General features: G+C 60.2%; 94 protein-coding genes and 1 pseudogene. 37 read left to right on the top strand and 58 right to left on the bottom strand.

The window, feature by feature from the left end:
* The first annotated feature begins 50 nt into the window (after positions 1-50).
* The 13 genes from HX793_RS13085 to pdeM all read left to right on the top strand — a co-directional run bounded on the left by HX793_RS13085 (position 51) and on the right by pdeM (position 15,822).
* Positions 51-1,109 (top strand): FecCD family ABC transporter permease, encoded by a 1,059-nt coding sequence (locus HX793_RS13085; protein ID WP_177096401.1) that lies wholly within the window; start codon positions 51-53, stop codon positions 1,107-1,109.
* Complete coding sequence (locus HX793_RS13080; RefSeq protein WP_177050850.1) at positions 1,106-1,891, top strand: ABC transporter ATP-binding protein; 786 nt, start codon at positions 1,106-1,108, stop codon at positions 1,889-1,891. Before HX793_RS13085 ends, HX793_RS13080 begins: the two co-directional genes overlap by 4 nt.
* A gap of 105 nt (positions 1,892-1,996) precedes the next feature.
* A complete protein-coding gene (locus HX793_RS13075) occupies positions 1,997-2,641 on the top strand; it encodes a glutathione S-transferase N-terminal domain-containing protein (protein WP_095014978.1) in 645 nt (214 codons plus the stop codon).
* 228 nt (positions 2,642-2,869) lie between these two features.
* Positions 2,870-5,311 (top strand): penicillin acylase family protein, encoded by a 2,442-nt coding sequence (locus tag HX793_RS13070; protein ID WP_177096399.1) that lies wholly within the window; start codon positions 2,870-2,872, stop codon positions 5,309-5,311.
* Between the two features lie 170 nt (positions 5,312-5,481).
* Positions 5,482-6,486, top strand: coding sequence for a ligase-associated DNA damage response exonuclease (locus tag HX793_RS13065; RefSeq protein ID WP_177061422.1), 1,005 nt, complete (start codon positions 5,482-5,484; stop codon positions 6,484-6,486).
* Complete coding sequence (locus HX793_RS13060) at positions 6,483-8,117, top strand: ATP-dependent DNA ligase (RefSeq protein ID WP_177096396.1); 1,635 nt, start codon at positions 6,483-6,485, stop codon at positions 8,115-8,117. The genes HX793_RS13065 and HX793_RS13060 overlap by 4 nt, the downstream gene beginning before the upstream one ends.
* 339 nt (positions 8,118-8,456) lie before the next feature.
* Positions 8,457-9,236, top strand: coding sequence for a transporter substrate-binding domain-containing protein (locus tag HX793_RS13055; RefSeq protein ID WP_016975034.1), 780 nt, complete (start codon positions 8,457-8,459; stop codon positions 9,234-9,236).
* A 56-nt stretch (positions 9,237-9,292) separates the two neighbouring features.
* On the top strand, positions 9,293-10,021 hold the full coding sequence (locus HX793_RS13050) for an ABC transporter permease (RefSeq protein WP_177096394.1): 729 nt from the start codon (positions 9,293-9,295) through the stop codon (positions 10,019-10,021).
* Positions 10,018-10,728 carry an ABC transporter permease gene (locus tag HX793_RS13045; protein WP_028619222.1) on the top strand — a complete coding sequence of 237 codons (711 nt, stop codon included), beginning with the start codon at positions 10,018-10,020 and terminating at the stop codon, positions 10,726-10,728. The genes HX793_RS13050 and HX793_RS13045 overlap by 4 nt, the downstream gene beginning before the upstream one ends.
* Positions 10,729-10,737: 9 nt before the next feature.
* Entirely contained in the window at positions 10,738-11,856 is a 1,119-nt protein-coding gene (locus HX793_RS13040; protein WP_177096393.1) for a succinylglutamate desuccinylase/aspartoacylase family protein, read from the top strand.
* Positions 11,857-11,869: 13 nt separating this feature from the next.
* Complete coding sequence (locus HX793_RS13035) at positions 11,870-12,634, top strand: ABC transporter ATP-binding protein (RefSeq protein WP_016976886.1); 765 nt, start codon at positions 11,870-11,872, stop codon at positions 12,632-12,634.
* Positions 12,635-12,691: 57 nt separating this feature from the next.
* Positions 12,692-15,172, top strand: coding sequence for a ligase-associated DNA damage response DEXH box helicase (locus HX793_RS13030; protein ID WP_177096391.1), 2,481 nt, complete (start codon positions 12,692-12,694; stop codon positions 15,170-15,172).
* Positions 15,172-15,822: a ligase-associated DNA damage response endonuclease PdeM gene (gene pdeM, locus HX793_RS13025; protein ID WP_177096389.1), complete on the top strand. Its 651-nt coding sequence runs from the start codon at positions 15,172-15,174 to the stop codon at positions 15,820-15,822. Before HX793_RS13030 ends, pdeM begins: the two co-directional genes overlap by 1 nt.
* A gap of 3 nt (positions 15,823-15,825) precedes the next feature.
* Here pdeM and HX793_RS13020 read toward each other — a convergent pair whose 3' ends face one another.
* Both HX793_RS13020 and dcd read right to left on the bottom strand, forming a co-directional pair.
* On the bottom strand, positions 15,826-16,023 hold the full coding sequence (locus HX793_RS13020; RefSeq protein WP_016976883.1) for a hypothetical protein: 198 nt from the start codon (positions 16,021-16,023) through the stop codon (positions 15,826-15,828).
* Between the two features lie 108 nt (positions 16,024-16,131).
* On the bottom strand, positions 16,132-16,698 hold the full coding sequence (dcd, locus tag HX793_RS13015; protein ID WP_010212421.1) for a dCTP deaminase: 567 nt from the start codon (positions 16,696-16,698) through the stop codon (positions 16,132-16,134).
* A 389-nt stretch (positions 16,699-17,087) separates the two neighbouring features.
* Here dcd and HX793_RS13010 point away from each other — a divergent pair, with 389 nt between their 5' ends.
* Positions 17,088-17,297, top strand: coding sequence for a cold-shock protein (locus HX793_RS13010; protein ID WP_002554837.1), 210 nt, complete (start codon positions 17,088-17,090; stop codon positions 17,295-17,297).
* Positions 17,298-17,503: 206 nt separating this feature from the next.
* Here HX793_RS13010 and rpoS read toward each other — a convergent pair whose 3' ends face one another.
* The 8 genes from rpoS to HX793_RS12970 all read right to left on the bottom strand — a co-directional run bounded on the left by rpoS (position 17,504) and on the right by HX793_RS12970 (position 24,624).
* On the bottom strand, positions 17,504-18,508 hold the full coding sequence (rpoS, locus tag HX793_RS13005) for an RNA polymerase sigma factor RpoS (RefSeq protein WP_016976882.1): 1,005 nt from the start codon (positions 18,506-18,508) through the stop codon (positions 17,504-17,506).
* A gap of 106 nt (positions 18,509-18,614) precedes the next feature.
* Complete coding sequence (locus HX793_RS13000) at positions 18,615-19,451, bottom strand: peptidoglycan DD-metalloendopeptidase family protein (RefSeq protein ID WP_016976881.1); 837 nt, start codon at positions 19,449-19,451, stop codon at positions 18,615-18,617.
* Between the two features lie 209 nt (positions 19,452-19,660).
* A complete protein-coding gene (locus tag HX793_RS12995) occupies positions 19,661-20,296 on the bottom strand; it encodes a protein-L-isoaspartate(D-aspartate) O-methyltransferase (RefSeq protein ID WP_010212427.1) in 636 nt (211 codons plus the stop codon).
* 41 nt (positions 20,297-20,337) lie between these two features.
* The gene (surE, locus tag HX793_RS12990; RefSeq protein WP_061435552.1) at positions 20,338-21,087 is read right to left on the bottom strand and encodes a 5'/3'-nucleotidase SurE; all 750 of its coding nucleotides are present in this window, start codon (positions 21,085-21,087) and stop codon (positions 20,338-20,340) included.
* Positions 21,075-22,133: a tRNA pseudouridine(13) synthase TruD gene (gene truD, locus HX793_RS12985; RefSeq protein WP_177096387.1), complete on the bottom strand. Its 1,059-nt coding sequence runs from the start codon at positions 22,131-22,133 to the stop codon at positions 21,075-21,077. Before truD ends, surE begins: the two co-directional genes overlap by 13 nt.
* Positions 22,130-22,603: a 2-C-methyl-D-erythritol 2,4-cyclodiphosphate synthase gene (gene ispF, locus HX793_RS12980; RefSeq protein WP_012722614.1), complete on the bottom strand. Its 474-nt coding sequence runs from the start codon at positions 22,601-22,603 to the stop codon at positions 22,130-22,132. Before ispF ends, truD begins: the two co-directional genes overlap by 4 nt.
* A 54-nt stretch (positions 22,604-22,657) precedes the next feature.
* Complete coding sequence (gene fghA, locus HX793_RS12975; protein WP_178905515.1) at positions 22,658-23,503, bottom strand: S-formylglutathione hydrolase; 846 nt, start codon at positions 23,501-23,503, stop codon at positions 22,658-22,660.
* 8 nt (positions 23,504-23,511) lie between these two features.
* On the bottom strand, positions 23,512-24,624 hold the full coding sequence (locus HX793_RS12970; protein WP_010212435.1) for an S-(hydroxymethyl)glutathione dehydrogenase/class III alcohol dehydrogenase: 1,113 nt from the start codon (positions 24,622-24,624) through the stop codon (positions 23,512-23,514).
* Positions 24,625-24,733: 109 nt separating this feature from the next.
* On the opposite strand from HX793_RS12970, the gene HX793_RS12965 reads away from it, so the two are divergent.
* The gene (locus HX793_RS12965) at positions 24,734-25,633 is read left to right on the top strand and encodes a LysR substrate-binding domain-containing protein (protein WP_177050837.1); all 900 of its coding nucleotides are present in this window, start codon (positions 24,734-24,736) and stop codon (positions 25,631-25,633) included.
* Between the two features lie 90 nt (positions 25,634-25,723).
* On the opposite strand, the gene ispD is transcribed toward HX793_RS12965, so the two are convergent.
* The 23 genes from ispD to rpsB all read right to left on the bottom strand — a co-directional run bounded on the left by ispD (position 25,724) and on the right by rpsB (position 51,900).
* A complete protein-coding gene (gene ispD, locus HX793_RS12960; RefSeq protein ID WP_016976874.1) occupies positions 25,724-26,434 on the bottom strand; it encodes a 2-C-methyl-D-erythritol 4-phosphate cytidylyltransferase in 711 nt (236 codons plus the stop codon).
* Positions 26,431-26,709: a cell division protein FtsB gene (ftsB, locus tag HX793_RS12955; protein WP_003231201.1), complete on the bottom strand. Its 279-nt coding sequence runs from the start codon at positions 26,707-26,709 to the stop codon at positions 26,431-26,433. The genes ispD and ftsB overlap by 4 nt, the downstream gene beginning before the upstream one ends.
* A 183-nt stretch (positions 26,710-26,892) precedes the next feature.
* Complete coding sequence (gene eno / locus HX793_RS12950; protein ID WP_095014967.1) at positions 26,893-28,182, bottom strand: phosphopyruvate hydratase; 1,290 nt, start codon at positions 28,180-28,182, stop codon at positions 26,893-26,895.
* 157 nt (positions 28,183-28,339) lie between these two features.
* The gene (gene kdsA / locus HX793_RS12945) at positions 28,340-29,185 is read right to left on the bottom strand and encodes a 3-deoxy-8-phosphooctulonate synthase (RefSeq protein ID WP_010212442.1); all 846 of its coding nucleotides are present in this window, start codon (positions 29,183-29,185) and stop codon (positions 28,340-28,342) included.
* Positions 29,186-29,190: 5 nt separating this feature from the next.
* On the bottom strand, positions 29,191-30,822 hold the full coding sequence (pyrG, locus tag HX793_RS12940) for a CTP synthase (protein ID WP_010212443.1): 1,632 nt from the start codon (positions 30,820-30,822) through the stop codon (positions 29,191-29,193).
* A gap of 273 nt (positions 30,823-31,095) precedes the next feature.
* Complete coding sequence (gene tilS / locus HX793_RS12935) at positions 31,096-32,415, bottom strand: tRNA lysidine(34) synthetase TilS (RefSeq protein WP_177096385.1); 1,320 nt, start codon at positions 32,413-32,415, stop codon at positions 31,096-31,098.
* 173 nt (positions 32,416-32,588) lie between these two features.
* Positions 32,589-33,536 carry an acetyl-CoA carboxylase carboxyltransferase subunit alpha gene (locus HX793_RS12930; RefSeq protein WP_016976871.1) on the bottom strand — a complete coding sequence of 316 codons (948 nt, stop codon included), beginning with the start codon at positions 33,534-33,536 and terminating at the stop codon, positions 32,589-32,591.
* A 128-nt stretch (positions 33,537-33,664) separates the two neighbouring features.
* Complete coding sequence (gene dnaE, locus HX793_RS12925; protein WP_016976870.1) at positions 33,665-37,186, bottom strand: DNA polymerase III subunit alpha; 3,522 nt, start codon at positions 37,184-37,186, stop codon at positions 33,665-33,667.
* Positions 37,187-37,259: 73 nt separating this feature from the next.
* A complete protein-coding gene (gene rnhB / locus HX793_RS12920) occupies positions 37,260-37,892 on the bottom strand; it encodes a ribonuclease HII (RefSeq protein WP_177050832.1) in 633 nt (210 codons plus the stop codon).
* Positions 37,889-39,028 carry a lipid-A-disaccharide synthase gene (gene lpxB / locus HX793_RS12915; protein ID WP_016976868.1) on the bottom strand — a complete coding sequence of 380 codons (1,140 nt, stop codon included), beginning with the start codon at positions 39,026-39,028 and terminating at the stop codon, positions 37,889-37,891. Before lpxB ends, rnhB begins: the two co-directional genes overlap by 4 nt.
* 2 nt (positions 39,029-39,030) lie before the next feature.
* A complete protein-coding gene (gene lpxA / locus HX793_RS12910; RefSeq protein WP_016976867.1) occupies positions 39,031-39,807 on the bottom strand; it encodes an acyl-ACP--UDP-N-acetylglucosamine O-acyltransferase in 777 nt (258 codons plus the stop codon).
* On the bottom strand, positions 39,804-40,244 hold the full coding sequence (gene fabZ / locus HX793_RS12905; RefSeq protein WP_016976866.1) for a 3-hydroxyacyl-ACP dehydratase FabZ: 441 nt from the start codon (positions 40,242-40,244) through the stop codon (positions 39,804-39,806). The genes lpxA and fabZ overlap by 4 nt, the downstream gene beginning before the upstream one ends.
* Positions 40,245-40,355: 111 nt before the next feature.
* Positions 40,356-41,411, bottom strand: a complete 1,056-nt coding sequence (gene lpxD, locus HX793_RS12900) for a UDP-3-O-(3-hydroxymyristoyl)glucosamine N-acyltransferase (protein ID WP_177050829.1) — start codon at positions 41,409-41,411, stop codon at positions 40,356-40,358.
* Positions 41,412-41,414: 3 nt separating this feature from the next.
* Positions 41,415-41,918, bottom strand: a complete 504-nt coding sequence (locus HX793_RS12895) for an OmpH/Skp family outer membrane protein (RefSeq protein WP_003219314.1) — start codon at positions 41,916-41,918, stop codon at positions 41,415-41,417.
* A 45-nt stretch (positions 41,919-41,963) separates the two neighbouring features.
* A complete protein-coding gene (bamA, locus tag HX793_RS12890) occupies positions 41,964-44,351 on the bottom strand; it encodes an outer membrane protein assembly factor BamA (protein ID WP_016976864.1) in 2,388 nt (795 codons plus the stop codon).
* Between the two features lie 74 nt (positions 44,352-44,425).
* On the bottom strand, positions 44,426-45,778 hold the full coding sequence (gene rseP / locus HX793_RS12885) for a sigma E protease regulator RseP (protein WP_177050827.1): 1,353 nt from the start codon (positions 45,776-45,778) through the stop codon (positions 44,426-44,428).
* A 40-nt stretch (positions 45,779-45,818) separates the two neighbouring features.
* Positions 45,819-47,009, bottom strand: coding sequence for a 1-deoxy-D-xylulose-5-phosphate reductoisomerase (gene ispC, locus HX793_RS12880; protein WP_177050825.1), 1,191 nt, complete (start codon positions 47,007-47,009; stop codon positions 45,819-45,821).
* Positions 47,006-47,812 carry a phosphatidate cytidylyltransferase gene (locus tag HX793_RS12875; RefSeq protein ID WP_028619203.1) on the bottom strand — a complete coding sequence of 269 codons (807 nt, stop codon included), beginning with the start codon at positions 47,810-47,812 and terminating at the stop codon, positions 47,006-47,008. The genes ispC and HX793_RS12875 overlap by 4 nt, the downstream gene beginning before the upstream one ends.
* Positions 47,813-48,568 (bottom strand): polyprenyl diphosphate synthase, encoded by a 756-nt coding sequence (gene uppS, locus HX793_RS12870; protein WP_016974405.1) that lies wholly within the window; start codon positions 48,566-48,568, stop codon positions 47,813-47,815.
* A 17-nt stretch (positions 48,569-48,585) separates the two neighbouring features.
* The gene (frr, locus tag HX793_RS12865; protein ID WP_012722596.1) at positions 48,586-49,143 is read right to left on the bottom strand and encodes a ribosome recycling factor; all 558 of its coding nucleotides are present in this window, start codon (positions 49,141-49,143) and stop codon (positions 48,586-48,588) included.
* Entirely contained in the window at positions 49,140-49,883 is a 744-nt protein-coding gene (pyrH, locus tag HX793_RS12860; RefSeq protein WP_003189161.1) for a UMP kinase, read from the bottom strand. The genes frr and pyrH overlap by 4 nt, the downstream gene beginning before the upstream one ends.
* Positions 49,884-50,095: 212 nt before the next feature.
* Complete coding sequence (gene tsf, locus HX793_RS12855) at positions 50,096-50,959, bottom strand: translation elongation factor Ts (protein WP_016975843.1); 864 nt, start codon at positions 50,957-50,959, stop codon at positions 50,096-50,098.
* 203 nt (positions 50,960-51,162) lie between these two features.
* Complete coding sequence (gene rpsB / locus HX793_RS12850) at positions 51,163-51,900, bottom strand: 30S ribosomal protein S2 (RefSeq protein WP_003189158.1); 738 nt, start codon at positions 51,898-51,900, stop codon at positions 51,163-51,165.
* Positions 51,901-52,287: 387 nt separating this feature from the next.
* Here rpsB and map point away from each other — a divergent pair, with 387 nt between their 5' ends.
* The 4 genes and pseudogenes from map to HX793_RS31610 all read left to right on the top strand — a co-directional run.
* Positions 52,288-53,070 (top strand): type I methionyl aminopeptidase, encoded by a 783-nt coding sequence (gene map, locus HX793_RS12845; protein ID WP_016975842.1) that lies wholly within the window; start codon positions 52,288-52,290, stop codon positions 53,068-53,070.
* A 62-nt stretch (positions 53,071-53,132) separates the two neighbouring features.
* On the top strand, positions 53,133-55,835 hold the full coding sequence (locus HX793_RS12840) for a [protein-PII] uridylyltransferase (protein ID WP_177050824.1): 2,703 nt from the start codon (positions 53,133-53,135) through the stop codon (positions 55,833-55,835).
* Positions 55,836-55,978: 143 nt separating this feature from the next.
* A complete protein-coding gene (gene dapC, locus HX793_RS12835; RefSeq protein ID WP_177050821.1) occupies positions 55,979-57,175 on the top strand; it encodes a succinyldiaminopimelate transaminase in 1,197 nt (398 codons plus the stop codon).
* Positions 57,176-57,309: 134 nt separating this feature from the next.
* A pseudogene (locus tag HX793_RS31610) lies at positions 57,310-57,894 on the top strand (M12 family metallopeptidase); the annotation flags it as partial.
* A 127-nt stretch (positions 57,895-58,021) separates the two neighbouring features.
* On the opposite strand, the gene HX793_RS12830 reads toward HX793_RS31610, so the two are convergent.
* Positions 58,022-59,665, bottom strand: coding sequence for a Na+/H+ antiporter (locus HX793_RS12830; RefSeq protein ID WP_177050819.1), 1,644 nt, complete (start codon positions 59,663-59,665; stop codon positions 58,022-58,024).
* 257 nt (positions 59,666-59,922) lie between these two features.
* On the opposite strand from HX793_RS12830, the gene HX793_RS12825 reads away from it, so the two are divergent.
* From HX793_RS12825 to HX793_RS12805, 5 genes are all read left to right on the top strand, one after another.
* The gene (locus HX793_RS12825) at positions 59,923-60,231 is read left to right on the top strand and encodes an arsenate reductase (RefSeq protein WP_231124426.1); all 309 of its coding nucleotides are present in this window, start codon (positions 59,923-59,925) and stop codon (positions 60,229-60,231) included.
* Between the two features lie 33 nt (positions 60,232-60,264).
* Entirely contained in the window at positions 60,265-61,299 is a 1,035-nt protein-coding gene (dapD, locus tag HX793_RS12820) for a 2,3,4,5-tetrahydropyridine-2,6-dicarboxylate N-succinyltransferase (protein WP_177050817.1), read from the top strand.
* A gap of 64 nt (positions 61,300-61,363) precedes the next feature.
* The gene (locus tag HX793_RS12815; protein WP_177050815.1) at positions 61,364-62,569 is read left to right on the top strand and encodes an aminotransferase class V-fold PLP-dependent enzyme; all 1,206 of its coding nucleotides are present in this window, start codon (positions 61,364-61,366) and stop codon (positions 62,567-62,569) included.
* Positions 62,566-62,979: a SufE family protein gene (locus HX793_RS12810; protein ID WP_177050813.1), complete on the top strand. Its 414-nt coding sequence runs from the start codon at positions 62,566-62,568 to the stop codon at positions 62,977-62,979. The genes HX793_RS12815 and HX793_RS12810 overlap by 4 nt, the downstream gene beginning before the upstream one ends.
* Positions 62,980-63,054: 75 nt before the next feature.
* A complete protein-coding gene (locus HX793_RS12805) occupies positions 63,055-64,407 on the top strand; it encodes an Nramp family divalent metal transporter (RefSeq protein WP_016975835.1) in 1,353 nt (450 codons plus the stop codon).
* A gap of 11 nt (positions 64,408-64,418) precedes the next feature.
* Here HX793_RS12805 and tcdA read toward each other — a convergent pair whose 3' ends face one another.
* On the bottom strand, positions 64,419-65,228 hold the full coding sequence (gene tcdA, locus HX793_RS12800; RefSeq protein ID WP_016975834.1) for a tRNA cyclic N6-threonylcarbamoyladenosine(37) synthase TcdA: 810 nt from the start codon (positions 65,226-65,228) through the stop codon (positions 64,419-64,421).
* A gap of 218 nt (positions 65,229-65,446) precedes the next feature.
* On the opposite strand from tcdA, the gene HX793_RS12795 reads away from it, so the two are divergent.
* The 4 genes from HX793_RS12795 to HX793_RS12780 all read left to right on the top strand — a co-directional run bounded on the left by HX793_RS12795 (position 65,447) and on the right by HX793_RS12780 (position 70,659).
* A complete protein-coding gene (locus HX793_RS12795) occupies positions 65,447-68,038 on the top strand; it encodes a glycosyltransferase (protein ID WP_033902802.1) in 2,592 nt (863 codons plus the stop codon).
* Between the two features lie 228 nt (positions 68,039-68,266).
* Positions 68,267-69,418 carry a succinyl-diaminopimelate desuccinylase gene (dapE, locus tag HX793_RS12790; RefSeq protein WP_016975832.1) on the top strand — a complete coding sequence of 384 codons (1,152 nt, stop codon included), beginning with the start codon at positions 68,267-68,269 and terminating at the stop codon, positions 69,416-69,418.
* Complete coding sequence (locus HX793_RS12785) at positions 69,418-70,227, top strand: putative RNA methyltransferase (RefSeq protein WP_016975831.1); 810 nt, start codon at positions 69,418-69,420, stop codon at positions 70,225-70,227. Before dapE ends, HX793_RS12785 begins: the two co-directional genes overlap by 1 nt.
* A gap of 54 nt (positions 70,228-70,281) precedes the next feature.
* On the top strand, positions 70,282-70,659 hold the full coding sequence (locus HX793_RS12780) for a hypothetical protein (protein WP_016975830.1): 378 nt from the start codon (positions 70,282-70,284) through the stop codon (positions 70,657-70,659).
* Between the two features lie 110 nt (positions 70,660-70,769).
* Here HX793_RS12780 and HX793_RS12775 read toward each other — a convergent pair whose 3' ends face one another.
* Positions 70,770-70,979 (bottom strand): cold-shock protein, encoded by a 210-nt coding sequence (locus HX793_RS12775; protein WP_003219353.1) that lies wholly within the window; start codon positions 70,977-70,979, stop codon positions 70,770-70,772.
* Between the two features lie 182 nt (positions 70,980-71,161).
* Between HX793_RS12775 and plsB the strand changes: the two genes are divergently transcribed.
* From plsB to HX793_RS12760, 3 genes are read left to right on the top strand one after another with little or no spacing between them, the layout of a single operon-like run.
* The gene (gene plsB, locus HX793_RS12770) at positions 71,162-73,681 is read left to right on the top strand and encodes a glycerol-3-phosphate 1-O-acyltransferase PlsB (protein WP_177050808.1); all 2,520 of its coding nucleotides are present in this window, start codon (positions 71,162-71,164) and stop codon (positions 73,679-73,681) included.
* Between the two features lie 51 nt (positions 73,682-73,732).
* Positions 73,733-74,134, top strand: coding sequence for a YbaY family lipoprotein (locus tag HX793_RS12765; RefSeq protein ID WP_177096381.1), 402 nt, complete (start codon positions 73,733-73,735; stop codon positions 74,132-74,134).
* A gap of 40 nt (positions 74,135-74,174) precedes the next feature.
* On the top strand, positions 74,175-74,864 hold the full coding sequence (locus HX793_RS12760) for a DUF4197 domain-containing protein (protein WP_010212601.1): 690 nt from the start codon (positions 74,175-74,177) through the stop codon (positions 74,862-74,864).
* A gap of 484 nt (positions 74,865-75,348) precedes the next feature.
* Here the strand turns inward: HX793_RS12760 and HX793_RS12755 are convergent, their stop codons facing one another.
* From HX793_RS12755 to HX793_RS12740, 4 genes are read right to left on the bottom strand one after another with little or no spacing between them, the layout of a single operon-like run.
* On the bottom strand, positions 75,349-75,942 hold the full coding sequence (locus tag HX793_RS12755; RefSeq protein WP_177096380.1) for a LysE family translocator: 594 nt from the start codon (positions 75,940-75,942) through the stop codon (positions 75,349-75,351).
* A gap of 49 nt (positions 75,943-75,991) precedes the next feature.
* On the bottom strand, positions 75,992-76,609 hold the full coding sequence (locus HX793_RS12750; RefSeq protein ID WP_016975825.1) for a LysE family translocator: 618 nt from the start codon (positions 76,607-76,609) through the stop codon (positions 75,992-75,994).
* A gap of 33 nt (positions 76,610-76,642) precedes the next feature.
* Positions 76,643-77,959: a serine hydroxymethyltransferase gene (gene glyA / locus HX793_RS12745; RefSeq protein ID WP_256348260.1), complete on the bottom strand. Its 1,317-nt coding sequence runs from the start codon at positions 77,957-77,959 to the stop codon at positions 76,643-76,645.
* A 32-nt stretch (positions 77,960-77,991) separates the two neighbouring features.
* Entirely contained in the window at positions 77,992-78,756 is a 765-nt protein-coding gene (locus HX793_RS12740) for a HalD/BesD family halogenase (protein ID WP_177050793.1), read from the bottom strand.
* A gap of 166 nt (positions 78,757-78,922) precedes the next feature.
* On the opposite strand from HX793_RS12740, the gene HX793_RS12735 reads away from it, so the two are divergent.
* Positions 78,923-79,378, top strand: a complete 456-nt coding sequence (locus HX793_RS12735; protein WP_016975822.1) for an Lrp/AsnC family transcriptional regulator — start codon at positions 78,923-78,925, stop codon at positions 79,376-79,378.
* Between the two features lie 114 nt (positions 79,379-79,492).
* On the opposite strand, the gene HX793_RS12730 is transcribed toward HX793_RS12735, so the two are convergent.
* Both HX793_RS12730 and HX793_RS12725 read right to left on the bottom strand, forming a co-directional pair.
* Entirely contained in the window at positions 79,493-82,558 is a 3,066-nt protein-coding gene (locus HX793_RS12730) for an efflux RND transporter permease subunit (protein WP_177096378.1), read from the bottom strand.
* A 6-nt stretch (positions 82,559-82,564) separates the two neighbouring features.
* Entirely contained in the window at positions 82,565-83,665 is a 1,101-nt protein-coding gene (locus tag HX793_RS12725; RefSeq protein WP_177050789.1) for an efflux RND transporter periplasmic adaptor subunit, read from the bottom strand.
* A 93-nt stretch (positions 83,666-83,758) separates the two neighbouring features.
* Here HX793_RS12725 and HX793_RS12720 point away from each other — a divergent pair, with 93 nt between their 5' ends.
* Positions 83,759-84,394, top strand: coding sequence for a TetR/AcrR family transcriptional regulator (locus HX793_RS12720; protein WP_016975819.1), 636 nt, complete (start codon positions 83,759-83,761; stop codon positions 84,392-84,394).
* Between the two features lie 400 nt (positions 84,395-84,794).
* Here HX793_RS12720 and HX793_RS12715 read toward each other — a convergent pair whose 3' ends face one another.
* A complete protein-coding gene (locus HX793_RS12715) occupies positions 84,795-85,577 on the bottom strand; it encodes a class I SAM-dependent methyltransferase (protein WP_177052525.1) in 783 nt (260 codons plus the stop codon).
* Between the two features lie 96 nt (positions 85,578-85,673).
* Here HX793_RS12715 and HX793_RS12710 point away from each other — a divergent pair, with 96 nt between their 5' ends.
* The gene (locus tag HX793_RS12710; protein WP_177061459.1) at positions 85,674-86,294 is read left to right on the top strand and encodes an energy transducer TonB; all 621 of its coding nucleotides are present in this window, start codon (positions 85,674-85,676) and stop codon (positions 86,292-86,294) included.
* Position 86,295: 1 nt separating this feature from the next.
* Here HX793_RS12710 and HX793_RS12705 read toward each other — a convergent pair whose 3' ends face one another.
* The 6 genes from HX793_RS12705 to ppc form a co-directional block, all read right to left on the bottom strand.
* On the bottom strand, positions 86,296-87,123 hold the full coding sequence (locus tag HX793_RS12705) for an isocitrate lyase/PEP mutase family protein (protein WP_177096376.1): 828 nt from the start codon (positions 87,121-87,123) through the stop codon (positions 86,296-86,298).
* A 26-nt stretch (positions 87,124-87,149) separates the two neighbouring features.
* Entirely contained in the window at positions 87,150-88,010 is an 861-nt protein-coding gene (locus HX793_RS12700) for a DUF72 domain-containing protein (protein ID WP_177096374.1), read from the bottom strand.
* Positions 88,010-88,300 carry a hypothetical protein gene (locus HX793_RS12695; protein WP_016979856.1) on the bottom strand — a complete coding sequence of 97 codons (291 nt, stop codon included), beginning with the start codon at positions 88,298-88,300 and terminating at the stop codon, positions 88,010-88,012. The genes HX793_RS12700 and HX793_RS12695 overlap by 1 nt, the downstream gene beginning before the upstream one ends.
* 160 nt (positions 88,301-88,460) lie before the next feature.
* Complete coding sequence (tsaB, locus tag HX793_RS12690) at positions 88,461-89,147, bottom strand: tRNA (adenosine(37)-N6)-threonylcarbamoyltransferase complex dimerization subunit type 1 TsaB (protein WP_177096373.1); 687 nt, start codon at positions 89,145-89,147, stop codon at positions 88,461-88,463.
* 90 nt (positions 89,148-89,237) lie between these two features.
* A complete protein-coding gene (gene adk, locus HX793_RS12685) occupies positions 89,238-89,885 on the bottom strand; it encodes an adenylate kinase (protein WP_010212617.1) in 648 nt (215 codons plus the stop codon).
* A 279-nt stretch (positions 89,886-90,164) separates the two neighbouring features.
* Entirely contained in the window at positions 90,165-92,792 is a 2,628-nt protein-coding gene (ppc, locus tag HX793_RS12680; protein WP_177061467.1) for a phosphoenolpyruvate carboxylase, read from the bottom strand.
* Between the two features lie 185 nt (positions 92,793-92,977).
* Here ppc and HX793_RS12675 point away from each other — a divergent pair, with 185 nt between their 5' ends.
* The 3 genes from HX793_RS12675 to lptF all read left to right on the top strand — a co-directional run bounded on the left by HX793_RS12675 (position 92,978) and on the right by lptF (position 94,862).
* Positions 92,978-93,322, top strand: coding sequence for a hypothetical protein (locus HX793_RS12675; protein ID WP_016979852.1), 345 nt, complete (start codon positions 92,978-92,980; stop codon positions 93,320-93,322).
* Between the two features lie 288 nt (positions 93,323-93,610).
* Positions 93,611-94,021 carry a DUF4398 domain-containing protein gene (locus HX793_RS12670; protein ID WP_173390380.1) on the top strand — a complete coding sequence of 137 codons (411 nt, stop codon included), beginning with the start codon at positions 93,611-93,613 and terminating at the stop codon, positions 94,019-94,021.
* Between the two features lie 55 nt (positions 94,022-94,076).
* A complete protein-coding gene (lptF, locus tag HX793_RS12665; RefSeq protein ID WP_016979850.1) occupies positions 94,077-94,862 on the top strand; it encodes a lipotoxin F family OmpA-related lipoprotein LptF in 786 nt (261 codons plus the stop codon).
* A gap of 46 nt (positions 94,863-94,908) precedes the next feature.
* Here lptF and HX793_RS12660 read toward each other — a convergent pair whose 3' ends face one another.
* The 9 genes from HX793_RS12660 to HX793_RS31005 all read right to left on the bottom strand — a co-directional run.
* The gene (locus HX793_RS12660) at positions 94,909-95,169 is read right to left on the bottom strand and encodes a hypothetical protein (protein WP_177052520.1); all 261 of its coding nucleotides are present in this window, start codon (positions 95,167-95,169) and stop codon (positions 94,909-94,911) included.
* Between the two features lie 99 nt (positions 95,170-95,268).
* Positions 95,269-95,595 carry a PA3694 family proteiin gene (locus tag HX793_RS12655; protein ID WP_016979848.1) on the bottom strand — a complete coding sequence of 109 codons (327 nt, stop codon included), beginning with the start codon at positions 95,593-95,595 and terminating at the stop codon, positions 95,269-95,271.
* The gene (locus HX793_RS12650; RefSeq protein ID WP_177061473.1) at positions 95,592-96,497 is read right to left on the bottom strand and encodes an alpha/beta hydrolase; all 906 of its coding nucleotides are present in this window, start codon (positions 96,495-96,497) and stop codon (positions 95,592-95,594) included. Before HX793_RS12650 ends, HX793_RS12655 begins: the two co-directional genes overlap by 4 nt.
* A gap of 145 nt (positions 96,498-96,642) precedes the next feature.
* Positions 96,643-97,920, bottom strand: a complete 1,278-nt coding sequence (locus HX793_RS12645) for a flavohemoglobin expression-modulating QEGLA motif protein (protein WP_016979845.1) — start codon at positions 97,918-97,920, stop codon at positions 96,643-96,645.
* Between the two features lie 21 nt (positions 97,921-97,941).
* Positions 97,942-98,490 (bottom strand): hypothetical protein, encoded by a 549-nt coding sequence (locus HX793_RS12640; RefSeq protein WP_177052518.1) that lies wholly within the window; start codon positions 98,488-98,490, stop codon positions 97,942-97,944.
* 16 nt (positions 98,491-98,506) lie between these two features.
* Entirely contained in the window at positions 98,507-99,223 is a 717-nt protein-coding gene (locus tag HX793_RS12635) for a TetR/AcrR family transcriptional regulator (protein ID WP_016979842.1), read from the bottom strand.
* Positions 99,224-99,329: 106 nt separating this feature from the next.
* Positions 99,330-100,829, bottom strand: coding sequence for a lysine--tRNA ligase (gene lysS, locus HX793_RS12630; protein ID WP_038849273.1), 1,500 nt, complete (start codon positions 100,827-100,829; stop codon positions 99,330-99,332).
* 31 nt (positions 100,830-100,860) lie between these two features.
* Positions 100,861-101,956, bottom strand: a protein-coding gene (gene prfB, locus HX793_RS12625; RefSeq protein WP_100215725.1) for a peptide chain release factor 2 whose coding sequence is annotated in 2 segments (ribosomal slippage) — positions 100,861-101,883 and positions 101,885-101,956 — 1,095 coding nt in all. Because the reading frame shifts where the segments join, the coding sequence is not laid out codon by codon here.
* Positions 101,882-102,112, bottom strand: a 231-nt coding sequence (locus tag HX793_RS31005) for a hypothetical protein (RefSeq protein ID WP_218646200.1), incomplete at its 5' end; no start/stop codon positions are given. The genes HX793_RS31005 and prfB, both read right to left, overlap by 75 nt.

Below are 102,112 nucleotides of genomic sequence, written 5' to 3'. Positions count from 1 at the left end.
GCCCGCTCCCACATTTAGATCTTTATTGTTTTCGAAATTGTGTGAGCCCAATGACCACTCAAACCCTCGACCTCGCCAGCGCCACCCACGGCTACCGCCGCCTGCTGGCGCGGCGTACCTGGCTGCTGGGCCTGCTCGGCACTGCGCTGGTGTGCGCGATTCTGGTGGACTTGGCCAGCGGTCCGTCGGGCATGGGCCTGCTGGCGCTGCTTGACGGGATTGTGCACCCGTCGCATCTGAGCGCCACCGACCAGGTGATCATCTGGAACGTGCGTCTCCCCTACGCACTGATGGCGGTGCTGGTGGGCTGCGCGTTGTCGCTGGCCGGGGCCGAGATGCAGGCGATCCTGAACAATCCGCTGGCCAGCCCATTTACCTTGGGCGTGTCGTCGGCGGCGGCGTTGGGTGCGTCCCTGGTGATTGTGTTTCCGGTGACAACCCTGTGGGTGTCGGCCAACACGGCGATTTCCCTCTCGGCCTTTATCTTCGCAGCGGCCTCGGTGTTTTTGCTGCAAGCCATGTCGCGCCTGCGGGGGGCCGGGGTGGAAAGCCTGGTGCTGTTCGGCATTGCCTTGGTGTTCAGTTGCAACGCGGTGGTGGCCTTGCTGCAACTGGTCGCCACCGAAGACGTGCTGCAACAACTGGTGTTCTGGACCCTCGGCAGTGTGACCCGCGCCAACTGGGACAAGCTTGGCATCCTGGCCTTGGTGGTCGCGGTCGTCATGCCGTTTTCCTTTATCGCCGCACCGCGCCTGACCCTGTTGCGCATGGGTGAGGACCGCGCGCAAAGCTTTGGCGTGGACGTGAAGCGGCTGCGGTTTTTCTCGTTGCTGCGCATCAGCCTGTTGTCGGCCACCGCCGTAGCCTTTGTAGGCACCATCGGATTTATCGGCCTGGTTGGTCCGCATATCGCGCGGATCCTGGTGGGCGAAGACCAACGTTTCCTGCTGCCGGCCAGCGCCTTGACCGGCGCGTTGCTGCTTTCGCTGTCGTCGATTGCCAGCAAGTTGATCATGCCCGGCGTGATTGTGCCGGTGGGCATCGTCACCGCGTTGGTGGGCGTGCCGATTTTTGTGGTGCTGGTGTTCAAGCGAGGGAGGCAGTTATGAGCGAAGGTTTGAGTGTACAAAACGCCCAGGTGAGTTACGGGCGCCGGCAGATCGTGCACGACCTGAGCCTGCCTACCCTGCCCCACGGCAGTCTGACCGCCCTGATCGGCCCCAATGGCGCCGGCAAGTCCACCCTCCTGCGCGCTGTGGCCGGGCTGGAAAAGATGCAAGGCGTCGTGCGATTGGGTGACCTTGACCTGTCGGCCATGTCCGTCGCCGAGCGCGCGCGGCGCGTGACCTACATGCCGCAGAACCTGCCGCCAGGCTTGAGCCTCAGCGTGATGGAAAGTGTGATCGCCGCCCTGCGCGTAGCGAATGTCGAGGGCATTCCCTTGTCCAGCGACGCCTGCCTGCGTGAGGCCTTCGACGCCTTGCAGCGCATTGGCATCGCGCATTTGGCTGATCAGTTGCTGAGCACCCTATCCGGCGGCCAACGCCAACTGGTCAGCCTCGCGCAGCTCATCGCGCGTCGCCCGCAGGTGATGCTGCTGGACGAACCCACCAGCGCCCTCGACCTCAATTACCAACTGAAAGTCATGGACTGCGTGCGCGATTTGGTGCGCGAACACAACCTGATTGCCATGGTGGTGCTGCACGACATCAACCTCGCCGCGCGCTTCGCCGACCATATTGCCGTGCTACGCCAGGGCCGCTTGTACGCCAGCGGTGCGGCGGACGATGTGCTCAACCCGCTGTTGTTTGCCGAGGTATATCGGGTGCGGGCGCGCATCGAGCGCTGTTCGCAGCAATCGCTGCAGGTGTTGGTGGATGGGGCTTTTTGATTTGCTTCTAAGGGTATGCGCAAATGTTTCATTGAAATTTCGCACGCCCAACATTACCTATACCTACAGGCATCCGCTCAAGCATCACCACTTTTGGAGAGCTTCATGATCGACCTGTATTACTGGACTACCCCTAACGGTCACAAAGTATCGCTGTTCCTGGAAGAAGCCGGCCTGCCCTACAAGGTGCACCCGATCAACATCGGCCAGGGCGACCAGTTCAAGCCTGACTTCCTGAAGATCGCTCCCAACAACCGTATTCCGGCCATCGTCGATCAGAACCCGACCGACGGCGGCGCGCCGATCTCGCTGTTTGAATCCGGCGCGATCCTGCTGTATCTCGCGGAAAAAACCGGCCAGTTCCTTCCAAAAGACCTGCGCGGTCGCCAGGAAGCGCTGCAATGGCTGTTCTGGCAAATGGGCGGCCTGGGGCCGATGGCGGGTCAGAACCATCACTTCAGCCAGTTTGCACCGGAAAAAATTCCGTATGCGATCAAACGTTATGTGGACGAAACCGCCCGCCTTTACGGCGTGTTGGACCGACGTTTGGCGGACCGTGCATTCGTGGCGGGTGAGGACTACAGCATTGCCGACATGGCGATCTACCCGTGGATTGTTTCCCACAAGTGGCAGAGCCAACGCCTGGAAGATTTCCCACACCTGCACCGCTGGTTCAACAGCATCAAGGAGCGGCCAGCAACAGTGCGGGCGTATGAGCTGGTGCAGAAGGTGAACCCGCCTAAATCCTGAGTTGAAGCCTTGCTCGGTCCAAATGTGGGAGCGGGCTTGCTCGCGAAGGCGATCTGTCAGTCGACATATTCAGTGACTGACACTCCGGCTTCGCGAGCAAGCCCGCTCCCACATTATTCTGTGCAAGACTCAAGATCTAACGGTTAACCCAAACTCCTGCTTGCGTCGTTTCGCCGCGCTCACTAACGTAGCGCCTTTACTGACGCTACCCCCCGCAGGAGCTTTGCCATGGCCTCGCCAGCCCTCTCACATTTTCTTTCCCGGTTCGGCGTTGCCGCGGCAGTGGCCAGTGCTTTAAGCCTGGCCGGTTGCCAGCTCCAGAGCACCCAGGACACCCTGCCCCCGGTCGCCGGCGTGCAGCCGATCAAAGGCCTGGCACAGAATGTGTCCGTGCGCCGTAATGCCCAAGGCATGCCGCTGATCGAAAGCAACACCTTCCATGACGCGCTGTTCAGCCTCGGTTATGTGCACGCCAGTGACCGCATCACGCAGATGGTCACCCTGCGCCTGCTGGCCCAGGGCCGCCTGGCAGAAATGTCCGGCCCCGAGGTGCTGGATGTCGACCGGTTCATGCGTGCGGTCAACCTGAAAAAAAGCGCCGGCGAGCTGTATAACGCGTCAAGCCCGCGCCTCAAGCGTTTCTTCGAAGTGTATGCGCGGGGCGTCAACGCCTACCTGTTCCGCTACCGCGACAAGCTGCCGCCAGAACTGGCCCAGACCGGCTACAAGCCCGAATACTGGAAGCCGGAGGATTCGGCACTGCTGTTCTGCCTGCTGAATTTCAGCGAATCGGCCAACCTGCAGGAAGAAATTGCCTCCCTGGTGCTGGCGCAGAAAGTCGGCGTCGACAAACTCGCCTGGCTCACGCCTAGCGCGCCGGACGAAGCGATCCCGTTGGCCGAGGCCGAGAAGCTCAAGGGTGTGAACCTGGGGCAGATCACCGGTCTGGTCGGGCTGGACGCGGTCAGCCAACAACTGAGCAGCCTCAATTCGCTGGCAGTGACCACCTCAAGTAACTGGGCCATCGGCCCGCAACGCAGCCGTAGCGGTAAGAGCCTGTTGGCAGGCGACCTCGCCGCCCAGCCGCAAGCGCCGTCGCCGTGGAGCTACGTGCAGATCCGTGCACCGAAATACCAGGCCGTGGGCGCCTCGATTGCCGGCTTGCCGACACTGCTGTCCGGCTTCAACGGCAAGGTCGCGTGGAGCATGAGCACGGTCAAGGGCGACACCCAGGACCTGTTCCTGGAAAAGGTCAAACGCCAGGGCAGCGCGTTGTACTACGAGAACAACGGCAAATGGCTACCCGCCGGTGTGCGCAACGAAACCTTCTTCGTCAAAGGCCAACGCTCGATTCGCGAAGTGGTGTACGAAACCCGCCACGGCGCCCTGCTCAACAGCAGTCAGGCGTTGACCACCGGCCTGGGTTTGGCGCTGCAAACCGCCGACTTCAAGGACGACAAGAGCCTGGACGCGTTCTTCGACCTGTCCCGCGCCCAAAACGCGGGCAAGGCCTCGGACGCCACTCGCGAGATACGCGCCATTGCGCTGAACATGATCTTCGCCGACGCCAGCAACATTGGCTGGCAAGTCACCGGGCGCTTCCCCAATCGCCGTGAAGGTGAGGGCCTGCTGCCGTCGCCGGGCTGGGACACACGTTTTGACTGGGACGGTTACGCCGACGCGATGCTGCACCCCTATGACCAGGACCCGGCTCAAGGCTGGATCGGCACCGCCAACCAGCGCACCGCCCCGCGCGGTTATGGCATGCAACTGTCCAACTCCTGGGATGCACCGGAGCGTAGCGAACGTCTGGCGCAACTGGCCAATGCCGGCAAACATGACAGCCGCAGCATGATCGCCATGCAGTACGACCAGACCACGACCTTCGCCGCCAAGCTCAAGACCATGTTCCAGGCGCCAGGCATGGCCCAGCCGCTGAAACAGGCGATTGACGCGCTGCCGGCGACCGAACAGGCCAAGGCACGTGAAGCACTGAGCCGCCTGATGGCCTTTGATGGCCGCTTGGTATCCACCTCCGCCGACGCAGCGATCTATGAACTGTTCCTGCAGGAAAGCACCAAGCAGATCTTCCTCGACGAACTCGGCCCGGAAAACAGTGCCAGTTGGAAGGCGTTTGTCAGCAATGCCAACCTGTCCTACGCCGCCCAGGCCGACCACTTGCTGGGTCGCGAAGACAGCCCATTCTGGGATGACGTGCGCACCCCGCAGAAAGAAGACAAACCAGCGATCCTCGCCCGCAGCCTGGCCGCCGCGATCAGCGCGGGTGAGAGTCAATTGGGTGCCGATCACAAGGCCTGGCAGTGGGGCAAGTTGCATACCACCACCTGGAAAAACACCAATGGCCAGGTGATTCGCGGTCCGCTGGCGTCCGGTGGCGACCACAACACCCTGAACCCGGCGCCGTATAGCTGGGGCCAGGACTTCGCCACCACCCAGGTGCCGGCGCTGCGCATGATCGTCGACTTCGGCCAGGTGGAGCCGATGATGGGCCAGGGTGGCATCGGCCAGTCCGGCAACCCGGCCAGCCCGAACTATGCCAATGGCATCGACCCGTCGCTCAAGGCGCAATACCTGAGCTTCCCGATGCAGCCGCAGAACTTCGAGAAGGTGTATGGGAAAACTCGGTTGACCCTGACGCCGGGCAAGTAACCCGGTTTCACGGCCACAACCCAATCTGTAGGAGCCGGCTTGCCGGCGATGGGGACCTCGCGGACGCCATCGCCGGCAAGCCGGCTCCTACAGGAGGGTGTCGAATCAGATCGAACTTGTGGTGACCGCTTTGCCTCCTACCTGATAAGCCCATCGCCCCCGGCACGCCCATGGACCTTGTCATCGCCCGCCCCGAAGGCCTCTACTGCCCCGCCGGAGATTTCTACATCGACCCGTGGCGCCCGGTGGAACGCTCGGTCATCACCCACGCCCATGGCGACCACGCCCGCACCGGTAACCAACACTACCTGGCGGCGGCTCCCGGTGAAGGCATCCTGCGCTCGCGGCTCGGTCAGGACATCAACTTGCAAACCCTGGCCTACGGCGAGCAACTGATCCACCACGGCGTCACCTTGAGTTTTCACCCGGCCGGGCATGTCTTGGGATCGGCCCAGGTGCGCCTGGAATACAAAGGCGAAGTATGGGTTGCATCCGGTGACTACAAAGTCGAGCCCGATGGCACCTGCGCGCCTTTTGAACCGGTGCGTTGCCACACCTTTATCACCGAGTCCACTTTCGGCCTGCCGATCTACCGCTGGCAGCCCCAGGCGCAGATCTTCGCCGGGATCAACGATTGGTGGCAGGCGAATATCGCTGCCGGCAAGGCCAGCGTGTTGTTCTGTTATTCCTTCGGCAAGGCCCAACGCATCCTGCACGGCATCGACGCCAGCATCGGCCCGATCCTCAGCCATGGCGCGGTCGAACCGTTGAACCGGGTGTACCGCGAGGCCGGCATCTATATTCCTGAAACCCTGTACGCCGGTGACTTCAAGAAAACCGACCCGCTGCTGCGCCAGGCTTTGATCATCGCCCCACCTTCGGCCGGCGGCAGCAGTTGGATCAAACGTTTCGGCGACTACAGCGACGCCTTCGCCAGCGGCTGGATGCGCCTGCGCGGCACCCGACGCAGACGCGGCGTGGATCGGGGTTTTGTACTGTCGGATCACGCCGACTGGCCCGGCCTGCTGTGGGCCATCGAGCAAACCGGCGCCGAGCGGGTGATGGTTACCCACGGGTCTGTCGGCGTATTGGTACGCCATCTGCGGGAAAAAGGCCTGGATGCCCAGGGCTTCACCACTGAATACGGTGACGACGAAGAAGAGGCCAGTGCATGAAGGCCTTTGCCGAGCTGTACGCCAACCTCGACGCCACCACCTCCAGCAACGCCAAGCTGGCCGCGCTACAGGCCTACTTTCTCGATGCCGCGCCGGAAGATGCGGCCTGGGCCGTGTATTTCCTGTCCGGCGGGCGCCCTCGGCAACTGGTTCCGACGCGCCTGCTGCGGGACATGGCCACTGAAGCATCGGGTATCGAGCCGTGGTTGTTTGAAGAAAGCTACCAATCAGTGGGCGATCTGGCAGAAACCATTTCCCTGCTGCTGCCGGAATCGACCTACACCTCGCAGGACGGCCTGGCGGTGTGGCTGGAGGAAAAACTCCTGCCCCTGCGTGGCTTGCCGCCATTGGAATTGGCCGAGCGTCTACCGGCGTTATGGGCGCAACTGGATCAACCCAGCCTGATGGTCTGCATCAAGTTGATCACCGGCAGCTTCCGTGTGGGCGTGTCCAAGCTACTGGTCACCCGCGCCCTCGCCGCGATGGCCGACCTGGACAGTAAGCGCGTGGCGCAGCGACTGGTGGGCTACACCGATCTGTCCAACCGTCCTACGGCCCAAGGCTATCTAAAGCTGATCGCCGCCGAATCGCCCGACGAACATGCACAACGCGGCGGGCAGCCTTATCCATTTTTTCTCGCCCATGGCTTGGCGCAACCGGTGGAGCAATTCAACGATTTGCTGGGCTCCCCCGCCGACTGGCAAGTGGAATGGAAGTGGGATGGCATCCGCGCGCAGTTGGTAAAACGCGACGGCCGCCTGTGGATCTGGTCCCGTGGCGAAGAATTGGTGACTGAGCGTTTCCCCGAACTGCACAGCCTGGTAAGCAGCTTGCCCGACGGCACGGTGATCGACGGCGAAATCGTGGTGTGGAAAGGCGCGGTGCAACCCTTCGCCCTGCTGCAACAGCGGATTGGCCGCAAGACCCTGAGCAAAAAAGTGCTGGAGGACGCCCCGGTTGCGGTGCTGGCCTACGACCTGCTGGAAAACCAGGGCGACGATTGGCGCAACCACACCCAGGCTGAGCGCCGCACGCAGCTTGAACAGGTGATCGCCCAGTGCAACCAGCCGGTATTACGGGCGTCGCCGCTGTTGACCGGCGCGACCTGGGAAGACCTGGCCGAACAACGCGAAGCGTCCCGCAGCCTCGGCGTAGAAGGCATGATGCTCAAGGCCCGCGACAGCCTCTACGGCGTCGGCCGCACCAAGGACATGGGCGTGTGGTGGAAGTGGAAGGTCGACCCGTTCAGCGTCGACGCGGTGTTGATTTACGCCCAACGCGGCCACGGCCGACGCGCCAGCCTATACAGCGACTATACCTTCGCCGTGTGGGACGGCCCGGCCAGCAGCGAACGCACGCTGGTGCCGTTTGCCAAGGCCTACTCCGGCCTGACCGACGAAGAAATGCGCAAGGTCGACGCGATTGTGCGCAAGACCACCGTGGAAAAGTTCGGCCCGGTCAGCAGCGTGACCCCGAGCATGGTGTTTGAACTGGGGTTCGAAGGCATTGCCCTGTCCAAGCGGCACAAGAGTGGGATTGCGGTGCGGTTTCCACGGATGTTGCGTTGGCGGCAGGATAAAACCGTGGAAGACGCTGACAACCTTGCCACCCTGCAAGACCTTCTGACCTGATTCCTGGTTAAAAATGGCACAAATCCTTGTGGGAGCTGGCTTGCCTGCGATGGCGGCGTGTCAGTGAAAAATGAATTCTCTGATCCACCGCCATCGCAGGCAAGCCAGCTCCCACATTATTGATCTGCGCCAGAACCAAATTGGTGCACTGTTTTTTGCGCGCCCATTTTCGGGCATCTCCTACACTCAGCTCTCCCTTCTCCCACCTTTTAAAACGACCTTTCGGAACTACATTCGGAACTATGGTGCAGAAATTGCTACTTGTGATCCGTCTGACACCGTTCAGTAACAGTCCTAAACGCGCCACAAGCGCTTATCTTGGTTTCCAGGGATTACATAATGAAAAAAGCATTGCTGACCCTTTCTGCGCTGGCCCTGTGCATGGCTGCCGGTACCGCGCTGGCCAAGGAATACAAGGAACTGCGTTTTGGTGTCGATCCGTCCTACGCGCCGTTCGAATCCAAGGCTGCCGACGGCAGCCTGGTGGGCTTCGATATCGACCTGGGCAATGCGATCTGCGCCGAGCTGAAAGTGAAGTGCAAGTGGGTTGAAAGTGACTTCGACGGCATGATTCCAGGCCTCAAAGCCAACAAGTTCGACGGCGTGATTTCATCCATGACCGTGACCCCGGTGCGTGAAAAGGCCATCGACTTCTCCAGCGAACTGTTCTCCGGCCCCACCTCGCTGGTGTTCAAGAAAGGCGCGGGCTACTCGACGCCAGAGTCCCTCAAGGGCAAATCCGTGGGCTACGAGCAAGGCACCATCCAGGAAGCCTACGCCAAGGCCGTATTGGATAAAGCCGGTGTGACCACCAAGGCCTACGCCAACCAGGACCAGGTGTACGCCGACCTGACCTCCGGCCGTCTCGACGCGTCCGTGCAGGACATGTTGCAAGCCGAACTGGGTTTCCTGAAGTCGCCGGCCGGTGCCGGTTATGAAGTCAGCGCAGCCATCGACGACCCGTTGCTGCCGTCGAAAACCGCCGTCGGTATCAAAAAAGGTAACACTGAACTGAAGGCGCTTTTGGATAAAGGTATCAAAGCGTTACACGATGATGGCACCTACGCCACCATCCAGAAGAAACACTTTGGCGATCTGAACCTGTACAGCGGCAAATAATGCCTGGAGCGCCCTTCCCAAGAGGGGCGCTTTTTTATCGCCATAGGTCCTGATTTATGTTCGAAGAATTGTTGCAAACCCTCGGGTTGAGTGCGCTCAGCCTGAAGGGTTTCGGCCCGCTGTTGCTGCAAGGCACCTGGATGACCATCAAGTTGTCGGTGCTGTCCCTGGCCGTCAGCGTGTTGCTGGGCCTGCTCGGCGCCAGCGCCAAACTCTCCAGCCTGCCCTTCCTGCGCATTCCCGCCCAGTTCTACACCACATTGATTCGCGGCGTGCCCGACCTGGTGCTGATGTTGCTGATTTTCTACAGCCTGCAAACCTGGCTGACCGGTTTGACCGATTTCATGGAGTGGGAATACATCGAGATCGACCCCTTCAGCGCCGGGGTGATCACCCTCGGTTTCATCTACGGTGCGTACTTCACCGAGACGTTTCGCGGCGCGATCCTCGCCGTGCCCCGTGGCCAACTGGAAGCCGCCACGGCCTACGGCCTCAAGCGTGGCCAGCGGTTTCGCTACGTGACCTTCCCGCAGATGATGCGCTTTGCCCTGCCGGGGATCGGCAATAACTGGATGGTGATGCTCAAGGCCACGGCGCTGGTGTCGATCATCGGCCTGGCCGACCTGGTCAAGGCCGCCCAGGATGCCGGCAAGAGCACCTATCAGTTGTTTTACTTTTTGGTACTCGCGGCATTGATCTACCTGTTGATCACCAGCGCGTCCAACTTCGTCTTGCGCCGCCTTGAACGTCGCTACTCCGCTGGTGCCCGGGAGGCCGTGCGATGATCGAACTCTTGCAGGAATACTGGCGCCCTTTCCTTTATAGCGACGGCCAACACATCACCGGCCTGGCCATGACGATGTGGTTGCTCACTGCCGCGCTGGTCATCGGCTTTCTGGTGTCGATCCCGTTGTCCATCGCCCGTGTGTCGCGCAAGCGCCTGGTGCGTTGGCCGGTGCAGTTCTACACCTACCTGTTCCGGGGCACGCCGCTCTATATCCAACTGTTGATCTGCTACACCGGCATCTACAGCCTCGCCGCCGTGCGCGAACAACCGTTGCTGGATGCGTTCTTTCGCGATGCGATGAACTGCACCATCCTGGCCTTCGCCCTCAACACCTGCGCGTACACCACGGAGATTTTCGCCGGGGCGATCCGCAGCATGGCCCATGGTGAAGTCGAAGCGGCCAAGGCCTACGGCTTGAGCGGCTGGAAGCTGTACGCCTATGTGATCATGCCGTCGGCGTTGCGTCGTTCGCTGCCCTACTACAGCAATGAAGTGATCCTGATGCTGCACTCGACCACGGTGGCCTTCACCGCGACGATCCCCGACATCCTCAAAGTGGCGCGGGATGCCAACTCGGCCACTTTCATGACCTTTCAATCATTCGGTATCGCTGCGCTGATCTACCTGACTGTGACCTTTGCCCTGGTCGGTCTGTTTCGCTTGGCGGAGCGTCGTTGGCTGGCCTTCCTCGGGCCGAGTCATTAAGGAGTTTTTATGCGTCATCAGGTTCATGAACTGATCGCGCCGGTGCCAGGGACGGCACGGCAGATTCACAGTTTTCACTTCGGCCCGGAGCAGGCTGAAGGCAAGATCTACATCCAGTCGTCGCTGCATGCCGATGAACTGCCGGGCATGCTGGTGGCTTGGCACCTGAAGGTGCGGCTGGCTGAACTGGCGGCAGCCGGTCGCCTGCTCAGCGAGATTGTGCTGGTGCCCATCGCCAATCCGGTGGGCCTGGAACAGGTATTGATGGATATCCCGCTGGGCCGCTACGAGCTGGAAAGCGGGCAGAACTTCAATCGCCTGTTTGTCGACCTCAGCGAGGCGGTGGGTAATCAAGTCGAGGAGCTGCTTGGGGACGATCCCCAGCACAACGTCGAGTTGATCCGCGCCGCGCTGTCTACCGCCCTCGCTGCGCAAAGCGCTGAGACCCAACTGCAATCCCAGCGCCTGGTGCTGCAACGCCTGGCGTGCGATGCCGACATGGTGCTGGACCTGCATTGCGACTTTGAAGCCGTGGCGCACCTGTACACCACACCCGAGGCCTGGCCGCAGGTGGAACCGTTGGCGCGTTACATCGGCTCGGAGGCCAATCTGCTGGCGACCGACTCCGGCGGGCAATCCTTCGATGAGTGTTTCACCCTGGTGTGGTGGCAATTGCAGCAACGCTTCGGCGAGCACTTCCCCATCCCCATGGGCAGTTTTTCGGTGACCGTCGAACTGCGTGGGCAAGGTGACGTCAACCACGGCCTGGCCGCCCTCGACTGCCAAGCGATCATCGATTACCTGATTCACTTCGGCGCCATTGCCGGGGAAGCCGCACCACTGCCCGACCTGCCCTACCCGGCCACACCGCTGGCAGGCGTAGAGCCGGTGGCGACGCCCATGGGCGGCCTGCTGGTGTTCAGTGCCATGCCCGGTGAATACCTGGAAGCTGGACAACTGATCGCCGAAATCATCGACCCCATTTCTGACCGCGTAACGCCCGTGCATTGCCGCAATGCCGGCCTGCTTTACGCCCGTTCGCTGCGCCGCATGGCCACTGCCGGGATGGTCATCGCCCATGTCGCAGGCTTAGAGGCCTACCGCAGCGGCTACCTACTTTCGCCTTGAGGATGCACGCCCCATGTACAAATTGACCGTTGAAGGCCTGCATAAAAGCTATGGCGACAATGAGGTGCTCAAAGGTGTTTCGCTCAAGGCCAAGACTGGTGACGTGATCAGCCTGATCGGCGCCAGCGGCTCGGGCAAGAGCACCTTTTTGCGCTGTATCAACTTCCTGGAAACCCCCAACGACGGCGCCATGACCCTCGACGGCCAGCCGATCCGCATGGTCAGCGACCGCCACGGCATGCGCGTGGCCGACGACGCCGAATTACAGCGCCTGCGCACGCGTCTGGCGATGGTGTTCCAGCATTTCAACCTGTGGAGCCACATGAGCGTGCTGGAGAACATCACCATGGCCCCACGCCGGGTGCTGGGCTGCAGCAAGAAGGACGCCGAGGACCGTGCTCGTCGTTATCTGGATAAAGTCGGCCTCCCTGCACGCGTGGCCGATCAGTACCCGGCGTTCCTCTCCGGCGGCCAGCAACAGCGCGTCGCCATCGCCCGCGCCCTGGCCATGGAGCCGGAGGTGATGTTGTTCGACGAACCCACCTCGGCCCTCGACCCGGAGCTGGTGGGCGAAGTGTTGAAGGTGATCCAGGGTTTGGCCGAGGAAGGCCGCACCATGATCATGGTGACCCACGAAATGAGCTTTGCACGCAAGGTGTCGAGCCAGGTGTTGTTCCTGCACCAGGGCCTGGTGGAAGAGCAAGGCGCGCCGGAAGACGTGCTGGGCAATCCGAAGAGCGAGCGTTTGCAGCAGTTTTTGAGTGGCAATTTGAAGTAAACCTTTGGCCGCTCTGGAGGGTCTGTGGAATAGGCCTTCCAGAGTGTCAGCCGCCCCATGGCAAAACCCACCGATTTCGCCAAACACTGGTTTGCCGCCAAAGGCTGGAAGCCGTTTGCCTTCCAGAAAGAGGTGTGGGCGGCGGTCAAGAGCGGCCAATCGGGGCTGCTGCATGCCAGCACCGGTGCGGGTAAAACCTATGCGCTGTGGTTCGCCGCCCTCAATCGCTTCGCCATCACTCGCCCACCTGTAACCGCTAAACGCAAACCGCCCGCTGAGCCGCTGACGGTGCTGTGGATCACGCCCATGCGCGCGCTGGCCGCCGACACCGCCCGCGCCCTTGAAGCCCCGCTTGAGGCGTTGCAGATTCCCTGGAGCGTCGGCCTGCGCACCGGTGACACCAGCAACAGCGAGCGCGCCCGCCAGACCCGCCGCCAGCCCACCGCACTGGTCACCACCCCGGAAAGCCTGACGCTGATGCTGGCGCGTGCCGACAGCGAAGTGAGCCTGGCGCACCTGCGCATGGTGGTGGTGGATGAATGGCATGAGTTGATCGGCAACAAGCGCGGCGTGCAGTTGCAACTGGCCTTGGCACGCCTGCGGCGCTGGCATCCCGAATTGATGGTGTGGGGGATTTCGGCGACCTTGGGTAACCAATCCCATGCACTGGAGGTGTTGGTTCCACAAGGCGACGGGATCAATGTGCAGGGGCAGACGCCTAAACAGTTGGTCATCGACACCTTATTGCCCCCCGTGACCGAACGCTTTCCGTGGGCCGGGCATATTGGTTTGAAGATGCTGCCCCAGGTGGTGGCGGAAGTGGACGCCAGCAGCAGTTGCCTGGTATTTACCAATACGCGGGCGCAGTCGGAGATTTGGTTCCAGGCATTGCTGGACGCCCGCCCCGATTGGGCTGGGGTGATTGCGCTGCACCATGGTTCGCTGTCCCGAGAGACCCGTGACTGGGTCGAACGGGCCTTGAAAGACGGCCAGCTCAAAGCGGTGGTGTGCACCTCAAGCCTGGACCTGGGGGTGGACTTCCTGCCAGTGGAGCGGGTGTTGCAGATCGGTTCGGCCAAAGGCGTGGCGCGTTTGATGCAACGCGCCGGCCGCTCGGGGCATGCGCCGGGACGGCCGTCGCGGGTGACGCTGGTGCCGACCCACAGCCTTGAGCTGGTAGAAGCGGCCGCTGCCCAGGATGCGATTGCACAACGGCGTATCGAAGCGCGGGAATCGCCGTACAAGCCCTTGGATGTACTCGTACAGCACTTGGTCAGCATGGCATTGGGGGGTGGCTTCACGCCCGAGGCCTTGCTGACGGAAGTGCGCGGCGCCTGGGCCTACCACGACCTGACGGATGAAGACTGGGCCTGGGCCCTGGGTTTCGTGCGCCATGGTGGGCTGTCGCTGACCGCCTATCCGGATTATCGCCGGGTGGAACCGGACGAAGACGGCATCTGGCGTGTCCCGGATGCCCGACTGGCGCGGCGCCATCGAATGAGCGTGGGCACCATCGTCAGTGATGCGAGCATCCACTTGAAATTCTGGAGCAAGGGCGGTGGCGGCAAGAACCTGGGCAGTGTCGAGGAGGGATTTATTGCGCGGCTAAAGCCGGGAGATGGCTTCCTGTTCGCCGGCCGCCTGCTGGAGTTGGTGCGCGTGGAAAACATGACCGCCTATGTACGTCGCAGCACGGCCAAGAAAGCCGCCGTGCCGCGCTGGAATGGCGGGCGCATGCCGCTTTCCAATGAGCTGGCGCAAGCGGTGGTGGAACGCTTTGACGCAGCGGCCCATGGCCGCTTCGAGGGGCCGGAGATGCAAGCGGTGCAACCTTTGTTGCAGACACAGTTGCGCTGGTCTGGCTTGCCGACGCGCGAGCATCTGCTGGCAGAGGTGCTGAAGTCACGGGAAGGCTGGCACCTGTTCCTCTATCCCTTTGCCGGGCGCCAAGTGCACCTGGGTTTGGCGAGCCTGCTGGCGTGGCGTGTGAGTCAACAGCAGGCGGTGACATTTTCGATCGCAGTCAATGATTACGGGCTGGAGTTATTGAGTGCCACTGCAGTGGATTGGCCGGCATTGCTGAATGATGCGCTACTGAGCCCTGAACATTTGCGGGAAGACGTGGCGGCCAGCCTGAATGCCGGGGAGCTGGCCCTGCGCCGCTTCCGTGAGATCGCTCGGATTGCCGGGCTGGTGTTTGCCGGCTATCCGGGCGCACCAAAAAGTACGCGGCAAGTGCAGGCCTCCAGCGGTTTGTTCTTTGAGGTGTTCAAGCAGTACGACCCGCAGAATCTGTTGCTGACTCAGGCAGGCGAAGAAGTCTTACGCGATGAGCTGGACATTCGTCGGCTGGAAGAGACGTTGCGCCATCTTTGCGCGCTGAAACTGGACTTGCATCCGATCGAACGACCTACGCCCCTGGCCTTCCCATTGCTAGTTGAACGGATGCGCGAAAGCCTGAGTTCGGAAAAACCCTCGGAACGCATCGCACGCATGGTCAAGGACCTGGAAAAAGTCGCGGATAACGGGAAGCGCTGATGGTGTGCACGGTGAGGCTGGAGGGTGAAGAGCTGTGGTTACTGGCGGACAAGGCGGTCTACTGGCCTGCACGCCAATGCCTGATGATCGCCGATGCGCATTTCGGCAAAGCCTCGGCGTATCGCAGCCTGGGGCAACCAGTGCCGCAAGGCACCACCACCGAGAACTTGCAGCGCCTGGACCGGCTGCTCTCAACGCTACCCTGCACTCAGGTGATCTTTCTCGGCGATTTCCTGCACGGCCCGGGATCGCACGCCAGTGGCACGCTGGGCGCTTTGAGAAGCTGGCGAGCGCTTAACCCGGATCTGACCATGACCTTGATTCGCGGCAATCACGATAAACGCGCGGGCGACCCGCCCGAGGACTTGAGGATGGACGTGGTCACGGAGCCGCTGCTGATAGGCCCTTTCGCCTTGCAGCACGAACCTGACGCCCATCCCAGCCACCACGTGCTGGCGGGGCATGTGCATCCGGTGTATCGGTTGCGCGGCAAGGGACGACAGAGCTTAAGGCTGCCGTGTTTTGTGATCGGTGACCGAGTCAGCCTGCTGCCGGCGTTCGGCGCATTTACCGGCGGGCATAGGGTGGAGCAGGACAATGACCGCCGAATCTACGTGATTGGCGATCATGACGTCTGGCCGGTGGGCTAGGGATCAGGCAACCGGCGCGGGTGGCGGCTCGTCCGGCAAGGTCGGCTCACCCGGTTCGGTCGGTTGTGGGTAATCCGGCTCGGGTTGGCCGGGGATGCCGCCCGCATAAGCAGGATCGGCCATCAGGGACCAGGCCAGAACGCCAATCTGATTGGGTTCAAGCCGGGCAAGTTCTGCGCTTATTCGCGGGTCGAGCTTCATAAAGTACTCCTCAAGCGTGGCCCGGCGCGTTTTACACGCGCCGGGGCAGTACACCTAGATAGAGTCACTTTATGCAGACTAATTCCCTTTACGCGTAGGAGCTTTCGATCAAGCGCGTGGGAGAGTTACGCCGCGCTGGCCCTGATACTTGCCTGCACGGTCCTTGTAGGACACTTCACAGGCCTCGTCGGACTGCAGGAACAGCATCTGCGCCACGCCTTCGTTGGCGTAGATTTTCGCCGGCAGCGTGGTGGTGTTGGAGAACTCCAGGGTCACGTGGCCTTCCCACTCGGGTTCAAGCGGTGTCACGTTGACGATGATGCCGCAACGCGCGTAGGTGCTTTTACCCAGGCAGATGGTCAGCACATCGCGGGGAATGCGGAAGAACTCCACGGTACGCGCCAGGGCGAAGGAGTTCGGCGGAATGATGCACACGTCGCTCTTGACGTCGACGAAGCTCTTTTCGTCGAAATTCTTTGGGTCGACGATCGCCGAATTGATGTTGGTGAACACCTTGAATTCATCGGCACAGCGCACGTCGTAGCCGTAGCTGGAGACGCCGTAGGAAATCACCGGCGCATCGCCCTGGCCACGGATCTGGCGCTCGACGAACGGTTCGATCATGCCGTGTTCCTGCGCCATGCGGCGAATCCACTTGTCCGATTTGATGCTCATGGCGGGTGTCCTGAATAGCGAGGTGGAAAAATTCTGTGGGGCATCTTACCGGGGCTGGCGTTGGGGTTCAAAGGCCGCGGGGCTTTTCTTGACGAATGTGCCTGCTCCTATAAGCCGCAGCCTGTGGGGCCGGGACCTGTGTTGGCATGCCCGGTGAGCGGAAATACCACCGCCAGTCACGAATTTGGAGAAACCTTCGGAAATATCATTGGCACGTCCCGGAAAAAGGGTTAAGGTGGCGCCACTGTGCTGCTTGTGTCACTGAGAATCTCTACACGATATGTTGAATTTCGATCCAACCATCTCCAAGAATTTTTCCTGCTCTTTGCACTCAGTCTCGGCCAGGGCTTTTCCTGAGTCGCAGTTAACTTTGTCCAAGGAGATACACCATGTCTAATCGCCAAACTGGTACCGTTAAGTGGTTCAACGATGAAAAAGGCTTCGGCTTCATCACTCCACAATCCGGTGACGACCTGTTCGTTCACTTCAAAGCTATCCAATCCGACGGCTTCAAAAGCCTGAAAGAAGGCCAACAGGTTTCTTTCATCGCTACCCGCGGTCAGAAAGGCATGCAAGCTGAAGAAGTTCAAGTTATCTAACTTGTACTGACTTAGTCGAAAAGACCCCGCCCTTAAAAGCGGGGTTTTTTTATGCCTGGGATTTGATACTGCCACCGATGTAGTCGCCGGGCACAAAAAATGTGGGAGCGGGCTTGCTCGCGAAGGCGGTGGATCAGCCAGTACATCTGTCGACTGACACTCCGCATTCGCGAGCAAGCCCGCTCCCACACTTTGTCCTACGCCGCTTACTGAAACAACGACTCACTCGACAAGCCATTCTTCTCCAGGATCTCACGCAAGCGCTTGAGCCCTTCCACCTGGATCTGCCGCACCCGCTCACGGGTCAGACCGATCTCCAGGCCTACGTCCTCCAGGGTGCTGCTCTCATGGCCGCGCAAGCCGAAGCGGCGAATCACCACCTCACGCTGCTTGTCCGTGAGCTCCGACAACCACTGGTCAATGCTTTGGGAAAGATCATCGTCCTGCAACAGCTCGCAAGGATCGGTAGGACGATCATCCGTCAGGGTGTCCAGCAGGGTTTTATCCGAATCCGGACCCAGCGAGACATCGACCGAAGACACGCGTTCATTGAGACCGAGCATACGCTTGACCTCCCCTACCGGTTTTTCCAGCAGGTTGGCGATTTCTTCGGGCGAAGGTTCATGATCGAGTTTTTGGGTAAGCTCACGCGCCGCCCGCAGGTAGACGTTGAGCTCCTTGACCACATGGATCGGCAACCGGATCGTGCGGGTCTGATTCATGATCGCCCGTTCGATGGTCTGGCGAATCCACCAAGTGGCATAGGTCGAAAAGCGGAAGCCCCGCTCGGGGTCGAACTTCTCCACAGCCCGGATCAGGCCCAGGTTGCCTTCCTCGATCAGGTCCAACAGGGACAGCCCACGATTGACGTAGCGTCGGGCGATTTTCACCACCAGGCGCAGGTTGCTTTCAATCATGCGCTTGCGCCCAGCCGGATCGCCCTTTTGCGACAAGCGCGCAAAATGGACTTCTTCTTCGGGGGTAAGCAGAGGGGAAAAGCCGATTTCATTGAGGTACAGCTGGGTCGCATCGAGCGCCCGCGTGTAGTCAATGTACTTGTGTTGCTTTAACGCGGTGGAGTTCTTGGACTTGGTGCGAACTGAAGGTACAGCAGGTCCCTCATTCGACATCGATTCCGTATCGATACCGGTCTCCATAAGGAGAACCTCATCGTCGATGTCAAACTCCGGCGCTTCTTTACTGAGAGCCATTGTTATAGTCCTTTGGTGAGTTCGACCTCAAGCTCAAGCGGCGCCTTTATCCTTGGCAACGCTGGAGCCTGTTCCTTCTACGTGAGGGAACAGGCTGTGCAACACATCAACGACGGGGTAGGAATTGCAGCGGATCTACAGGTTTCCCTTGGCGGCGAATCTCAAAGTGCAGTTTCACCCGGTCTGTACCAGTTGACCCCATTTCGGCAATTGTCTGTCCGACTTTGACCTGCTGCCCCTCCCGAACCAACAGCCTACGGTTATGGCCGTAAGCACTGACGTAGGTATCGCTGTGTTTGATGATGACCAGCTCGCCGTAGCCCCGTAAACCACTCCCGGCGTACACCACTGTCCCATCAGACGCAGCTAAAACAGGCTGTCCCAAATCTCCGGCGATATCAATGCCTTTATTCAAACTACCGTTTGAAGAGAATTTTCCAATCAACACTCCGTTTGAGGGCCATCCCCAACCGGTCGGCGCAGGCCCTGCAGGTGGCAACGGCGCGGGTGCCGGCTTGGTCGCAGGGGCCGGTGTGGCGGTGCCTGCAGGCCGGGTGATGATGGTGGTTTTGCTCGAAGACGACGGTGAAGATCCAGTGTTTGTCACAACTGCCGTAGGCGTTGAACCGGTGCGTCCGTCGAAGCGAATCGTCTGACCCGGATGTATCGTGTATGGCACAGGAATATTGTTACGAGCTGCGAGCGCCTTGTAATCCCAGCCATAACGGAAGGCGATCGAGAACATCGTATCGCCCTTGCGCACCACGTATTGCCCGGTGGTCACCGTCGGTTTCTGGGGGGCGGCGTTATTACGGTCAACCACCCGCGCGCCGCTGCTTGGCGAGCTGGAACACCCGACCAACACGGAACTGAAGACGAGGCCAAGCACCAGTCGATGAAAGCTTGTTTTACTCATACGCTGCGCAAGACCTGTGAGACTCACCCGCCGCTCCCTTTGTGGTGGCTGAACATGAATGCCTGTATCAGGCTTGAAATATGACGCAAGTATAACTGGGCATTGGCTTTTTACCGGCACACGACTGAAACGAAAAATTCATCGTGTTTAAAGCCGACGCCCGATCATGTTGACTCGATAGACCCCGCCGTAAGACACATCCTCGCCAACAGAATTCACTGCCCGCGAACAAATGATCAGGCCAGCGGGCCATTGAGCAGTGGCACGAAGCGCACGGCGCCGAGTACATGCCGGGAAAAGCCTTCTTCCTCACGGATAATGAGCATCAATTGTTGCACTTCACCGGAGCCCACCGGAATGACCAGCCGCCCGCCTGGAGCAAGTTGATCGAGCAACGCCTGGGGCACATCAGTGGCCACGGCGGTGACGATAATGCCGTTGTACGGCGCCAGCGCCGGCCAGCCTTCCCAGCCATCCCCCCAGCGAAACACCACGTTGCGCAGGTTCAACTCGACCAGTCGTTCCTTGGCACGGTCTTGCAACACCTTGATGCGCTCGACCGAGAACACCCGCTCCACCAGTTGCGCCAGCACGGCAGTCTGGTAGCCGGAGCCGGTGCCGATCTCCAGCACCTTGTCCAAAGGCCCCGCCGCCAACAGCAGCTCGCTCATGCGCGCCACCATATACGGCTGGGAGATGGTCTGGTTGTGGCCGATGGGTAGCGCGGTGTCTTCGTAGGCTCGGTGGGCCAGGGCTTCATCGACAAACAGATGCCGAGGCGTGCGCCGGATCACTTCCAGCACCTGAGCGTTGGACAACCCCTCTTCGTACAAGCGTTGGATCAAGCGTTCGCGGGTACGCTGGGACGTCATCCCGATCCCCCGGCGCAGCAAGTCGTCTTGTTCACGGCCCATCAGCGCAGCCCCTCCAGCCAGCCATCGAGACCACTGAAGGCATCACTGAAGGTGCGATCAAATTGCAACGGGGTAATCGACACATAGCCTTGCATCACGGCATGAAAGTCCGTGCCTTCACCGCCATCTTCCGCATCACCCGCTGCCGCAATCCAATAGCCTTCCTTGCCACGCGGGTCGACCACCTTCAACGGCGCCGCCGCACGGGCACGGTGGCCCAGGCGCGTCAGCTGGATGCCGCGAATATGGTCGAGGGGCAAGTTGGGAATATTGACGTTGAGCACCGTGCGCGGTGGCAAGTTCAGGGAGCCATGGGCCTCCACCAGCTTGCGCGCGAAATACGCAGCGGTCGGCAAGTTATCCAGTTGGCGCGAAGCAAACGAAAAGGCGAACGCCGTACGCCCCAGGAAGCGACCTTCGAGCGCCGCCGCCACCGTGCCGGAATACAGCACGTCATCGCCCAGGTTGGCACCGAGGTTGATACCCGATACCACCAGGTCCGGCTCCTGATCAAGCAGGCTGTTGATCGCCAAATGGACGCAATCGGTAGGGGTGCCGTTCACACTGATAAAGCCATTGGCCAGGACGTGCGGGTGCAGCGGACGGTCGAGCGTCAGCGAACTGCTGGCGCCGCTCTTGTCCTGGTCGGGGGCGACCACCACGCACTCGGCGTAATCTTCCAGCGCAGCATAGAGCGCGGCAAGACCGGGTGCGGTGGCACCGTCATCGTTTGATATCAGAATACGCATGGGTTGTCCGTCTGCCCCACCGGCACCAGATCAACAAGCTCGCGCACCAAGACAGTGGCGAAGCATCCGGCCGGCAGGACGAATTCCAATTGCAGAATGTCCAGCGACGGATAATGCCACGTCAAACCGCCAATGGGCAGTCGCAGAATGCGACGTTCCTGGCTCATGCCGGCATTCACCAGCCAATCACGCAAGTCGGCTTCACCGGCGGCGACCGCCTGTTCAAGCTCAAAAGTTGCCCCCATGGCAGGCGAATCGCCTTTGCCCCACTGCGGCCCGGTCGGGTGCAGGTCCAGGATCGCCAGGCGTGGGTCGCTGCATTCAGCCTCCCCCGCCGGGAAAAAACTGCGGCTGTCGGTAAACGCCAGCAAGTCGCCGACCTGGGCGCGCTGCCACGAACCATCGGCCACACGCGCTGCCAACACTTTGTTGAACAGGAAGCTGCGCGCCGTGGAGAGCAACCGCGATCGCACGTTGCGCTGTTCCGGCAAAGCCTTGCGCGCGGCCCATTCACGGGCGTCGACCACGTTGCCGCCGTTGTGACCAAAACGCTGCGCGCCGAAGTAGTTGGGGATGCCGTGTTGTGCAATCAGTTGCAACCGCGCGTCGATGGCAGCCGTGTCCCCGGCTAACTGAGTCAGGCGCAAGGTAAAACCATTGGCTGAGTGCGCACCGCGTTGCAGCTTGCGCTTGTGGCGGGCGGTCTTGAGGATCGTGAGGGTGTCGTTCTCCGCTGCGCTCATGTCCGGGTCTGCCTTGCCGGGCAGTTGCACGCTGAACCATTGTCGCGTCAACGCCTGGCGATCCTTGAGCCCGGCATAGCTGACTGTGCGCAACGGCACGCCCGCCGCCTTGGCAATTCGCCGCGCCGCTTCTTCGGTGTTGAGCCCGCGTTTTTCCACCCACAGCCACAGGTGTTCACCTTCGCCGGTCAGCGGGATATCCAGCACTTCGTCGACCTGGAAATCTTCAGCCGTCGCTTTCAGTACCGCGCTGCCCAAGGCCTCGCCATAGGCCCGTGGCCCCAACAGTTGCACGTCATTCATGCGCGCAGCAACAAGGCAACGGAGTGCACCGCAATGCCCTCTTCCCGACCGGTGAAGCCGAGCTTTTCGGTGGTGGTGGCTTTCACGTTCACTTGATCCAGTTCAATTTGCAGGTCGGCGGCAATCAGCGCGCGCATCGACTCGATATGGGGGGCCATCTTCGGCGCCTGGGCCACGATGGTGTTGTCGACGTTGCCGACCTTCCAGCCTTTGGCATGGATCAGGCCAACCACATGACGCAGCAGTACACGGCTGTCCGCGCCCTTGAAGGTCGGGTCGGTGTCCGGAAAGTGCTTGCCGATATCGCCCAGCGCCGCCGCGCCAAGCAAGGCATCGCTCAAGGCATGCAACACAACGTCGCCGTCGGAATGAGCCAGCAACCCATGGTGGTGTGCAATGCGCACGCCGCCCAGGGTGATGAAATCGCCTTCAGCGAAACGGTGCACATCGTAGCCGTGGCCAATACGCATAAAAAAACGCCCCGATTTAATTCAGGGCGTGATTCTACCTACTTTTGCCTCACATTAACCGAGCAAAGCACGGCCATGGTGTCGCAAATGGTCTTCGATGAAGCTGGCGATAAAGAAGTAGCTGTGGTCGTAGCCGGGTTGCAGGCGCAGTTCCAGCGGATGGTTGGCCGCCTTGGCCGCTTGCTGCAGGGCTTCAGGCTTGAGTTGCACAGCGAGGAAATCGTCGCGATCGCCCTGGTCCACCAGCAGCGGCAGCTTTTCCGAAGCTTCGCTGATCAGCACGCAGGCGTCCCATTCGCGCCACTTAGAGCGCTCCTCGCCCAGATAACGCGAGAAGGCTTTCTGGCCCCAGGGGCAATCCATCGGGTTGTTGATCGGCGAAAACGCCGACACCGACAGGTATCGCCCGGGATTGCGCAAGGCACACACCAGCGCCCCGTGGCCGCCCATGGAGTGGCCGCTGATGCCGCGTTTGTCCGAAGCCGGGAAATGCGCTTCAACCAATGTCGGCAATTCCTGCACCACGTAGTCATGCATCCGATAGTGCTTGGCCCAGGGTTCCTGGGTGGCATTCAGGTAGAAGCCAGCGCCCAGGCCGAAATCCCAGGCGTTATCCGGATCGCCCGGCACACCCGGCCCACGCGGGCTGGTGTCCGGCGCGACGATAATCAAGCCCAGCTCGGCAGCCATGCGCTGGGCGCCAGCCTTCTGCATGAAGTTCTCGTCGGTGCAGGTCAGGCCGGACAGCCAGTACAGCGCCGGCAACTTGCCGCCCTCTTCCGCTTGCGGCGGCAGGTAGACGGCGAAGGTCATGTCGCAACCGAGCACATCGGAATGATGCTTGTAACGTTTATGCCAGCCGCCGAAGCTTTTCTGGCACGACAGGTTTTCCAGACTCATGGCCGACCTCAGAAGTGGATGACGGTACGAATACTCTTGCCTTCATGCATCAGGTCAAACGCTTTGTTGATGTCTTCCAGGCCCATGGTGTGGGTGATGAAGGTGTCCAGCGGGATCTCCCCGGTCTGGGCCATTTCCACATAGCTTGGCAATTCACTGCGGCCACGCACACCACCGAAGGCCGAACCGCGCCAGACGCGACCGGTCACCAACTGGAACGGACGGGTAGCGATTTCCTGACCGGCACCGGCGACGCCGATGATCACCGACTCGCCCCAACCTTTGTGGCAGCACTCAAGGGCGGCGCGCATCAGTTGCACGTTGCCGATGCATTCGAAGGAAAAGTCCACGCCGCCGTCGGTCAAATCGACAATCACATCCTGGATCGGGCGGTCGTAGTCTTTCGGGTTGATACAGTCGGTGGCGCCCAGTTGCTTGGCAATTTCGAACTTGGCCGGGTTGATATCGATGGCAATGATGCGCCCGGCCTTGGCCTTGACCGCACCGATCACCGCCGACAGGCCGATACCGCCGAGGCCGAAAATGGCCACGGTGTCGCCCGGCTTGACCTTGGCAGTATTGATCACCGCGCCGATGCCGGTGGTGACGCCACAGCCCAGCAGGCAGACTTTTTCCAGCGGGGCTTCTTTTGGAATCTTGGCCACGGAAATTTCCGGCAACACGGTGTACTCGGAGAACGTCGAGGTGCCCATGTAGTGGAAAATCGGCTGGCCTTTGTAGGAGAAACGCGTGGTGCCGTCCGGCATCAGGCCTTTGCCCTGAGTGGAACGGATGGCCTGGCACAGGTTGGTCTTGCCCGACAGGCAGAATTTGCACTTGCCACATTCCGGGGTGTAGAGCGGGATTACATGGTCACCCACCGCTACCGATGTAACGCCCTCGCCAATTGCCTCAACCACGGCACCGCCTTCGTGACCGAGAATCGATGGGAAGATGCCTTCCGGGTCCGCGCCCGACAGGGTGTAGGCGTCGGTATGGCATACGCCGGAGGCGACCACCCGCAACAGCACTTCGCCAGCCTTGGGCATGGCGACATCCACTTCAACGATTTCAAGAGGCTTCTTGGCTTCGAAGGCTACGGCGGCGCGGGACTTGATCATCCGGGTTTCTCCATGGAGTAAAAAACTGAGGCGCAGAGTGTAAAACATGGCCGATTGATTAATAATCCAGCCAAAAGCAAAACTTTATTGCTGCACAGGGATAATCGCCATGCTGGAAAACCGCTGGGAAGGCATCGACGAGTTTGTCGCGGTCGCCGAATGCAGTCAGTTCACGGCAGCGGCGGAACGCCTGGGAGTGTCGTCGTCCCACATCAGCCGCCAAGTGGCGCGCCTGGAAGAACGCCTGCAAACGCGGCTGCTGTATCGCAGTACGCGCAAGGTGACCCTGACCGAAGCGGGCCAGACGTTCCTGCAACATTGCCAGCGCCTGCAGGACGGTCGCGAAGAAGCCTTGCGCGCAGTGGGCGACCTCACCAGCGAACCCAAGGGCATGTTGCGCATGACCTGCGCGGTGGCGTACGGCGAGCGCTTTATCGTGCCGCTGGTCACCCGCTTCATGGCGCTCTATCCGCAGTTGCGCGTGGATATTGAGCTGAGCAACCGCCAGTTGGACCTAGTGCACGAAGGCCTCGACCTGGCGATCCGCCTGGGGCGTTTGCAGGATTCGCGCATGGTCGCCAGCCGACTGGCGCCCAGGCGCATGTACTTGTGCGCGTCACCGTCCTACCTGGCGCGGTATGGTCGGCCACATAGCTTGTCGGAGTTGAGTCGGCACAACTGCTTGATCGGCAGCTCGGATATCTGGCAATTGGCTCAGGACGGGCGGGAATTTTCCCAGCGGGTGCAGGGAAACTGGCGTTGCAACAGTGGGCAGGCGGTGCTGGATGCAGCGTTGCAGGGGGTGGGGCTGTGCCAGTTGCCGGACTATTACGTGCTGGAGCACCTGAACAGTGGCGCGCTGGTGTCGTTGCTGGAGGCGCATCAGCCACCAAATACGGCGGTGTGGGCGCTGTATCCGCAGCAGCGGCATTTGTCGCCGAAGGTGAGGAAGTTGGTGGAATTTTTGAAGGAGGGGTTGGCCGAGCGGCCAGAGTACAACGCACTGTAGGAGCGAGCTTGCTCGCGAAAAACCTGAGAGCGCCGCGTTAACCCAGACGAACCGCGTTATCGTTGACGTTTTTCGCGAGCAAGCTCGCTCCTACAGAGATCGATTCGCCCACCGCAGGCGTAGCCACTCCAGATCTTCGGGCCGGGTCACCTTGATATTGTCCGAGCGCCCTTCGATCAGGCGTGGCGCCTGGCCGGACCATTCCATGGCCGAGGCTTCGTCGGTGATAACGGCATCCGCCACCAGGCTGTCGGCCAACGCGCGATGCAAGGCTCCGAGGCGGAACATCTGCGGCGTGTAGGCCTGCCAGATCAGGCTGCGGTCGACGGTCTCGACCACACGACCCTGCTTGTCGACACGCTTGAGGGTGTCGCGGGCCGGTACGGCCAGCAAGCCGCCGACCGGGTCGTCCGCCAGTTCGGCGAGTAACCTGTCCAGATCATCACGGCTCAAGTTCGGCCGTGCCGCATCGTGGACCAGCACCCAATCGTCATCGCTGGCGCCTAGGGCATTAAGTTGCAGCAGCGCATTGAGCACAGACCCCGAACGCTCGTCGCCGCCGTCCGCACGCACAATGCGTGGATCGTCGGCGCAAGGCAGGGCTGGCCAGTAAGGATCGTCTACAGCAAGACTGACCACCAGCCCTTTCAGGTCTGGATGGTCGAGAAAACAGCCAAGGCTGTGTTCGAGAATAGTGCGCCCGCCCAGTTGCAAGTATTGCTTGGGACGGTCCGCGGCCATACGGGCACCGACACCCGCGGCAGGAATCACGGCCCAGAAGGCCGGCAAACGGTGGTTCATTGGGCCAACTGGTAGAGGGTTTCGCCCTCCTTGACCATGCCCAGTTCATGACGAGCCCGTTCTTCCACGGTCTCCGTACCTTTTTTCAGCTCAAGCACTTCGGCATCGAGGACGCGGTTACGCTCCAGCAGGATCTCGTTTTCGGCGTGCTGTGCAGCAATTTGCTCGGTCAGGTCTTTTACCTGCGCAAAGCTGCCATTACCCACCCATAGGCGGTACTGCAGGCCAGCCAGCAACAAGAGCAAGACGAGGAACAACCAATTGGGACTGCGCATCGAATATCGGGTATCCAGTGAAAAAAGACAGCCATGCAAAACTTTTGAAGCAACTGATAGCACGAAGCCTGGAAGAACCAGGCTTGTGCTTGATAGCCATCAGATTAGCGTCGAAATCCACACTGTAGTGAGTTTTCCGACGCAATCCGCTGACTTTTTACCATGCCTTACCAACAAGTGCGATCAACCGCGAAACTCGCCGCGACCGTTGTACTTGGCCTTGCCCGCCAGTTGCTCTTCGATACGCAGCAATTGGTTGTACTTGGAAACGCGGTCGGAACGGCACAGGGAACCGGTCTTGATCTGGCCCGCCGAGGTGCCCACGGCCAGGTCGGCAATGGTCGAGTCTTCGGTTTCGCCGGAGCGGTGGGAGATCACGGCGGTGTAGCCCGCAGCCTTGGCCATCTGGATGGCTTCCAGGGTTTCGGTCAGGGTGCCGATCTGGTTGAACTTGATCAGGATCGAGTTGGCGATCTTTTTATCGATGCCTTCTTTCAGGATCTTGGTGTTGGTCACGAACAGGTCGTCGCCCACCAGCTGGATTTTCTCGCCGATCTTGTCGGTGAGGATTTTCCAACCGTCCCAGTCGGACTCGTCCAGGCCGTCTTCGATCGAGATGATCGGGTAGCGCTGGGTCAGGCCTTTCAGGTAGTCAGCGAAACCTTCGGAGTTGAACACCTGGCCTTCGCCGGACAGGTTGTATTTACCGTCCTCAAAGAACTCGCTGGCCGCACAGTCCAAGGCCAGGGTCACGTCGGTGCCGAGCTTGTAGCCAGCGTTGGCCACGGCTTCGGAGATCACTTTCAGTGCATCTTCGTTGGACGCCAGGTTCGGTGCAAAACCACCTTCGTCACCTACAGCAGTGCTCAGGCCACGGGCCTTCAGCACAGCCTTGAGATGATGGAAAATCTCGGTGCCCATGCGCAGGCCTTCGGAGAAGGACTTGGCGCCAACCGGCTGCACCATGAATTCCTGGATGTCGACGTTGTTATCGGCGTGCTCGCCACCGTTGATGATGTTCATCATCGGCACCGGCATGGAGTAAACACCCGGCGTGCCGTTCAGGTTGGCAATGTGCGCGTACAGCGGCAGGTCCTGATCCTGGGCAGCAGCCTTGGCCGCAGCCAGGGATACGGCGAGGATGGCGTTGGCGCCCAGGCTGCCTTTGTTTTCGGTGCCGTCGAGCTTGATCATCGCGTGATCCAGGGCTTTCTGGTCCAGCGGGTCCTTGCCCAGCAGCAGGTCGCGGATCGGGCCATTGATGTTGGCTACGGCCTTGAGTACACCTTTGCCCAGGTAACGGCTCTTGTCGCCATCACGCAGTTCCAGCGCTTCGCGCGAACCGGTAGACGCACCGGACGGCGCGCAGGCGCTGCCGATGATGCCGTTATCGAGAAGCACGTCGGCTTCGACGGTGGGGTTGCCACGGGAGTCGAGAACTTCACGACCTTTGATGTCGACGATTTTTGCCATTGTTGTAAACACTCCAAAGTTGACGAAAACGACGCAGCTGAAGGAAATCTTTTGACCGACCGCAAGGGTGGAACAACGAGGCAGGCTTGCAGACGACAAGGCTCAGGCCCGCAGGCCTGAGCGTAAAGCGTGGGAAATTCTACCGGAGAAACGAAGCTTACGCGGTCTCTACCGTCGGAAAACTCTTGACCAGTTCGTCCAACTGCTTGAGCTGGGCCAGGAATGGCTCCAGCTTGTCCAGGCGCAGGGCGCATGGGCCGTCGCACTTGGCGTTGTCCGGGTCCGGGTGGGCTTCCAGGAACAGGCCCGCCAGGGACTGGCTGATGCCGGCCTTGGCCAGGTCCAGCACCTGGGCACGACGCCCGCCCGCGGAATCGGCGCGGCCACCGGGCATTTGCAGCGCGTGGGTTACGTCGAAGAACACCGGGTATTCGAACTGTTTCATGATGCCGAAACCGAGCATGTCCACCACGAGGTTGTTGTAGCCGAAGCTCGAACCGCGCTCGCAGAGGATCAACTGGTCGTTACCCGCTTCCACGCACTTGTTCAGGATGTGTTTCATTTCCTGGGGCGCGAGGAACTGGGCTTTCTTGATATTGATCACCGCGCCGGTCTTGGCCATCGCGACGACCAGGTCGGTCTGGCGCGACAGGAAGGCCGGCAACTGGATGATGTCGCACACCTCGGCGACCACGGCAGCCTGCTCAGGCTCGTGGACGTCGGTGATGATCGGCACGCCGAAGGCTTGCTTGATGTCCTGGAAGATCCGCATGCCTTCTTCAAGGCCCGGGCCGCGATAGGAGGTCACGGACGAACGGTTGGCCTTGTCAAAGCTGGCCTTGAACACGTAAGGGATACCGAGCTTCTCGGTAACCTTCACGTATTCTTCACAGACCTGCATCGCCATGTCGCGGCTTTCCAGCACGTTCATGCCGCCGAACAGCACCATGGGCTTGTCGTTGGCAATCTCGATGTCGCCGACACGAATGATCTTCTGGGCCATCAGGGTTACGCCTTCTTCTGATGTTGCGTCAGTGCAGCTTTGACGAAACCGCTGAACAACGGGTGACCGTCGCGCGGCGTCGAGGTGAACTCAGGGTGGAACTGGCAAGCGACGAACCATGGATGATCCGGTGCTTCAACCACTTCAACCAACGCGCCATCACCGGAGCGGCCGGAGATTTTCAGGCCGGCTTCTTTGATCTGCGGCAGCAGGTTGTTGTTCACTTCGTAGCGGTGACGGTGACGCTCGACGATCACGTCCTTGCCGTAGCAATCGTGAACCAGCGAGCCCGGTTCCAGCAGGCAATCCTGCGCACCGAGGCGCATGGTGCCGCCCAGGTCGGAGGCTTCGGTACGAGTCTCGACCGCGCCTGTGGCATCTTCCCACTCGGTGATCAGGCCCACGACCGGGTGGCCGCTCTTGCTGTCGAACTCGGTGGAGTTGGCGTCTTTCCAGCCCAGCACGTTACGGGCGAACTCGATGACGGCCACTTGCATGCCCAGGCAGATACCCAGGTACGGCACCTTGTTCTCGCGAGCATATTGAACAGCGGTGATCTTGCCTTCCACGCCACGCAGGCCGAAACCGCCGGGAACGAGGATCGCGTCCACACCTTCGAGCAAGGCAGTGCCTTGGTTCTCGATGTCTTCGGAATCGATATAGCGCAGGTTGACCTTGGTACGGTTGCTGATACCGGCGTGGCTCATCGCTTCGATCAGCGACTTGTACGCGTCCAGCAGTTCCATGTACTTGCCGACCATGGCGATGGTGACTTCATGCTCCGGGTTGAGCTTGGCGTCGACCACGGCTTCCCACTCGGACAGGTCCGCGCCGTTGCATTGCAGGCCGAAACGCTCGACCACAAAATCGTCCAGGCCTTGCGAGTGCAGGATGCCCGGGATCTTGTAGATGGTGTCGGCGTCTTCCAGCGCGATCACCGCACGTTCTTCAACGTTGGTGAATTGCGCGATCTTGCGACGCGAGGAGATGTCGATCGGGTGATCGGAGCGGCACACCAGCACGTCCGGCTGCAGGCCGATGGAACGCAGTTCCTTGACCGAGTGCTGGGTAGGCTTGGTTTTGGTTTCGCCGGCGGTGGCGATGTACGGCACCAGGGTCAGGTGCATCAGCATCGCGCGCTTGGCGCCGACTTCGAAACGCAGCTGGCGGATGGCTTCGAGGAACGGTTGCGACTCGATGTCACCCACGGTGCCACCGATCTCGACCATGGCCACGTCGGCATCGCCTGCACCCTTGATGATGCGGCGCTTGATTTCGTCGGTGATGTGCGGGATCACCTGGATGGTTGCACCCAGGTAGTCACCACGGCGCTCCTTGCGCAGCACGTGCTCGTAGACACGGCCGGTGGTGAAGTTGTTGTTCTGGGTCATGGTCGTGCGGATGAACCGCTCGTAGTGGCCCAGGTCCAGGTCGGTCTCGGCGCCGTCGTGGGTGACGAACACTTCACCGTGCTGGAACGGGCTCATGGTGCCCGGGTCAACGTTGATGTACGGGTCCAGCTTGAGCATGGTGACCTTAAGTCCCCGCGCCTCCAGGATGGCCGCCAATGAAGCCGATGCGATGCCTTTCCCCAATGAAGAAACAACACCGCCCGTGACGAATATGTAGCGCGTCATGAAAAACCCTAGAAGTCTGCGTTAAAGCGGTCCGAGCCGCCGGGGAAAGCGAAGGAAGGCCGAAGCCCCCGATCACCTGCATTAATCACAGTGCACCTTTCAAAAAAACCGCCGCGTGGTGACAGACCAGCAATGAAACACCGGTACGTTGATCGCTACACATTTTTTGGAATCGCCCAGCAAAGACTGCTTGGTAATCGGCAACTGCTGCAATTCAGGAGAATCCACAGAAGTTGTATCAAGAAGGGAGCGTAGTCTACCGGAAAGGCTCTATCAGCTCAAACCTTGATCGCAGATCTGTGGCATCCAATGTAATTGCCACTCATCGCTCGGTGCCGGCCAGAGTCCCGCAAGGCTGGGCGCGCCCAGCAATTGCTCGCCTTGGTACAGCAGCGGCAATCTGCCACGGACGCAGCCCGGCAGGCCACTTTCGTTAAGCAGGCGCTTCAAGTCGCGCCGACCGCGGCCTGGCACTGCGAGGATTTCGCCGCCCTGGCGGTAGCGGATCGTCAATAGGCCTCCAGGCACCTTGCCCGTCAGTTGCACCTGACCATTGCCGGGTAACTCTAGTGGGTTTTGCGGATCGGGCCAGCTCACCGACGCGTCGGAGAAATCCGACCAAGTGGAGGGCAGCCACCAGATACGCTCACCGCTGCGCTGCAGATCGCCGTCCGCCAGGCGCCACAGGGGCTGTGCGTCGCCCTTGGCATCCCGTAGGGAATGCCAACTGGCCCAATGGTCACTGTCGGGTAAACGGGTCAGAGGGGTTAGCCAGTGGCGTAGGGCATTGCGCTGGCGGGCACCGGAAAGCTCGCGTAAAGGAGCAAGGGCCAAGGACGGCAAATGCATCCAGGGAAAGGGCGAAGATTGATTGGCGGCTCGCAGGTCCATCTGCGCCAGTTCATCCAGCAGGGCCTGAGCCTCACTCAAGTGCTCGGCGGCCCGAGCGAGGCTTGAGCTAGCCTGCGGCCAGCGCTCCGCCAGTACCGGAAGCACGCGGTGGCGCAAGTAATTACGGGAGAACCGCGAGTCCGCGTTCGAAGGATCTTCAATCCATCTGAGCTGATGCGCCTCGGCATAGGCTTCCAGCTCTGCACGCGGGACATCCAACAAGGGCCGTACAAGATAGCCAGCCGACAGCGGGCGCTGTACTTGCATTGCCGCCAGCCCGCGCACACCTGCCCCCCGCAGCAGGCGGAACAACAGGGTTTCAGCCTGATCGTCGCGATGCTGCCCCGTCAGCAGGACCTCCCCTGCCCCGGTCACCTCGGTAAACACCTGGTAACGCGCGTCACGGGCGGCGCGCTCAAGGCTGGCGCCGTGCTGGACCTGCACGCGCATGACGCGCAGGGGCACACCCAGGCTGTCGCAAATCGATTGGCAATGCTCGGGCCAGGCGTCGGCGGCAGCTTGCAAGCCATGATGAACATGAACAGCACTGAGGGGCGGTAGGGTGTCGGTTTTGGCCAGGTTGGCCAGGAGGTGCAAGAGGACGGTGGAATCAAGCCCACCCGAGAATGCAATGCGCCAGGCCGGGGCGGAGCGCCACGGGGCGGTATTGCGCAGAAGTTTGGCGGTCAGGCTGGGTTTCATCTCACGTCACCGCCGCAAAACAGGAATACGTTCGTCAGGCATACACAAAACAAATGTGGGAGCGTGGCTTGCCCGCGATGCAGGCGCCTCGGTTTCGCAGTTGCACCGAGGTGATGCTATCGCAGGCAAGCCAGCTCCCACACAAGCCAGCCCAGATTGGGCGCAGCGTAGTCTTACAGACCGTAGCTCATCAGACGCTCATAACGACGGGCCAGCAGCGCTTCGTTATCCAGCTTCTTGAGCATCGCCAGTTGCGAACCCAGTTCAGCGCGGATAGTCGCGGCAGCAGCAGCCGGGTCGCGGTGGGCGCCGCCCAGCGGCTCGGCGATGACTTTGTCCACGATACCCAGGCCTTTGAGGCGATCGGCGGTAATGCCCATGGCTTCGGCAGCGTCCGGCGCTTTCTCGGCAGTTTTCCACAGGATCGAGGCGCAACCTTCCGGCGAAATCACCGCGTAGGTCGAATACTGCAGCATGTTCAACTGGTCACAGACGCCAATGGCCAGTGCGCCGCCGGAACCACCTTCACCAATCACGGTGGCGATGATCGGGGTTTTCAGGCGGGCCATGACGCGCAGGTTCCAGGCGATCGCTTCGCTCTGGTTGCGCTCTTCAGCGTCGATACCTGGGTAGGCGCCCGGGGTGTCGATGAAGGTCAGGATCGGCATCTTGAAGCGTTCGGCCATTTCCATCAGGCGGCACGCCTTACGGTAGCCTTCAGGACGCGGCATGCCGAAGTTGCGGCGAACCTTCTCACGCACTTCACGGCCTTTCTGGTGACCGATCACCATCACTGGCTGGTCGTCCAGGCGAGCGATACCGCCTACGATGGCCGCGTCGTCGGAGAAGTGGCGGTCGCCATGCAACTCGTCGAACTCGGTGAAGATGTGCTGAATGTAGTCCAGGGTGTACGGACGGCGCGGGTGGCGGGCCAGGCGCGCGATCTGCCAACTGGTCAGCTTGCCGAAGATGTCTTCGGTGAGCGTGCTGCTCTTGTCTTGCAGGCGAGCGATCTCATCGCCGATATTCAGCGAATTGTCATTGCCGACCAGGCGCAGTTCTTCAATCTTGGCTTGCAGGTCAGCGATCGGCTGTTCGAAATCAAGAAAATTCGGGTTCATAAGCGTCCGTCTTGGGTCGACGGCCAGGGAGTGCCTGGCCAGCCGGTTGTCTATTCGCGCCCTACCTTAAGGGAGAGGCGCGTTTAGGTCGAGATTAAATGTTCAGTCGAGATCAGGTGCCCTGACCGTCAACGGTATTGGAGGAAGACGTTGTCTCGCCCGAACTGGTCACGCAAAGCTTGAATCAAGCCATCAGCCGGATCAATTCGCCAGGTCTCGCCAAACTGCAACATGGCCTTGGCGTCACTGCCGGTGTACTCCATGGTCACCGGGCATGCGCCGCGGTGGCGTTTGAGCAGGTCGCCCAACCAGCGTAGCTGATCGCCCTTGAGCGCTTCGGTTTTTACCTTCAAGCGCAGGCTTTCGGCCAGATTGGTGCGCGCGTCTTCCATGCTCATCACCCGCTTGATCCGCAGGCGCAGGCCGCCGGAGAAATCATCGTTGCTGACCTCCCCTTCCACCACCACCATCGCATCGGTCTGCAACAGCGACTGTGCGGAGTGGAATGCATCGGCAAACAGCGAGGCTTCGATGCGGCCCGAACGGTCATCGAGGGTGATGAAGCCCATCTTGTCGCCCTTTTTATTCTTCATCACCCGCAAGGCGATGATCATGCCAGCGACGGTTTGGGTATCCCGCGCGGGTTTGAGGTCGATGATGCGCTGACGGGCGAAACGACGAATCTCGCCCTCGTACTCGTCAATCGGGTGACCGGTGAGGTACAAGCCCAGGGTGTCTTTCTCGCCCTTGAGGCGTTCCTTGAGGGTCAGCTCCTTGGCCTTGCGATGATTACCGTAGACGTCTGCGTCTTCTTCGACGAACAACCCACCAAACAGGTCGGCGTGGCCGCTGTCATGGGTGCGCGCGGTCTGTTCGGCGGCCTTGATCGCTTCTTCCATGGCGGTGAGCAGCACCGCACGGTTGCGGTCGATGTTCGCCTGGTAAGCCTTGGGCTCATCATGGAAATACGGGCCGAGACGGTCGAGTGCGCCGCTGCGGATCAGGCCATCGAGAGTACGCTTGTTAATGCGTTTGAGGTCAACCCGCGCACAGAAGTCGAACAGGTCGGCGAACGGCCCACTCTGGCGCGCTTCGACGATAGCTTCCACCGGGCTTTCGCCTACGCCTTTGATCGCGCCCAGGCCATAAATGATGCGGCCTTCGTCGTTCACCGTGAACTTGAACTCCGAGGCGTTCACGTCCGGCGCGTCAAGGCGCAGCTTCATGGTGCGCACTTCCTCGATCAAGGTCACGACCTTGTCGGTGTTGTGCATATCCGCCGAGAGTACCGCGGCCATGAACGGCGCCGGGTAGTGGGCTTTCAGCCAGGCAGTCTGGTACGACACCAGGCCGTAGGCGGCGGAGTGGGATTTGTTGAAGCCATAACCGGCGAACTTTTCCACCAGGTCGAAAATGTTACCCGCCAGGTCCGCGTCGATATTGTTGGTGGCGCAACCTTCGATGAAACCACCGCGCTGCTTGGCCATTTCCTCGGGTTTTTTCTTACCCATGGCGCGACGCAGCATGTCCGCGCCACCCAGGGTGTAACCGGCCATAACCTGGGCGATCTGCATCACCTGTTCTTGATACAGGATGATGCCGTAGGTCGGGGCCAGTACTGGTTTGAGGCCTTCGTACTGGTAGTCGGAGTGCGGGTACGCCAGTTCGGCGCGGCCGTGCTTACGGTTGATGAAGTCGTCCACCATGCCCGATTGCAGCGGGCCCGGACGGAACAGGGCCACCAGTGCGATCAAGTCTTCCAGGCAGTCGGGCTTGAGCTTTTTGATCAGCTCTTTCATGCCGCGCGACTCAAGCTGGAACACCGCCGTGGTTTCGGCTTTTTGCAGCAAGGTGTAAGTCGGTTTGTCGTCCAGCGGGATAAACGCGATATCCAGCGGTTCTTCGTTGACCTTGGCGCGGTCGCGGTTGATGGTCTTGAGCGCCCAGTCGATGATCGTCAGGGTCCGTAGCCCGAGGAAGTCGAACTTCACCAGGCCGGCTGCCTCCACGTCGTCCTTGTCGAACTGGGTTACCAGGCCGTCGCCTTCTTCGTCGCAGTAGATCGGCGAAAAGTCGGTGAGCTTCGTCGGGGCAATCACCACACCACCGGCGTGCTTACCGACGTTACGCACCACGCCTTCAAGCTTGCGCGCCATGTCCCAGATTTCGGCGGCTTCTTCATCGATCTTGATGAAGTCGCGCAGGATTTCTTCCTGCTCGTAGGCTTTTTCCAGGGTCATGCCGACTTCGAACGGGATCATCTTCGACAGACGGTCCGCCAAGCCGTAGGACTTGCCCTGCACCCGGGCCACGTCACGGATTACAGCTTTCGCCGCCATGGAACCGAAGGTGATGATCTGGCTCACCGCGTTGCGGCCATATTTCTCGGCCACGTATTCGATCACGCGGTCACGGCCGTCCATGCAGAAGTCGACGTCGAAGTCGGGCATGGAGACCCGTTCCGGGTTCAGGAAGCGTTCGAACAGTAGGTCATATTCCAGCGGGTCGAGGTCGGTAATCTTCTGCACATAGGCCACCAGCGAGCCGGCACCCGACCCCCGGCCTGGACCTACCGGCACGCCGTTGCTTTTGGCCCACTGGATAAAGTCCATTACGATCAGGAAATAACCAGGGAACCCCATCTGGATGATGATATCCAGCTCGAAATTCAGCCGGTCAACATAGACCTGGCGCTTGGCGTCGTAATCTTCGGTGGTGTCCTTGGGCAGCAGGACAGTCAGCCGCTCTTCAAGGCCGTCGAACGAGACTTTGCGGAAGTACTCGTCGATGGTCATGCCATCGGGAATCGGGAAGTTGGGCAGGAAGTGCTTGCCCAGCTTCACTTCAATGTTGCAGCGCTTGGCGATTTCGACAGAGTTTTCCAGGGCCTCGGGCAGGTCGCTGAACAGCTCAGCCATTTCGTCGGCGCTTTTGAGGTACTGCTCTTCGCTGTAGTTCTTCGAGCGACGCGGGTCGTCCAAGGCCCGGCCTTCACCGATGCACACGCGGGTTTCGTGGGCTTCGAAGTCTTCCTTCTTGATGAAGCGCACGTCGTTGGTGGCAACCAACGGCGCGCCCAGCTTGTCGGCCAGGGCCACGGCGGCGTGCAGATGCTCTTCATCGTTGGGGCGATTGGTACGCTGGACTTCCAGGTAGAAACGGTCAGGGAAGACCTGCATCCACTCCTTGGCCAATACTTCGGCTTCTTGAGGATTGCCACCCAGCAGCGCGATACCGATCTCGCCCTCTTTGGCGGCCGACAGCATGATCAGGCCTTCGCTGGCCTCGGCGACCCATTCGCGCTCGATGATGATCGAGCCATTGCGCTGGCCGTCGATGAAACCACGGGAAATCAGTTCGGTGAGATTGCGGTAACCCACGCCGTTCATCGCCAACAGGCTGATACGGCTCAGGGGGTTATCCGGGTCTTTGTTGGACAGCCACAGGTCGGCGCCGCAGATCGGCTTGATGCCGGCGCCCATGGCGTTCTTGTAGAACTTGACCAGGGAACACATGTTGTTCTGATCGGTCACCGCGACCGCAGGCATGTTCATGCCCACCAGGGTTTTGACCAGCGGTTTGATCCGTACCAGGCCGTCGACCAGGGAGTATTCAGTGTGCAGGCGTAGGTGAACGAATGAAGCCGGCATAGTGATCTCTTATACGTGGAAAACAACAAGGCCCGGATTGTACCGGGCCTTGAGCAAAACATCAGCCTTGCGGCTACACCTCGTTGAGGCTCTCGCGCAGCTCGTAGGCCTGGCGAACCGGGGCGAACGAGCGACGATGGATCGGCGTCGGGCCAAGCCGAGCCAGGGCTTCCAGATGAACGGGCGTCGGATAACCTTTATGCCCACCAATGCCGTAGCCAGGATAGATCAACTCGAACGCGGCCATTTCACGATCACGGCTGACTTTGGCGAGGATCGAGGCGGCGGCGATGGCGGGCACCTTGCTATCACCCTTCACCACCGCCTCAGAAGGCATGGTCAGTTTGGGGCAACGATTACCGTCGATCATCGCCATTTTTGGCGTGATATGCAGGCCTTCAACCGCACGTTGCATCGCGAGCATCGTGGCATGGAGAATGTTCAGCTCGTCGATTTCTTCGACTTCTGCCCGGGCGATATGCCAGCTCAGGGCTTTTTCGATGATCTCGTCGTAAAGCTTTTCACGGCGCGCCTCGGTGAGTTTCTTCGAGTCGTTGAGGCCGAGAATCGGGCGGTTCGGATCGAGGATCACCGCGGCCGTGACCACGGCACCGCACAAAGGTCCACGCCCGACTTCGTCGACACCGGCGACCAGCTCGTGCGCTTCGGCAACCAGGCTGAAATCCAGGCCCATTTGCGTCGTCATAAGGTTTCCTGTTTCTGGCCGATCAAGGTCAACACGGCGTCGGCCGCCTGGTTCGAGGCATCACGGCGCAGTATGCGGTGAATGTCGTCGAAACCGCGGGTCTGTTCTTCGCCACCATCGATCAAGGGTAGTAGGGTTTGCGCAAGGGCCTCAGGCGTTGCATCGTCCTGCAACAACTCCGGCACCAACAGGCGTTGGGCCAGCAGATTGGGCAAGGAGATGTAAGGGCTTTTGACCATGCGCTTGAGAATCCAGAAGGTCAGCGGCGCCAGGCGGTAGGCCACCACCATTGGGCGCTTGTACAGCAACGCTTCCAGGGTGGCCGTGCCCGAAGCGATCAGCACCGCATCACAGGCCGCCAGGGCGAGGTGCGACTGACCGTCGAGCAAGGTCAACGGCAGGTTGCGACCTTCCAGCAGCGTTTCGATCTGCGCGCGACGCTGCGGGCTCGCGCAAGGCAGCACGAAGCGTATCCCTGGTTTCAACGCTTGCAGACGCTCGGCGGCATCGAAGAATACAGAGGCCAGGCGACCGACTTCGCCGCCACGACTACCGGGCATCAGCGCGACCAACGGGCCGTCAGGCAAGCCCAATTCGGCACGCGCGGCCGCGCGGTCAGCCTGCAACGGAATGGTGTCGGCCAGGGTATGCCCGACAAACCGTACCGGCACGCCCTTCTCTTCGTAGAACCTGGCCTCGAACGGCAGCAGTGTCAGCATCAGATCGCAGCCTTCGCGGATCTTCAGCACGCGCTTCTGCCGCCACGCCCACACGGACGGGCTGACGTAGTGCACGGTCTTGATCCCGGCCTGACGCAACTTGAGTTCGATATTGAGGGTGAAGTCCGGCGCGTCGATGCCGATGAACACGTCGGGTTTTTCTTCGATCAGGGTCTGAATCAGCAGCTTGCGACGGGCCAGCAGCTCGCGCAGGCGACCCAGCACCTCGACCAACCCCATGACCGACAGGCGCTCCATGGGAAAGTAGGACGTGAGCCCTTCAGCCTGCATCAGCGGACCGCCGACACCGATGAATTCAACCGCCGGATGCTGGGCCTTGAGGGCCCGCATAAGACCTGCGCCCAGAATGTCGCCGGAAGCTTCCCCGGCTACCAGCGCGATACGCAGATTAGCCATGATTAGCGGGTGATGCCGCGAGTCGACGCCTGGATCGAGTCACGGAACACCGCGACTTCCGGGAACAACGCTGCCGGCTCGGCCAATTGGGTCAATGCCTGGTCAACCGTGAGCCCTTGGCGGTAAACCACCTTGTAGGCACGGCGCAGGGCATGGATGGCGTCTTCGCTGAACCCACGACGGCGCATGCCTTCGAAGTTCATGCTGCGCGCTTCGGCCGGGTTGCCGAATACCGTGACGAACGCTGGAACATCCTTGCCAATGGCGGTGCCCATGCCGGAAAAGCTGTGGGCGCCGATATGGCAGTACTGATGCACCAGCGTGAAGCCGGACAGGATCGCCCAATCGTCAACGTGTACATGCCCGGCCAACGCAGTATTGTTGACCAGGATGCAGTGGTTGCCGATGACGCTGTCGTGGCCGATGTGCGCGTAGGCCATGACCAGGTTGTGATCACCCAGGGTGGTCTCGGCACGATCCTGCACGGTGCCACGGTGAATGGTCACGCCTTCTCGAATGATGTTGTGATCACCGATTACCAGGCGCGTCTCTTCACCCTTGTACTTCATGTCCGGGGTGTCTTCACCTACCGAGGAAAACTGGTAGATGCGATTGTGTTTGCCAATGCGGGTCGGACCTTTGAGGATCACGTGCGGCCCGATGACAGTCCCCTCGCCGATTTCCACACCTGCGCCGATGATCGACCAGGGGCCGACCTCAACGTCGGCGGCCAGAACGGCCGACGGATCGATGATTGCGCGAGGGTCAATCAAACTCATAGTTTGCGTTCCGCACAGATGATCTCGGCGGAGCACACCGGCTTGCCGTCCACCGAGGCCTGGCATTCGAACTTCCAGATCTGGCGCTTGCAACTGATGAACTTGGCTTCCAGGATCAACTGGTCACCCGGGGTCACCGGGTTGCGGAAACGCAACTTGTCGGAGCCCACGAAATAATAAAGCGTGCCGTCGGCAGGCTTGAGGTCGAGCATTTTGAAACCAAGGATACCGGCAGCCTGGGCCATTGCTTCGATGATCAACACGCCCGGCATGATGGGATGCGCAGGAAAGTGACCGTTGAAGAACGGTTCGTTGATGCTGACATTCTTGTAGGCACGAATGCGCTTTTCCTCGATATTGAGGTCCACTACGCGGTCCACCAGCAGGAACGGGTAACGGTGAGGCAGGTATTCGCGAATCTCGTTGATGTCCATCATTTCGGGGGGAAGCCTGTAATAAAGATTGGGGGCGGGCGAACTAAAAGCACGCCCCGCTAGCAAATCAAGGAGGCAGTCTAGCGGCTGTGCACACTTGATATGGAAATGGTATCAGCCTTCTGATGAAGCATTACCGCCAGGGGTCACGTCCCCAACACGCTTTTCCAGCTGTTTGAGACGTCGAGCCATGTCGTCGAGCTGCCTCAACCGTGCTGCACTCTTGCGCCATTCAGCCGCGGGCTGCATGGCGGTACCGGAAGAATAGGCCCCTGGCTCGGTGATCGAGTGGGTGACCATGGTCATGCCGGTGATGAAGACGTTGTCGCAAATATCGATATGCCCCACCAGTCCTACGCCACCGGCGAGCATGCAATGCTTGCCGATCCTGGTGCTGCCGGAGATACCCACGCAGGCCGCCATGGCGGTGTGATCGCCAATCTGCACGTTGTGGGCGATCTGTATCTGGTTGTCGAGCTTCACGCCATTGCCGATCACGGTATCGGCCAGAGCCCCCCGATCGACAGCGGTATTCACGCCGATCTCCACGTCGTCGCCGATCAATACGCCGCCGACCTGGGCAATCTTGTTCCAGATACCCTTGGCATTGGCAAAACCGAAGCCTTCACCGCCAATTACGGCACCCGACTGGATAACCACACGCTCACCAATACGCACGTCGTGGTACAGGGTTACACGCGGAGCCAGCCAACCGTCAGTACCGATCTCGCAGCGCGCACCGATAAAGCAATGGGCACCGACCGTTACGCCCGCCGCAATGCGTGCGCCACTTTCGATCACCGCAAACGCACCGATACTGGCCGCTGGATCAACCTGCGCATCATCAGCAATAACCGCCGATGGATGAATACCGCTGGCAGCCTTGGGTTTCGGATCGAACAGGTGCGACACCCGTGCATAAGCCAGATAGGGGTCGGCCACCACCAGCGCATCCCCGGCAAACCCTTCTGCGTCAGCGGCCTTCAGCAACACGGCTGCGGCTTGGCTGTCGACCAGGTATTTACGGTATTGGGGGTTTGCGAGGAAGCTCAACTGAGCTGGGCCAGCCTCCTGCAAGGTGGCTAGCCCAGTGATTTCCTTCTCCGAGGAGCCACGCAAGGTGGCTCCCAGGAACTCGGCCAACTCGCCGAGCTTGATAGTCGCGGTCATGGCTTACTTCAGCTGGTTCATGCGCTCGATCACCTGACGGGTGATGTCGTATTGAGGCTTGACGTCGATCACAGCGCCACGCTCGAATACCAGGTCAAAGGCACCTTTCTTGATGACTTCTTCAACAGCGCTGTCGAGTTTCGGCTTCAGTTGTTTCAGCATTTCACGGTCAGCAACAGCCTTGGCTTCGTTCAGCTCCTTGGACTGGAACTGGTAGTCACGGGCCTTTTGCTTGAATTCAAGCTCCAGACGCTCGCGCTCGCCTTGCTGCATCTTGTCACCACCGGCTACCAGGCGATCCTGGATGCCCTTGGCGCTGCTTTCCAGGGTCTTGAGCTTGGTCAGTTGCGGACCGAACTTCTTCTCGGCATCCACGGCGTACTTCTTGGCCGCATCGGATTCCAGCAGAGCCATCTGATAGTTCAGGACGGCGATTTTCATTTCGGCGAAGGCCGGGGTCGCTACCAGCACGGTTGCCAGCAGAACCAATTGAGTCAACTTACGCACGATGTACTCCTACAGAATCCGTTGTCGTTATCTTGGGTCAGACGCTTAGAACGTCTGGCCGAGGGAGAATTGGAAAATCTGGGTTTCAGCGTTATCCGGTTTCTTGATCGGCATGGCCAGAGCGAAGCTCAATGGGCCAAGCGCAGTCACCCAGGTCACACCCACACCCACGGAGCTGGCCAGGTTACTGAGGCTCACGTCGTTGCACTCGGTTCTGGACTTCACACCGCTCGGGTTGGTGATCTGCTCGCACTTGGAGTCGAACACGTTACCCACGTCCCAGAAGACCGAAGTCCGCAGGGAACGCTGATCCTTCACGAACGGCAGCGGGAACAGGATTTCCGCACCACCCTGGATCAACACGTTACCACCGAAAGGCAGCGGGTCGTTGTCCGAGTCAACCACAGTGCCCTGGTTACCGGTTACGCCAACACCACGACTTGGAGTACCACGTGGGCCCAAGGTGCTGTCTTTGAAACCACGCACGGAGTTGAAGCCACCCGCATAGTAGTTCTCGTAGAACGGTAGACCATTGGTGGAGCCATAACCATCGCCATAGCCCAGTTCAGTGTGCAGGCGCATGGTGTAGTTGTCGCTCAGTGGCGTGAACAGCTGGCCACGGTAGTCGAGCTTGAAGAACGACAGGTCGCTGCCCGGCGTGGTGGTTTCCAGGGTCAGGCTCTGGGAATGACCACGGGTTGCCAGTACACCTTTGTTCAGGGTCGACTCGGACCAGCCGGCAGACGCCTTGAAGTTCAGGAACTTGTCACCTTCGCGACGGGTAAAGTCGAAGATCTCATCCACGGTGTACACACCGGTCTTGATCTCATCCTGTTGTGCAGTCAGGCCGAACGTCAGACGCGAAGTCTCGCTGATCGGGTAACCGATGTTCACACCAGCGCCGAGGCTGTCGATCGCATAGCTTGCAACGTCAACGTCGAGGTCTTTGTAGTCGGTGGTGCGGTAGAAGGCGTTGTAGCCCAGGCTCACACCGTCAGCAGTCCAGTAGGGGTCGGTGTAACCGAAGTTGTATCGGCTCTGGTATTCGCTTCGGGTCAGGCCGATAGATACACGGTTACCGGTACCCAGGAAGTTGTTCTGGGTAATCGAACCACCGAGGATCAGGCCGGCACTCTGTGCGAAGCCGACGCTGGCGGTGATCGAGCCCGACGCTTGTTCTTCCACGGCGTAGTTCACGTCAACCTGGTCATCAACACCCGGTACGGCCGGGGTTTCGACGTTGACTTCCTTGAAGAAGCCCAGGCGCTCAAGACGGGTCTTGGACTGGTCGATCAGGTAAGTCGACGCCCAGCCACCTTCCATCTGACGCATTTCGCGACGCAGCACTTCGTCCGCAGACTTGGTGTTGCCACGGAAGTTGATACGGTTTACGTAAGCACGCTTGCCTGGATCGACCACGAAGGTGATGTCCACGGTGTGGTCATCATCATGGGGCGTCGGCACGCCGTTGACGTTGGCGAAGGTGTAGCCTTCGTTACCCAGGCGGCGGGTGATCAGTTCGGAAGTCGTGGTCATCAGCTTGCGCGAGAACACTTGGTCCTTCTGCACCAGCAGCAGCGCCTTGACCTGGTCTTCAGGCACTTTCAGGTCGCCGCTCAGCTTCACGTCACGAACCTTGTACTTCTCGCCTTCGTTGACATTGACGGTGATGTAGACGTGCTTCTTGTCCGGGGTGATAGACACCTGGGTCGAAGCGATATCCATATTGATATAGCCACGGTCGAGGTAGTAGGAACGCAGGCGCTCCAGGTCACCGGACAGCTTTTCACGGGCGTACTTGTCATCGTTCTTGAAGAACGACAACCAGTTGGTGGTCTTGAGTTCGAACAGGTCGATCAGGTCTTCATCAGCGAACTTGGTGTTGCCCACCACGTTGATGTGCTGGATCGCCGCCACGGTGCCTTCGTTGATGTTGACCTTGAGGCCGACACGGTTACGCGGCTGCGGCACCACTTCCGTTTCCACGGTGGCGGAGTAGCGACCCTGGGCAACGTACTGGCGTTGCAGTTCGTTACGCACACCTTCGAGGGTGGCGCGCTGGAAGATCTCGCCTTCGGCCAGGCCGGACTGTTTCAGACCTTTCATCAGGTCTTCAGTAGAGATCGCCTTGTTGCCTTCGATCTCGATACTGGCGACGGAAGGTCGCTCGACCACGGTGATGACCAGGACGTTGCCTTCGCGACCCAGTTGGATGTCTTGAAAGAAACCGGTTTTGAACAGCGCACGAGTGGATTCCACCAGGCGACGGTCATCAGCCTGTTCACCGACGTTCAACGGTAAGGCACCAAAGACGCTACCCGCGGAAACCCGCTGGAGGCCATTGACGCGAATATCGGAGATGGTGAAGGACTCGGCGTGAACTTCGGCGATCATCAATACGGTGAGAACCGCAGTTAGCAGCAGACGTTTCATGAAGTCCTTTCTTATTCCAACTGGCAATAAACAAACTGCCGCAAAATGCGGCAGATTCGCAATTCAGCGAAGCGTTACAGTCGACCCAGATCGTTGACCAGGGCTAATAACATCACCCCGACCACCAAACTGATACCGATCTGTATCCCCCAACCCTGCACCCGATCCGACAAGGGGCGACCACGCACCCACTCGACCAGATAAAACAACAGATGCCCCCCATCCAATACAGGAATGGGCAGCAAATTCAGAACACCCAGGCTAATACTCAGATAAGCCAGGAAATTCAGGAAATCCGCGACACCCGACTGGGCAGAAGCGCCCGCCACTTTAGCAATGGTTATCGGTCCACTCAAGTTTTTTACCGAGAGCTCGCCGAACAACATTTTCTTGAGGGATTCGAGGGTCAGCACACTCATGGTCCAAGTGCGTTTTGCACCTTCGCCAATCGCCGCCAACGGCCCGTAACTCACCTCGCGCACCATGGATGGCGGCCATTCGACACCTTTGACCCCGGCACCCAGGTAACCCCCGGCCGCCTTGGCCTCCCCACGCACCGACAGGGTCACAGGGACGTCGATTTGAGCACCGTCGCGCTCGACTTTCAGCACAATTTTGGTATCAGGACGTACACGTACCAGGTCGACCACCTGCTGCCAGTCACCCAGCGCCTGACCATCGAGGGCCAACAGACGATCACCGGTTTTCAAGCCGGCAGCCTGGGCCGGACCTTTCGGATCCAGCTCAGCGAGGACCGGCGGCAAGGCCGGACGCCATGGGCGGATCCCCAGAGACTTGATCGGATCAGGCTCATCGGCACCCTTGAGCCAATGGTCGAGGGCCAGCTCACGTGGGGTTTCGCTGGTGGAATCCTGCTCGCGCACCACTACCTTGACGATGCCGCTTTCACCCAGCCGACGCACCAACTGCAAATTGACCGCGCCCCAGCCCGTGGTGGGTTCGCCATCAATAGATACAATTTCCTGCCCGGCAACCAATCCAGCCTTGGCGGCAATACTGTCCGACTCGACCGCACCAATGACCGGACGCACCTGCTGGCTGCCCAGCATGGCCAAGACCCAGAAGAACACCATTGCCAACAGGAAGTTGGCGATCGGGCCGGCGGCGACGATAGCAATGCGCTGACGAACGGTCTTGCGGTTGAAGGATTGGTCCAACTGGTCTGCCGGTACTTCGCCTTCGCGCTCATCGAGCATCTTGACGTAGCCACCCAACGGGATTGCTGCAATCACGAACTCGGTACCACGACGGTCGTGCCAGCGCACCAGCGGCATGCCGAAACCGACGGAAAAGCGCAGTACCTTGACGCCGCAACGACGTGCCACCCAGAAGTGGCCGAATTCGTGGAAGGTGACCAGCACACCCAGAGCAACCAGGGTGCCGACAATCATGTAAAGCGCACTCATCTAATTTCTCCGCATTCCAATCCAGTACCTGAAGATCAGGCTAACGCGCGTTGCGGTTCAACCATTGTTCTGCCAAGGCTCGGGCCTTGGTATCAGCCTCGAATACGGCCGCCAGATCATTCACCGCTACGACAGGCTCAAGTGCCAGGACGTCCTCGATGATACTCGCGATCTGCGGAAAGCGGATGCGCCGTTCGAGAAACGCTGCCACAGCCACTTCGTTGGCCGCGTTCAGCATTGCCGGTGCGCTGTTACCCACTTCCGCCGCTTGCCGCGCCAGGCGCAAGCAAGGGAAGCGCTGCTCGTCCGGCGCCTCGAAGTCCAGGCGGGCCACGGCAAACAGATCCAAAGGCGCTACGCCCGAATCAATCCGCTCAGGCCAGGCCAGAGCATTGGCAATTGGCGTGCGCATATCCGGGTTACCCAACTGCGCAAGCACCGAACCGTCCACGTAATCAACGAGAGAATGAATCACACTCTGCGGGTGAATCACCACCTCGACCTGATCCGGCCGTGCATCGAACAACCAGCACGCCTCGATCAGCTCCAGGCCTTTGTTCATCATGCTCGCCGAATCCACGGAGATTTTACGCCCCATGGACCAGTTCGGATGAGCGCACGCCTGGTCGGGCGACACATGCTCCAGCTCAGCCAGCGGGGTTTGTCGGAACGGACCACCAGAGGCAGTCAGCAGGATCCGGCGTACACCCACCTGGCTCAAGCCACGCGCATAATCGCCGGGCATGCATTGGAAGATTGCGTTGTGCTCGCTGTCCAGCGGCAACAGCACCGCACCACTCTTACGCACCGCCTGCATGAAGAGCGCACCGGACATGACCAGCGCTTCTTTATTGGCCAGCAGGATCTTCTTACCAGCATCCACGGCAGCCAAGGTTGGGCGCAGGCCCGCAGCGCCGACAATAGCAGCCACCACGGTATCCACTTCAGCATCGCCCGAGACCTGGCACAGCCCCTCCTCCCCCACCAGCACTTGAGTGGCAAGCCCGGCAGCCCGCAAATCATCCTGCAGGCTCCGAGCCGCAGCGGCCTCAGGCACCACGGCAAAGCGCGGCGCGTGACGCACACACAAGGCCAGCAGTTCGCTCAGGCGGGTAAAACCGGTCAGGGCGAAGACTTGGTAGCGATCAGGGTGACGAGCAATCACGTCCAGGGTGCTCAACCCCACCGAGCCGGTTGCACCGAGCACGGTGACTTGCTGCAGGCGGCTCACGAAGCGGTCATCCACAACAGTACGGCGAAGATCGGGATGGCAGCGGTCAGGCTGTCGATACGGTCCAGCACACCACCATGACCCGGCAGCAGGTTGCTGCTGTCCTTGATCCCGGCCTGACGCTTGAACATGCTTTCAGTGAGATCACCTACGACCGAGATGAACACGACAATGGCGGTGGCCAGCAGTGCCAGGAAAATCTCCTTCACCGACCAGTCACGCACAACACCGACAACCAGCGTGATCACCAGGGTCAACGCCAGGCCGCCATACACGCCTTCCCAGCTCTTGCCTGGACTGACCGCCGGCGCCAGCTTGCGCTTGCCGAAGGCCCGACCGGAGAAGTAGGCGCCGATATCTGCGCCCCAGACCAACACCATAACCGCCAGGATCAGCCAGTTACCCATTGGATAACGCTTGATCTCCACCAGCCCTTGCCAGGCCGGTAGCAGGATCAACAAACCGATCACCAGCTTGCAGGCCACACTGGACCACTTGCTGCTGGTGCCCGGATAGGTCAACACCAGGAATGTCGCCAGCGCCCACCACAGCACCGCCGCCCCCAACACCCAGGGCGCTATGTCCGGCAGGATGTACAGGAGGAACGCCAAGGCAGCTACGACAGCGGCATACACAACGCGCGGCAATTGCGCACTGAAACCCGCCAGCCGCGCCCATTCCCAGGCACCCAGGGTGACCACCAGGCCGATAAACAGCGCAAAGGCGGAACCGTCGAGCAGGAAAAACCCACACAAGGCGATCGGCAACAGGATCAGTGCTGTGATGATTCGTTGTTTAAGCATTTAAACCCGGGCTCCAGCTTCGATCTGCTCGCTCGTTTTACCGAAGCGACGCTGACGGGAAGCGAAATCGGCCAGCGCGTTACGCATGGCATCGTGTTTGAAGTCCGGCCAGAACAGGTCGGAGAAGTACAGCTCGGTGTAAGCCAGTTGCCACAGCAAGAAATTGCTTATGCGGTGCTCACCACCGGTACGGATGCACAAGTCTGGCAGCGGCAGGTCGCCGGTCACCAGGCAGGTCTGCAACAGTTCAGGGGTGATGTCGTCGGGCCGAAGATGACCGGCCTGCACTTCACGCGCCAGACGCTGTGCAGCCTGGGCGATATCCCACTGACCACCGTAGTTGGCAGCGATCTGCAGCACAAATCGATTGGCCCCGGCCGTAATGGCCTCGGCTTCGCGCATGGCGGCTTGCAGTTCGGGATGAAAGCGCGAGCGATCGCCGATGATGCGCAGGCTGATGTTGTTGTCGTTGAGCCGCTTGGCTTCACGACGCAAGGCCTTGAAGAACAGGTCCATCAAGGCGCTGACTTCTTCGGCGGGCCGCTGCCAGTTCTCACTGGAGAAGGCGAACAAGGTCAACACCTCGACCTTGGCCTCGGCGCACACCTCGATCACAGCCCGAACCGCATCGACACCCGCTTTATGCCCGGCAACACCCGGCATAAAGCGTTTCTTCGCCCAGCGATTATTCCCATCCATGATGATCGCGACATGGCGCGGCACCACAGAGGGTACAGTCTGCTTGGTCTTTTCCATGAAGGCGTCCTGACCCCTTATACGGCCATCAGGTCCTTTTCTTTTTCTTCGGTAGCCTTGGTGATTTGGGCCTCGGCATCCTTGGTCAGCTTGTCGATATCAGCGGTGGCACGACGCTCTTCGTCTTCGCTGATTTCCTTGTCCTTGACCAGTTTCTTCAAGTCACCCAAGGCATCACGACGGATGTTGCGCACGGCAACACGCGCATCTTCGGCAGCACTACGCGCCTGCTTGGTGAAACCCTTACGGGTTTCTTCGGTCAGGGCCGGCATGGAGATCAGCAGCAGCTCACCCAGGTTGGTCGGGTTGAGGTTCAAACCGGCACTCTGGATGGCCTTGTCGACAGCACCCAGCATGTTGCGCTCGAACGCGACGACTTGCAGCGTGCGCGAGTCTTTAACAGTAATGTTGGCAACGCTGCTGATCGGGGTATCGGAACCGTAGTAAGGCACCATCACGCTGCCCAGGATGCTCGGGTGCGCCTTGCCGGTACGGATCTGGCCAAATGCATGGCTCAGGGATTCCAGGGATTTTTGCATACGCGCCTGGGCGTCTTTCTTGATTTCGTTGATCATTGTTGGCCTTCCTCGATCAGAGTCCCTTCTGCGCCGCCGTGTACAATATTCAGCAGGGCGCCGGGCTTGTTCATGTTAAATACGCGCAGCGGCATCTTGTGGTCGCGGCACAGGCAAATAGCCGTCAGGTCCATCACGCCCAGCTTGCGATCCAGTACTTCATCGTAGGTCAGATGATCGAACTTCTCGGCATGCGGGTCTTTGAATGGATCGGCAGTGTACACACCATCTACCTTGGTCGCCTTCAACACCACGTCAGCGTCGATTTCGATGGCGCGCAGGCAGGCTGCGGAGTCGGTGGTGAAGAACGGGTTGCCCGTACCAGCGGCGAAGATCACCACTTCCTTGGAATTCAGGTGGCGCATGGCTTTGCGGCGGTCATAGTGATCGGTCACGCCGACCATGGAAATAGCTGACATCACGATAGCCGAGATGTTGGCACGCTCCAGGGCGTCGCGCATGGCCAGGGCGTTCATCACAGTGGCCAGCATGCCCATGTGGTCGCCAGTAACCCGATCCATGCCAGCGGCGCTCAGTGCCGCGCCGCGGAACAGGTTGCCACCGCCGATCACCAGGCCGACCTGTACGCCGATGCCGACCAGTTGGCCAACTTCCAGCGCCATGCGGTCGAGCACCTTGGGATCGATCCCGAACTCTTCCGAGCCCATCAGGGCCTCGCCGCTGAGCTTGAGTAGAATGCGTTTATAGCGAGCCTGATAACCACTGCCCTGCTGAGCCATTGCGAATCTCTCCTGCGGCGTATTTTTTAAAAATTCTTGGCGAGCCGTTTTACGGCTTGCGTTCACTCTAGCTGGACGCTGCTACAGCGCCATCGGAACACGGCTTTGTAAGCCAGTTCCGAAGGGAAGCCAATTAAAATCGGCCTTCCCATTTGAAAAGAGGCTGCGCGCGTGAGCGGGCAGCCTCTTTCGGGCGACAGTTGAAAACTGTCTTATTGCTTGGCGGCAGCCAGCTGGGCAGCAACTTCTTCAGCGAAGTTGTCGACCGGCTTCTCGATGCCTTCGCCTACTTTGTAGTAAGTGAAGGAAACGATTTCAGCACCGGCTTTCTTGGCCAGTTCGCCAACCTTGACTTCAGGGTTCTTGACGAACGCCTGCTCAACCAGGCTCGCTTCAGCCAGGAACTTGCTGATACGGCCTTTGATCATGTTTTCAACGATGTTTTCTGGCTTGCCGGCGATCTTGTCGGCGTTCAGGCTCAGGAACACAGCTTTTTCACGCTCGATGGCTTCGTCAGAAACTTCCGAAGGCAGCAGGAATTCTGGGTTGCTTGCAGCAACGTGCATAGCGATGTCTTTGGCCAGCTCAACGTCGCCGCCTTTCAGAACAACGGCTACACCGATCTTGTTGCCGTGCAGGTAACCACCAACCACATCACCTTCAACGCGGGTCAGGCGACGGATGTTGACGTTTTCGCCAACCTTGCCGACCAGTACCAGGCGATCAGCTTCTTGCGCTTCGATCAGAGGCTCAACGGTAGTCAGCTTCTCGTCGAATGCTTTCTTGACGCTGGCAGCAACGAATGCCTTGAAGTCGTCTTGCAGGGCCAGGAAGTCGGTCTGCGAGTTCACTTCCAGCAGAACGGCAGCTTTACCGTCTTCAACCAGAGCGATAGCGCCTTCAGCAGCGACGTTGCCGGCTTTCTTGGCGGCCTTGATGGCGCCCGAGGCACGCATGTCGTCGATGGCTTTTTCGATGTCGCCGCCGGCCTTGGTCAAGGCCTTTTTGCAATCCATCATGCCTTCGCCGGTACGCTCACGCAGTTCTTTAACCAACGCTGCAGTAATCTCTGCCATTTCAAAATCCTCTTGGATAGGTTTTCAACCATTCCACCCGATCAAACGGGCGATCAATTCTTCCCGAATCTCCGTTGTAGGCCACTGCACGTTACAGTCGCTAGGTTGCGTTACCACAAGTGGGCGCCGACAAACGGTTTTCGAGGTGGCAAAAAGGGGGCCAAGCCCCCTTTTTGCTTACTGAGTCAACGCCAGGGCGCTAATTACTCAGCGGCAGCTACCGGAGCTTCTTCAACGAACTGCTCGGTACCACCAGCAACGTGGTTGCGACCACGGATTACAGCGTCAGCCATCGAACCCATGTACAGCTGGATAGCGCGGATTGCGTCATCGTTGCCTGGGATGATGTAGTCAACGCCTTCCGGGCTGCTGTTGGTATCGACTACGCCGATAACCGGGATGCCCAGCTTGTTGGCTTCGGTGATCGCGATGCGCTCGTGATCAACGTCGATAACGAACAGTGCGTCAGGCAGACCGCCCATGTCCTTGATACCACCCAGGGAACGATCGAGCTTTTCCAGGTCACGGGAGCGCATCAGCGCTTCTTTCTTGGTCAGCTTGGCGAAAGTACCGTCTTCGGCTTGTACTTCAAGGTCACGCAGACGCTTGATGGAAGCACGGATGGTTTTGAAGTTGGTCAGCATGCCACCCAACCAGCGGTGATCGACGTACGGCGAACCGCAACGTGCTGCTTCTTCAGCAACGATCTTGCCAGCGGAACGCTTGGTGCCGACGAACAGAATCTTGTTTTTGCCCTGGGCCAGACGCTCTACGAAAGTCAGAGCTTCGTTGAACATTGGCAGGGTTTTTTCAAGGTTGATGATGTGGATCTTGTTACGCGCGCCGAAAATGTATTTACCCATTTTCGGGTTCCAGTAACGGGTCTGGTGACCGAAGTGCACACCGGCCTTCAGCATATCGCGCATGTTGACTTGGGACATGATAGTTCCTTAATAAGTCGGGTTTGGCCTCCACGTATCCCAATGACCAACCAGCGGCATCAAGGCCTCCGGCACCCAGGTCATCGTGTCGACACGTGTGTGGATTTAAGCTTTGCGGGGTATCCCCGGAAAGCGGCGCATTTTATACCACAGCATCGGCAAAAACGGAATACGCAATCACACTTGCCGCAGCGCGCTTTCGTGTAACCCCTTGAATAGAGCTGATATAGCCCTACCTTATAGAGAGAAGCGATCATCAGAGGCTCATGATTTGAGGCCATGGTCTGTTAGAATCGCGTTTTCTGTGGCTTGTGCGAATTTTGCAACCTTTTGTCGCACGCCCGTAAACCGTATTGATTTCAGCGCGCCGCGCTAGAGAGAGCCTGTATGACCGTTAGCTTGAAAACCGCCGAAGACATCGCTGGCATGCGCATCGCCGGCAAACTGGCTGCCGACGTGCTGGAAATGATTGCCGAACACGTCAAGCCCGGCGTCACCACCGAAACCCTGAACCAGATCTGCCACGACTATATAGTCAATGTGCAGGGTGCCATCCCTGCCCCGCTGAACTACAAGGGCTTCCCCAAGTCGATCTGCACCTCGGTCAACCACGTGGTCTGCCACGGGATTCCAGGTGACAAGCCGTTGAAGGACGGCGACACCCTGAACATTGACGTCACCGTGATCAAGGACCGCTACTTCGGCGACACCAGCCGCATGTTCCACGTCGGCAATGTGCCAGTCTGGGCCGAGCGCCTGTCCCAGGTCACCCAGGAATGCATGTACAAGGCCATCGAGATCGTGAAACCCGGCTGCCGCCTGGGCGACATCGGTGAAGTGATCCAGAAGCACGCCGAAAAGAACGGTTTCTCGGTGGTCCGCGAATTCTGCGGCCACGGTATCGGTACCGTGTTCCACGAAGAGCCACAGATCCTGCACTACGGCCGCGCAGGCACCGGCATGGAACTCAAAGCGGGCATGACCTTCACCATCGAGCCGATGATCAACCAGGGCAAGGCCGACACCAAGGTGCTGGGCGACGGCTGGACCGCCATCACCAAGGACCGCAAGCTCTCAGCCCAGTGGGAGCACACCCTGCTGGTCACCGAAACCGGCTACGAGATCTTCACCCTGCGCGCTGACGACACCATCCCACGCGTTTCGGCGTGATGATTGCTTCGGTTTTCCCGCAACCCTGTCACTGACTTATAGCTAGAAAGGAAAGCCGATCGATGCCCCAGGTGGATCCCGAACTCTTCGACCGTGGCCAGTTCCAGGCCGAACTGGCCCTGAAGGCGAGCCCTATCGCCGCGTTCAAGAAGGCCATCCGCCAGGCCCGCGAGGTGCTCGACGAGCGCTTCCGCAGTGGCCGGGACATTCGCCGGCTGATCGAGGACCGCGCCTGGTTCGTCGATAACATCCTGCAAAAGGCCTGGGAGCAGTTCAATTGGAGTGAAGACGCCGATATCGCCCTGGTGGCCGTCGGCGGCTACGGACGTGGCGAGTTGCACCCTTACTCCGACATCGACCTGCTGATCCTGCTGGATAGTGCCGACCATGAGATCTTTCGCGATTCCATCGAGCGTTTTCTGACGCTGTTGTGGGACATCGGCCTGGAAGTCGGCCAAAGCGTGCGCTCGGTCGACGAATGCGCCGAAGAGGCCCGCGCCGACCTCACCGTCATCACCAACCTGATGGAAAGCCGCACCATCGCCGGCCCCGAGCGCCTGCGCCAGCGCATGCTCGAAGTCACCAGCACCGCGCATATGTGGCCAAGCAAGGACTTCTTCCTGGCCAAGCGTGCCGAGCAAAAGGCCCGTCACCACAAGTACAACGACACCGAATACAACCTGGAACCCAACGTCAAAGGCTCGCCCGGCGGGCTGCGGGACATCCAGACGATTTTGTGGGTTGCCCGTCGCCAGTACGGCACCCTGAACCTGCGCGCCCTGGCTGGCGAGGGCTTCCTGGTAGAGAGCGAAAACGCCCTGCTGGCCTCGTCCCAGGAGTTCCTGTGGAAAGTGCGCTACGCCCTGCACATGCTCGCCGGGCGCTCCGAAGACCGCCTGCTGTTCGACCATCAGCGCTCCATCGCTACCCTGCTGGGTTTTGAGGGTGAAGACGCGAAGACCAGCATCGAAAGCTTCATGCAGCAGTACTACCGAGTGGTCATGAGCATTGCCCAGCTCAGCGACCTGATCATCCAGCACTTCGAAGAGGTGATCCTGGCCCCCGAAGACGAAGCGCCGCCGCAGCCGATCAACGCACGCTTCCAACTGCACGACGGCTATATCGAGGCACGCAACGACAACGTGTTCCGCCGCACGCCGTTCGCCATGCTGGAAATCTTCGTGCTGATGGCCCAGCAGCCGGAAATCAAAGGCGTGCGCGCCGACACCATCCGCCTGCTGCGGGAGAACCGTCACCTGATCGACGAAGATTTCCGCAACGACATCCGCAACACTAGCCTGTTCATCGAGCTGTTCAAGTGCAAGATCGGTATCCACCGCAACCTGCGGCGCATGAACCGTTACGGCATCCTCGGGCGCTATCTGCCGGAGTTCGGCTTTATCGTCGGTCAGATGCAACACGACCTGTTCCACATCTATACCGTGGACGCGCACACCCTGAACCTGATCAAGCACCTGCGTAAGCTTCAGTACACGCAAGTGTCAGAGAAATTCCCGCTGGCCAGCAAACTCATGGCCAAGCTGCCCAAGCCCGAGCTGATCTACCTGGCCGGCCTGTACCACGACATCGGCAAGGGCCGGCATGGCGACCACTCCGAGGTGGGCGCGGTTGACGCCGAAGCTTTCTGCCAGCGTCATCAGTTGCCCGTTTGGGACAGCCGCCTGATCGTCTGGCTGGTGCAGAACCATCTGGTGATGTCGACCACCGCCCAGCGCAAGGACTTGTCCGACCCGCAGGTGATCCACGACTTTGCGCAGATCGTCGGCGATGAGACCCGCCTCGACTACCTGTACGTGCTGACCGTCTCCGACATCAACGCCACCAACCCTACACTCTGGAACTCCTGGCGTGCCAGCCTGTTGCGCCAGCTCTACACCGAGACCAAGCGCGCCCTGCGCCGTGGCCTGGAAAACCCGGTAGATCGCGAAGAGCAGATCCGCCGCACCCAAAGTGCGGCCTTGGACATTCTGGTGCGCGGCGGCAACGATCCGGACGATGTCGAGCAATTGTGGTCGCAACTGGGCGACGATTACTTCTTGCGCCACACCGCCGGCGATGTCGCCTGGCACACTGACGCGATCCTGCAACAGCCCGCCGACGGTGGCCCGCTGGTGCTGATCAAGGAAACCACCCAACGCGAATTCGAGGGCGGCACGCAGATCTTCATCTACGCACCGGACCAGCACGACTTCTTCGCCGTGACCGTGGCGGCCATGGACCAGCTCAACCTGAACATCCATGACGCCCGCGTCATCACCTCCAGCAGCCAGTTCACCCTCGACACCTATATCGTGCTCGACACCGACGGCGACTCGATTGGCGACAACCCGGCGCGCGTGAAAAAGATCCGCGAAGGCCTGACCGAGGCCCTGCGCAACCCTGACGACTACCCGACCATCATCCAGCGCCGGGTACCGCGCCAACTCAAACACTTTGCGTTTGCGCCCCAGGTAACCATTTCCAACGACGCCCAGCGCCCGGTGACGGTGCTGGAACTCAGCGCCCCGGATCGTCCGGGCCTGCTGGCACGCATCGGCGGGATTTTCCTGGAGTTCGACCTGTCGCTGCAAAACGCCAAGATTGCGACCCTCGGCGAGCGCGTGGAAGACGTGTTCTTCATCACCGATGCCGACAACCAGCCGTTGTCCGATCCGGAACTGTGCCTGCGTCTGCAGGAAGCCATCGTCCAGCAGCTAAGCGTCACCCAGGAACCCGGCGTCGAGCTGACACGCCTGACCATATGAATTTTTAACTTTGTAAACACGCCCCTTGTGCGAGCTGGCTTGCCTGCGATGGCATCGCCGCGGTCAGCCAGTTGCACCGCGCTGCCCGCATCGCAGGCAAGCCAGCTCCCACAGGGTCTGTGTACACCGTCATAGAGGCTTACATGAACAACGCCCTGAACCAGCTCCAGCCCTACCCGTTCGAGAAACTGCGCGCCCTGCTGGGCAGCGTCACGCCAAACCCGGACAAGCGCCCGATCGCGCTGTCCATCGGCGAACCGAAGCACAAATCCCCGCAGTTCGTCGCTGAGGCGTTGAGCAACAACCTCGACCAGATGGCCGTGTACCCGACCACCCTGGGCATCCCGGCCCTGCGCGAAGCCATCGGTGCCTGGTGCGAGCGTCGCTTCAACGTACCCAAGAGCTGGCTCGACCCGGCGCGCAACATCCTGCCGGTCAACGGCACCCGTGAAGCGCTGTTCGCCTTCACCCAGACCGTGGTCAACCGTGGCGCCGACGCACTGGTGGTCAGCCCGAACCCGTTCTACCAGATCTACGAAGGCGCGGCGTTCCTGGCCGGAGCCAAGCCGCACTACCTGCCGTGCCTGGACGCCAATGGCTTCAACCCGGACTTCGACGCTGTGACGCCGGACATCTGGAAGCGCTGCCAGATCCTGTTCCTGTGCTCGCCCGGCAACCCGACCGGCGCGCTGATCCCCGTCGACACCCTGAAAAAACTCATCGCCCTGGCCGACGAATACGACTTCGTCATCGCCGCCGACGAGTGCTACAGCGAACTGTACTTCGACGAACAAACCCCGCCGCCCGGCCTGTTGAGCGCGTGCGTCGAACTGGGCCGCCAGGACTTCAAGCGCTGCGTAGTGTTCCACAGCCTGTCCAAGCGCTCGAACCTGCCGGGCCTACGCTCCGGTTTTGTGGCCGGCGACGCGGACATCCTCAAGGCCTTCCTGCTGTACCGCACCTACCACGGGTGTGCGATGCCGGTGCAAACGCAACTGGCCAGCATTGCTGCCTGGCAGGACGAAGCCCACGTGCTGGCCAATCGTGACTTGTATCGCGAGAAATTCGACGCAGTACTGGCGATTCTCAAGCCGGTACTGGACGTAGAGAGCCCAGATGGTGGCTTCTATTTGTGGCCGAATGTGAATGGCGACGACGCTGCGTTCTGCCGCGACCTGTTCGTGGAAGAACATGTGACCGTCGTGCCGGGTTCGTACCTGTCGCGGGAGGTGGATGGCTTCAACCCTGGCGCCGGTCGTGTGCGGATGGCGTTGGTTGCGCCGTTGGCGGAGTGTGTGGAAGCGGCTGAGCGGATCCGGGCGTTCATTAGCCGCCGCTAAAACGCTGAAGCCCGTGGTATCTGACAGATATCACGGGCCAAAGTAACAATCGCCGACACTCAATGCTGGAACTTTCCCTACGTTCAGGACGAATCAAATGACAGTTTCGTCACTGACTCCAACGGGAAAACGCCATGATCTCAGCCACCGTTTTTACCCTCTGCTCCCCTCCCCCCACTGATCGCTCGAACGACGGCGTCGATCAACCCGAACGCCTTTCCAGACGTCGACGCAATGTGGGTGAACCCGCTAAATACTGGCCGCAAAACAGCACCATCAAGATCGCGATGTACGATTACCCGATGGATGCCCCCTATGTGCTGGCAGTCAAAAACGCCGCCAGCGAGTGGTCAACCCATATCAACCTCACATTCGAGTTCGTATCGGGCGACGAGGGCGACGTTAGAATTACGCAGAATATAGTAGGCGACGCGGGCGGCTCCTCACGGATAGGTAACGACGCTCAACGTGCTTTGTATGGAGCCCCAACGATGAGCCTGCCGATAGATCATACGTTGCCGTCATTCAACCAGACCGTGCTGCATGAGTTCGGGCACATGCTGGGCGCACACCACGCGCATCAACATCCCGATAACAATATCCAGTGGAATCAGTCAGTTCTTGACATGAACTACCCACGAACCTATCAGCAAACCAACTTTCTACCGCTACCGCGCAGCGGGTCCTACGATTTTTTGCCCTACGATCCAGACTCGATCATGCATTACTCCCTCAGCCCCGGCTTGACCACTAGCAACGAGTTTCACTCAAGAGGCTCGACACTCAGTGCCGGGGACATTGCCTGGGCAAAAAAAACCTACCCCAGACCCAATAAGGGCGAAAACGCTACTTTTTCAATCCCAGGTTCGCCTCACTCATATCAAGCTCCGCCAATACCTCCCGCAATACATCGTCCGCGATTTCGTGATGCCGACTCAGACTGTACAACTCAAGGCGTTGCGCACGCAGGGCTTTGAGCCGAAGCTTGCGCTCCAACTGGTCCAACTGCTGCGCCAGCATTTGGGCTTCGGTCGAGTCGTTGAACACCTCCAATTGATGGCGATATTCCGACATCAATCGTGCCTTGAGCTCAGCGGCCAATGCCGACTGGGCGGCATCCGGGGTCCCGGCCTCACCGGGCTCTTCGGTTTCCAGGGCATGGATCGCGGCCACGGCGGTTTTCTTCCAGGCTTCGCGCACCTCGTTGTGGCGCTTTTCGTCGGGGCTCTTTTCGATACCGCGCAACAACAGCGGCAAGGCGATACACGCGGCGATCAGCGACAACAGAATCACGCCTGCCGCGATGAAAATCAGCAGGTCACGCTCGGGAAAATCCTGTCCAGGCGCCAGCAACAACGGCACCGACATCACACCCGCCAGCGTCACCGCACCGCGCACCCCACCGACCGTCAACAGCCAGCAGGACCGGGCGGTCGGTACCAGCGTCAGTTCACTTTTCCCACGTAGCCTGCGCAGCAAACCCGACAGCCGCCAGATGCTCTGCACCCAGATAAAGCGCAGCACCACCAGCACCAGGAAGATCGCGACCACATCCAGGCAGCGATAAAACAGGGTCGGCCACAGTGTCGGCTCATGGCTGACCACCGCCTTGATGATGTCCGGCAGTTGCAGGCCCAGCAGCAGGAAGATCAACCCATTGAAGGCGAACTCCAGCAACGACCACACGCTACGATTGAGCAAACGCGTGCTGGTCTGGCGCGGCAGCAGGTCGAGCCAGCTCTGCATCATGCCCGCCGCCACCGCCGACAAAATGCCCGAAGCCCCCAGCCGTTCGGCCAGCACATAGGCCGCAAACGGCAGCAGCAACATGAACACCACGTGAGTTGCCGGGTCGTCCCAGCCCCGGGCGATCATCCACGCGCGCAACCGGCCGACCAGCCAACTCAGGGCCACGCCGACCGCCAGGCCACCGACTGCCACCAGCACGAATGTGAGGCTGGCATCCGCCAGGGAAAACACCCCGGTCAACGCCGCCGCCAGGGCGAACTTGAAGGTCACCAGGCCCGAGGCATCATTCATCAAGGCCTCGCCCTGGAGCATGTGCATCAGCGGCGTGGGCAAGCGGTTCTGGGAAATGGCCGACACCGCCACGGCATCCGTCGGCGATAACACGGCCGCCAGGGCGAAGGCCACCGGCAACGGGATCGTCGGCAAAATCCAATGAATGAAGTAACCGGCGCCCACTACGGTAAACAGCACCAGGCCCACCGCCAGTGTCAGGATCGGCCCGCGCAGGCGCCACAACTCTCGCTTGGGCATACGCCAGCCATCGGAGAACAACAACGGCGGCAAGAACAGAAACAGGAACAACTCGGGGTCCAGCGCCACATGCAGCCCCAGCGTCGGCCAGGCCAGCAAGGCACCGGCGGCAATCTGTACCAAGGGCAACGGCAGAGGAATGACACGCCCGACCAGACGCGAAACGCTGACCAGCATCAGCAGGATAAGAACGGTGTAGGCGGTTTGCATAACGCGGTTTTCCCGGACAATCGACTTGCAACGACACACATCAGGCAACAACTGGCCGTTGAAGTGCCATATTAACGACCTATGCTGCCGGCTGGCATTTGCACATAAGTCGCACGCCAGCATGACGAGGGGCACCAGAGACCGCTGGTCATGGCATAATCCGTGACCTTTCGTTTCCACTTGGTCCAAAGGGGGGCAATTCCTTGACCGCTTCAAGCAAAACGTTGCACCTTTTCGGCATCAAAGCCTGCGACACCATGAAAAAGGCGCGCACCTGGCTCGATGAGCACGGCGTCAGCTATGAGTTCCACGACTACAAAACGGCCGGTATCGACCGCGAACACTTGACCCAATGGTGCGACGAGCACGGTTGGCAGGTGGTTTTGAACCGTGCGGGCACCACCTTTCGCAAACTCGAAGACGAACGCAAAGCCGATCTCGATCAGTCGAAAGCCATTGAATTGATGCTCGCACAACCTTCGATGATCAAGCGCCCGGTGCTTGATCTCGGTGACAGAACCCTGATTGGCTTCAAGCCAGATAGTTATTCGGCGGCCCTCAAGTAGGCCAGCCCTTTCCATTTTTGTAGAGGTAACAGCATGTCCAATTCCCTGTTCAGCCTGGGCTTCGGCGTCGGCACTCAGAACCGCCAAGGTGCTTGGCTGGAAGTGTTTTACGCACAACCGCTGCTCAACCCGTCGGCAGAAATCATCAACGCCATCGCGCCGATCCTCGGCTACACCGAAGGCAACCAGGCGATCACCTTCACCATCAGCCAAGCGCTGCTACTGGCTGATGCGCTCAAGAATGTCGACGCTACCCAAGCCGCGCTGCTCAATCGCCTGGCTGAAAGCCACACGCCACTGGTCGCCACCCTGCTGGCCGAAGACGCCGCACTGACTTCCACGCCTGAGGCCTACCTCAAGCTGCACCTGCTGTCCCACCGCCTGGTCAAGCCCCACGGCCTGAGCCTGGCCGGTGTGTTCCCGCAGTTGCCAAACGTGGCCTGGACCAGCCAGGGCGCGATCGACATCAACGAACTGGCCGAACGCCAGTTGGAGGCCCGCCTGCGTGGCGAGCTGCTGGAAGTGTTCTCGGTGGACAAGTTCCCGAAAATGACCGACTACGTGGTGCCGAGCGGCGTGCGTATCGCTGATGCAGCACGCATCCGCCTGGGCGCCTACGTCGGCGAAGGCACCACCGTGATGCACGAAGGTTTCGTCAACTTCAACGCCGGCACCGAAGGCCCGGGGATGATTGAAGGCCGTGTATCGGCGGGCGTATTCGTCGGCAAGGGCTCGGACCTGGGCGGCGGTTGCTCCACCATGGGCACCCTGTCGGGCGGCGGCAACATCGTGATCAAGGTCGGCGAAGGCTGCCTGATCGGCGCCAACGCCGGTATCGGTATCCCGCTGGGCGACCGCAACACCGTTGAGTCAGGCCTGTACGTCACTGCCGGCACCAAGGTTGCGCTGCTGGACGAGCAGAACCAACTGGTCAAAGTGGTCAAGGCACGCGAGCTGGCCGGCCAGCCGGACCTGCTGTTCCGCCGCAACTCCGAGACCGGTGCCGTGGAGTGCAAAACCCACAAATCGGCCATCGAACTGAACGAAGCGCTGCACGCTCACAACTAAGCAGCCACTCGATGCCCCTAGCGGGCCCCGACCCTGGGGCTCGCTTATACGAGTCTTGAACACCATGCTAGTGCCCTCCCCCTGGCGCGCCGACTTTCCGGCCATCGCCACCCTGCAACGGCAAGACCAGACCTACCTGGACAACGCCGCCACCACGCAAAAACCCCAGGCCTTGCTGGATGCCATCAGCCATTACTACGCCAACGGCGCAGCGAATGTGCACCGGGCCCAGCATTTGCCAGGCGCCCATGCGACCCAGGCGTTTGAAGACAGCCGCAGCAAGGTCGCGCAGTGGTTGAATGCAGGCGACAGCGGGCAGATCGTGTTCACCCACGGCGCGACCTCTGCGCTCAACCTCCTGGCCTATGGCCTTGAGCACTTATTCAATGCGGGCGATGAGATTGTCATCAGCGCGCTGGAACACCACGCCAACCTGCTGCCCTGGCAGCAACTGGCCAAGCGTCGCGCACTGAACCTGGTGGTTCTGCCACTGAGTGATGACGGCGTGATCGACCTCACTGCCGCTGCCGAGTTGATCGGCCCGCGTACACGGCTACTGGCAGTGAGCCAGCTATCCAACGTGCTCGGCGCCTGGCAGCCGCTGGACGCTCTGATGGCACTCGCCCAGCCACACGGCGCGCTGACCGTAATCGACGGCGCCCAGGGCATCGTCCATGGTCGTCACGACGTGCAGGCCCTGGGTTGCGACTTCTACGTGTTTTCCAGTCATAAGTTGTATGGCCCGGACGGCGTCGGCGTGCTGTTTGGCCGTAACGAGGCCCTGCACCACGTGCGTCACTGGCAGTTCGGCGGCGAGATGGTGCAACAGGCCGATTACCACAGCGCCAGCTTCCGCCCGGCGCCACTTGGCTTTGAGGCCGGCACCCCGCCGATTGCCAGCGTGATCGGCCTGGGCGCCAGCCTGGATTACCTGAGTTCGCTGGATCAACAGGCAGTGATCGCCCATGAAGCGGCGTTGCATGATTACCTGTTGCGCGGGCTCAAAGCGCGCAATGGCGTGCACGTGCTGGGTTCGCCCCAGGTGGCGTTGGTCAGCTTTGTGGTCGACGGCGTGCATAACGCCGACCTCGCGCACCTGCTCACCGAGCAAGGCATCGCCGTGCGCGCCGGGCATCACTGCGCCATGCCGTTGCTCAAGGCGATGCATCTGTCGGGGGCGATTCGTGTGTCCCTGGCGCTGTATAACGATTCCGATGACCTGGAACGCTTCTTTGAGGCACTGGATCAAGCCTTGGATATGCTGCGATGAACTTGCCGGTGGAGGCAGTGGCCGCGCTGGAGGCTTTTCAGGCTGTCGGCAGTTGGGAACAGCGCGCACGGATGCTGATGCAATGGGGTGAGCGCCTGCCCGCCCTGGCGGATGCGGAAAAAGTCGATTCGAACCTTGTGCAGGGCTGCGAAAGCCTGGTGTGGCTGGTCGGCCGTCTGCACGATGGCCACTGGCAGTTCGCCGCGAGCAGCGATGCACGCATGATCCGTGGACTGGTGGCCTTGCTGCTGGCACGGGTCAACGGTTTGTCTGGCGCCGAGTTGCAGGCAGTCGACCTGCCTGACTGGTTTGCCCAACTGGGCTTGTCACGCCAGCTTTCACCCTCGCGCAGCAACGGGCTCAACGCGGTCCTTCAACGCATGCGCACACTGAGCGTGAGCCAGGCTTAAATTCTTCATTCACGGCTACGTCTCTCTGGAACGGCGATCTCTGCAGTATCGCTTTCGGTCCACTGGAGTTGTGCCATGTCCAAGCCTGTGCTCCCTTCTACCCCTGCTGCCTGGCGATTTGCCGACGCCTCGCATCGCCAGCCAAGCCTGTCCGAAGTCAATGCAAGTGTGAATGTTCCCGCGACGGGCACTTGGCTACGCCGCTTGCTGGCGTTTTCCGGGCCGGGCTACATGGTATCGGTCGGCTACATGGACCCCGGCAACTGGGCGACCGATCTGGCCGGTGGCGCGCAATTTGGCTACACGCTACTGTGCGTCATCCTGCTGTCAAACCTGATGGCCATCTTGCTGCAAGCATTGTCGGCACGCCTGGGCATCGCCACCGGGCGCGACCTGGCGCAGGCTTGCCGCGATCATTACCCGCGTCCGGTCAGCTTCGCCCTTTGGGTCATCTGCGAACTGGCGATCATCGCCTGCGACCTGGCCGAAGTCATCGGCACCGCCATCGCCCTGAAACTGCTGTTTGGCATTCCGCTGATGGGCGGCGTGCTGCTGACCACGCTGGACGTCTTCCTGCTGCTGCTTTTAATGAACAAGGGCTTCCGCTTCCTGGAAGCCTTTGTGATTGCCCTGTTGATCGTCATCGGCACCTGCTTTGCAGTGCAGGTCGCCGCCGCCGCGCCGCCAATCGCTGCGATTATCAACGGCTTTATTCCATCCACTGAAGTGGTGACCAACCCGGCCATGCTCTACATCGCCATCGGCATCCTCGGGGCGACGGTCATGCCGCATAACCTGTACCTGCACTCCTCGATCGTGCAAACCCGCAATTACCCACGCGACAACCCCGGCAAACGCGACGCCATCAAGTGGGCGACGACCGACAGCAGCATCGCGCTGATGCTGGCGCTGTTTATCAACGCGGCGATTCTGATTGTCGGGGCAGCTGCGTTTCACACCAGCGGGCACACGGATGTGGCTGAAATCGAACAGGCCTTTGAACTGCTTTCGCCGCTGTTGGGTTTAAGCATTGCGTCGACGCTATTCGCAGTGGCCCTGCTGGCATCGGGCGTCAACTCCACGGTGACAGCGACGCTGGCCGGGCAGATCGTGATGGAAGGCTTCCTGCGCCTGCGCTTGCCGCACTGGATGCGCCGCCTGCTGACACGGGGTCTGGCGGTGATTCCGGTGATTATCGTCACTGCGCTGTATGGCGAGAAAGGCACGGCACAGTTATTGATCTTCAGCCAAGTGGTGCTGTCGATGCAGTTGCCCTTCGCGGCGATTCCGCTGGTGCGGTTCGTCACCGACCGGCGCAAGATGGGCGAGTTTGTGGTGTCCACCTGGGTCGCCGTGCTGGCGTGGGCAGTCACCGCCGTGATCGTGGTACTGAACCTCAAGCTGCTGTACGACTTTGCGCTAGCCTGAAGCCCAACCCGTCAGGCGTTTTTGACCCGCTCTGAAGGCCGGCGCACGCCGGCCACAATCTTATCCACCGCCTTGGTGGCCGCCACCATGCCGAACGTGGCCGTCACCATCATCACCGCACCAAAGCCGCCCGCGCAGTCCAGCTTCACGCCATCCCCGACAAAACTCTTCTGCAAACAAATGCTGCCGTCCGGCTTGGGATAGCGCAGCTGTTCGGTGGAAAACACACACGGCACGCTGTAATGACGGGTCACGGTGCGGGAGAAGTTGTAGTCGCGGCGCAGGGTCGAGCGCACTTTCGACGCCAACGGGTCATTGAAGGTGCGGTTCAGGTCGCAGACCTGGATCAACGTCGGGTCGATCTGCCCGCCGGCGCCACCGGTGGTGATGATCTGGATCTTGCGGCGCTTGCACCAGGCGATCAGCGCGGCCTTGGCGTTGACCGCGTCGATGCAGTCGATCACGCAATCGATGTCTGGCGTGATGTATTCGGCCATGGTGTCGCGGGTCACGAAGTCCGCCACCGCATGCACCGTGCAATCCGGGTTGATACCGCGCAGGCGCTCAGCCATCACCTCGACCTTGGGCTTACCCACGGTGCTGTCCAGCGCGTGCAACTGACGGTTGCTGTTGCTGACGCAGACGTCGTCCAGGTCAAACAGCGAAATCTCGCCGACCCCGCAACGGGCGATCGCTTCCGCCGCCCACGAACCCACGCCGCCGACGCCGACGATGGCCACATGGGCCGCTTTCAAGCGTTCCAGGCCTTCTATGCCATACAAGCGGGCGACGCCTGCAAACCGCGGATCTTCTGTACTCATGACCATTACCCCAAAAACCGGCGCGCATTATAGGGCTACGCAGCGACAAGTTCGAAGCTTCAAGCTACAAGTTAAGAACTAAGATGGCCTTTCGCTGACTAATGTCCGGTTTTTCTCTGCTTGCTGTACGGTCAGGGAAGGGCCGGTGTAGGATGCGCGCCGTTCGGCGCAGGCCGACACCTCTTTTCGTTCCACACCCTTTGGAACCCGAAATAGCCATGGCATCGCGTAAATTTGGACTCAACCTGGTGATCGTGCTGGCAATCGCCGCGCTGTTCACCGGTTTCTGGGCGCTGATCAACCGCCCCGTCACCACCCCCAACTGGCCTGAACAGATCTCCGGTTTTTCCTACTCGCCGTTCCAGCAAGGCCAGTACCCGCAGAAAGACCAGTACCCGACCGACGACCAGATGCGTCGCGACCTCGAGATCATGAGCAAGCTGACGGACAACATCCGTACCTACTCGGTCGACGGTACCCTGGGGGATATCCCCAAGCTGGCGGAAGAATTCGGCCTGCGCGTGACCCTGGGGATCTGGATCAGCCCGGACCTTGAGCGCAACGAGCGCGAAATCCAGCGCGCCATCGAAATCGCCAATAGCTCGCGCAGCGTTGTGCGGGTGGTGGTCGGCAACGAGGCGCTGTTTCGTGAAGAAATCACCCCAGAAGCGCTGATCGTGCTGCTGGACCGGGTGCGCGCCGCCGTGAAAGTACCGGTGACCACGTCCGAGCAATGGCATATCTGGGAAAAGAACCCGCAACTGGCCAAGCACGTCGACCTGATCGCCGCGCACATCCTGCCGTTCTGGGAATACATCCCGATGGACAAGGCCGGCCAGTACGTACTCGACCGTGCCCGGGACCTGAAGAAACTGTTCCCGAAAAAACCGCTGCTGCTGTCGGAAGTCGGCTGGCCGAGCAACGGCCGCATGCGCGGGGGCAATGAAACATCCCCGGCCGACCAGGCGATCTACCTGCGCACGCTGGTGAACAAGCTGAACCGCCAGGGCTTCAACTACTTCGTGATCGAGGCCTTCGATCAGCCGTGGAAAGTCAGCGACGAAGGCTCGGCGGGCGCTTACTGGGGCGTGTACAACGCCGCGCGCCAGCAGAAATTCAACTTTGAAGGGCCGGTGGTCGCGATCCCGCAATGGCGCGTGCTGGCCATCGGTTCGGTGGTGCTCGCGCTGCTGTCCCTGACCCTGCTGATGATCGACGGCTCGGCCCTGCGCCAGCGTGGCCGCACCTTCCTGACCTTTATCGCGTTCCTCTGCGGTTCGGTGCTGGTGTGGATCGGCTACGACTACAGCCAGCAATACAGCACCTGGTTCAGTGTCACCGTGGGCATCCTTCTCGCCCTCGGCGCCCTGGGCGTGTTTATCGTGTTGCTGACCGAAGCCCACGAACTGGCGGAAGCGGTGTGGACCCACAAGCGCCGGCGTGAATTCCTGCCGGTTGAAGGGGACTCGGACTACCGCCCGAAAGTGTCGATCCATGTGCCGTGCTACAACGAGCCGCCGGAGATGGTCAAACAAACCCTCGACGCCCTGGCGGCACTGGATTACCCGGACTACGAAGTCCTGATCATCGACAACAACACCAAGGACCCAGCGGTATGGGAACCGGTGCGCGACTACTGCGAAACCCTGGGCCCGCGCTTCAAGTTCTTCCACGTCGCGCCCCTGGCCGGTTTCAAGGGTGGCGCGCTGAACTACCTGATCCCGCACACCGCCAAGGACGCCGAAGTGATTGCGGTGATCGACTCGGACTACTGCGTGTCACCAAACTGGCTCAAGCACATGGTGCCGCACTTCGCCGACCCGAAAATCGCCGTGGTGCAGTCGCCGCAGGATTATCGCGACCAGAACGAAAGCACCTTCAAGAAGCTTTGCTACGCGGAATACAAGGGTTTCTTCCATATCGGCATGGTCACCCGCAACGACCGTGACGCGATCATCCAGCACGGCACCATGACCATGACCCGGCGCTCGGTGCTTGAAGAACTGGGCTGGGCCGACTGGTGCATCTGCGAAGATGCCGAACTGGGCCTACGCGTATTCGAGAAAGGCCTGTCGGCGGCGTATTACCACGACAGCTACGGCAAGGGCTTGATGCCGGATACCTTCATCGACTTCAAGAAACAGCGTTTCCGCTGGGCCTACGGCGCGATCCAGATCATCAAGCGTCACACCGCAAGCCTCTTGCGCGGCAAGGACACCGAGTTGACCCGTGGCCAGCGTTACCACTTCCTCGCGGGCTGGTTGCCGTGGGTGGCGGATGGCATGAACATCTTCTTCACCGTCGGCGCGTTGTTGTGGTCGGCGGCGATGATCATCGTGCCGACGCGGGTTGACCCGCCGCTGCTGATTTTCGCGATCCCGCCGTTGGCGTTGTTTGTGTTCAAGGTGGGCAAGATCATCTTCCTCTACCGTCGTGCGGTAGGCGTGAACTTGAAGGATGCATTCTGTGCGGCCCTGGCCGGGCTGGCGTTGTCACACACCATTGCCAAGGCGGTGCTGTATGGCTTCTTCACCACCAGCATTCCGTTCTTCCGTACCCCGAAAAACGCGGATAACCACGGTTTCTGGGTGGCGATTTCCGAAGCGCGTGAAGAAATGTTCATCATGCTGCTGTTGTGGGGCGCGGCGCTGGGGATTTACCTGGTGCAAGGCCTGCCGAGCAATGACATCCGCTTCTGGGTGGTGATGTTGCTGGTGCAGTCGCTGCCGTATGTGGCGGCACTGATCATGGCGTTCCTGTCTTCGCTGCCCAAACCTGCGGCGGCGCCGGAACCCGCGCCAGCGGCGTAAAAACTTGCTCAATGCACTAAACGGCGGCCTCTGGCCGCCGTTTTGCTATAAGATAACGGCCGTTTTGCACGCCTTGCTTTAACTGTAGGAGCTGGCTTGCCAGCGATGGACGTCAACGATGACGCGCTCTGTCTGAAAGAGGCGCGCTGCCCTTGCGAACATCGCCGGCAAGCCGGCTCCTACAGTAGAACGTTGCCGCCCCATAATATGCTTCCCGGAGTCCCCCCCATGACGGCCCATGCCGACCTTTCGCCGACCCTTCAACTTGCCATCGACCTGATCCGTCGCCCATCGGTCACGCCGATTGACGCCGATTGCCAGAAGCTGATGATGCAGCGCCTGGGCGACGCCGGTTTTGCGCTTGAGCCAATGCGCATCGAAGACGTGGACAACTTCTGGGCCACCCACGGCAAGCACGAAGGCCCGGTGCTGTGCTTTGCCGGCCACACCGACGTGGTGCCGACCGGCCCGGTGCAGGCCTGGCAGAACGACCCGTTCGACGCGTTGATCGATGAAAACGGCATGCTCTGCGGGCGTGGCGCAGCAGACATGAAAGGCAGCCTGGCGGCGATGCTGGTGGCGTCGGAGCGTTTTGTCGCCGACTACCCGGACCATAAGGGCTCGGTAGCCTTCCTGATCACCAGCGATGAAGAAGGCCCGGCGCACCATGGCACCAAAGCCGTGATCGAACGCCTGGCCGCGCGCAAGGAGCGCCTGGACTGGTGCATCGTCGGCGAACCCTCGAGCACCACGCTGGTGGGCGATGTGGTCAAGAACGGCCGTCGCGGCTCCCTCGGCGCCACCCTGACCGTACGCGGCGTGCAAGGCCACGTGGCCTACCCGCACCTGGCGAAGAACCCGATCCACCTGGCTGCGCCAGCCCTGGCCGAATTGGCTGCCGAGCATTGGGACGACGGCAACACCTTCTTCCCGCCGACCAGCTTCCAGATCTCCAACCTCAATTCCGGCACCGGCGCGACCAACGTGATTCCGGGTGACCTGACGGCGGTGTTCAACTTCCGCTTCTCCACCGAGTCCACCGTTGAAGGCCTGCAGCAGCGCGTTGCGGCGATCCTCGATAAACATGGCCTGGACTGGCACGTGGAGTGGGCGCTGTCGGGCCTGCCGTTCCTCACCGAACCGGGCGCGTTGCTGGATGCGGTGTCGGCCAGCATCAAGGCGATCACCGGGCGTGAGACCAAGGCGTCCACCAGTGGCGGTACCTCGGATGGGCGTTTCATCGCCACCCTCGGCACCCAGGTGGTCGAGCTGGGCCCGGTCAACGCGACGATCCACCAGGTCAACGAGCGCATCCTCGCCAGTGACCTTGATGTGCTGACCGAAATCTACTACCAGACCCTGATCAAGTTGCTCGCCTGATGCTCGCTTGCCCCCTTTGCAGCGCCCCGCTGAACGCGGTGGACAATGGCGTGGCGTGCCCGGCCGGACACCGTTTCGACCGTGCGCGCCAGGGTTACCTGAACCTGTTGCCGGTGCAGCACAAGAACAGCCGCGATCCCGGTGATAACCTCGCCATGGTCGAGGCCCGTCGTGACTTTCTCAACGCTGGGCATTACGCCCCGGTGGCCAAGCGCCTGGCCGAGCTGGCCGCCGAGCGCGCACCGCAGCGCTGGGTGGACATCGGTTGCGGCGAGGGTTACTACACGGCGCAAATCGCCGACGCCCTGCCCCATGCCGACGGCTACGCACTGGATATCTCCAAGGAAGCGGTCAAGCGGGCGTGCAAGCGCACCCCGTCGCTGACCTGGTTGATCGCCAGCATGGCCCGTGTGCCGTTGGCGTCAGGCAGCTGCCAGTTTCTCGCCAGTGTATTCAGCCCATTGGACTGGGAAGAGGCCAAGCGCCTGCTCAGCCCAGGCGGCGGCCTGATGAAGGTTGGCCCGACCAGCGGCCACCTGATGGAGCTGCGCGAACGCCTGTACGACGAAGTGCGCGAGTACACCGACGACAAGCACCTGGCCCTGGTGCCGGACGGCATGAGCCTGGCGCACAGCGAGACGTTGGAATTCACCCTGAGCCTGTCCGAGCCCAAGGACCGTGCCAACCTGCTGGCGATGACGCCCCACGGCTGGCGTGCCAGCGCCGAGCGTCGCGCACAGGTGATCGAAGCGGCCGAGCCGCTGGTGGTCACTGTATCGATGCGCTACGACTATTTCGTGCTTCAATAACTGACTTTCCAGCATCCGCGAATGGATTTTCGAATCCCGCAACGAGGAACATCCATGCGCCAACCCGATATCGAGATTTACCTGAAGGACGCCGACGTCGACCACAAGGCCATCGCCGCCTGGCTGGGCGCCGCCCTGGGCCCGTGCTCCGACTGGGTCCAGAAAGGTCAGACCTACAAATGCAAAGCCGGCAATGTGCCCATCACTTGGTTGCCCAAAGCCGTCGGCAAATGGAACAGCCTGTACCTGGAAAGCGACCAGACCCCATGGGACGACGACATCGCCTGCGCCCGCGCTGCGTTTGCTGCGCTGAATGTGGAAGTGCGTTGTGCGCCGGGGACTTGGGTTGAAGAGGAAGGTGAGGAAAGTGCTGATACCTGGATTCGCATCAGCGAAGACGGTGAAGAGCAGATCACCTGGAAAACAGCATGAATATGTAGGAGCGAGCTTGCTCGCGAAAAACTTCAGGACACCGCGTTCATCCAGGACGAACGCGTTATCGTTGGCGATCTTCGCGAGCAAGCTCGCTCCTACATACGGCCTTACAGGCCGACCACATCCTCCGCCTGCAACCCCTTCTCGCCGGTCACCACGGCGTATTCCACTTGCTGGCCCTCGGCCAGCGAGCGGTGGCCTTCACCGCGAATGGCGCGGTAGTGCACAAACACGTCCTTGCCGTCTTCGCGCTGGATAAACCCATAGCCCTTTGCATCGTTGAACCACTTCACATTGCCGGTTTCACGCGTTGCCATCTGTCTTACTCCCACATGCATTTTTATTGTTGAGTCGCTCGCATTGAACTGCCGAGTATAAGACAGGCTCAAAAACGATCAACTCAAGTTTACATCGCTGCTTTTTTGCCGATTTTCGGCGAATACGGCACACTACCCGCCCGAGCGCCTGCTCGGTTTTTTCCACTTGAAGCAGCACGCCTATGACCCGCTCCCCGTTCCGCCGTCTAGTGTTCGGCACCTTGCGCCGACTGTTGTACCTCTGGGTTCGCTCGGAGACGATCAACCAGTCGTCCCTGACCCTCAACCTGGACCGCAGCCGGCCGGTGTTCTACGTCCTGCAATCGCCTTCACTCACCGAATTGGCCGTGGTCGACGCCGAGTGCACCAAAGCCGGCTTGCCGCGCCCGGTGCTGCCGGTATCGGTCGGCCCGTTGATGGAGCCGGCGGCGTTCTTCTACCTCACGCCGGAACCGGACTGGCTCGGTCGCCAGGACAAGCGCGGCGCGCCGCCCACACTGACCCGTCTGGTCAACACCCTCACCGAACACGCCGAAGAGAATGCACAAATCATTCCGGTCAGTGTGTTCTGGGGCCAGTCTCCCGAGAGCGAGTCCAGTCCGTGGAAGCTGTTGTTCGCCGACAGCTGGGCAGTCACCGGGCGTCTACGCCGCCTGTTAAGCATCCTGATCCTCGGTCGCAAGACCCGCGTGCAATTCTCTGCGCCTATCAACCTGCGTGAATTGATCGAGCACAATAAAGGTCACGAACGTACCGTGCGCATGGCTCAACGCATCCTGCGCGTGCACTTTCGTAACCTGAAGACGGCGGTGATCGGTCCCGATTTGTCCCACCGGCGCAACCTGGTGAAGGGCCTGGTCAACATGCCGCTGGTGCGCCAGGCCATTGCCGATGAAGCCGAGCGGGAGAAGATCAGCCCGGAAAAAGCCAAGGCCCAGGCCCTGCGCTACGGCAACGAGATCGCCTCGGACTACACCTACACGGCGATCCGCTTCCTCGAAGTGGTGTTGAGCTGGTTCTGGAACAAGATCTACGACGGCATCAAGGTCAATAATATCGAAGGTGTGCAAAAGGTTGCCCAGGGTTACGAGGTCATCTATGTGCCTTGCCACCGCAGCCACATTGACTACCTGTTGCTGTCCTACCTGCTGTTCAAGAACGGCCTGACCCCGCCGCACATCGCCGCCGGGATCAACCTGAACATGCCGGTGATCGGCAGCCTGCTGCGCCGTGGCGGTGCGTTTTTCATGCGCCGCACCTTCAAGGGCAACCCGCTGTACACCTCGGTGTTCAACGAATATCTGCACACCCTGTTCACCAAGGGCTTCCCGGTGGAGTACTTCGTCGAGGGCGGTCGCTCGCGCACCGGGCGCATGTTGCAGCCAAAGACCGGGATGCTGGCAATCACCCTGCGCAGCTTCTTGCGCTCTTCGCGCATGCCGATCGTGTTTGTGCCGGTGTATATCGGCTATGAGCGCGTACTCGAAGGCCGCACCTACCTAGGGGAGTTGCGCGGCGCGAGCAAGAAGAAAGAGTCGATCTTCGATATTTTCAAAGTGGTCGGCGCGCTCAAGCAGCGCTTTGGCCAGGTCGCGGTGAACTTTGGCGAGCCGATCAAGCTGGCCGAATTCCTCGACAGCGAGCAACCGGACTGGCGTGCCCAGGAACTGGGTCCGAACTACAAGCCGGCCTGGCTCAACGAAACCACCAACCGCCTCGGCGAACAGGTGGCACGCCACTTGAACGAAGCCGCTGCGGTCAACCCAGTAAACCTCGTGGCCCTGGCACTGCTGTCCACCACCCGCCTGGCCCTGGACGAACAAGCCATGGCGCGCCAGTTGGACCTGTACCTGGCGTTGCTGCGCCGCGTGCCCTACTCGCCTCACACCACCTTGCCCGAAGGCGATGGCCTGGCGCTGATCAAGCATGTGAAGGACATGGACCTGCTGTCGGAGCAGAGTGATGCCCTAGGCAAGATTCTGTACCTGGACGAGCAGAACGCCGTCCTGATGACTTACTACCGCAACAACGTTTTGCACATCTTTGCCCTGCCGGCGCTGCTGGCGAGTTTCTTCCAGAGCAGCTCGCGGATGAGCCGCGAGCAGATCCTGCGTTACACCCACGCGCTGTACCCGTACCTGCAATCGGAACTGTTCATTCGTTGGTCGCTGGAAGAACTGGACACGGTGATCGACCAATGGCTGGAGGCTTTTGTCGAGCAGGGCCTGCTGCGTTTCGAAAACAACGTGTACCTGCGCCCGGCGCCGAGTTCGCGGCACTTTGTGCTGCTGACCTTGCTGTCCAAGAGCATTGCCCAGACCCTGCAACGCTTCTACATGGCGATTTCGCTGCTGCTCAACAGCGGCCAGAGCAGTATCAGCGCTGAAGAACTGGAAGACCTGTGCACGATCATGGCCCAGCGCCTGTCGATCCTGCACGGCCTCAACGCCCCGGAATTCTTCGACAAGAGCCTTTTCCGACATTTCATCCAGACCTTGCTGGAGCAAGATGTGCTGCGCCGTGACGAGGCCGGCAAACTGAGTTATCACGACCTGCTCGGCGAACTGGCCGAAGGCGCGGCAAAACGCGTGCTGCCGGCGGAGATTCGCCTGTCGATCCGCCAGGTGGCGTTGCATCGCGTGGATGGCGCCGCCGAAGCATCTGTCGACTCCGAAGCCAGTGCACCTGAAGAAACCCGCTAGATTTAAAGAGGCGCCGGATGGATTCCGGTGCCGTTGAAAAGGAGCAACACCATGAAAAAAATCATCCTCCTGGGCCTGACCGCCCTGCTCGGAGCCTGCCAATCCATGAGCCCTGCCCCCAAAGCCAGCCTTGATGGCGAAGTGTTCTACCTGCAACGCATCGCCCTGCCACCGACAGCGACCTTGAGCGTCAGCCTGCAGGACGTGTCGCTGATGGACGCTCCGGCCGTAACCCTGGCCGAACAGAAAGGCCCGGTCAAAGGCCAGGTACCGCTGCCGTTTCACCTGAGCTACGACCCGACGCAAGTCAAACCTGGCCATACTTATTCGGTCAGCGCTCGCATCGAAGTGGAGGGCAAGCTACTGTTTATCACCACCGAACGGCACGCTGTGCAGCTCAATGGCCAAGACGCGCAACCCCTGCGCCTGCGGGTTGATGCTGTCGCTCACTGACAGTCTCTAGAACTTAAGCCAGATCAAAAAGGAAGCGCCCATGCTCCGTAACTCCCTTCGTTTTACTGCCCTGTGTGCCGGCCTGCTGCTCGGCGCCAACGCCATGGCCCTGGACTTGAGCAGCCTGTCCCAGGGCGACGCCAGTGGTGGCCTCAAGGATGCCCTGACCCAAGGCGCGCAGATCGCCGTGAAGCAACTGGGCGTGCCCGGGGGTTTCAGTAACAACCCTGAGGTGAAGATCGGCCTGCCTGGCAAGCTGGGAAAAGTTGCCGACAAACTGAAAATGTTCGGCATGGGTGACCAGGTGACCCAGCTGGAAACCAGCATGAACAAAGCCGCCGAAACCGCCGTGACTCAGGCCCAGCCAATCCTGGTCAATGCCGTCAAGAACATGAGCGTGACAGACGCCAAGGGCATCCTCAGCGGTGGCCAGGACTCGGCCACCCAGTACCTGAACAAAAGCAGCCGCGAACAGATCCGCGCCAAGTTCCTGCCGATCGTCAAGGCCGCTACCGATAAGGTCGGTGTGGCCCAGCAGTACAACGCTCTGGCCGGCAAGGCCGCGGCCTTTGGCGCGGTGGATGCCAAGAGCGCCAACGTTGAGAACTACGTGACCGAGCAGGCGCTGGACGGGTTGTTCAAGATGATTGCGAAGCAGGAAGAAACCATTCGTGAGAACCCGGCGGCCGCCGCGACCAGCCTGGCGAAGAAAGTCTTCGGCGCGCTGTAACGCACTCACTCGGTGCGCCCAAACCGCTCGCAACGGACTTGGGCGCAACGGTCTTACGCTAGTCCTTTAGCGATTCAACGAAAACAGCGGATACAAAGGTCGGCTCGGCAACGGCTGCTCAACGCCCATCTGTGGGTGGAGATGGTAGTCCCCGGGCCTGGCTGGTCGAGGGTGGTTGTAACCGAACTGATTCGATTGGGTGTGATGATGGCAGGGTTTTCCATACCCTGGCCTCTGAGGTGTAGCCGGCTCATAGCCTTTGCGAGGCAGTTGACTGCCCACCAAAGCACCGAGAAACGCACCTTTGAACGCTGCAATCGCACTAAAAAACGACATGTGACACTCCATAAACTCATTGAAAGAACCTGGCCGCCAACAAGCAAAGCCAGAATCTGCGCCTGTCCATCAGGCAAGTCTGAGTGGAATGCCATGGATGCAACGTTCCCTGATCCTGGAGCGTCGTTTGCATCGGCATGTGTATGCCTCAGTGAAGGACCGAGTCAGCCAGCCGTCCCATCATGATCGTAGCGAAGCAGCCAATAGCCACGGACGTCGCCCGATTGATCTTCAACGGTGTCAGCCAGGCCTTTTGAATCCCTTCGAAACGACTGCCCAGCACGATCCAGGCAGACCCTACCGGTATCACCACCAGCGCCAGCGTGATCATGAAGCCGACATAGTCGGGCAACGTGGCAAAAGTGCCGACCGGCGCGATAAACGACACGATCAGCAGGCCCTTGGGGTTCAAGACCGTCAGCCAGAAGAAATAGGGCCCGGAGAAACGGTCGCGGGTCGGGCCGTCCGTGCTGTTCTTGTGCTGCCACAAGGTGTAGGCAAGTCGCAGCAGATAGCAGACTGCCGCCAACTGCGCGACCTTCACCGTCCACGGTGACCAAGCCGACAGATAGAACAACGCCACGCCCCAGACCGACACCTGAAGCAAATAAGCCAGGCATTCGATAAAAGCCATACGCCATGAAGCCCAGAAGCCAAAAAGCACCCCTGCACGCATTAACAAGGTGTTGGTCGGTCCAGGCACGACCAGTAACAACACCAGTGCAGAAACGGTCCCAAACATTAAGATTATCCTCGGGCGAAAATGATCGAACGCCTTTGCACCGATAGCGCTACCGCGCCAGCGTCAACGACCAGGCAACCGTCGCTACCATCAAAATCGCGAAGCTTACGTTAAGTCGCCGGCTCCAGGTCGGATGGATGAACAACCTGCGCATCCGGCTGCCGGCAAACAGCCACAAAAAATCGAACACCACACACACCAACAGGCAGATCAACGCCTTTGTACCCTGCTCCCACGCAGGCGCCGTGCCCAAGGTGAAACTGCCCAACAATGCAGCGAACGCCGCATACGCCTTGATATTCGCAACACCTAGCACAAAGCCGGCGCCCCAGCCCGGCGTGACTGCGGACTGCACCTGCTCGATCGGCGGCGCAGTACCAATGCGGTAGGCCAGCCAAAAGATATAGGCGATGGAGATGACCGTCAGCGCCGTCGCCAGCATCGGGAAACGGTGCAGCACCACATACAGGCCCGTGGCGACCAATGTCATGGCGATCACCAGTCCTAGCGTGATTCCGACAAAAAAACGCGTCGAACGCCGCATGCCATAGGCCGCCCCGCTTGCCGCCAATGCCAGCGTGGCAGGGCCTGGGCTGGCGAGCAAAGCGATAGCGGCGATAGCGAAAGCCAGCACGGCTTGGTAAATGGGCAGCAGGGTATCAGGCATACGATGCTCCTTCGCGCCAGCGCGCGTGACGACTTAGCGAGGCAATCCATTTTCGTGGCAGTAGTAAACCGTCCGGTGGTTCTTCATAAAGTCGATCACACCATTGGCAACGGCCATCGGGTCTGCCTTGCGCTGCAACACCTTGGCAATCTGCTCGGCAATCCACGCCATCTCTGGCTCTTTCATGCCCAGCCGGGTGACCTCGACGGTCCCCAGTCGAATGCCCGTTTCCTTGTAGGGATCTGTGTCCCAAGGCAATGGCATTTCATTGGCGATGAGATTGGCGGCCTCCAGGCGCTGCACCGCATCACGCCCACTGGCGAAGGGTTTTGAGTCGATTACGATCTGGTGCGTCCTTGTGTAACCCTGGTCCCGATAAAACGCGGTGACGCCTCTGCGATCCAGGTGGGTGGCCAGCGCCTGGGCATTGCTCACCACCTGCTGCATATAGGCCTGCCCGTACTCCAGCATTTCGGTGGCCGCCACGGCAAGTGCCGCGACCCGATTGATCTGATGGCTACCGGTCAGGGTCGGGAAAATGGCCTCGTGCACTGCCGGGGTCAGCGTCTCGTCATTCCACACGATCACACCGCCCTGGGGGCCACTGAAGGTCTTCCCGGAAGAGCCCGTCATCAAATCCGCCCCTTCCGCTAGCGGGTCCTGAAACAATCCGGCACTAATCAGCCCCAGTTGGTGAGCGGCGTCGAAATACACCTTGCCCCCCCACGGCGCAACGATGCCCTTGATATCGGCCACCGGTAAAGGGAAGAGGGTCAAGGTCATGCCCAGCCCAATCACCGCAGGCTCCAAGGCACGCGCAATTTCGCTGAAACGCGTGAGGTCAATGTCTGCGGTCTTGTGCACGAAGGGAATGTCCCACACCTTAAGCCCGCGGACACCGGGAGGCCCATTGGTTCGGTTACTGGTATCGCCCCCTCTGATCACCGGCACCGTCATGACATTGTCTTCGGGCCGGGCCAGCGCCGTGTACGCTGCGAGCACTGCCGCCATTCCGCCCATCAGACGATGATCGGCGTGCCGGGCGCGCAGAGTGGTTTTCAACAGTTCCACGCAGAGCGACTCCAGTTCGTCGATATTTTTCATCCCCGAGAAAAAACGGTTGTCCCGACCAATATGCCCACCCGATGCACGCGTGCCGACTTCGCTCGACAGCAGCGCACGCACCGATGGGCTTGTGGGTGACTCGGCGGCCACGAGATTGATGCACTGCTGCCCGCGCCATTGTTCATTGCGAGCGACAGCCGCCCTGACCAAATCGGCCATGGCGGCGTGTGATTGCGCTTGTTTCAGCAAGGCACTGGCGCGCTGGAGACATTGAATGTCATGCATGATCATCATCCCGTGGGTTAAACAGATGCGCTTTAGGTCAAGCTCTTGGCTGCCTCGACGTGCTGGTCCTCCCACCAGCGATCATTGCCGTGCAGGTTGCGAGAGAGGTCTTTTTCAGCAGCCCACGTCATGTTGAGGATGATCCGCGTCGCATCTTCGTTAAGCGGGATGGTGCGGTGCAGGGTGGTGTCGGTGCGCAGGAAGTAAATATCCCCCGTCACGAAGCCGTATGTCGCAATCGGGTTGCTGCACAGCAGTTCATGAATTCTCGGGTTGGACTTATCCCATGACGTATGGGGTACGCATTGCAACATCCCGCCCTTGGCGATCGGGGGTGTTTCGATAATCCAGATCAGTGCAAAGCTGTAATCCCCCCAGTGCCAACCGTGGGTATCGCCTTTGCGCTCCTGCTTGGTGATCAAATATTCCTCATCCTTGGAAACAGACGCGATAAGTTGATTTCCCGCGATCTGGGACAAGGTTTCCAGCAGTCCTTTGGACTTGGACAGCGTGTTGATCAGCGTGCTGTTTTCAGCAATGAACTCGCTGCGCACTACACTCATGTAGCGTGGCGTATTGTCGGTGGTTGCCAGGTGCAAGTCGCGACGTTCAAGCTGGCGGTCGATCAGGCTGTTGACCTCACGCGTTATCTTTTCGCGCAGGTCGTCGTCGACAATATTGCGCACTTTTATAAACCCGTTGCGGGCAAACTCATGACGCAGTGCAAATACGCTTGATTCAGGAAAGTTAGTAGCGTGATGGTCTTGCAGGCGAGCCTCATCAAGTACGTAGTTCATTTCAATCCCTCGACAAATAGATCAAGTTGAAAGAGCAACGCAGTACTGCCTACGACTGCTGGCAAAAACAATAGGCAGGGGCTTTCAAAAAAGCCATTGTTTTTTTACGGAATCGTGGTATGTAAGATTTTCATGCTATTTCATCAATGTTCGTAAGGTCCATCTAATGAAAAAGCTTACAAAGATCGATGCAAAACTAGACCCGATTGATCGCGCGCTGATTACTGCCCTTCATCACAATGCCCGCGCATCGATTCGCGCACTGAGCCGCCAGGTAGGACTGTCCGCGCCAGGCTGCAGCGAACGCCTCAAGCGCTTGGAGGTCGCGGGAGTCATCAGCGGGTTCAGCGTAGAGTTAGACGCCCAGGCACTGGGCTTTGCATTGCAAGCACTGGTAAGGGTTAAACCCTTGACGGGAAACTTTCAGGTGGTGGAGCAGTTACTTGCGCAAATGACTGAGTGTGTTGTGTGCTACAAAATCACCGGGGAGGACAGTTTTGTGTGCCACTTATATACGAACTCCGTCACCCATCTGGACCACACACTGCAGCGCATTACACCACTGGCCGACACCAACACTTCAATTATAAAAACCGTAGAAAAAAAACTTCCCGCACTCTAATTAAATCGGTGGGAGACACGTAGACTGCAACAGCAGTCATCCGGTGTCAGGCATTTCCCACTGCGTGTCGTTATCGGGCGCATGAACTTTTACACACGCCCTCCCCAACTTATATTATTGGACCTCCTTCTTGACGCGGAACCAAGCCGCGTAAAGCGCCGGCAAGAATAATAATGTCAACGCCGTCGCCACAATCAATCCACCCATGATCGCCACGGCCATCGGGCCGAAGAACACGCTGCGTGAAAGCGGAATCATGGCCAGCACCGCCGCAAGGGCTGTCAGCACAATCGGTCGGAAGCGTCGGACCGTGGCTTCGATAATCGCCTGCCAGGGCGCCAGACCCGCCTTGATGTCCTGTTCGATCTGGTCAACCAGGATCACCGAGTTGCGCATGATCATCCCCGACAACGCAATGGTCCCCAGCATGGCCACGAAACCGAAGGGCTGGCGGAAGACCAGCAGGAACAATGTCACACCGATCAGGCCCAGCGGTGCTGTCAGAAACACCATCGCCGTGCGTGAGAAACTACGCAGTTGCAGCATCAACAGAGTCAGCACCACCACGATAAACAACGGCACGCCAGCTTTTACCGAGTTCTGGCCACGGGCGGAATCTTCCACAGTACCGCCGACATCCAGCAGGTAACCATCCGGCAGTTCAGCGCGCACGCCTTCAAGGGTCGGCAGGATCTGCTGGACCAGCGTCGCCGGCTGTTCTTTACCATAGATGTCCGCGCGGATAGTCACCGTGGGCAGACGGTTGCGGTGCCAGATGATGCCTTCTTCGAAGCCGTACTCCAGGGTGGCGATCTGCGACAGCGCTACGCTTTTGCCATTGTCCGTAGGCACCGCCAGGCTGGGCAGCAACGACAACTCGGTGCGCTCATGCACCGTGCCGCGCAGGAGGATTTCGATCAACTCGTTGTCCTCGCGGTACTGGCTGACGCTGGACCCGGTCAACGAGCTCTGCAGGAATTTCGACAGGTTGGCCGTGCTCACGCCGAGGGCACGGGCGCGGTCCTGATCGATATTGAGGTAGACGATCTTGCTCGGTTCTTCCCAGTCCAGGTGCACATTGACCACGTGGGTATTTTCGCGAACCTTTGCAGCGACTTTCCGAGCCAGGGCGCGGACTTCTTCAATATGTTCGCCAGTCACGCGAAACTGCACCGGATAGCCCACAGGCGGACCGTTCTCCAGGCGTGTGACCCGTGAGCGCAAGTCAGGGAATTGTTCGTTGAGGGTTTCGATCAGCCAGGTGCGCAGGCTTTCACGCTCCTCGATGGTTTTGGCCAGCACGACAAACTGGGCAAAGCTGGCGGCCGGCAGTTGTTGGTCAAGCGGCAGGTAGAAACGCGGCGAACCGGTGCCGACATAGGCCACGTAGTTGTCGATGCCCGCGTGCTCCTTGAGCAAGGCTTCCAGGCGTTTGACCTGGTCGGCGGTGTTGCTCAAGGACGCCCCTTCAGCCAATTTCAGATCCACCATCAGCTCCAGGCGGCCGGAAGCCGGGAAGAACTGTTGAGGCACAAAACGGAACAGCGCCACTGAGCCGATAAACAGCAGCAGGGTCAGGACGATCACGGTTTTACGCCGACGCACGCACCACTCCACCTGGCGTCTTACGCGTTGATAGAAGGGTGTGCCGTAGGGATCCGGGCCATCGGTGCCGTGCTTGGCCGCATGAATCTTCGCCAGGTCCGGCAGGAGTTTTTCCCCCAGGTAGGGTACAAACACCACCGCAGCCACCCACGAGGCGAGCAATGCAATGGTCACCACCTGGAAGATCGAACGGGTGTACTCGCCGGTGCTCGATTGCGCCGTGGCAATCGGCAGGAAGCCCGCTGCGGTGATCAGCGTACCGGTGAGCATCGGGAATGCGGTGCTGGTCCAGGCAAAGCTGGCGGCCTTGAGCCGGTCGTAACCCTGCTCCATTTTGATCGCCATCATTTCCACGGCGATGATCGCGTCGTCCACCAGCAAACCCAGCGCCAGCACCAAGGCGCCGAGGGAAATCTTGTGCAGGCCGATGCCCAGGTAATACATGGTGGCAAAGGTCATCGCCAGCACCAACGGAATCGCCAGGGCTACCACCATGCCGGTACGCACGCCGAGGGAGAAGAAACTCACCAGCAACACGATGGCCAGCGCTTCGGCCAGTACCTGCACGAATTCGCCGACGCTGGTTTTCACCGCCGCCGGCTGGTCTGACACCTTGCGCAGCTCCATACCGGCCGGAAGGTTCTTCTGCAGGCGTGCGAATTCTCCTTCCAGGGCTTTGCCCAGTACCAGGATGTCGCCACCATCACGCATGGCCACGGCCAGGCCGATAGCGTCTTCACCCATGTAACGCATGCGCGGTGCCGGCGGGTCGTTGAAGCCACGGTGGATGTCGGCTACGTCGCCGATGCGGAAGGTACGGTCGCCCACGCGAATCGGGAAGTTGCGGATCTCTTCCACGGTCTTGAAGTTACCCGATACGCGCAGCTGCACGCGTTCGCTCGGGGTTTCGAAGAACCCGGCGGTGGAGACAGCGTTCTGTTCCTGCAACGCCTGCTGCACTGCCGCCAGCGGTAAGCCGAGGGTGGCCAGCTTGAGGTTGGACAGTTCGATCCAGATCTTCTCGTCCTGCAAGCCCAGCAACTCGACCTTGCCCACATCCGCCACGCGCTGCAGTTGAATCTGGATGCGGTCGGCGTAGTCCTTGAGCACCGCGTAGTCAAAACCATCACCGGTCAGGGCGTAGATATTGCCGAAGGTGGTGCCGAATTCATCGTTGAAGAACGGACCCTGGATATCCGGTGGCAAGGTCTGGCGGATATCGCTGATCTTCTTGCGCACCTGATACCACAGCTCAGGAATCTGCGCCGAATGCATAGAGTCGCGGGCCATGAAGGTGACCTGGGATTCACCGGGGCGCGAGAACGAGACGATGCGCTCGTACTCACCGGTTTCCATGAGTTTTTTCTCGATGCGCTCAGTGACTTGCCGCGAGACTTCCTGGGCCGTGGCGCCAGGCCAGTTGGTCTTGATCACCATGGCCTTGAAGGTGAACGGCGGGTCTTCACTTTGTCCCAGTTTGGAGTAGGACAAGGTGCCGACCACTGCCAGCAGGATCATCAGGAACAAGACGATCTGGCGATTACGCAACGCCCATTCGGAAAGATTGAAACCCATCGGGGACTACTCCTTGGCCGCCAGATTCACCACACGGTTGGAGCGATCCACAGGGCGCACTTGCTGGCCCTCGTGAAGCACATGTACACCGGCAGCAATCACCCAATCCGTAGGGCTCAAACCTTCCAGTACCGGAACGGTTTTTTCACCGAAGGCACCGATGCGCACCGGTGTGCGCTTGAGGGTGCTGTCGGGCTGCACACGCCAGACGTAGGACGCACCATTCTCCGCGCTGAGGGCCGACAGTGGGACCGAGAGCGGAATATCGCCGTCAACCTGTATGAACACGCGGGCGCTCTGGCCCAGTTCGGCTGGGACCTTGCCCCCAGTGAATGCCACCCGGGCCGCGAACGTACGCGACTTTGGATCGGCGGCCGGCGACAGCTCGCGAATGCGACCGCTGAAACGTTGGTCGGGCTGACTCCACAGTTCGACCGATACGGGCTGGCCGATCTTGAAGCGGCCAAAACCCTGCTCCGGCAAGCTGATCAGCACTTCACGCTCGCCATCGGTCGCCAGGGTGAACACAGTCTGGCCGGCGGACACCACCTGCCCGACTTCCACAGCACGCTTGGCCACCACGCCATCCTGTGGCGCACGCAGCACCGCATAGCCGGCCTGGTTGCTGGCCACATCGAACTCGGCCTTGATCTGCTTGAGACGGGCCTCACCGGATCGATAGAGATTTTCGGAATTGTCGTACTGAGAGCGGCTGACCATCTGACGGTCCATCAGGGTCTTGTAGCGGTCACGCTCGGCGCGCACCAGGCTCAGATTGGCCTCGGCGGCGGCGACTTGGGCACGGGTCGCTTCCAGTTGCAGGCGCACATCTTGCGGGTCGAGTTCGGCCAACGCTTGGTTGGCCTTGACCCGCTCGCCCTCTTCCACCAAGCGCTTGCTGACTTTGCCACCGATGCGAAAGGCCAGGTCTGGCTCATAACGGGCGCGCACTTCCCCGGGGTAGCTGTCCATCGACTGTGAAGAAGGCTGCGGCTGCACCACCATGGCCGGTCGGATGGTAGTCTGGGCCGCTTCTTCATGGCCGCAGGCGGCCAACAGGAAGATCAGGCTGATAGGCAACGCAAAGGGCAGGAAGGTGCTGCGCATGCTGTAGGACCTTTCGCAAATAGATCTAGGAATAATTATACTGGCGGGCATGTTATTAATACCAAACTCACCAGTCCAGTATTAAAGGTGAAAATGTCCGACAATCCAGTCAATACCAATAGCCCCGGGCGTCCCAAGGACATGGCAAAACGCCAGGCAATCCTCGAAGCAGCGAAAATCCTGTTTTTGAGCAACGGCTACGCCAGTACCAGCATGGATGCAGTGGCCCTTGAGGCCGGCGTGTCGAAACTGACCGTGTACAGCCACTTCAACGATAAAGAGACGTTGTTCACCGCCGCCGTGGTAGCCAAGTGCGAAGAACAACTGCCGGTGATGTACTTCGAGTTGCCTGCGGGCATGCCCGTGGAGACTGTGTTGTTGAATATCGCGCGGGGGTTCCATCGCCTGATCAACAGTGAGGAATCGGTCAACCTGCATCGCCTGATGATGACCACCGGCAATCAGGACGTGAAACTCTCGCAGATCTTCTTCGAGGCCGGTCCCATGCGCATGCTGCAAGGCATGGAGCGCTTGCTCGGCAAGATCGACCAGAGCGGCGCACTGAGCATCGACAAGCCCTTTACGGCGGCCGAGCATTTTTTCTGCCTGCTCAAGGGCACGGCGAATTTCTGCTTGCTGTATGGCTGCGGCGGGCAACTGAGTGAAGAAGCCGCCGAAGCCCATGTGCAGGAGGTGGTGGGGTTGTTTATGCGGGCCTATAGACCCTGAAGCCCGGTTGCATGGACGGCCTCATCGCTGGCAAGCCAGCTCACCAGCTTTTGCTTCAACCACTCAAGCCGGCTGTCAGGCCGCTGTGCTCTTGCTTTTGATCTTGATCTTAGGCGCCCCGTCAAACACGCTGGCCGGAATTCGGCAGGGATTTGGGGGGTAAACCGGCAGGGATGCCGGTTTAGCCGCCCCGCGCCATGGATGGCGCGTGGCGGCGNNCAAGAGCGTTTTGCTTACTTTGGGCTGGGCCGGCATTCCGGCTTTTCCAAAGTGAGCCGCCGTAAGGGCGGAACCCTAAGCCGCCGTTACCCAATGAACGGATGTGTACACCGTCAGACCGCCAGCGGGAGCAAGCTCCCTCGCCACAGGTCCAGCGCCCAGCCCAAAGTGGTATAGCGATTCAAGGCTTGAGCGCCTTCTTGGGGTAGATGTCATACCGGCTGGACTTGCCATCCAACGCATGGCTCGGCTTAGGCCCTTCGATGCACGGCGCCTTGCGCGGACGCTTGACCACCACACGGTGGCTGGCCAGGGCCAGGGCGGCAGCCAACAGCGCCGGTGCGTCTGGATCATCCCCCACCAGTGGCCGGAACAGGCGCATTTCCTTCTTCACCAAGGCGGTTTTCTCACGGTGCGGGAACATCGGGTCGAGGTAGATCACCTGGGGCGGCTCACCTTCCCAATTGCGCATCACGTCGATGGAGTTGCCCTTGAGCAATTTCATGCGCGCCACGATCGGCGCCACCTCAAAATCATCCGCGCCACGCGCCAAACCGTCTTCGAGCAAGGCACCGATCAGCGGCTGGCGCTCGATCAGGCTCATCTCGCAGCCCAGGCTAGCCAGCACGAAGGCGTCCTTGCCCAGGCCAGCCGTGGCGTCCAACACCCGTGGACGCACGCCTTGGGCGATGCCCACCGCCTTGGCGATCATCTGCCCGCTGCCACCACCGTACAGGCGCCGATGCGCCGCGCCGCCTTCGACAAAATCCACCCGCACCGGCCCCGGCGCGTCAGGCCCGAGCTGTTGCAGCTGTAGGCCATGCTCGCCCACTTGCAGGGAAAAGTCCGCATCCGCCAGGTGCATCGGTAAACCCAGCAGTGACGCCCATTGCTCGGCACGGCCCTGGAACCCTTCGCCCAAGGCCTCGACCTGGATGCGGCTGGCCGCTGGTTGTTCGCTCATCAATTACTACGCTCAAAAATATTAAGGATCGGCAAACAGCGGCCGATAAAAATAACAGTCAGGTATTTTGCCAGAGCTGAGCGTCGACCGAGAAAAATGTCAGACATTCTTCCCCTAACCATCGGTGTACTGCCGACCCACAACCACTACGGCCTGCGCAATACTCAAGCGCTGGCCGGGGTGAGTCATGTGTGGCAGGACTTCTTCGCCCGGGCATTGGCCGAGCAGCTCGGCGAAATGCCGGAGGCGCTGGCGGCCCAGGCGCCAGCACCGGTGGACCCAGCGGCCGAACCCAGCGCCGGTGCCGACCTGTTATCGCAGATCCTCACCCAGCGTGAGTGCGACGTGAAAGACACCGAAATCGCCCCACCGGAGCCACTGTTCCTGCCGATCGCCGAGTTCGAAACCGAGCTGCTGCCACCGGCTGCCACGCCATTCCCGCAAGAAGAAATCGTCGCCCAGCAGCGCCAGCAGAACTTCGAAAGCGGTTGGGTGCGCCCAATCGTGCTAACCGCCGGCCAACCGTTGCCGGAGCCAGGCCCGGCGCCGGAGCCACGCCCACTGCACCTGCCCATCGCCGAATTCGAACTGGACCTGCTGCCGCCGGCTGCCACGCCGTACCCGACCGAAGAGCTGGTCGCTCAGCAAAAGGCGCTCGACTTCGACTACTACTGGGCACGCCCGCTGGTCACCCAGAACCTGCGCCTGGCCGCCTGACTCAATTCTTGAAGAACGCGTTCGCCTGGCTGAACGGCATCTTGCGTTCGGTAAAGGTGAACGTGCCCAGCTCATACACTTCCTGGGCCGCGCGATAAAACTCACCATAAGCAGCCAACGCCAGCGCCGATCCGACGCTGATCCGCCGCACCCCCATCTGGCTCAATTGCGCGACACTCAGGTTCAAGCCGCCGGACATCAACACGTTCACCGGCTTGGGCGCCACCGCCTTGACCACCGCCAGCACTTCCTCGGCACTGCGCAAGGCCGGCGCATACAGCACGTCGGCGCCGGCTTCGGCGTAGGCTTGCAGTCGGCGGATGGTGTCGGGCAAATCCAGGCGGCCATGCAGGAGATTTTCCGCACGGGCCGTCAGGGTGAACGGGAATGGCAGGCTGCGCGCGGCAGCCACCGCGGCTTCCACACGCTCGACGGACAGGTCGAAAGGATAGATCGGGTCAGCGGCAATGCCCGTGGCATCTTCTATAGAGCCGCCGACAATACCGCTGGCGGCGGCACGCAGGATGGTCTGGGCGCAGCCTTCGGGAGTGTCGCTGAAGCCGTTTTCCAGGTCCGCCGCCACCGGCAACGCCGTGGCATTGGCAATCATGCCGGCGTTGATCAAGGTGTCTTCCAAGGACAACGCCCCTTCCGCATCCGGGCGCGCCAGGCTGAACGCGTAGCCCGCACTGGTGGTGGCGAGGGCTTCAAACCCCAGGCTGGCCAGCATCACGGCAGAGCCTGCATCCCACGGGTTGGGCATCACGAACGCGCGGTCACGCTCGTGCAAGGCCTTGAAGGTTTCGGCGCGAAGGGTTTGGGCATCCATGTCTGGCTCCTGGCGGGAAAAGAGTCCTAGAGTAACCCCAGTTGCTCCACGGCGGGAGCACGATCCAAGGTCGGCAGCGGCGGCAGACCCGGCAGGCGCAACGTCAGCTGGTCGTGGAAACGCAGGGCCAGTTGTGCGGCGAGGCGATTATCCGAGGTGTGCAGGAACACGTAGGGTGTGCGGCCTTCTTCAATCCAACCGGCGACTTTTTCCACCCACGGCACCAGGAACGGGTCGTTGGCTTCCAATTCGGGATGACCGATAAAACGCACTTGGGGAAATTGCGTCAGTGCCGCCGGCCGTGGCGGCACCTTGGGTTTTTTCGATTGGGCGTGCAGCACGGCGGCCGATGTAGACGTGCAACTGAATAACGCGCGCGGGTCCAGGCAGATGCGCTCAACGCCCCGGTCCCGTAACAAGCGGTTAAGCATGCGCTCGGCGTCGCCTTTGGCGAAGAATTCCGAATGACGCACTTCCACCGCCATGGACCGCTCCAAGCCATCAATGAAGCCTGCCAGCTCCCCCAGACGCTGCGGCGTGAACGTCGCGGGCAGTTGCAACCATAACGGCGATACCCGTTCATCCAGGGGGCTCATCAAGCCCACAAAGCTTTCCGCAGCCGGTAGCTGCTCAATCAGGTTGCCGCTGTGGCTGATATCACCGGGAAACTTGGCCGTGAAACGGAAATCGTCGGGCATGATTTCAGCCCAGCGTTGCACCGTGGCGGCCGAGGGTCGTGCATAGAACGTGGTGTTGCCTTCAACGGCGTTGAAGACCTGGGAGTAGAGCGCGAGGTAGTCGCTGGAACGGGCGTCGGCGGGGTACAGGTACTCGCGCCAGGCGTTTTCACTCCAGGACGGGCAACCGAGGTAGTAAGGCAGCCGCATCAGATGTGGATGTCGAGGCCCAGCACTTCCATATCCCATTCGACAAAACCGGCGGTGGTCAGGTAGCTGGCCAGGGCGGTGGCGACGCTTTTGCTCATGGAGCGCGGGAATACCATGTCTTGCTGACGGGCGGGAAGACCGCTGATACGGGCTTGAGCGTTGGCCTGCGCGTCGGACTGGACCTCGATGAAGTCCGGCGAATCCTCGACAGACTCGTCTACCGTGACGTTTGCCTTACGCGGCTTGCGCTTGATTGGGTAGGACTGTGAGGAAAAGCCATCAATACGCATGGGCGCGAACTCGCTATCAGTAATGGCATTTTGGCAGCATCATCCGTGGTGCGCAAATGCTCTGGTGATAACTAGAACACATAATTTGAAAAAGGTTTAAAAGCGGGGCCAAATTCTGACGATTGGTGAATTTAGCCTCAAATTGCCATCATTTTTGAAGTCAAATAATCCCGCGTTCGGCTTTGGTCTGAGCCACTTTATCGCGTAGATAAACGGGTGCTGCCTGGTCTGCAGGAATTGCCTCTCCACGTTCAAAAGCAAACCGCGCGAGGGTCAGCAAATCTTCAGCATGCGGCAACATCGCAGCATCCTGGCCAATCAACGGCACAGCGATGCGTTCGCCATAACCCCAACCGGTGCCGGCACCGAACCAGTCACCGCTGGCATCACCCGGCAATACGGATGACTCAGGCGGCTGCACGGCTTCTACACCCACCAGGCGCATCTCGCCTGCCGTTTCGCGGTAGCAGCCCCAATACACTTCATCCATGCGCGCATCGATAGCCGCCGCAACCTGATGAACGCCATGTTCCCGCAAGGCGCGCTGGGCCAGTACGGCCAGGTTGGACACCGGCAATACCGGGCGCTCCAACGCAAATGCCAACCCCTGCACCACACCAATGGCAATACGCACACCGGTAAACGCACCCGGGCCACGGCCGAAGGCGATGGCATCCACCGCGGCCAGCGTAGTGCCGGCGTCTTCCAACAGTTGCTTGATCATTGGCAACAGCTTCTGCGCGTGCAGACGCGGGATCACCTCGTAGTGGCTCGTGACCTTGCCATCGTGCAGCAGGGCAACGGAGCAAGCTTCAGTCGCGGTGTCCAGGGCCAGCAGGGTGCTCATCGGTGTGGATGTCCAAGTCGAAAAAAAGTGCGCCAGTATAAACAACAACGGCCCGCAAGCGGGCCGTTATCCGTGAAGCCCGTCGAGGGATCAGCTCAGTGCTTGCAGCACTTTGGCCGTGATCGCTTCAACCGAGCCGACGCCAGGAATATGGCTGTACTTCGGCTTGCCCTGGGCAGCGGACAGCTTCTGGTAGAAGTCCACCAGCGGCTTGGTCTGGGAATGATAGACCGACAGGCGATGACGCACGGTTTCTTCGGTGTCGTCTTTACGCTGCACCAGGTCTTCGCCGGTCACATCGTCCTTGCCTTCCACTTTTGGCGGGTTGTAGACGGTGTGGTATACGCGGCCAGAGGCTTCGTGAACGCGACGACCGGCAATACGCTGGACGATCTCTTCATCTTCCACCGCGATTTCAACCACCGCATCCAGCTCAACGCCGGCCTTCACCAAGGCTTCAGCCTGGGGAATGGTGCGTGGGAAGCCGTCGAACAGGAAACCGTTCTTGCAGTCTTCCTGGCTGATGCGCTCCTTGACCAGGTTGATGATCAAGTCATCGGACACCAGGCCACCGCTGTCCATCACGCTCTTGGCGATCAGGCCCAGCTCGGTGCCAGCCTTGACGGCCGCACGCAGCATGTCGCCGGTGGAGATTTGTGGAATGCCGAACTTTTCAGTGATGAACTTTGCCTGAGTACCTTTACCGGCCCCGGGAGCTCCCAGCAGAATGACGCGCATTGATGTGCTCCTCAATTTTTTATAGAGATGACGCTCGGATTCGCCGCGGTGGGCCAATCGCGTAAAAATAGAATTCGGGCCGCCCAAACGGCCAAAGGCTGATCAAGATACACAGCAGGCCTTAACCACACAAGCCGCCAAAAGTCGCAGGAACCCGCGCAGGGCATGCGTCATAGGTAGGGTGCGCCTGAGTGCAACCCGGCCCCACAAACGCCGGCCACCCGTTTCAGGGCGGCCGCCGTGGTTTATCTGCAAGCCATTGAGAACACGCAAAAAACCTTAACCGGTATTACGTAAACCCGCGGCAATACCGGCCACGGAGACCAGCAGCGCCTGTTCCAGAGGGCTATCCTGCGCCGCTTCCTGCTGGCGTGAACGCGCCAGCAACTCGGCCTGCAGCAGGTGCAAGGGGTCCAGGTAGGTGTTGCGCAGTCGGATGAACTCCAGGGTGTCCGGACTATGGGCCAGCAGTTGCGACTGGCCGGTCAGGCCGAGCACCACACTGCACGCCTGCGACAATAGGTCGCGCAGATGCGCACCCAATGGCAGCAGGTCCGGCTGCACCAGGCGCTCGTCATACAGGCGGGCGATATCGGCATCCGCCTTGGCCAACACCATTTCCAGCATGTCGATGCGGGTACGGAAGAATGGCCACTGTTCACGCATCTGCCCCAGCAACTCGCCTTCGCCGCGCTCCAGAGCCTTGCTCAACGCTGCTTCCCAACCCAGCCAGGCCGGCAGCATCAGGCGGGTCTGGGTCCAGCCGAAGATCCACGGAATCGCGCGCAGGCTTTCAATCCCGCCCGCACGGCGTTTGGCCGGGCGACTGCCCAAGGGCAAGCGACCCAGCTCCTGTTCCGGCGTGGACTGGCGGAAATACTCGACGAACTGCGGATTTTCCCGCACCACAGCGCGGTAAGCGCTGACACCATCTGCCGCCAATTCATCCATCAAATGGCGCCAGGCTGGCTCCGGCGGCGGCGGTGGCAACAGCGTCGCCTCCAACACGGCAGCCAAGTAAAGATTGAGGTTCTGCTCGGCGATATCCGGCAGGCCGAACTTGAAGCGGATCATCTCGCCCTGTTCGGTGGTGCGGAACCGCCCGGCCACCGAACCCGGTGGCTGCGACAGGATCGCCGCGTGAGCCGGGCCGCCGCCACGGCCGACGGTGCCACCTCGACCGTGGAACAACAGCAGCTCCACCTGTTGCTCGCGGCAGATATCCACCAGGCGCTCCTGCGCCCGGTACTGCGCCCAAGCGGCGGCGGTGGTGCCGGCGTCCTTGGCCGAGTCCGAGTAGCCGATCATCACTTCCTGCGGGCCCTGCAAACGCGCGCGATAGCCCGGCAGCAGCAACAGTTGCTCGATCACCGGGCCGGCGTTATCCAGGTCAGCGAGGGTTTCGAACAGCGGCACTACGCGCATCGGCCGCTGCACGCCCGACTCTTTAAGCAGCAATTGCACCGCGAGCACATCCGACGCAGCGCCGGCCATGGAGATGACATACGAACCCAAGGATGCAGCCGGTGCGGCGGCGACTTCCTTACAGGTATTGAGCACCTCGGCCGTGTCCGCCGACGGTTTGAAATAGCCTGGCAGCAGCGGTCGACGGTTGGCCAGTTCCTTCATCAGGAAGCTGATGCGCATCTCTTCGTTCCAGTCCTCGTAACGACCCAGCCCGAGGTAGTCGGTGATTTCGGTCATGGCGGCCGAATGACGGCTGGAATCCTGACGCACATCCAAGCGCACCAGGAACAGTCCGAAGGTCACCGCACGACGCAGACAATCGAGCAAAGGACCATCGGCGATCACGCCCATGCCGCATTCGTGCAGTGACTGGTAGCACAGCTCGAGCGGCTCCAGCAGGTCGCGGTTGTTCTGCAACACCTCGGCCGGCGCCGGGGTGCTACTGCTCAACGCGGTATGTGCCCATTGCCGTGTAGCGCGCAGGCGTTCGCGCAGTTGCTTGAGCAAGGCGCGATAAGGCTCGACGCTATCACCGACCTTGGCCTGCAACGCCGGGCTGGCTTGCTGCATCGACAGCTCGGAGGCCAAATGATCGATATCGCGCAAGTACAGGTCGGCGGCCATCCAACGCGCCAGCAGCAGCACTTCGCGGGTGACCGGCGCCGTGACATTCGGGTTGCCGTCACGGTCGCCGCCCATCCACGACGCAAAGCGGATCGGCGCCGCTTCCAGGGGCAAACGCAAGCCGGTGGCGGCGTGCAGCGCCTGGTCAGCCTTGCGCAGATAGTTGGGGATCGCGTGCCACAGCGAGTGCTCGATCACTGCAAAGCCCCATTTGGCTTCGTCCACGGGCGTGGGTCGGGTGCGGCGGATTTCTTCGGTGTGCCAGGCTTCGGCGATCAAACGTTGCAGGCGCTGGCGGATCTGCTCGCGCTCTGCGGTAGTTAGGTCGCGGTGATCCTGCGCCGCCAGTTGCGCGGCGATGGCATCGTATTTCTGGATCAGGGTGCGGCGCGCCACTTCGGTAGGGTGGGCGGTGAGGACCAGCTCGATCTCCAGGCGCCCCAACTGGCGGGCCAGGGATTCGTTGCTGTGGCCTTCGCTTTGCAGGCGCGCCAGCAACTCGGGCAACACGCGGGATTCGAACGGTGCCGGCTGCGACTCATCACGCCGGTGGATCAGTTGGTACTGCTCGGCAATGTTGGCCAAGTTGAGGAACTGGTTGAAGGCACGGGCCACCGGCAACAGTTCGGTTTCCTGCAACTGGTTGAGGCTGGTGCTCAGTTCATCGCCGGCCCCCCGCCGGTCAGCCTTGGCGCCTTTGCGGATCTGCTCGATCTTGTCGAGGAAATCATCGCCGTACTGCTCTCGAATGGTGTTGCCCAATAGCTCACCCAGCAGGTGAACATCCTCACGCAAGCGTGCATCGATATCACTCATCAGCCAATCTCCAGCCAGAAATCCGGGACGCGCAGGTTTGCCAGAGTGCCGCCAGCCTCGATTTATGACAAGACTTTAAACCTTGTGAGTTGCAGCTAGTCTCAAGGTTAAGTCGTCGCGTTTATCCACGCAGGCGACTGGACACTCATCACCGCCTGCTAAAAGCGGGCTTCATTGAGGTTGCCATGAAAATTCGAGAACTGGCCCAGCATTGGGAAGAGAACGCCAAGGGTCGCTTGACCAAGACCGAGTACGCCATCCACCTGGATATGGAGTCCGCCGCTCGGCTGGCCGCCATTACCGAGATGTACCCCAAGCGCCACCCCGAAGAATTACTCGGTGAGTTGATCGGCGCCGCGCTTGAAGAGCTGGAAGCCAGCTTCCCCTACATCAAGGGCCAGCACGTCATTGCCACCGATGAAGAAGGCGATCCACTGTACGAAGACGTCGGCCCCACCCCTCGTTTTCTGACCCTGTCGCGACGCTATCTGCAGGATTTGTCGGCCAGCAGCGACGAACAGAAGCATTGACACAACCCCACCACCCCCCTGTATTCCGGGCTCCTGAAGGGCCCGGCGTACCACTGCGCAACGCAGAAGTTCCAACTTTTTTACGCTGACCAATCAGTCAAATATTTTTTTAGGCAAATCGCCATCTTCTCTGAACTTTTGAAAAAAGCCTCCGGTCACAGCCAGTAAGCCATCACTTGGAACGGTCGTTTCAAAGGGCAATTTGCGCATCAATGCCAAGCCCGCCGCCGCAGACCAGTGACATGGATTTTGATGTTTTTCAGGAGTTATCCAATGGAGTTGAAGACGATGAAGACCAGCACTGCCAAATCCTCGTTTAACCACCTGCGCGGGCTCAAATTGGCCGCGCTGGCAATCGGCACCAGCTTCGTTCTGGCGGGCTGCGCCGGCAATCCTCCGACCGAGCAGTACGCCGTCACCCAGTCCGCGGTAAACAGCGCTGTCAGCGCTGGCGGTACTGAGTACGCGGCTGTGGAAATGAAGTCGGCCCAGGACAAGCTCAAGCAAGCCGAGATTGCCATGCACGACAAGAACTACGACGAAGCCCGTCGCCTGGCTGAACAAGCCGAGTGGGACGCTCGCGTTGCAGAGCGCAAATCCCAGGCCGCCAAGGCTGAGCAGGCTGTGAAGGATTCCCAGAAGGCTGTTGATGAGTTGCGTAAGGAAGGCATGCGTCCGGCTGCTATCCAGCAGAAGTAAGACGCTTCCTGTGACTAAATCGCACCTGATATCGAATTGAAAGGACGACACGACTATGCGTAAACAATTGATGATCCCTGCCCTGCTGGCGATGAGCGTTGCACTGGCGGCCTGCTCCACCCCGCCGAACGCGAACCTGGAAAATGCGCGGACCAACTTCTCCTCCCTGCAGACCAACCCGCAAGCCACCAAGCTCGCGGCTCTGGAGACCAAGGACGCCAGCGAATGGCTGGACAAGGCTGACAAAGCCTACCGCGACAAGGAAGACCAGAAGAAAGTTGACCAACTGGCTTACCTGACCAACCAGCGCGTTGAAGTGGCCAAAGACACCATCGTGCTGCGTGAATCCGAAGCCAAGCTGAAAAACGCCGGCGACGAACGGGCTCGCGCTTTGCTGGATGCCCGTGATGCACAGATCAAACAACTGCAAAACAGTTTGAACGCCAAGCAAACCGATCGCGGCACCCTGGTGACGTTTGGTGATGTGTTGTTCGCAACCAACAAGTCCGACCTGAAATCCAGCGGACTGGTGAACATCACCAAACTGGCTCAGTTCCTGCGCGACAACCCGGACCGCAAGGTGATCGTCGAGGGCTACACCGACAGCACCGGTTCCGATTCGTACAACCAGAGCCTGTCCGAGCGCCGTGCAGCGTCCGTGCAACGTGCACTGGCTCAGCAGGGCGTGGACATCTCACGCATCGTGACTCAGGGTTACGGCAAGGAATACCCGGTTGCCGATAACGGCAGCGTCTCCGGCCGTGCCATGAATCGCCGCGTTGAAGTGACCATCTCCAACGACAATCAGCCAGTTGCTCCACGCTCTTCCGTTGCCAACTGATCGATTGCTGTAAAAAGAACCCCGCTCTTCGGCGGGGTTCTTTTATTTACATGAAGTTAACTTGGCCGCTGTTCATTTGGGGTATCTGGATTTGCTGACGCTGGCCTTCGGCCTGAGGATCATTACCACCGCCCTCTGCTCCGCCGCCCTGGCCACCACTCGCACCGGCCAACATATCTTCCAGCATCTTCTTCAGCATTTCCGGATCCAACTGCTGCTTCTGCTGGCCACGCGCCTGCTGCATCTGGTCCATACCACCAAATAGGCTGCCGACCATATTCCCCGCGCCACCGATACCATCCACCATATTCACGCTCCGTAAGTCCACGATCAAGGAAGTTGTGTCTCAGTTTTGCTGACACCCCCATCAGTGGTCTCGTACGAAATATGGTTCCGCCTGTCTCGGTTATTGCTGCAGTTGCGGCGTCTCCTGGCCCATGCAACGCACCGCCTGTTTCTTATTGTTCACGAGCACACCCGTCAGGCCTTTCTGCTCCGTATCGAACATCACCAGCACGCCATCCACGCACTGCGCCACTTGCGCAGCCGGGGTCAGGGAGATCTTGTAGTCCTCGCCCGGCACGGTCTTGAGCATGGTGAAGTCGCTTAGCAGCAACGCATCTTCCGGTTTGGCGAAGTGCAGGTAACCGTAGAACCACAGGCAACCGACGGTGCCGATGATGGTGCCAATGCCGGTGAGGATCAGCGGGATCATGTTGCGTTCTTCGCTCATTGCGGGCTCTCTGATGAATCAACTTTAGGAATGGGGTAGTTCGGAATTTCGCCCAGGCGGCGCAAGCCGTTGAAGTGCTGCGGGTCGTCCAGGTAGCGCAGCATCACGGTTTGCCAGGTCTTGTCGGCAAAGGTCTGCACATGCCCACCCCGGGTCAGCTGCAACACCCGTGGCGGCGGCGCGGCCTGGTACAGGCGGATACCATTGGCCGTTGGCACGATCGGGTCGTCCAGGCTGTGGAACAACATCTTCGGCACGCCCATCAGTTTCGGCATGGCATATATTGCGCTGTCGCCGTCCGGCACCAGCCAGGACAGAGGCACCTGAAACGGCCATGTTAACCAGGAAGTGCTCAAGGCAAATTGTCCTACGTCACGATAACTGGCGGGCACACCGTCCAGCACCAGGGCCTTGAGCTGGGATTGGCGCTCCGGATGGGCGGCCAAGTAGTGCACCGCCAGCGCCCCGCCCAGGCTTTGACCGAGGACGATCAGCGGCTGGCCCTGGGTTTCGGGCGCCGTGTCGATCCAGCTGAACGCCGCGTCCACATCCTGATAGATCGCCGGCAGAGAGGGTTTGCCTTCCGATAAACCGTAGCCGCGATAGTCCAGCAACAGCACTTGGTAACCTTGGTCGGGTAGCCACCAACTGCCGCCCAGGTGCCAGGCCAGGTTGCCGCCGTTACCGTGCAAATGCAGCACCGTGCCCTTGAGCGGTACACCGGATTTGGCCGGCAGCCACCAGGCATGGAGCTTCACGCCGTCGGCGGTGGTCAAGGTGACGTCACGGTATTGCAAGCGCGCTTTTTCCGGCGTGAACGGCAGGCCAGGCTCGGGGTAGAACAGCAGTGAGCTGCAACCATTCAATGTGAGTAGCAGGCACAAAATGCCGAGGATTCTCATCCGTTGAAGCCTCATCAGAAATAGCGCCCTCCTGTAGGAGCGAGCTTGCTCGCGAAAAACGTCAACGATAACGCGGGTCCCCTGAAAGCACGCGGCGCCTTAAGTTTCTTCGCGAGCAAGCTCGCTCCTACAAGGGAGACGGTAATTAAAGGATATTGGAGTAATCCGCCTCGATCCGATCCAGGCTCAAGTGGTTGAGGAAGTTGGAGAAACACATCCACGCCGCCAGTGCATTCATGTCGCGAAACTGCTCCGGCAGATACTTGGGCGGTACCACCAGGCCTTCGTCCACCAGTTGGCGCAGGGTACGCATGTCTTCCAGAGTGGTCTTGCCGCAGAACAGCAGCGGCACTTGTTCCAGCTTGCCTTTGCGCACGGCGAGCTGGATGTAGTTGTAGACCATGATAAAGCCCTTGAGGTAGGACAAATCCTTGGTAAACGGCAGACCGGTCGGCACCGAGCCACGGAAAACGCGACTGGCGTTGCCGTAGCTTTCGGCCATTTCAAAGCCTTGCTCGCGGAAGAACTCGAACACCTGCAGGAAGTCGGCGCCCTCTTCCACCATATGGATGGCGCGAGTGCGGTTGGTCAGCTTGCGCAGGCGGCTCGGGTAGGAGGCGAAGGTGATGATTTCCATCAGGATCGCCAGGCCTTCCTGGGTCACGGTGGACGACGGCGGGCCTTTGGACAGGAAGGTACAGATCGGCTGGTTCTGGCCATTCAAGGTGGTGCCCACATGCACCAGGCCTTCATGCACTTCCAGGGCACGCACGTCGCGGTCGTTGAACATCGCATCGGCGCGAATCTTGATGTAGTCGGCGCCCGCCGCCGCGTCGGCGACGATACCGTCGGACTCGAACACGCGGATGGTCTCTTCGGCCTCGCCAAACACTTTGTTCAGGCGGGTTTGCAGCAAGGCCACGGCGTCCTTCGCGGTGAGGGTCTTGGCCTCGTCCTTCAAGTCACCACGGCCATCGATGTTATTCAGGTAGTCCGAAAGCATCAGACCCAGGTCGGCCAGCGTCGGGTCGCCGGCGTGAAACGCATCGGAGGCGGCGCCGTAAAGCTCCTGGGAAATCAGGCCGAAATCCTCGGTGCCGCGCGCTTCAAGCATGCGCACCACCATGCGGTACTCCTTGCACATGCGGCGCATGATCTGCCCGACCGGGCTGAACTGCCCGAGGCGACGGGTGATATCGCGCTCGATGTTCTGGAACTCCAGCTTCACGGCACTGGGGTCGAATGACAGCGGCCTGTTCAGGTAATAGTCGCGGCTCACCGCCGGCATTTCCTTGCCCTTGGCCTTGAGGAAACCCTGGCGAATGGTGTCGTCCCACTTCACGGCGTCGAGGACGCGAATCGGTGTTTGCGCCAGCACAATGCGATCAGACAAGGTGCGTATCGTCTGCTGGTAATCGTCCACCCGGTGCTTCCTCTTTAAACGTTATTTACCCGCGCGCTGGTAGCGCACGGCTTCCACGAATACATCGGCATTGGCCGGGTCATCCAGGTAGGCAAATACCTGGTCCAAGGGACTGTCCACCAACACGCCAGCACCTTCGACGGTTTCCACCGTACTGCCGTGCAACGCCTGTTGGTCTATGGCCTGATGGACCTGCTCCAGGTCGAGGTTGTAGACCACCAATTCATGCTTTTCGTTGATTTCGAAGCCCGCGAGGATGAAATGCCCACCGAGCTTGGCCGGTAGCGGCGCCGACAAATACCAGCGGCTGCCATGGCGCGAAACGCTGAACAGATACTCGTCACGCTGGCCGGGCTTGGCTGTAGGGTAGCTCACGGCTTTGTAACGGTGATCACCGACGGCAGTGATATGCAGGTTGAGCGGCTCGCCCCAGGCATTTTTGCTCGACCATTGGCCCAGCAGAGCCTGCGGCGCGGCGTCATGGGCCGGCAGCGGGTTCTTGAAAGTCACCAGGCAACCGCTGAGCAGCAGGAACGACAAGGCGATTACAACCACACGCCAGGTTTTCATTGGACATCCCCCGGTGTCAGACCGAGGCCAACACCAAATGCATGTAACGCTTGAGAATCTCAAGCATCTCTTCACCGGTCAGAGGCTCTGCGCCGCCCAGCAGGCCCTGATATTCCATCCGACTGATTATCGCCGTCAACACTTTGGCATCCTGTTGTGGCTCACGGGAGCCCAGTACCTGGAAAAACTGCCCGGTGCCCTGCAACAGAATCTGCTGGTGGGAACGTACCAACTCGGCCAGACGCGGATTGAGCAAGGCTTCCTGACGGAACGCCTGCTCGGCCATCAGGTGCTCACGACGGTTGGTCAGCTGGCGCAAGACGTAATCGGCGGTCAGGCGCGCAATGTCATCCGCCAGTTGCGAACGTGACTGCGGGCTGCCATCGCCATAGGCGACCATTTCGCGCAGCAGCCCTTCGTTGCGCACCCACAGCTTGCCCATGAACGCAGCGCTGCGCTCGACGTATTGGGCGAAGGTGTCGGTGAGCAGGTCATCAATGTCCTTGAAATAGTAGGTGGTGGCCGACAACGGCACCCCCGCCTCCGCCGCCACCGCGCGATGGCGCACAGCCCGCACACCATCACGCACCACAATGCGCATGGCTGCATCGAGAATGTCTTGTCTGCGTTGCTCGCTACCCCGACGACTGGCCTTGCGGCCCTGGTACTGGACGCTTTCAGCCACGGCAGCGGCAATGCCGGCGGCGCCTTCTTGAGCGGTTACGCGGTTCACGACTCACATCCTTGAATAGATCAAAACCTGGCGCTGTTTGCTTGACGCTTAATAACGCCCCATAAAAAAGCCGCCTTATAAAAGGCGGCTTTGGATTTCGCTTCGGTTACGCTTGTGGCCGCATGTGCGGGAACAAGATCACGTCGCGGATCGACGGCGAGTTGGTCAACAGCATCACCAGGCGGTCGATGCCGATACCCTCACCGGCCGTCGGCGGCATACCGTATTCCAGAGCGCGGACGAAATCAGCATCGTAGTGCATGGCTTCGTCGTCGCCGGCGTCCTTGTCGGCCACCTGGGCCATGAAGCGCTCGGCCTGGTCTTCCGCGTCGTTAAGCTCGGAGTAGGCATTGGCGATTTCGCGGCCACCGATGAACAGCTCGAAACGGTCGGTGACGTTCGGGTTGTCATCGTTGCGACGGGCCAGCGGCGACACTTCGAACGGGTACTGGGTAATGAAGTGCGGCTGTTCCAGCTTGTGCTCGACCAGCTCTTCGAAAATCATCACCTGCAATTTGCCCAGGCCTTCGAAGCCCAGCACCTTGGCGCCGGCTTTCTTGGCGATGGCACGGGCCTTGTCGATGTCGTTCAGGTCGTCGGCGGTCAGCTCAGGGTTGTACTTGAGGATCGAGTCGAACACCGACAGACGCACGAACGGCTCGCCGAAGTGGAACACCTTGTCGCCGTACGGCACGTCGGTGCTGCCCAGGACCAGCTGCGCCAGTTCGCGGAACAGTTCTTCGGTCAGGTCCATGTTGTCTTCGTAGTCGGCGTAGGCCTGGTAGAACTCCAACATGGTGAATTCTGGGTTGTGACGGGTCGAAACGCCTTCGTTACGGAAGTTGCGGTTGATCTCGAACACTTTTTCGAAGCCGCCAACCACGAGGCGCTTGAGGTACAGCTCCGGCGCGATACGCAGGAACATTTCCATGTCCAGCGCGTTGTGGTGGGTTTCGAACGGCTTGGCTGCGGCACCACCGGGGATGGTCTGCAGCATCGGGGTTTCCACTTCCAGGAAGTCACGCTGCATCAGGAAGGTACGGATGTGCGCGATCACTTGCGAGCGCACACGGAAGGTGTGGCGCACTTCTTCGTTGACGATCAGGTCAACGTAGCGCTGGCGATAGCGTTGTTCGGTGTCGGTCAGGCCGTGGTGCTTGTCCGGCAGCGGGCGCAGCGACTTGGTCAGCAGGCGCACGTTGGTCATTTCCACATACAGGTCGCCCTTGCCGGAACGGGCCAGGGTGCCTTCGGCGGCGATGATGTCGCCCATGTCCCAGGTTTTCACCGAGGCCAGGGTTTCTTCCGGCAAGGTCTTGCGGTTGACGTAGACCTGGATGCGACCGGTCATGTCCTGGATCACCATGAACGAGCCACGGTTGAGCATGATGCGACCTGCCACCTTGACCGGGATCGCAGCCTCTGCCAGCTCTTCCTTGGTCTTGTCCGCGTACTGCTTCTGCAAGGCATCGCAGTAGTTTTCGCGGCGGAAGTCGTTGGGGAAGGCATTGCCCTTGGCGCGCTCGGCAGCAAGCTTTTCCTTGCGCAGGGCGATCAGGGAGTTTTCTTCCTGTTGCAGGGCCTGGTCGAGTTGTTGGTCGCTCATGTCTTTAAATTTTCCATCACAGATTGGGGTGTTACAGGCCCGATTTCAGGCTGGCTTCAAGGTATTCGTCGATATCACCGTCGAGTACCTTGTCACAATCGCTGCGTTCGATGTTAGTGCGCAGATCCTTGATCCGCGACGCATCGAGCACATAAGAGCGGATCTGGTGACCCCAGCCGATATCCGACTTGGTGTCTTCCAGCGCTTGCGATGCGGCATTGCGTTTCTGCATTTCCTGCTCATACAACTTGGCCCGCAGCATTTTCATGGCGGTGTCCTTGTTGGCGTGCTGGGAACGTTCGTTCTGGCAGCTGACCACGGTGTTGGTCGGTACGTGGGTAATACGTACGGCCGAGTCGGTGGTGTTTACGTGCTGACCACCGGCACCGGAGGAGCGGTAGGTGTCGATGCGCAGGTCGGCCGGGTTGATCTCGATCTCGACCTTGTCGTCGATCTCGGGCGAGACGAAAACGGCGGAGAACGAGGTGTGGCGACGGTTGCCGGAGTCGAACGGGCTCTTGCGCACCAGGCGGTGCACGCCGATCTCGGTGCGTAGCCAACCAAAGGCGTATTCACCCTTGATGTGCACGGTCGCGCCCTTGATACCGGCGACTTCACCGGCGGACAGCTCCATGATGGTCGCTTCGAAACCGCGTTTGTCCGCCCAGCGCAGGTACATGCGCAGCAGGATGTTGGCCCAGTCCTGGGCTTCGGTGCCGCCGGAACCGGCCTGGATATCCAGGTAGGCGTTGTTCGGGTCCATCTCGTGGCTGAACATGCGACGGAATTCGAGTTTGGCGAGGTTTTCCTCGAGACGGGCCAGCTCGGCGACGACATCGCCCACTGCGCCTTCGTCGTTTTCTTCGACGGCCATGTCCAGCAGGTCGCGGCAATCGGCCAGACCGGTGTTCAGTTCGTCAAGGGTATCGACGATCTGCGCCAGCGCAGCGCGCTCGCGGCCCAGTTCTTGGGCGTATTCAGGTTTGTTCCAGACAGCAGGATCTTCAAGCTCGCGATTGACTTCGGTCAGACGCTCATGCTTTTGATCGTAGTCAAAGATACCCCCGAATAGTTTCGGAGCGCTCGGACAGGTCCTTGATGGTGTTAAGGATCGGGTTGATTTCCATGGCGGGCAGCACTCGTTGGCGAACTTTTGAAAGCCGGCGAGTATAACGGGAAATGGGGGGGAGCGGCAGTCCGCTGGGCGAAAAGGGTTGGGTTTGGTGGGGGGGCATATCCGTTATTTGGGTAACGGCCACTTTGGGTTCCGCCCTTACGGCGGC

The organism is Pseudomonas reactans, assembly GCF_013387025.1.
Taxonomy (GTDB): domain Bacteria; phylum Pseudomonadota; class Gammaproteobacteria; order Pseudomonadales; family Pseudomonadaceae; genus Aquipseudomonas; species Aquipseudomonas reactans.
The sequence above is the reverse complement of the archived record's forward strand: the minus strand, read 5'-3'. Positions and strand labels throughout refer to the sequence as shown.

Bases quoted from the DNA above. Each gene is read 5' to 3' on its own strand.
- HX793_RS13085 (WP_177096401.1), top strand. From the start codon at position 51: ATGACCACTCAAACCCTCGACCTCGCCAGCGCCACCCACGGCTACCGC.
- HX793_RS13080 (WP_177050850.1), top strand. From the start codon at position 1,106: ATGAGCGAAGGTTTGAGTGTACAAAACGCCCAGGTGAGTTACGGGCGC.
- HX793_RS13075 (WP_095014978.1), top strand. From the start codon at position 1,997: ATGATCGACCTGTATTACTGGACTACCCCTAACGGTCACAAAGTATCG.
- HX793_RS13070 (WP_177096399.1), top strand. From the start codon at position 2,870: ATGGCCTCGCCAGCCCTCTCACATTTTCTTTCCCGGTTCGGCGTTGCC.
- HX793_RS13065 (WP_177061422.1), top strand. From the start codon at position 5,482: ATGGACCTTGTCATCGCCCGCCCCGAAGGCCTCTACTGCCCCGCCGGA.
- HX793_RS13060 (WP_177096396.1), top strand. From the start codon at position 6,483: ATGAAGGCCTTTGCCGAGCTGTACGCCAACCTCGACGCCACCACCTCC.
- HX793_RS13055 (WP_016975034.1), top strand. From the start codon at position 8,457: ATGAAAAAAGCATTGCTGACCCTTTCTGCGCTGGCCCTGTGCATGGCT.
- HX793_RS13050 (WP_177096394.1), top strand. From the start codon at position 9,293: ATGTTCGAAGAATTGTTGCAAACCCTCGGGTTGAGTGCGCTCAGCCTG.
- HX793_RS13045 (WP_028619222.1), top strand. From the start codon at position 10,018: ATGATCGAACTCTTGCAGGAATACTGGCGCCCTTTCCTTTATAGCGAC.
- HX793_RS13040 (WP_177096393.1), top strand. From the start codon at position 10,738: ATGCGTCATCAGGTTCATGAACTGATCGCGCCGGTGCCAGGGACGGCA.
- HX793_RS13035 (WP_016976886.1), top strand. From the start codon at position 11,870: ATGTACAAATTGACCGTTGAAGGCCTGCATAAAAGCTATGGCGACAAT.
- HX793_RS13030 (WP_177096391.1), top strand. From the start codon at position 12,692: ATGGCAAAACCCACCGATTTCGCCAAACACTGGTTTGCCGCCAAAGGC.
- pdeM (WP_177096389.1), top strand. From the start codon at position 15,172: ATGGTGTGCACGGTGAGGCTGGAGGGTGAAGAGCTGTGGTTACTGGCG.
- HX793_RS13020 (WP_016976883.1), bottom strand. From the start codon at position 16,023: ATGAAGCTCGACCCGCGAATAAGCGCAGAACTTGCCCGGCTTGAACCC.
- dcd (WP_010212421.1), bottom strand. From the start codon at position 16,698: ATGAGCATCAAATCGGACAAGTGGATTCGCCGCATGGCGCAGGAACAC.
- HX793_RS13010 (WP_002554837.1), top strand. From the start codon at position 17,088: ATGTCTAATCGCCAAACTGGTACCGTTAAGTGGTTCAACGATGAAAAA.
- rpoS (WP_016976882.1), bottom strand. From the start codon at position 18,508: ATGGCTCTCAGTAAAGAAGCGCCGGAGTTTGACATCGACGATGAGGTT.
- HX793_RS12995 (WP_010212427.1), bottom strand. From the start codon at position 20,296: ATGACGTCCCAGCGTACCCGCGAACGCTTGATCCAACGCTTGTACGAA.
- surE (WP_061435552.1), bottom strand. From the start codon at position 21,087: ATGCGTATTCTGATATCAAACGATGACGGTGCCACCGCACCCGGTCTT.
- truD (WP_177096387.1), bottom strand. From the start codon at position 22,133: ATGAATGACGTGCAACTGTTGGGGCCACGGGCCTATGGCGAGGCCTTG.
- ispF (WP_012722614.1), bottom strand. From the start codon at position 22,603: ATGCGTATTGGCCACGGCTACGATGTGCACCGTTTCGCTGAAGGCGAT.
- fghA (WP_178905515.1), bottom strand. From the start codon at position 23,503: ATGAGTCTGGAAAACCTGTCGTGCCAGAAAAGCTTCGGCGGCTGGCAT.
- HX793_RS12970 (WP_010212435.1), bottom strand. From the start codon at position 24,624: ATGATCAAGTCCCGCGCCGCCGTAGCCTTCGAAGCCAAGAAGCCTCTT.
- HX793_RS12965 (WP_177050837.1), top strand. From the start codon at position 24,734: ATGCTGGAAAACCGCTGGGAAGGCATCGACGAGTTTGTCGCGGTCGCC.
- ispD (WP_016976874.1), bottom strand. From the start codon at position 26,434: ATGAACCACCGTTTGCCGGCCTTCTGGGCCGTGATTCCTGCCGCGGGT.
- ftsB (WP_003231201.1), bottom strand. From the start codon at position 26,709: ATGCGCAGTCCCAATTGGTTGTTCCTCGTCTTGCTCTTGTTGCTGGCT.
- eno (WP_095014967.1), bottom strand. From the start codon at position 28,182: ATGGCAAAAATCGTCGACATCAAAGGTCGTGAAGTTCTCGACTCCCGT.
- kdsA (WP_010212442.1), bottom strand. From the start codon at position 29,185: ATGGCCCAGAAGATCATTCGTGTCGGCGACATCGAGATTGCCAACGAC.
- pyrG (WP_010212443.1), bottom strand. From the start codon at position 30,822: ATGACGCGCTACATATTCGTCACGGGCGGTGTTGTTTCTTCATTGGGG.
- tilS (WP_177096385.1), bottom strand. From the start codon at position 32,415: ATGAAACCCAGCCTGACCGCCAAACTTCTGCGCAATACCGCCCCGTGG.
- HX793_RS12930 (WP_016976871.1), bottom strand. From the start codon at position 33,536: ATGAACCCGAATTTTCTTGATTTCGAACAGCCGATCGCTGACCTGCAA.
- dnaE (WP_016976870.1), bottom strand. From the start codon at position 37,186: ATGCCGGCTTCATTCGTTCACCTACGCCTGCACACTGAATACTCCCTG.
- rnhB (WP_177050832.1), bottom strand. From the start codon at position 37,892: ATGACGACGCAAATGGGCCTGGATTTCAGCCTGGTTGCCGAAGCGCAC.
- lpxB (WP_016976868.1), bottom strand. From the start codon at position 39,028: ATGGCTAATCTGCGTATCGCGCTGGTAGCCGGGGAAGCTTCCGGCGAC.
- lpxA (WP_016976867.1), bottom strand. From the start codon at position 39,807: ATGAGTTTGATTGACCCTCGCGCAATCATCGATCCGTCGGCCGTTCTG.
- fabZ (WP_016976866.1), bottom strand. From the start codon at position 40,244: ATGATGGACATCAACGAGATTCGCGAATACCTGCCTCACCGTTACCCG.
- lpxD (WP_177050829.1), bottom strand. From the start codon at position 41,411: ATGACCGCGACTATCAAGCTCGGCGAGTTGGCCGAGTTCCTGGGAGCC.
- bamA (WP_016976864.1), bottom strand. From the start codon at position 44,351: ATGAAACGTCTGCTGCTAACTGCGGTTCTCACCGTATTGATGATCGCC.
- rseP (WP_177050827.1), bottom strand. From the start codon at position 45,778: ATGAGTGCGCTTTACATGATTGTCGGCACCCTGGTTGCTCTGGGTGTG.
- HX793_RS12875 (WP_028619203.1), bottom strand. From the start codon at position 47,812: ATGCTTAAACAACGAATCATCACAGCACTGATCCTGTTGCCGATCGCC.
- uppS (WP_016974405.1), bottom strand. From the start codon at position 48,568: ATGGAAAAGACCAAGCAGACTGTACCCTCTGTGGTGCCGCGCCATGTC.
- frr (WP_012722596.1), bottom strand. From the start codon at position 49,143: ATGATCAACGAAATCAAGAAAGACGCCCAGGCGCGTATGCAAAAATCC.
- pyrH (WP_003189161.1), bottom strand. From the start codon at position 49,883: ATGGCTCAGCAGGGCAGTGGTTATCAGGCTCGCTATAAACGCATTCTA.
- tsf (WP_016975843.1), bottom strand. From the start codon at position 50,959: ATGGCAGAGATTACTGCAGCGTTGGTTAAAGAACTGCGTGAGCGTACC.
- rpsB (WP_003189158.1), bottom strand. From the start codon at position 51,900: ATGTCCCAAGTCAACATGCGCGATATGCTGAAGGCCGGTGTGCACTTC.
- map (WP_016975842.1), top strand. From the start codon at position 52,288: ATGACCGTTAGCTTGAAAACCGCCGAAGACATCGCTGGCATGCGCATC.
- HX793_RS12840 (WP_177050824.1), top strand. From the start codon at position 53,133: ATGCCCCAGGTGGATCCCGAACTCTTCGACCGTGGCCAGTTCCAGGCC.
- dapC (WP_177050821.1), top strand. From the start codon at position 55,979: ATGAACAACGCCCTGAACCAGCTCCAGCCCTACCCGTTCGAGAAACTG.
- HX793_RS12830 (WP_177050819.1), bottom strand. From the start codon at position 59,665: ATGCAAACCGCCTACACCGTTCTTATCCTGCTGATGCTGGTCAGCGTT.
- HX793_RS12825 (WP_231124426.1), top strand. From the start codon at position 59,923: ATGAAAAAGGCGCGCACCTGGCTCGATGAGCACGGCGTCAGCTATGAG.
- dapD (WP_177050817.1), top strand. From the start codon at position 60,265: ATGTCCAATTCCCTGTTCAGCCTGGGCTTCGGCGTCGGCACTCAGAAC.
- HX793_RS12815 (WP_177050815.1), top strand. From the start codon at position 61,364: ATGCTAGTGCCCTCCCCCTGGCGCGCCGACTTTCCGGCCATCGCCACC.
- HX793_RS12810 (WP_177050813.1), top strand. From the start codon at position 62,566: ATGAACTTGCCGGTGGAGGCAGTGGCCGCGCTGGAGGCTTTTCAGGCT.
- HX793_RS12805 (WP_016975835.1), top strand. From the start codon at position 63,055: ATGTCCAAGCCTGTGCTCCCTTCTACCCCTGCTGCCTGGCGATTTGCC.
- tcdA (WP_016975834.1), bottom strand. From the start codon at position 65,228: ATGAGTACAGAAGATCCGCGGTTTGCAGGCGTCGCCCGCTTGTATGGC.
- HX793_RS12795 (WP_033902802.1), top strand. From the start codon at position 65,447: ATGGCATCGCGTAAATTTGGACTCAACCTGGTGATCGTGCTGGCAATC.
- dapE (WP_016975832.1), top strand. From the start codon at position 68,267: ATGACGGCCCATGCCGACCTTTCGCCGACCCTTCAACTTGCCATCGAC.
- HX793_RS12785 (WP_016975831.1), top strand. From the start codon at position 69,418: ATGCTCGCTTGCCCCCTTTGCAGCGCCCCGCTGAACGCGGTGGACAAT.
- HX793_RS12780 (WP_016975830.1), top strand. From the start codon at position 70,282: ATGCGCCAACCCGATATCGAGATTTACCTGAAGGACGCCGACGTCGAC.
- HX793_RS12775 (WP_003219353.1), bottom strand. From the start codon at position 70,979: ATGGCAACGCGTGAAACCGGCAATGTGAAGTGGTTCAACGATGCAAAG.
- plsB (WP_177050808.1), top strand. From the start codon at position 71,162: ATGACCCGCTCCCCGTTCCGCCGTCTAGTGTTCGGCACCTTGCGCCGA.
- HX793_RS12765 (WP_177096381.1), top strand. From the start codon at position 73,733: ATGAAAAAAATCATCCTCCTGGGCCTGACCGCCCTGCTCGGAGCCTGC.
- HX793_RS12760 (WP_010212601.1), top strand. From the start codon at position 74,175: ATGCTCCGTAACTCCCTTCGTTTTACTGCCCTGTGTGCCGGCCTGCTG.
- HX793_RS12755 (WP_177096380.1), bottom strand. From the start codon at position 75,942: ATGTTTGGGACCGTTTCTGCACTGGTGTTGTTACTGGTCGTGCCTGGA.
- HX793_RS12750 (WP_016975825.1), bottom strand. From the start codon at position 76,609: ATGCCTGATACCCTGCTGCCCATTTACCAAGCCGTGCTGGCTTTCGCT.
- glyA (WP_256348260.1), bottom strand. From the start codon at position 77,959: ATGCATGACATTCAATGTCTCCAGCGCGCCAGTGCCTTGCTGAAACAA.
- HX793_RS12740 (WP_177050793.1), bottom strand. From the start codon at position 78,756: ATGAACTACGTACTTGATGAGGCTCGCCTGCAAGACCATCACGCTACT.
- HX793_RS12735 (WP_016975822.1), top strand. From the start codon at position 78,923: ATGAAAAAGCTTACAAAGATCGATGCAAAACTAGACCCGATTGATCGC.
- HX793_RS12730 (WP_177096378.1), bottom strand. From the start codon at position 82,558: ATGGGTTTCAATCTTTCCGAATGGGCGTTGCGTAATCGCCAGATCGTC.
- HX793_RS12725 (WP_177050789.1), bottom strand. From the start codon at position 83,665: ATGCGCAGCACCTTCCTGCCCTTTGCGTTGCCTATCAGCCTGATCTTC.
- HX793_RS12720 (WP_016975819.1), top strand. From the start codon at position 83,759: ATGTCCGACAATCCAGTCAATACCAATAGCCCCGGGCGTCCCAAGGAC.
- HX793_RS12715 (WP_177052525.1), bottom strand. From the start codon at position 85,577: ATGAGCGAACAACCAGCGGCCAGCCGCATCCAGGTCGAGGCCTTGGGC.
- HX793_RS12710 (WP_177061459.1), top strand. From the start codon at position 85,674: ATGTCAGACATTCTTCCCCTAACCATCGGTGTACTGCCGACCCACAAC.
- HX793_RS12705 (WP_177096376.1), bottom strand. From the start codon at position 87,123: ATGGATGCCCAAACCCTTCGCGCCGAAACCTTCAAGGCCTTGCACGAG.
- HX793_RS12700 (WP_177096374.1), bottom strand. From the start codon at position 88,010: ATGCGGCTGCCTTACTACCTCGGTTGCCCGTCCTGGAGTGAAAACGCC.
- HX793_RS12695 (WP_016979856.1), bottom strand. From the start codon at position 88,300: ATGCGTATTGATGGCTTTTCCTCACAGTCCTACCCAATCAAGCGCAAG.
- tsaB (WP_177096373.1), bottom strand. From the start codon at position 89,147: ATGAGCACCCTGCTGGCCCTGGACACCGCGACTGAAGCTTGCTCCGTT.
- adk (WP_010212617.1), bottom strand. From the start codon at position 89,885: ATGCGCGTCATTCTGCTGGGAGCTCCCGGGGCCGGTAAAGGTACTCAG.
- ppc (WP_177061467.1), bottom strand. From the start codon at position 92,792: ATGAGTGATATCGATGCACGCTTGCGTGAGGATGTTCACCTGCTGGGT.
- HX793_RS12675 (WP_016979852.1), top strand. From the start codon at position 92,978: ATGAAAATTCGAGAACTGGCCCAGCATTGGGAAGAGAACGCCAAGGGT.
- HX793_RS12670 (WP_173390380.1), top strand. From the start codon at position 93,611: ATGAAGACCAGCACTGCCAAATCCTCGTTTAACCACCTGCGCGGGCTC.
- lptF (WP_016979850.1), top strand. From the start codon at position 94,077: ATGCGTAAACAATTGATGATCCCTGCCCTGCTGGCGATGAGCGTTGCA.
- HX793_RS12660 (WP_177052520.1), bottom strand. From the start codon at position 95,169: ATGGTGGATGGTATCGGTGGCGCGGGGAATATGGTCGGCAGCCTATTT.
- HX793_RS12655 (WP_016979848.1), bottom strand. From the start codon at position 95,595: ATGAGCGAAGAACGCAACATGATCCCGCTGATCCTCACCGGCATTGGC.
- HX793_RS12650 (WP_177061473.1), bottom strand. From the start codon at position 96,497: ATGAGAATCCTCGGCATTTTGTGCCTGCTACTCACATTGAATGGTTGC.
- HX793_RS12640 (WP_177052518.1), bottom strand. From the start codon at position 98,490: ATGAAAACCTGGCGTGTGGTTGTAATCGCCTTGTCGTTCCTGCTGCTC.
- lysS (WP_038849273.1), bottom strand. From the start codon at position 100,829: ATGAGCGACCAACAACTCGACCAGGCCCTGCAACAGGAAGAAAACTCC.